The organism is Mesorhizobium sp. M8A.F.Ca.ET.207.01.1.1 (assembly GCF_004794715.1).
Classification (GTDB): Bacteria; Pseudomonadota; Alphaproteobacteria; order Rhizobiales; family Rhizobiaceae; genus Mesorhizobium.
Map to the genome: position 1 here is coordinate 169,874 of NZ_SRUS01000001.1, position 111,842 is coordinate 281,715.

A 111,842-nucleotide genomic window follows, 5' to 3' on the forward strand; every position below is an offset into this window, starting at 1 on the left:
CTGGATCGAGGCCGATGGACCATCGCGACATCATCGCGTCGCTGACGACAGAAGAGCGCAATCGCCTGACGGCCAAATCCGATGTCGCGGGCCTGTTCCAGTTCGGCGCTCACTTGGGTGCGATTGTCATCATTGGATCGCTGATCGCGGCCAAGGTGCCGTTCTGGCCATTGCTGATGCTGCCGCAAGGCATCCTGATCGTGTTCCTGTTCACGCTGCTGCATGAGTCGGTTCACCGCACGGCTTTCAATACGCAGCGGCTGAACGACGGCGTGGCGCGGCTGTGCAGCCTGGCCATCGGGCTGCCCGCCGACTGGTTCCGCTACTTCCACTTCGCTCACCACCGGTACACGCAGGATCCGGAAAACGATCCCGAGCTTGCCTTCCCGAAGCCTGAGACCTTGCGGCAATACATTGTCCACGTCTCGGGCCTGCCGGTGTGGTGGGGGCATTTCAAGACGCTGTACACCAATGCGCGTGGGGACTGCCACGATAGCTATGTGCCGCCAAAGGGCCTGCCCAAAGTGCGCGCCGAGGCACGTGCGATGATCGGGTTCTATGTCGTGGTCCTGGCGCTTGCCATCTGGTTCGAGGCAACGGTGCTGTTCTATGTCTGGATCTTGCCGGCTCTGCTCGGACAGCCATTCCTGCGGCTTTATCTGCTGGCCGAGCACGGCCGCTGCCCGTTCGTCGCGAACATGCTGGAAAACACCAGGACGACGCTGACCAATTGGGCGGTGCGCAAGCTGGCCTGGAACATGCCGTTCCATGCCGAGCATCATGCCTATCCCGGCGTGCCGTTTCACCAATTGCCGCGGTTTCACGCGCTGATCGAGCGGCACCTGAAGGTGGTCGAGCCCGGCTATGTCAGCTTCCACGAGAAATACCTGGAGACGCTGCGCTGACCTTGCGCCGATGCGTTAGCCGGTCTGGCTGCGCGGCGCACGCGCTTTCAACAGATGCTGGATGTCAGCCGCCTTCGACGGCACGCCGATCAGATAGCCTTGCGCCTCGACACAACCGTTGTCGCGCAGCATGTCGAGTTGCCTCTCGGTTTCGACGCCCTCGGCGGTGACGACGATGCCAAGTTCGGTGCCGAGACCGATGATGGAGCGAACGATCGCCGCCGTGTCGCGATTGCCCATGTCGCGAATGAATGATCGGTCGATCTTGATCTTGTCGACCGGAAAACGCCTGAGGTAGCCGAGCGAGGAATAGCCGGTCCCGAAATCGTCCAGCGCGATGCGGATACCGAGCTCACGCAACTGGCGCAGCGTTTTCAGCACGGCCTTGCTCTCGTCCATCAGTACGGTTTCGGTGATTTCCAGTTCCAACTGTCCGGCCGGGACGCCGGAAAAAGCCAGCGCCGAGATGACGGCGCGGGCAAACCCGCTGCTTTTGAGCTGCACCGCCGAGACATTGACCGCGATGCGCAAACCCGGCGGCCAGCTAGCCGCCGTCGCGCAGGCTTTCCTCAGCGCCCACTCGCCAAGCGGCACGATCAGCCCTGTCTCTTCGGCGACGGGAATGAAGTCGTCCGGCACCACCTTGCCGCGCGCCGGCGAATGCCAGCGCATCAAGGCCTCCGCGCCGATGATCTCGCCCGAGGCGATGTTCATGATGGGCTGGAAATCGAGATCGAACTCCTGGCGCGGCAGCGCGGTCTCCAGGTCGACTTCAAGCGCCCGCCGGGCCTGCACGGCGGCGTCCATTCCAGGTTCGAAGAAGCGATAGAGGTTTCGCCCTTCGCTCTTCGCCCGATAGAGCGCCGTGTCGGCGTTCTTCAGCAGCGTGTCGGCGTCACGGCCATCGGCGGGGAAAACGGCGATGCCCAGGCTGACGCCGACATGCATCTCGCGGCTCTTGTCGCGAAATGGTTTTGCGATTGCCTCGACGATGTGCTTCGCCAATTTCTCGGCATCGGCAATGCCCACGGAGTTGGATTGGATGACGACGAACTCATCGCCGCCGAAACGGGCGATCATGTCCGCATCGTCGCGCAGGCAACGCTGCAGTCTTTCGGCCACTCTCTTCAACAGCCAGTCACCGGCAGGGTGTCCCCAGGTGTCGTTCACAGCCTTGAAACGGTCGAGGTCGAGCGAGAAGATCGCGAGCGGCGTAGCGGCCACATCCTCCAGCGCATGGTCGAGCCGTTCGCGAAACATCGATCGGTTGGGCAGCCCAGTCAGCGTGTCGTGATGCGCAAGATGGATCATGCGCTCTTCGGCCAAACGGCGTTCCGTGACGTCGTCGAACGTCGCCACCCAACCGCCGCCACTCATCGGCTGGCGCACGACCAGAATCGTCCTGCCGTCGGCGAGATGGCGATACGTCGAATGCATTTTTCCCGCCCGCCGGCAGGCTTCGGTCTTGGCGACTTCGCTGTCGACGTCGATCTTCGTGTAGATGCCGAGTTCCAGCAATCGTTCGAGGGCGTCGCGGTGCGTCGTTCCAAGCGGGAAGTCGGCCGCCGTGACATTGTACAGTTCCAGAAAACGCCCGTTGCGCACGATCATCTTGCCGTCGGCGTCGTACATCAGCAGGCCTTGCGACATGTTGGCGAGCGCGGCGTCGAAGCGGCGATGCTGCTCCTTGAGATCCTGCTCGGCGCGCCGCTGTTCGGTGATGTCCTCGTAGATCGAGACCCAGCCGCCCGAAGCCAGCGGCCGGTGCGAGATAAGGATGATGCGGCCGTCCGACAGGACTTCTTCGTAGGCCGAAGGTTTCGCCTGGTCGATATAGGGCTTGCGGATGGCGTAGAGCTCATCGGCGCTTTGCGAGGCGACGCCGAGGTCGACGCTATGGCGCAGGATGTCGATGAAGCGGATGCCTGGCCGCATCACCTTGGCATCGAGGTGGAAGATGTCGATGTAGTTGCGGTTGCAGATGATCATGCGTTCATCGGCGTCGAACATGCATAGGCCATGCGACATGTTTTCGACAGCGGCTGAAAAGCGTTCGTTCTGCTCGCGCAGCTCATCTTGCATGCGGCGAGAGTGTTCCACGCCTCCGGCCGCCCGTTCCGGGACGACCGAACCATCCTTGACATCCACGACGGGCATGAGGCGCCCCTGCGGTGCTTGATCGAACACCACACTGTTGACGCTTCCGGTTAATTTAGCGTTTTCTACCCTAGCGCGGATGTCGCAACGTGATGTCTTGACGTCTCGATCGCCGAAAACCGCTTCAGGAAGGCATTCTGCGCCGAGGTCACCGAGCGTGGCGCGAAGTCGAAGCGCTCCGCGGAAAAACCGCGCGGGCGGCCGAAGAACTCCGTTGCCTCGGCGCTCGAAAAGCCGGCGAGCAGCGTTGCCTCGAAATAGGCGGCGATCTGGTCGGCGCGCTTGATCTCCTTGCGCAGGACGGCGGCCGGTTCGGGAGGCAGCGAGAAACGCAGATGGATGGCGCGCTGCAGGCGCAATTCGCAATCCTTGTAGCTGCCGCCCATCACCGACTTGAACGGCGAGATCATGTCGCCGATGACATATTCGGGGGCGTCGTGCAGCAGCGCCGCCAACTGGTCGTCGGCCGAAGCCTGGGGCACCAGTTCGTTGAACAGCGCCTCGACCAGCAGTGAATGCTGGGCGACCGAAAAGGCATGCTCGCCGCGGGTCTGGCCATTCCAGCGGGCAACGCGGGCAAGCCCATGCGCAATGTCTGAGATCTCGATGTCGAGCGGCGAGGGGTCGAGCAGGTCGAGCCTGCGGCCTGACAGCATGCGCTGCCAGGCGCGTGGTGGCGCGCCGGCGCGGTCCGCCGCCATCAGGTTTCCTCCGTGCTGACGGCTTCCTGCGGGAAACTGAATTTGGCCCAGGCAGGAATGGTGAGCGTCACCGGAGCATCGGCCGCCAGAATCGGTTGGCCAACGTCCAACGCCGCCTTGACCCGGTCTATGCGGGCAATGGCGAGCCCTGATGTGCCGGCACTTGAGCCGAGCGTGCCAACCGACCGCCCCTCGACAGTCAGTTCGGTGCCGACGGGGGGCAGGGGAAGCCCGGCCTCGACAATCAGCACGCGCCGCCTGGCCGTGCCCCGATGCTGCATGCGCGAGACCACCTCCTGGCCGACATAGCAGCCCTTCTTGAAGCCGACACCGCCCATCTCGTCGAGCAGCACGTCATGCGGGAACGCATCGCCGAGTGCATAGTCGGGTCCGCTCTCGGCAATGCCGTGGGCGATGCGAAAGGCCTGCCACGCGGCGATGTCGCCGGTATCCGCGGTGCCGGCATAGAAGCGCGTGACGCCTTCGTCGCCAAAGCGCCTGTCGGCGACCGCGGTTGAATCACTTTCTGAGGCGATTGATTCCTTTCCCCACGCGACGGTGACAAGCGTTTGTTCCGACTTGGCAATCTCGACCTTGGCGCGAAGCTTGTAGAGCATCAGCCGGCGAATGAAATCGTCTGAAACGTCGGCACGGCATTCGATGCGGAAGGCGTTTTCGCCGGCCCGCGAGATCAGGAAGTCGAACAGGATCTTGCCTTGCGGCGTCAACAGCGCGCCCGGCTTGGCCTCACCATTGCCAAGCGCATCGAGATCCGTGGTCAGGATGTTTTGCAGAAAGTGTTCGGCATCCGGGCCGGAGACGATGATGAGCGCGCGGTCTTTCAGCAGGGCAAAGGGCATGGGGCGGATAAAAGCCTGATCTTGCAAAACGGTTGGCCATTACGTAAGCCGCTGACACTCCCCCCGCAAGAGAGCATCACCATGACCTACGACCTCATCCTGACAGGCGGCACAGTGGTCAATCATGACGGCGAGGGGCTGCGCGACGTCGGCGTGACGGGCGGGCGCATCGCCGCGATCGGCAATCTGCGCCAGGCCTCGGCTGGCGAGACGATCGACTGCCGGGGCCTGCATATCCTGCCGGGCGTCGTCGACAGCCAGGTGCATTTCCGCGAGCCGGGACTGGAGCACAAGGAAGACCTGGAAACGGGTTCGCGCGCGGCGGTGCTGGGCGGTGTCACCGCCGTGTTCGAAATGCCCAACACCAACCCGCTGACCACCAGCGAGGCAACGCTTGCCGACAAGGTCCGGCGCGGCAGTGGCCGCATGCATTGCGATTTTGCTTTCTGGGTTGGCGGTACCCGCGACAACGCCAGGGAGGTCGGCGACCTCGAACGTTTGCCGGGGGCCGCTGGAATAAAGGTCTTCATGGGCTCGTCCACCGGCGACCTGCTGGTCGAGGACGATGAAGGTGTCGCCTCGATCCTGCGAAACACCCGCCGCCGCGCCGCTTTTCATTCGGAGGACGAGTTCCGCCTGCGCGAGCGCCTGGGCGAGCGCATCGAGGGCGACCCGTCATCGCATCCGGTCTGGCGTGACGAGATCGCCGCCTTGCGCTGCACCGAAAGGCTGGTCCGCATCGCGCGCGACGTCCGCGCCCGCATCCACGTCCTGCACATCTCGACCGCCGAGGAAATACTGTTCCTCGAACAACACAAGGATGTCGCGACCTGCGAGGCCACACCGCACCATCTGACGCTGAGCGCCGACGACTATGCGCGCCTCGGCACGCTGATCCAGATGAACCCGCCGGTGCGCGACAAGCGCCATCGCGACGGCGTCTGGCATGGCATTGCGCAGGGCATTGTCGACGTGCTCGGCTCCGACCACGCGCCGCACACATTGGCCGAGAAGGCAAAATCCTATCCGGCTTCACCCTCGGGCATGACCGGCGTGCAGACGCTGGTGCCGATCATGCTCGACCACATCAATGCCGGCCGGCTGACCCTGCAGCGCTTTGTCGATCTCTCCAGTCATGGCCCGCAGCGCATCTTCGGCATGGCCCGGAAAGGCCGCATCGCCGCCGGCTACGACGCCGACTTCACCATCGTCGACATGAAGCGGCGCGAGACCATCACCAACGCGCAGGCCGGCTCGAAAGCCGGCTGGACACCCTATGACGGCAAGCAGGTGACCGGCTGGCCGGTCGGCACCGTCATCCGCGGTCAGCGCGTCATGTGGGAAGGCGAAATCGCCACGCCAGGCCAGGGCAGGGCGGTGGAGTTCTCCGAGGCGCTGCCTGGTTAGGCAACCAGTGGCTGTGCGTCACGTCTTTGTTTTTTAAGCGTTCCACACTATGTTCAAGGCATTATGCAGGCACATAGCGCGCCTATGATTGACCCCGCCGAGTTTCCAGAGCTGCAAGCGCTCTTGTGGAATCGCGATGCCGCGCGACTGATCCCGGCCAACGAAGCATTTGCGTTGTACGAGCGCAATTGGCGCTTTGTCGATCAGACACGGCTTACGACGCGCGAGAAATTGCTTATCCAGAATCTCGCCAGCGAATTCGGTCACGGTATCCTTCTGACTGCCGGCTGAATTGTCCTCCTGTGCTGGTTTTCGCCTCGCATTTGCAACCTCAAAACCGGACATTTCGCGAGCGGAAGCCATGAAGGAATTCAGAAAGCCGGAACACAGGATTATCGCTGAAGCCCTCGCGCTTATGGACCGCGATTTCCTGACCGCAGCCCAATGCTGGTTCGGTGGCGGGACGGCGATTGTGTTGAAATTGGGCGAGTATAGGCGGTCGTTGGACGTCGATTTTCTGTGCGCGGACGTCGACGGCTATCGCCAATTGCGAATGTCAGCAGTCGAACGCGGTGTAAGGGCATTCTTTCCTGAACCAGTCGAAGCTGTACGGGATTTTCGGATTGATCAGTATGGCCTGAGGACCGTGGTAAAGTTGAGGGGGCAATTGATCAAGTTTGAAATCGTTCGTGAAGCCCGCATCCCATTGCAAGGTCGTTTCGACGACGATCTAAATGTACCTTCTTTGACCCCCTCGGACATGTTCGCCGAGAAGTTATTGGCGAATGCCGATCGATGCCAAGACCGTGCTGTCGGCTATCGCGATGCTATTGATCTGGGGATGTTGATCAGCGCCTACCGGGAGATCCCGAGCGACGCTGTAGCCAAGGCCCAGGCTGCATATGGACAGGATATCCAGCGCAAGGTTGTTTGGGTGGTTAACAAGCTTCGGGATGCGGAAGAATTGAATTACGCAGCCGAGATCCTACAGATGGAGGCTGACATGGCTTGCGGCGCCATTTCGGCTCTTCGAAATGAGAGCATTCGCATTTGGCCTGATGCTGACATCAGCGAAGAACCTGCCAGCCCGCTCAAATAGCAACATCGTCTACGATGCTTGCATCCTGGCGCAACCAGGCAGGCGATGGCTTCAATCGCCGGCCACGAAGAAGGTCCATTGTCCGGCGGGTGTGATGCCGACGCGATAGAAGATGTAGGCGCCGAACTGTTTCATGTCGTCGAAATCGCCGGCCGTGACGATCTTGAACAGCTCGACCCGCTGCTCGGCGTCGAGTTTGTCGAGCGGCAGCGCGAAGAAATACGGCCAGACATAGAGTTCCTGTGGCGTGCCCGCATCGACACGGACGTAGCCGGCGGAGAGCACCTCCTCCAGAATAGCCAGGATCTCCTGGCCGTCAGGGTCGCCCGACAGCCCTTTGAGGAAGGCGATGGCGTCGCCATCGATATCGGCAAGTGACAGTTGGGTCATGCTGTCGCCCTTGCCGATCAAGGGCCTGAGCTTCTCGATGTCGCCGCTCTTGCAGGCTTCGATGATCAGGTCATGCATGCGCCGCACCGGCTCGGGCAGCTTGCCGAGGTCGTAGACGACTTCCGGCAGGGGCGCCTCGGGATCGACACGCGGCCTGTTGCTGCCGCCATCCGAAGGAGTGTCAGGCTCCGCGGCGTCGGGAGCGGCCGGTTGGCTGCTCGAAGGCGACGTTCCCACTGGGTCAGGCATGGGAACTGTGCTTCCGGGCGTTGAACTATCGCCATCCGTCGACGGTGTGACCGGCGAGGGGAGTTCCTCGTTTTTGATCTCGCTCAGTGCATAGGCAGGGCTGCTGGCCAGGCACGTCGCCAAGGCAATCGCGCCACAGCAAGCAGCGAGGCGGATGTAGAGGACAAGGCCCTTCGGCCTGCCTGACATCGGAAAATTCACTGCCCGTATCTCCCTGCTCCGGGCATGGTGCCCGATCGGCATCCAATCGTCAAAGAACCTGATATCGGTTCAGTGCCGCAGCCGCTCGGGTTCGAAGGCGCCAGCAATCACTTTTTCACGCATACGGTCCAGCAGGGCAAGGGCCGAGGTCTCGCCATTGGCGCGCAGCATTTCGCCGAATGCCGTTTCGAGTGCCGCCTCGGCAATGATCTCGGGCTCGATGCCGGCCGAAAGGCCTTCCGCCCAGGCTTCGCTGTGGCTCTCAACCGCCGTCAGGCGCTTCTCTTCCCTGACCAGCGCGTCGATGTCGTTGGCAGCATGTTCCATAAGCGATGTCCACCCTTTCAAGCGGCAACCCATCAGTGTGGATCAGGCTTGATCTGTTCCATTCATAGGCAGCTCCAAGTAAGTATCTGTAAATACGACATTTTTTAGATCGTCTGTTACAGGGGCCGACTGTGTTTGGCGAAGCTGCGTTTCAACCCGGATCAAACTTAGCCGATTAGGCCGGCCTGCGGGGCGAAAACCTTCAGTTTGAGTTAATTCCGCATTCGCGTGGTAACGTTTGATTAACGCTGTTGCAGAAGTGCAACATCAGGATTGCACCAAGACTTAGACAGGCACAAGCCGGATATGGCGATCATCGGTCGCGACGGGCCTGATATCTGTTGATGGATGCTCAGTTGCCGTAACGCGAGGCGATGTCGCGCGACAGCGTCTCACCTTCCTTCATATAACGGCTGATGGCTTCAGTGGCCGAAGCGGTGCACTGGGTGTAGGTGCCGCCGAAGGAACGATAGCCGCGGTTGAAGCTGGCGATGAAGCGGGCGCGGCGTTCCGGGTCAGGGTTTTCCGAATCGAGCAGTTTTTCCATCTCGTCCCGCCACTGGTCGCCTTTCTCCCCGCACAGATTGCGCAGGAAATGCAGTGACCCCAGAACTTCCGCCAGCCGCATCAGCCCCGGCTCGAACGGCGACTCGGCACTGAAGGCAGGCCGCGCCGGGACAGCCGCGCTGACAGCAAGGCAAATGGCGAGGAGTATTGACGGACGGTTCATAAATCTTCTCTGACCGACGGCTTAGGCCGTTATCGTCTGTCGAACGGCTTAGGCCGTCATGGCTGGCAAGACAACATAAGCCTTGTGACGAAACAATTTGTCGCCTGCAAGGCGATTTTCAGTGCCGCCTCAGTGGGTCTGAAGGGGACCGAGGAGTTCCTCTGCGACCGCGAATACCGAGCCGACAAGCGGCAGCAGGGTCATCTCCTTGAGTGTATAGAAGGCAGCTGTCTCGGCGTCGTCACTGGCCACGGCCTCGCCACCGGCATAGGCGGCGCCGAAGACCGTGAGCAGATAGTCGACTGGGTGGCTGTCGTCCCTGCCGTCGATGTGGATTTCCCGAAGAGGCCGCAAGCCGGTGGCGCGCAAGCCGGTCTCTTCCACCAGTTCACGCCGTGCCGCATCCTCCAGCGTCTCGTCGCCTTCGACCTTGCCGCCGGGAAAGGCGTAGAGCCCTTGCGAAGGCGGCCTTGCCCGTTTCACGAGGAGTATGCTGTCCCCCCGCACGACGGCGACCGAGACGGCGGGAAGTGTCTTTCGTGCTTCGTTCATGATCAGGCTCATTCGCGGGCCGGTCTGTTGTGGACCGCCCGGTAAGAGGAAGCATTACCGGTTGCGCAACACCGGTTCCATAGCCACTTTCGGAGCCGAACCATTCGAAAGGCTCCATCATGTGAGGACGTTTTGCCTTGACCGCCACGCCGGACCGGACCGCCGCCTTCCTGGGCCTTGCCGAGCTCGAGGATTTCCCGGCCCGCTACAACATCGCGCCGACGCAGCCGGTCCTGATGGCGACTGCTGGCGTGCCGCGGGCTGCAGGCTCCAACCTGCCGGATCGGCAGCCGATGCTGGTGCGCTGGGGGCTCCTTCCTGCCTGGGTCAAGGACACCAGGGAGTTTCCGCTGCTGTTCAACGCGCGCTCGGAAGGCGCAGTCGAAAAGGCCTCGTTCAAGGCCGCCATGCGCCATCGCCGTGCGCTGGTGCCGGCATCCGGCTTTTACGAGTGGCGGCAGACCGGAGGCAGGAAGGGGCAACCCTATTGGATCCGGCCGCGGCATGGCGGATTGGTCGCCTTTGCCGGCCTGATCGAAACCTATGCCGAGCCGGGCGGCTCGGAGATGGACACCGGCGCCATCCTGACCGTCAACGCCAACGCCGACATCGCCCATATCCATGACCGCATGCCGGTGGTGATCGATGTCTCCGACTTTGCCCGCTGGCTGGATTGCCGCACGCTCGAACCGCGCGATGTCGCCCATCTGCTGCGGCCGGCACAGCCCGATTTCTTCGAGGCGATCCCTGTCTCCGGCCTTGTCAACAAGGTCGCCAACACCGGACCGGAGATTCAAGAGAGGGGCGAGGTTGGGCCGGAACCCGAGAAAGTCAGGCGCCAGAAACCCGGCGCGGACGACAGTCAGATGACGCTGTTCTAGCGAAGCCAGTCGGGGTCTTTATGTTCAGGGCGCTTGTTCGCGCCCTCGGTGTCGGCCGGGGCGCCGCTTCAGGCGGCGCGGGGCGATACGATCTTCTGCGCCGGCTTCTTCTTCTTGGCGGTGTGAAGAAGGGCGGCGACGATGGCTGCCGGACCGATCGCACGATAGTGGTTGGCCAGCGCCGGTTGCTTGGCGCGATTGGCTTCCTGCTTGCTTCGAGGCATGTTTCTCTTCCCAGATAACGTTTTCGTGTATGCGACTTGGTCGCCGAATCCGACCAAATCGTGACGCTTGCTGATCTAGCCGGCGAATGTTTCATGACTGTGCCGACATGTTTAATAAAATGTTTCATTGGCTGATTCCGTGTAATCGGGCGATGCGTTTGCCAGCCCTCGCGATGTTTTTCCCGGGATCAGCGACTTGACGGCAACACTGGTCGGGGCGATAAAGCCGCCCATGAAAACGTCTTTCGCCATTTGTGGCATTTGCATTATTGGCTAGCCTCGCGCTGGTCCGGACGTTTTCGCCTCATCTTCCCCAGATTGGACAAACGCCCCGGCCAGCAGGCTGGAGTCTGATTTGCGCCTCGGCGCGGGGCTGGCTCCATCCAGACAAGAAGTTCTGAAACCGGGAAGGCTTGGAATGTCTGACGCATCGCAGGGCCTGCGCCTCTACAACACGCTGACGCGCGCGAAAGAGGACTTCGTGCCGATCGATCCGCGAAATGTGCGCATGTATGTCTGCGGCCCGACGGTCTACGACTTCGCCCATATCGGCAACGCCAGGCCGGTCATCGTCTTCGACGTGCTGTTCCGTCTGCTGCGCCATCTCTATGGCGAGACGCACGTCACCTATGTGCGCAACATCACCGACGTCGACGACAAGATCAACGCGCGCGCGTTGCGCGATTTCGGCGGCGAGATATCAGCCGGCACACTGTCGCTCAACGAAGCGATCCGGCGGGTTACCGAAAAAACCGCCGACCAGTTCCACAGGGACGTCGCCACGCTTGGCTGCCTGGAGCCGACGGTCGAGCCGCGCGCCACCGAATTCGTCGAGCCCCGCGCCGACGGCAAGGCGGACATGATCACCTTGATTCAAAGCCTGATCGGACGCGGCCATGCCTATGTCGCGGCGGGCGAAGTTCTGTTCGATACGGCGTCGATGCCGGACTATGGGCAATTGTCGAAACGCAATCTCGACGAGCAGCAGGCCGGCGCCCGCATCGCCGTCGACCCCCACAAGAAAAACCCCGGCGATTTCGTGCTGTGGAAACTGTCTTCGGCCGAAGAGCCGGGCTGGCAAAGTCCGTGGGGCAGGGGCCGGCCCGGCTGGCATATCGAATGCTCGGCCATGTCGGCTGCCTATCTCGGCGAGGTCTTCGACATCCATGGCGGCGGCCTCGATCTGATCTTCCCGCACCATGAGAACGAGATCGCCCAGTCGCGCTGCGCCCACGGCACGTCGGTCATGGCCAATGTGTGGATGCACAACGGCTTCCTGCAGGTCGAGGGCCAGAAGATGTCGAAGAGCCTCGGTAATTTCTACTCGATCCACGAATTGCTGGAGACCGACACTTTTGGTGGTCGCAAATGGCCGGGCGACGTGCTGCGGCTGGCGATGCTGATGACGCATTATCGCGAACCGATCGACTTTTCCGTGCGCAAGCTGGAGGAGGCGGAAAACACGCTGCGCAAATGGAAACGCGCGGCGGATCTGGCGCCGGCCGCGGGAAGTCGGTTGCCGGTGGAGGTGGTGGAGGCGCTGTCGGATGACCTCGCGACCTACGCGGCCTTCCAGCAACTGACCCAGCTTGCAGGCGAGGCGACCGAATTCAGCGGCGTTGGCGAAAATGGCGCTGCGGCTTCCTTGAAAACCTCGCTCGCATTCCTCGGTTTCGACGTCGGCGCGGCTAAGGTCGACGAGGTCGCGATCGCTCAGGCCATCGCCAGGCGCCTGCAGTTCATCGCCGCGAAGAACTGGGCCGAGGCCGACCGCATCCGCGATGAACTGCTGGCCAAGGGAGTGCAGCTGAAGGACGGCAAGGACCCGGTCACCGGCGAGCGCATGACGACGTGGGAGATCAAGCGGTGAGGGTGGTTGCTGTTATGGCCGGAGTGGAGAGGTTGGCGGGCCGTAGAGAGCTGATCTCGACAGTCCAAGGTGCCGGCAGCCCTCCAAGGCTGCTGCGCTTCTGGAACGACGACGTGATCCGCGATATCGACAATGTCTGCCAGCACATCGTCATCGAGGCCGGCCTGGCCGATGCTGAAATGCCGGCGAGCGAACCGGCAACGGAGGAACTCGTTCCATGATCGACCATCTCGGCATCACCGTGTCTGATTTCGACAATTCAAAAGCCTTCTACGACAAGGCGATGGCGCCGCTCGGTGCCTCGCTGCTTTACATGGTGCCGCAGGAATACACCGGTGGCGCCAGGGTCGGCGGTTATGGCCGCGACCGGCCAGTGTTCTGGCTGAGCGCGGCCAGCGAAAAGCCCCGAGATCACCAGCACGTCGCCTTCACCGCGCGCAGCCGCGCCGAGGTCGACGCCTTCCATGCCGCCGCCCTTGCAGCCGGCGGCAAGGACAATGGCGGGCCGGGCCTGCGCGCGCACTATCACCCCAACTACTACGGCGCCTTCGTCTTCGATCCCGACGGCAACAATGTCGAGGCGGTCTGCCATGATCCGGAGGGAGCCCATGGATCGGAGTGAAAGTCGATGAGCCTCGACAACCGGCCGGTCTATACGGGCGGCTGCCAGTGCGGCGCGGTGCGCTTTCGCGTCGAAGGCGCGCTTGGCGACGCCTCGGTCTGCCACTGCCGCATGTGCCAGAAGGCGAGCGGCAATTTCTACCTGCCGCTGGTCTCGGTGCGCGGCGCCAAGGTCGATTGGACGCGCGGCGAGCCCAAGCGGTTCCGGTCCTCCAATGCGGCCTGGCGTGGCTTCTGCGCCGAATGCGGCACGCCGCTGACCTTCGAGGCGCCCGACGGCATGGCGCTGGCGATCGCCGCCTTCGACGATCCGGCTGGTATCGTGCCGACCATCCAATGGGGCACGGAGGCGAAACTGCCCTATGTGGATTCCATTCCGCGATTGCCGGGTGAGGATACGATGGCGGATATGGGCTCGGCCCCCTATCTCGCCGAGCTCGTCTCCTATCAGCATCCCGACCACGACACCGACCAATGGCCGCCGGAGGAAAGACCATGACCGAGACAGTCCGAACCGGCGGCTGCCAATGCGGCGCCGTGCGCTTCCGCATCAAGGGCGCTCTGGGACGCCCATCCATCTGCCATTGCCGGATGTGCCAGAAACAGTTCGGTTCCTTCTTCGGCGCGCTGGTGACGGTGCCCAAGGATGGTGTCGAATGGACCCGTGAGGAGCCCAGCTATTTCCAGTCGTCGGTCAACATCGATCGCGGCTTCTGCGCCCGGTGCGGCACGCCGCTGACCTACCGGCAGCCCGGCGGGCTCGAGATCGCCATCGGCGCCTTCGATGACCGCTCCGATCTGGCGCCGCGGATCCAGGTCAACTACGCGGCCCGGCTGCCCTGGGTGGAGACGATCTTCGACCAACCCGTCCACCAGGATCCAGACTATTACGCGCGACAGGAGCAGATCATCTCCTTCCAACATCCCGATCACGAAACGGCCAATTGGCCGCAACAGGGCCTGAAACTATGAGCTTGCGCACCCTCTATCCGGAAATCGAACCGTTCGACTCGGGCATGCACGACGTCGGTAATGGCCATCAGGTCTATTGGGAGCGGTCGGGCACCAAGGGCGCCAAGCCGGCGGTGTTCCTGCATGGCGGGCCGGGCGGCACCATTTCGCCAAAACACCGGCGGCTGTTCGACCCCAAGCTTTACGATGTCATCCTGTTCGATCAGCGCGGCTGCGGCAAGTCAACGCCGAATGCCTCGCTGGAGGCCAACACGACCTGGCATCTCGTTGCCGACATCGAACGCCTGCGCGAAATGGCCGGCTTCGATAGATGGCTCGTGTTCGGCGGTTCCTGGGGCTCGACACTGGCGCTCGCCTACGCCGAGACACACCCTGATCGCGTCAGCGAACTGGTGGTGCGCGGCATCTATACGCTGACCCGCGCTGAGCTTGAATGGTATTATCAGTTCGGCGTCTCAGAGATGTTCCCCGACAAGTGGGAACATTTCCTGGCGCCGATTCCCGAGGCCGAGCGCGGCGACATGATGGGCGCCTACCGCAAGCGGCTGGTCGGCTCCGACCGCAAGATGCGGATCGAGGCCGCCCGCGCCTGGAGCCTCTGGGAAGGCGAGACGATCACCCTGCTGCCGGAGCCTGAAACCAGCGGTCCCTTTGGCGAGGACGACTACGCCGTCGCCTTTGCCCGCATCGAGAACCACTATTTCGTCCACGCCGGGTGGCTGGAGGAGGGGCAGTTGCTGCGCGATGCCGGAAAGCTCAAGGACATTCCGGGCACCATCGTCCATGGCCGCTACGACATGCCGTGCCCGGCGCGCTACGCCTGGGCGCTGCACAAGGCGTGGCCGAAGGCGGACTTTCATCTGATCGAGGGCGCCGGCCATGCCTATTCGGAGCCGGGCATCCTCGATCAGCTGATCCGCGCGACGGACAAATATGCGGGAAAATAACGGTACCTGACTGCGCTCTGCGACGACCTTTCGAGCTATGGCCATGACAAAACAACGCCTCTATCTCTTCGACACCACACTGCGCGATGGCCAGCAGACGCCGGGCATCGACTTTTCGGTCGAGGACAAGATCGCGATTGCCAAACTGCTCGACGAGTTCGGCTTCGACTATGTCGAAGGTGGTTATCCCGGCGCCAACCCGACCGATACCGCCTTCTTTCAGCAAAAGCGCACGGCACGCGCCAAATTCGTCGCTTTCGGCATGACCAAGCGGGCTGGGGTCTCCGCCTCCAACGATCCGGGACTGGCGGCACTCGTCCAGTCGAAATCGGACGCCATCTGCTTCGTCGCCAAGAGCTGGGATTACCATGTTCGCGTCGCGCTCGGTTGCACCAACGAGGAGAACCTCGAGAGCATAAAGGTGTCCGTCGAGACATCAGTCGCTTCGGACAAGGAAGCAATGGTCGATTGCGAGCATTTCTTCGACGGCTTCAAGGCCAACCCGGACTATGCGCTTGCCTGCGCGAAGACAGCTTATCATGCCGGCGCGCGCTGGGTGGTGCTTTGCGACACGAATGGCGGCACGCAGCCCTCGGAAGTGCGGGCAATCGTTGAAAAGGTCATCGCCGCGGGCATCCCGGGCGAGCATCTCGGCATCCACGCCCATGACGACACCGGCCAGGCGGTGGCCAATTCCCTTGCTGCCGTCGAAGCCGGCGTGCGTCAGATCCAGGGCACGCTGAACGGCATTGGCGAGCGCTGCGGCAACGCCAATCTGATCTCCATCGTGCCGACGCTGGCGCTGAAGCCGGCTTTCGCCGACCGCTTCGAGACTGGAATTTCAGCCGAATCGCTGACCGGCATCTCAAGGCTGTCCCGCGCCTTCGACGAATTGTTGAACCGTGCCCCGGAAGCGCAGGCCCCCTATGTCGGCTCGTCCGCCTTTGCCACCAAGGCCGGCATTCATGCTTCCGCGCTTGCCAAGGAGCCGGCGACTTATGAGCACGTGCCGCCGGAATCCGTGGGCAACCGTCGCCGCGTCATGGTCTCTGACCAGGGCGGCAAGGCCAATTTCCTCGCCGAGTTGAAGCGGCGCGGCATCGATGTGCCGAAGGACGATCACCGGCTCGACGCCCTGATATCCGTGGTAAAGGAGCGTGAGGCGTCGGGCTATGCCTATGAGGGCGCCGACGCCTCCTTCGAACTCCTGGCGCGCAAGATGCTGCATGGCCTGCCCGAGTTCTTCCACGTCACCTCGTTCCGCTGCATGATCGAGCGCCGCTTCGATGCCAACGGACAGTTGAAGACGGTATCGGAAGCGGTGGTCAAGGTGCTGGTCGAGGGCGAGGAGAAGATGTCGGTGGCCGAGGGCCATGGCCCGGTCAACGCGCTCGACATCGCGCTCCGCAAGGATCTCGGCAGATACCAGAACGAGATCGCCGATCTCGAACTCGCCGACTTCAAGGTGCGTATCCTCAATGGCGGCACCGAGGCCATCACCCGCGTGCTCATCGAATCGCATGACGGCACCGGCGCCCGCTGGTGGACGGTCGGTGTCTCCGAAAACATTATTGACGCATCGTTCCAGGCGCTGATGGATTCAATCATCTACAAGCTGATGAAGAACCGCGAGATGGCGGGGCTGGTGGCTGCGGAGTAAGTTGAACCATCAGCGAAAGTCCATTGATCCATCAGAACTTTGCGATGGTCTTGCCAAGGTTACTGGGCCATAGCGTTGGGCCATGGCCGCTGAAGCAATTGCCTCCGATACAGATTCAAAAGCCCGCCGCGGCTTCTTGCTGGCGCTGGGCGCTTATCTCTTGTGGGGGTTGCTGCCCTTCTACATGAAGGCGGTGGCGCATCTGCCGCTTGCCGAGGTCATTGCACATCGCATCGTCTGGTCGGTGCCGATTGCCGCGGCGGTCCTGGTCTGGGCCGGCCGCACGGCCGATTTCAAGGCGGCGATCCGCTCGCCCCGTACCATCGCCATGGCGGCGCTGACGGCGGCGTTGATTTCGGTCAACTGGGGCATTTACGTCTGGGCGATCGCCGTCGACCGCACCGTCGAGACAGCCCTCGGCTATTACATCAACCCGCTGGTCAACGTCGTGGTCGGCGCGCTGCTGCTTGGCGAACGGCTCGACCGGCTGCAGATCGCGGCGGTGGCGCTTGCCGCGGTTGCCGTCGCCGTACTGACGATCGATGGCGGCAAGCTGCCCTGGGTGTCGCTGGCGTTGGCGTTTTCCTTCGCCGCCTACGGCTTCTTCCGCAAGACGCTGCCGATCGGCCCCAGCCAGGGTTTCCTGCTCGAAGTGCTTTTGCTGTCGGTGCCGGCGCTGGGCTACATCGTCTTCCTGATCGCCACCGGACAGGACCATTTCGTCTCCAGCAATGGCACCGACACCGCGCTGCTCATCGGCTGCGGGCCGGTGACCGCCGTGCCGCTGCTGCTGTTCGCCTTCGGCGCCAAGCTGCTGCGCCTCTCGACCATCGGCATCATGCAGTACATAGCGCCGACCATGGTGTTTCTGATTGCCGTGCTGATCTTCGACGAGCCGTTCGGCACAACGCAGGCTATCGCCTTTGCCCTGATCTGGGCGGCGCTTGCGATCTATTCCTGGTCCATGCTGGCGACGGCGCGCCGGGCTACATCTGTCCGAGCCGCCTGACGAAAAGATAGGTCGCGCCCGCGATCAGCAGCGATACGGCGGTGACCACCCAGAAGCCCAATGGGGTGTTGACCAGCGGCAGGCCGCCGACATTCATGCCAAACAGGCCCGAGATGATGGTCATCGGCAACAGCACCGCCGTCATCACCGAGAGCACATAGAGCAGCCGGTTCGACTGCGTCGTCAGCTTGGCCATCAGCTCGTCCTGCAGCAACCGCGTGCGCGCCTGCAACTGCTCGCCGTCATAGTGCAGCGTCTGGGCGCGGTGCGAAAGCCGCGCTGCCATGTCGTTGATCGAATCCGGCAGGTCGTTGCGGTGCGAATGGTCGAGGTGGCGAAACAGATTTGTCAGCGTCGCCATCTGCCGGTGGATGACCACCAGGTGCCGGCGCGCATCGACCAGCGCCTGCCGCTCATTGTGCCATGCGTCGCAGACGATGCGGTCCTCGATGCCGTCGAGACTGTCGCTGAGTGATGCCAGTTCCGCCGCCATGCCGTCGAACGACTGCCCGACGACAGCCTCGATCAGCTCGGCCGGCGAGCGGAACTTGCGCGATCCGTTCTCGATCGCCTTGCGGATGTTGTCGACCGATTGCAGCGGTTGCTTGCGGGCGCCGACCAGCATCGTATCGTTGAGCGCGAAGCGGAAATGACCAAGCCCGCCGGCTTCCGCCGAATAGTCATGGCGCAGGTCCGGCAGATCGCCGTAGAGCCAGTCATCCTCGAGGTCGATATGGCAGCCATGGCTGGCGCCCAGGAAGGCTTCGCGCACCGGCGCCGGCAAGGCCTTATCGGCGCCGATCTCGTGGCGGGCGCGCATGTCGGAAAGCCGGTAGCTGCGCCATGTCCAGTGCGCGGCGGCGGCATCCCTGGTGCGCGCGCCCTCGGCGGTAAAGTGGTAGATGAAGAACAGCCCGTGCTCATCGGGCAGGTAAGGCGACAGGTCGGTGCCTTCGGCGGGGAGGGCGATATACATGGCGGCTTCGCCGGTCTCTGATGCGGTCGGGGTCGCGGGGGCGGCCAGGTCCGATTTCTAGCATGGCATCCCCGATTTAGTGTGACTGTTTCGTGACGGCGCCTTCCTACAGGACGCTGGTGATCCCGCCATCCACCAGCAGTGTCTGTCCGCTCACGAAACTGGCGGCGTCGGAAGCCAGGAACACGGCGGCTCCAGCAAGCTCCTGCACCTCGCCCCAGCGCCGCATCGGCGTGCGGCCCGTCAGCCAGCCGGAGAATTTCTCGTCGGCGACCAGCGCGGCGTTGAGCTCGGTCCTGAAATAGCCCGGCGCGATGGCGTTGACGCGCACGCCGTGCTGGCCCCATTCGCCGGCCATCGACTTGGTCAGCATGGTGATGGCGCCCTTGCTCGCCGCGTAAGGCGCGATCGAAGGGCGCGCGAGCACGCTCTGCACCGAAGAGACGTTGATGATCGCTCCCCTTTGGCGAGCGATCATGCCCTTTACGACGGCCCGGCTCACCTTGAACACGCCGTCCAGGTTGGTGGCCATCAGCGCGTCCCAGTCGGCGTCGCTAAAGCTTTCCAGCGGCGCCCGGCGCTGGATGCCCGCATTGTTGACCAGGATGTCGATCGGTCCGGTGCCCGTTTCCGCCGCCGCGACCGCCTTGTCGACCGACTGTGTGTCGGTCACGTCGATGACCGCTTCCGCGATCGAATGGCCCGCGGCGCGCAGCCTGTCTGCGGCCACTTTCAGATCGCCGGCCTTACGGCCGCCGATCGTGACGCGAGCGCCGGCGCTCGCAAGCGCCTCCGCGAAGGCCAGGCCCAGCCCGCGGCTGGCGCCGGTGATGAAGGCATGCTTGCCTTCGAGGCCGAACAGGCGGCCGAGATAGTCAGTCGAATGCAATTTGCACCTTCATCGATCGCGAACTGTCGGCCGCCAGCGCGAAGGCCCGTCTGGCCTCGGCAAGCGGCAGCACCAGCGTGCCGCGTGACTTGATGACATGCAAGGCGCTTTGTCGCCTTGGCGCCCGGCTGGCGGCCTCGGTTGTCGCGGCCGTCAGCCTCAGCGCTTCGGCCCGAACCCCGGATAGGGGTTGAGCCGCACGATCGCGGCAATATCCATCATGCCGGCCTTGACCAGCGGCAGGGTGGCGAGATGGCCGCGCACATCGGCTTCGCTGCCGGCTTCGAACATCATGCCGCTGCCGGGAATGTCGCCGCGATTCCAGATCTGGCGCACGGAGCCTTCCGCATAGAGGGTGCGGCGCTGTTCGGCCTCGTCAGGCAGAACGGGTGCGAAATCCGCGTCGGTGAACTTTTCCGTGTTGCGGGTGAGAAGGGCAAGGAACTGCATTTCGATCTCCTGTTGTCAGTGGTTGATGGCAGGAGATATCGCGCCGCATGGTCAGACTGTCCAAGACTTATTAGGCTAAAGTTGAGACCTGAGAGGACTTGGGTTTCGAGGAGCGAGAATGTTCGACCTGCGCCAGATCAGATATTTCGTCACCGTCGCCGAAACCGGCAATGTCGGTAGAGCCGCCGAATTGCTGCATATCTCGCAATCGCCGCTCAGCCGGCAGATCATGCAGCTGGAGCAACAGCTTGGCGTCGCCCTGTTCGAGCGGGCAAAGCAGCGCGTTCATCTCAATGCCGAGGGCCGCGCCTTCCTGACCGAGGCCCGTGCCTTGTTGTCGAATGCGAGCCGGTTGGAGGAGCTTGGCCGCAACCTGGCCAGCGGTTCCACCGGGCGCCTTGCCATCGGCTATGTCGAGGGTGCGGTTCATGCCGGGCTTGTCGCCGGCATGCTGCGCCAGTTCCGCCGCGACCGGCCGGATTTTCACCTGCAGCTGAGAAGCCTGCGCTCGGCGGCGCAGATGGAGGGGCTTCGGCAGCGCTCGCTCGATCTTGGTCTGGTGTATTCTCCCGCGGCTGCCGACGATCCCGATATCGCCAGCACGCCGCTGCGCCACGAGCCGCTGGTGCTGGCCATTCCCGAAGACGATCCGCTGGCCGATGTGGCTGATATCCAGCCGCACCATCTCGACGGCCGCGTCTGGATCACCGTGGTGCGCCAGCCCGACGACACCAATCGTGGCCAGTTCCTCGCCGCTTGCGCCGAGGCTGGCTTCGTGCCCGATATCGCTTATGAAACGGCCGACCCGCTGACCTCGCTCGGCCTTGTCAGCGCTGGCCTTGGTCTCGCCACCGTGCAGGCAAGCCTGCGCACTGCCGCGCCGCCCTCGATCCTGTTCCGCGACATGCCGTGGTTCGGGCGCATGGTTTCCATTCATCTCGCCTGGCGACGGCAGGACCGGCGCGCGGTTATCGCCGATCTGCGGGAGGCTGCTCGGAGGGAGGGGAGTAGGGAGTAGGGAAAAGCGTGCGCTCGGGCAATGCAAACGTACTGCCCCCTAGCTCTACATCTTGTCGATCACCGACTGGACGCCTTCCGTCGGCGCGTCGACCGACGACCCGGCCACCATGATGGCGGCGACGATGGCCTCGGGGTCGTTGACGACCAGCGGCTTCACACGCTGAGCGGTGTGAATGAAGCCTTCCCCAGCCATGTGATCAAGCAACGCCGTCATCGGGTCCCAGAATCCGTTGACATTGCCGAAGACGATCGGCTTGCGGTGATGGCCGAGCTGCGCCCAGGTCATGATCTCGACGATTTCCTCGACTGTGCCGATGCCGCCGGGCAGCGCCACAAAGGCGTCGGATTTCTCGAACATCTTATGTTTGCGCTCGTGCATGTTGTCGGTGATCAACAACTCGTCGAGCCGGTCAAGCGCGGTTTCGGTGGCTTCCCTGTTGATGAGGAAGCGCGGAATGATGCCGGTCACCTTGCCGCCGGCCTTGAGCGCGCCTTCGGCGACAGCGCCCATGATGCCTTTGGTGCCGCCGCCATAGACCAGCCGCAGCCCTGCCTTGGCAATTGAGCGTCCAAGCAGATGGCCGGCCTTGACATAGATTTCATCGCGGCCCGGAGACGAGCCGCAATAGACGCAGACGGATCGAATCGTGTTCATACGGATGATTGGTGATTGGGTCTGGAAGCCTGGTCAAGCCCAAAGGCTGACAAGGGCGGGCTTTTTCTTGTCGGCTTTGGCAAAACACGCTAGACCGGCGTTAGGTGGCTAAGGGGTAGGGAAATATGGCAATTAATCCATTGAAGGCGTTCCTGTTCGCGGCGGGTGGGACCGTCGCGGCGGCGGGAACCGCCTATGTATCGGGCGCGCTCGACCCGTATCTTCATCCCGCGCCGCCGGCGCAAGTGGCGGCCTTGACGCCGCCCGCGGCGCCGAAACCCGCCGACCCCGGCACGGAAGGGCGGCTGCCGGCTCCGGCGGTGCCGGCCGCTCCGGCCGCGGCACCCCAGGCGACAGCCCCGGCAGCACCCGCAACCGATGCGGCGGCGCCTGCGGCGCCCGCGACGGCGGGTCCGATCGCGCCGACTTTCGACGTCGTGCGCGTCGAGAGCAACGGCTCGATCGTCGTTGCCGGCAAGGCGGTGCCCAACTCGAAGGTCGAAATCCTCAACGGCTCAACGGTGATCGGCTCGACGGTGGCTGGTCCCGATGGCGCCTTTGTCATCGTGCTCGACGATCCGCTGAAGCCCGGCGACTATACGATCGCGCTGCGTTCGACCGTCGGCACGGTCGTGACCGCCTCGGCGCAGACTGCCGTGGTCTCGGTGCCCGCGAATGCGGCTGGCCAGGTGCTGGCCATGGTCGAGGAGCCGGGCAAGCCGGCCGAACTGTTGACGGTTCCGACACCCGAGACAAAGCCGGCGCCGGCAACCGGCGACCAAGCTGCTGAAGCGCCCGCGACGGTCGCTCCAGCGCCCGCCGCGCCGGCGCCGACCGCGCCAGCCGTGGTTGAGGCACAACCCGCTCCGGCGACACCGGCCGCGCCGGCTGTGGCTGAACCCAAGATCGTCGTCGAGGCGGTCGAAATCGACGGCAACAAGATTTTTGTCGCCGGCCTCGCCGATCCGGGCCGCAAGGTGCGCGCCTATGCCAACGACATTCTGCTCGGCGACGCACAGACGTCGCCGGACGGCCATTTTCTGGTCGAGGCGACGCGCGACATTCCGGTCGGCAGCTATACCATCCATGTCGACGGCCTCGATGCCGACGGCGTGAAGGTGGTGGCTCGCGCCGCCGTACCCTTCGAGCGCGAGCCGGGCGAGGCGGTCGCCGCCGTTGCCCCAGCCGGGACCAAGCCGGCCGAGACCAAGCCGGCAGAGACCAAGCCCGCTGCGCCTGCTGCCGCGGAGGCACCAGCCGCTGCGGCGCCTGCTGTTGCCGCTGCTGCTCCGGCGGAGTCCGCACCAGCCGCAGAGGCCCCGGCACCGGCCGTTGTCGCGGCAGCCACGCCGCCAAGCGACGTGCCCGAAGTCGTGTCGCCCAAGCTCGAACATGCCGACGGCGCGGTCGTCATTCGGCGTAACGATACGCTGTGGCGGATTTCAAGGCGCGTCTATGGTCACGGCGTGCGCTACTCCACCATATACCTCGCCAACCAGGACCAGATCAGGAATCCGAACCGCATCTGGCCGGGGCAGGTATTCAAAGTCCCGGAAAAGTCGAAGGAAGGTGAAGCCGCCGACCTCAAGGCGATGGGCGAGCAGGCGACCACTGCACCGGCGAAGACGCAATAGCGAGAGATCGGCAATTCCGGCGATCTACCCATCGGCCTAGCTTGCCCTGTCATCGCTCATCGTCTATCGCCGATGAACGATGACAGAATACATCCCCGTATCAGACCACGCCGCCTCGGCGGCGCCTGGCTGCATGCCGGACAGCCGCCTTGTCGCGGCGCGGTTCGCAGCGCTTGCGCATCCGGCGCGGATCGAGATACTGAGGCATCTGTCCGCCAGCAATTCCTGCTGCTGCCGTGAGGTTGTCGACCATTTCGATCTGGCGCAGTCGACCATCTCCCAGCATCTGAAAATATTGGTCGAGGCCGGCCTTGTCCGCTTCGAGCCCGATCGTCAACGATCGCGCTATGCCGTCGATCGCGCGGCACTTGCCGACGTATCGGCGTCGCTCGGCGCGCTCATCAATTCCTGCTGCTCCGGCCGCTGATCCTCTCACCCAAAAGGCAAGAAAAGTGGCCGAAAAAACCGTCTCCGCCGACACCTCGACACTCACGACATTGCGTAACCTCTGGCCCTATATGTGGCCGGCCGACCGCGCCGACCTTAGGGCGCGGGTGACCTGGGCGACGCTGTTGCTGGTCGTGGCCAAGGTGACGCTGGTCGCCGGTCCCTATTTCTTCAAATGGGCAACCGATGCGCTGGCGGGAGGCTTCAAATCGCCCCCGCCGCTGCCGTCGTTCATGCTCGCCCCGGTGATGCTGGTCATTGCCTATAATGTGCTGAGGCTTGTCCAGCTCGGCTTCAACCAGCTGCGCGACGCTCTCTTTGCCCGGGTCGGCCAGCATGCGGTGCGTCAGCTCGCCTTCCGCACCTTCGTGCACATGCATCAGCTGTCGCTGCGTTTTCACCTGGAGCGCCGCACCGGCGGCCTGTCGCGCATCATCGAGCGGGGCACCAAGGGCATCGAAACGATCGTGCGCTTCATCATGCTGAACACGGCGCCGACGATCCTCGAATTCGCGCTGACCGCCGGCATATTCGGTTTCACCTATGGCTGGAAATACGTGGCCGTGGTGGCGATCACCGTCTGCCTCTACGTCTGGTTCACGGTCAAGGCGAGCGACTGGCGCATCTCGATCCGCCGCGACATGAACGACAGCGACACCGACGCCAACACCAAGGCGATCGACTCGCTGCTCAATTTCGAGACGGTCAAGTATTTCACCAATGAGCGCATGGAGGCCGAGCGCTTCGACCGCTCGATGGCGCGTTACGAGATCGCCGCCACCAAGACCTGGACCTCGCTCGGCTGGCTGAACTTCGGCCAGGGCTTCATCTTCGGCGTCGGCACGGTCGTCGTCATGTGCATGTCGGCGCTGGAGGTGCACGCCGGCACCCAGAGCGTCGGCGATTTCGTTTTCATCAATGCCATGCTGGTGCAGCTTTCCGTGCCGCTCAACTTCATCGGCTTCATCTATCGCGAGATCCGGCAAGGGTTGACCGACATCGAGCACATGTTCGATCTGCTCGACGTGCCGCAGGAGATCGTCGACAAGCCCAACGCCAAGCCGCTGGCCGTGAGCGCCGGCAAGGTCGAGTTCCGCGACGTCCACTTCTCCTACGATCCGAACCGCAAGATCCTGAAGGGCGTCTCCTTCGAGGTGCCGGCCGGCAAGACCGTTGCCATTGTCGGGCCGTCGGGGGCGGGCAAGTCGACCATCTCGCGGCTGCTGTTCCGCTTCTACGACGTGCAGGGTGGCCAGGTGCTGATCGATGGCCAGGATGTGAGGGATGTGACGCAGGACAGCCTGCGCGCGGTGCTCGGCATGGTGCCGCAGGACACGGTGCTGTTCAACGACACCATCGCCTACAACGTCCGCTACGGCCGTGTCAGCGCCGGCGAGGAGGAGGTGCGCAAGGCCGCCGAACTCGCCCAGATCGGACCGTTCATCGAGAAGCTGCCGGACGGCTACAAGTCGATGGTCGGCGAGCGCGGGCTGAAACTTTCCGGTGGCGAGAAGCAACGCGTGGCGATCGCGCGCACCATCCTGAAGGCGCCGCCCATCCTGATGCTCGACGAAGCCACTTCGGCGCTCGACAGCCACACCGAACAGGAGATCCAGGCCGCGCTCGACCTGGTCAGCAAAGGCCGCACCACCATCGTCATCGCCCACCGCCTGTCGACGGTGATTTCGGCCGACGAGATCATCGTGCTCAAGGATGGCCAGATCGCCGAGCGCGGCACCCATGTCGAGCTGATGCGAAAGCACGGCCTCTACGCCTCGATGTGGGACCGCCAGCGCGAGGCGACCGAGGCCGAGGAGCGGCTGCGCATTGCCCGCGAAAGCGACGAACTGGGTGTCGTCGTGCGCAGGCGCACGTCGGAAGTGTCGTAGTCGGTGGAGTGCCAATCTCCCCCCTTGTGGGGGAGATGCCCGGCAAGGCAGAGGGGGGCTGTCCCGCGGTCATCTCCGGTTTCTTTCGGAGCAGGCGCCGCTGTCTGGGCCTTTCCACAAATCAATCGAGAATCCTGCTTGACCTCAACTTAAGTTGAGATTGTAGACCGTCGCTCGAGAGCCGCGAAACAGCATCCTCGAGGACGAGACAAATGGATATGAGCGTTACGAATCAGAACGTTAACGGCAGCAGCGTGTTCAGGGTCGACAAGTTCGTCGTACCCGCCGCCGCGCGCGAGGAGATCCTTAGCAAGGTCAGGACGACACACGAATTGCTGCGCCAGCAGCAGGGTTTCGTGCAGGATTTCCTGCTAGAGCAATTTTCGGGGCCAGGTGAATTCAATCTGGTGACGATCGTCGAATGGGAAAGCCAGGCGGCCGTCGACAAGGTCGTGCCGATCGTCAAGGCGGCGCAAGAACGCGTTGCCTTCAACCCGCAGGAGACGCTCGCCCGGCTCGGCGTCAGGGCCGACATCGCCAACTATCAGCGGGTTCCTGGGCTCTAGCCCGGCCAGCCGACACCGGGTGCCGGCGCTTTAATGCCGAGCACTTGGCCGGTGCGGGCATCGCTGACCATGTGCTCGAAGCCGCGCCATTCGGCGGCGGTGATGAACAGCGTTTTCCTGTCCGCACCGCCCAGCATGCAGGCAAAGCAGCCGCGATCGGCGGTGACGGTCTGCAAGACGTCGCCGCCTTCGCGCACCCGCACGCAGTGTTTGTTGGGCACGTCGGCGTACCAGGCCGCCCCTTCGGCATCGAGGCAGATGCCATCGGGATATCCGTCTAGCGCGGCCCAGACGCGCCGATTGGACATAGTGCCGTCGGCGGCGATGTCGAAACCGGTGAGCCGGCTGGCATGGGATTCGGCGATGATCAGCGTCTTGTTGTCGGGCGTCACCGCCATGCCATTGGCGAAGGCGATGCTGTCAGCCACTTGGCCGATCGTGCCCTCCGGCGTGATCAGCACGATGGTGCCGGGGCCGAAATGCTCGCCGGCAGCCGGCGCCGGCCCGCCGCCATTGACATAGATGTTGCCGCGTCCATCGACGACGATCTCGTTCCATGGGCTTTTGGAGAGGGCTCGCAGATCGGCATGGGTGACGAGCGAGCCATCGGCTTCCTGCCGCAACAGCAGGCCTTCGCGGCCCGCGATCACCAGCAGCCGGCCATCCGGCAGCCAGTCGATGGAGTAGGGCAGCACGGCCGGGATGGTGAGCATGACCTCGCTCTTGCCGCCTTCGTCCACAGCGATGATCTCGCCGGTGCCCCAGTTGCAGACCCACAGGCGTCCGTCATGCCAGCGCGGCGATTCGCCGAAGGCGAGACCGGTGGCAATGAGACGCTGGGGAAGCGGGTGAAGAGCGTGGTTCTGCATAGCGAGGAACTCCTTGTTGGACGACGGCTTGCAAGACGGCGTCGTCTCATCAAGGACGGGCGGGGGATGGGTGTCCCGACTTCAGCGTCAGCATTTTCGTTGGCCGGAACGCTGCCCCTCACTTTGAGGTCCCGATAGCTCAGGTTTGAATTCCTATATCCCATTGTGCTGCCGATATTGTTTCGTCACAATAACCCGTGGGAAGTTTTTCCTAGCACTTAGGGATTTTTGAATGTTTGGCTTTTTCTCCAGAATATCCAAGAGAATCGCCCAGGCTTCGTCTGGTGTCCAGTCTCCAGCAGCGAGGCATGCATCGAGACCCCGGTTCTTGTTGCCGGTGATCGTGCCCCGGTCGATCGTAGATGAGGCGAACGAAGAACCTTTCGAAGTCGCCTTCGCTGTTGAGAAGTTCATCCAAAGCATGGTTTCCGAGGGGCTTTACCGTAAATGGGAGATTAACCCGAAGGCGATGCAGGTCTCCCATGCTGATTTGTATTCGGCGGAGGTAAAGAACGGTGGCCATAGTCAATTCATCCATAATGCCGGCGAGGAGTTCGACGCTATGGTTGCAAACGCCCGCGCGGCTCTGACGGCCATTGGCGCAAAAGGGCAATTGGCGGCTCTCGAAAAGATGTCCACCTGGGTCGCCGATCACCCTGACGAGGCCGAAGAACAGACTGGCTTCGAGGGCGGCCGCGACGATTTTCTCGATACACTTGACCATGCGTTCTACGACGCCGACGAAGCTTCACCAATGATCGAGCTGTTGGCGCGCTGGATCGTGTCCTGGCCTGACCTGCGAGTTGTCGAAGACGAGACCTTCGATGAGGCCATACTTCAGTTGGCAATGGCCAATCCTCGTCGTGAACCTCGGCTCCTCCATCAATCGATCGCCGAGCTGGTCGGTCAGATGATCAGCGCTCGGAACGTGGGAGTCAGTCTCGCTTGCGCCAATGCAACGCCGCCGGAGGTCAGATTGTTGCTGGGCATGGCCAGGATGCTGGATGTCGATGGCGAGAAGCAATTGGTTTTTCAACTCCGGACCAATTCGAATGAGCCTCGCCTGTGCGTTGCAACGGGCAGCCACGCAGCATTTTATGAGTGCATACCTCCAGAGGCACCAGCGATTATTCGCCCCGGTGAAAACCTATTCACAGCCGGCGCGCCGCGCGTTGGCCGCAGGCTCGGGTACGCGGACGGGCAAATGGTAGCAAAAGTGATTGAGCTAGCGGAGGAGTATCATGCGCCGGTTGCCGTCGATCTTCTGTTGCGAAAGATTGGGGTCGATCCGACCAAGGCTATCGTTTCGGCGAATTCGGTCGTTCAGCGTGCGGAGGGGCCGGTTGTGAATTGGGTGGTGATGGCTGGTGGTCACGCTTTTCTCTTCCAGTCGTACCCGGATCGTGGCGTGCTGCTCCGCGGCGACCACGAAGAAAGTCTTGCGGAGGTTCATCGAAATGAGCTTCAGGAGTATTTTGACCTCACCGCGGCAGCTGGCGAATAAATTGTTCGTGGTGGATCCGAGCAGGCCCTTCAGCTGCCATTGCTTACTCGAGAAGAACACTTCATCGGCGTGGCGGCGCTGAGCGATGCCACTTGCCGGTGCCGCTCTGCTCGACGACCAGCACGGGTCGCCATCGCGGCGAAAGCTGGCGACAAACTCGCGCCGCCGATTGTCGCGTTGCGGGCAGGGGGTGTTTCCGCTATTGAGGCCGGACCTGAAACAGGGACCGCCCCCAGCCCATGAGCCTTGTCGACACGGTCAAGAACGCGTTCGTACCGATCCATCGCGAAGGCTATCCCTTCATCGCGGCCTTTGGCGCGGCGACGCTGTTCCTCGGCTATTTCTCCTCGATCCTGTTCTGGGTCGGCCTGATCCTGACCGCCTGGTGCGTCTATTTCTTCCGCGATCCCGAGCGCGTCACGCCTGTCGACGATCGCCTGGTGGTAAGCCCCGCCGACGGCATCATTTCGGCGGTGGGGCCTGCCGTGCCACCGCGCGAGCTTGGCCTCGGCAATGTCGAGATGACCCGCATCTCCGTGTTCATGAACGTCTTTTCCTGCCACGTGAACCGCTCTCCGGTGCGCGGCCGCATCGCCAAGATCGAGCATCGCCCTGGAAAGTTCCTCAATGCCGAACTGGATAAAGCGAGCACCGAAAACGAGCGCAATGGGCTGGTCATCGAGAGCCCCAACGGTACGGTGGCGGCAGTCCAGATCGCCGGCCTGGTGGCGCGCCGCATTGTCTGCTGGACCGAGGCCGGCGCTTCGATCGGCACCGGCGAGCGTTTCGGCCTGATCCGTTTCGGCTCGCGTGTCGACGTGTTCCTGCCTTTGACCGCCACGCCGCGCGTTGCCGTCGGCCAGACGGCCGTCGGCGGCGAAACGGTGCTGGCCGAATTCGGCGGCATCGCCGGCACGCCCCTCGTACGGATTTCCTGACCGGTGGGCACGCAGTATAAAAAATTCGAGGCCCATGCCAGCGGCGGTCCCCGCATCCGCGAGATCCCGATGCGCATGGTGCTGCCCAACCTCGTCACCGTGCTTGCCATCTGCGCCGGCCTGTCCGGCATCCGCTTTGCCTTCGAAAACCGCTTTGAAACCGCCGTTGTCATGGTGCTGCTTGCCGCCTTCCTCGACGGCATCGACGGTCGCCTGGCACGAATGCTGAAAGCCACCTCCAAATTCGGCGCGCAGATGGATTCGTTGGCCGACATCGTCAATTTCGGTGTCGCGCCAGCGCTGGTGCTTTATGCCTTCCTGCTCGACCGTGCCGGCTCGCCGGGCTGGATCGCGGCACTTTTGTTCGCGATCGCCTGTGGTTTGCGGCTGGCGCGCTTCAACGTGCTCGACGACGAGAAGGCCGAGCGCCCGATATGGCAGAGTGAATATTTCGTCGGTGTGCCGGCGCCTGCTGGCGCCGTGCTGGTGATGCTGCCGCTCTATCTCTATTTCCTGCGCCTTGGGGCGGAGCCCAGCCGGCCGGCCGCCTTCGTCGCCACCGGCTTCACCATCCTGGTCGCCTTCCTGCTGGTCAGCCGGTTGCCGGTCTATTCCGGCAAGAGCGTCAAGATCCCTGGCGACAGGGTGCTGCCGGTCATCCTCGCCGTCGTGCTCTATATCCTCCTGCTGATGACCTATCCCTGGTACACGCTGACGGCATCGGTCGCGGGCTATCTGATCTTCCTGCCGTTTTCCGTGCGTGCCTACTCCAAGCGCGCCAGGCTGGAAGGCGAGAAGGTGCCGCCTTCGGATATAGGTTAGGGTCGCAGACCACGGACCAACAAATCGGTCCAGGCGGACGCGAAGCGTTCGTCGCTGACCTCGATCGAGCGCTCGGCCCAGATCGCTTCGAAGACGCGGAACATGGCGACGCTGCCGACGATGACGGCGGAGACCGCGTCGCTGTCATGGGGACGCAGTTCGCCCTGGCGCTGGCGCTCCCGCAACCATTCGGCGACTGCGTGGTACGTGCTCTGCATGATCTCGCCACGCGCCGAGGCTTTCAATTCCGGAAAGGGCTCAAGATCGCGCCACAGGATTCTGAGCACGTCGCGATTCGCGCCGAGTTTTTCCAGCATGCTCTCCACGATCCGCCGCGCCCCCTGATCGACAGGAAGCACCTGTTCGCCAAGCTCGGCGCGTCCTTCCCGCGCCGTTCCAACAAACCGGTCGATAGCCGCGGCAAGCAGCGCCTCCTTTGAGGGAAAGTGCTTGTAGAGCGCACCCGAGCCACGCGACAGGCCGGCGGCTTCCTGAATTTCGGGAACGCTGGTCCGGTCATATCCGCGCTCGGCGAACAGGCGAATGGCTTCGCGTAAAATGCGCTCGCGTCCGGCGGATGGCGGCTTCATGGCTATTCCTGTCACTCGATCCTGGTGGTGGAGATTCGGCGCCCGACAGTACCATTCTCGCGCGAAATCGTAGGATCGCTCACGGCGCGCATCCACCCTGCTCGGAAAGCCATGCCTTCCATGTTCTTTCTCCCAGCCGTTCGCTGGTTTCGACCAGGCCCAAGGAAAGGCTTATCTTTCGACTCACCGGAAACGGCAGAATGAGGCGCCGGAGCCCGAGCACATCCCGGTATTGTCGAGCGAATGTCGAGAACGGCATCACCTCGGGTCCGCCGATCTGCGGGCGGACACCGCGTTCCCCGTCGCTGACAGCCTGGGCCAGATAACTGGCGACATCGCGTGTATCGACAGGATTTGAGGGCGAAGTCGGCAGCAGCCAGACCGGCGGCGTCGCGCGGATGACCGACCAGGAAAGTGGCGACTCTCGCACAAGCTGCTCGCCCGCCAGCTTCACGCGGCTATAGGGCAGGGTGCTGAAGTCGAGGCCGACGATCGACACGAAGATGAAATGCGAGACATTGGCGCGCTGCGATGCGGCAAGCAGCCGCCGCGTGCCTTCGACGTCGACATCCGACGGACTGGAGAAGAAATCGATCGGCCGCATACCGCGCCTGGCGATCGGCGACAACGTTGCGGCATGGATGACCGTATCGACGCCGCCAAGGGCTTCATCAATGCCTTCGCCCGTTGCGAGGTCGCCAAGCGCCCATTCGACCGCCCATTCGACGGCGCGGTCCAGCCTCGCTTCCCTGGCCAGCAACCTGACAGTGTGCCCGGACGCGGTCAGTGCCGGCACGAGATCGTGTCCGAGATGCCCGGTGCCGCCGGTGACGAGGATCTTTGCCATGCTGGATCTCCTCGCCGTGCAAAGGAGGTGTCATGTCGCGCTGGCAGAAATATGCATGCTCAGCCTGCCTTAGTGAGTGAATACTCTCTCACCTTAGATTTGTCCATCTGAATCGCTGCGGCAGGATGGCGCGGTCCTTGGTCATGCGAAGACGACAGCGGGCCTCGAAAGGGGGCGTAGGTGGCAACTAAGCCGCCACGCCAAGCCCCAGCCGGTCGATCGCCAGTTTCCTGGTCGATACATAGTCGGTCTTGCCCGAACCGAGCACCGGGATTTCCTCGACCTTGACGATGTCGTTGGGCACCATCAGTTCGGCCGCACCGGCCTTTTTGCCGAACTGCCGCAGCTCCTCGGCGCTTGCTTCGTCTGCGGTGGTGACCAGCACGATGCGCTCGCCCCGCCTCTTGTCCGGCACCGCCACCGCCGCATGGTGTTCTTCCGGCCACAGCGACTGCACCAGCATCTCCACCGCGCCCAGCGACACCATCTCGCCCGCAACCTTGGCGAAGCGCTTGGCGCGGCCACGAATGGTGATGAAGCCTTCGCGGTCAACGGCGACGATGTCGCCCGTGTCGTGCCAGCCGGTCAGCGGCTGCAGTTCGCCGGGGCGGTCCGCGGTCATGTAGCCCATCATCATGTTCGGCCCGTCGAGCCACAACTGGCCGGCATCATTGATGCCTTCGACCGGCTCCAGCTTCATGCGGATGGCCGGCAGCAACCGCCCGACCGTGCCGTCGCGGCCGTGGATCGCGGTGTTGACGGCAACCACGGGCGCTGCCTCGGTCAGCCCGAAGCCCTCGATGATCTCGGCCTGGAAGCGTTCACGATAGGTGCGGCGGGTGTCCGGCTTCACCGCCTCGGCGCCGGCAACGACGAAGCGCAGGCTGGAAAAATCCCCGTCCTTGGCAGTGCGCGCATAGTTGGCGAGAAACGTGTCGGTGCCGAACATGATGGTCGGTTTCACCTTGCGCGCGATCTCGGGGATGATCTTGTAGTGGAGAGGCGAGGGATAGAGGAACAGTTTTACCCCGGTGACCAGCGGCAGGATGGTGCCACCCGTCAGGCCGAAGGAATGGAACACCGGCAGCACGTTGAGCAGGATGTCCGCCGGCGAAATGGTGATCCGCGCCTCGGCCTGCATGGCATTGGCGAGAAGGTTCTTTTGCGACAGAACGACCGCCTTCGGCGTGCCTTCCGAACCCGAGGTGAAGAGGGTCACGCCCGGCCTGGCCGCGTCCTGCCGTTGCAGTGGCAGGCGCCACAGCAAGGCGGCGGCAAGCTTGTCCAGCGTGGTGACGCTGGTCCGCACATCTTCCAGCCACAGCAGCCGGGCGCCGCCCGTTTCGGCCGCGGCGACGATATCGGCGAGATCGGCCTTCTCGACAAAGGCACGCGAAGAGACAACGGTGCGGATGACGGCCGTCCGTATCGCTGCGGTGACGCTTGCCGGCCCGGCCGTGTAGTTGATCATTGCCGCCACCCGGCCCGCCGAGAGAAGGCCGACGAGCGACAGCACGACGCCATTGGCGTTGGGCAGCATCACCCCCACCGCTTCGCCCGGCGCCGTCACCGCCTCGAAGCGCCTGCCCAGCACCCGTGCGCCGATGAACATCTTGCGGTAGCTCAAGGCCCCCGAGATGACATCTTCGATGATGGTGTGCGAGGCGCCGACGCGGTCGGCGGCGTCGCGCATGGCCAGGAACAGCCCGCGGTCGAGGTCCGTGCCGAAAAGCCGGGCCTCGGCGACGCGGTCGAACAGTGCATTGGTGTTCGAGGCCTGGTCGGGATTGCGCGCCACCAGTTCGGCGATCGTCATCGGCTCCAGGACGCTGATCGACAGCCGTGGAAACCAGTGCCGCGGTGCCCTGTCCGCCGGCGTCAGCGAGACCGGCAGATTGCGCGCGCCGGCAACGAAGATCGGCACGATGCGGGCGTCGGCCTGCATGGCGATGCGGGTGACGGCGCGAAACAGCCGGAACGTCTTGACGTCGGGCTCGACCGCGTCGGGAAGATAGACGGCGAGCCGCCCCTTGCCCTTCAGCACGCGCACCAGCCGGCGGCTGACGAAGACATGTTCTGCATTGAAGGCAATGGTGCGGCCGAGTTCGCGCCAGGGCTCGAGCCATGGCGAGCGGGCCGAGACCTCGTCGAGTATATGCAGCGTGTCGTCCGGCAGTAGCGACAGCATCAGCGCCGGCTCGAAGCGCGACTGGTGCGAGATGACATAGATGACCGGCACCGGCGCCTTGCCAGCGATCCGGATGCGATTGTCGCTGATCCGGTAGGCGAGCTTGAACGGCACGTAGAGCAGCGCCTGGGTGAAGCGCAGGCCAAGGCGGAACTTTTCCATTGCCCCGATCAGCAGCCAGGCCACAACCAGACCCGCAAGCAGCGCCAGTGTCAGGATCATGCCGCGTCTCTCCCAACGGTTTTGTCCTCGCGGCTCTTGCGGCCGCTTCGGTGGCAGAGCCTAGCGGAAGTCGGGGCAAGGTCAATGCGGAAGGGGTGCGCTTCACGCCGCCTTCAGCCGCCCGCTGATGAAGCGGAATTCCTGCGTCTTGCCGCCATAGCCATAGGCGGCTGCCGGGACCTCGTGCACGAAAGCATAGCTTTCCTGATGCACGCCGCCGAGCAGGCGGCCAAAGGCATCGAAGATCGCCTTGAGATAGGCTTCCAGTTCGAGCTTGGTGTTGGTGCCGTCGACCACCTTGATGTCGAGCCAGAACGTGTTGGTGCCGTGTTCGGCGAGCGACTTGCCGCCGGCGAACCAGTGCAGCGGATCGAGATAGGACACGGCAACCGCGGTGATCGTCGGGTCCTTGCGCAGATGCGTGGCGGTGATTTCGGTTATCTCCCTGGCGATGCTGGCCGACAGGGTTGCGTCCGGCTTACCCGTGACGCTGACATTGATGATAGGCATTTTTCATCTCCTTGGTTTCCAGCGGCGTCGTTCGCCGTTGGAGAGACCATGCCATTGTCATTGGATCAAAAAAATCGAATTGTTTTCAATAAACAGTTCGATAGTATCGAATTATGGAAACGCTCGATCCTGACCTGCTCAGAACCTTCCTTGCTTTCGTCGACAGCGGTTCGCTGGCGCAGGCGGCAGCCAGTGTCGGACGCTCGCCATCGGCGGTGACCGCCCAGATGCAGCGTCTGGAGGAGATTGTCGGCGAGCCGCTTCTGGCGCCGCAGGGTAGGGGGCGCGGCCTGACGCCGGCCGGAGAGGACCTTGTCGGGCATGCCAGGCGCATTCTTGCCGTGCATCGCGAGGCGTGGCTGGCGCTGAAGGGCGCACGCGCCGCTGGGCGCGTCGCCATCGGCACGACGCAGGATTTCGCCGACAGCGGCCTGCCGGACCTGCTGCGTGCCTTCGCCTCCAGTCATCCGCGCGTCAGGATCGAACTGCGCGTCGGCCGCTCCGCCGAACTGGCGCAGGCGTTGCAGGCCGGCAGCCTCGATCTGGCGATCGTCATGCGCCAGCACGCGGCGCCTGACGAGGTCGGCGTCCTGCGTGAGCCGATGGTATGGCTGTGTTCGGGGAAGGGCTTGGCCTCGCGCCAGGAGGAACTGCCGCTGGCGCTGCTCGACCCCTATTGCGGTTTTCGCGAGGCCGCACTCGCCGCCCTCGACGCCGCCGGCCGCCGCTACCGTATCGCCGCCGGCAGCGCCAGCCTTGCCGGCCTGCGCACCGCGGTGAACGCCGGTCTGGCGCTGACCTTGCGAACCCCGCGCTTTGCCCATTCCGGCATTGTCGAGGCGCCCCGCGAGCTCGGCCTGCCGCCGGCTCCGATGGCCGAGTTCGCGATCCGGCTGCGCTCTGGCGCCGATGCGTCCGCACGCGATCTTGCCGCACTGCTTGGCGGCAACCTGGCTCTGTCGGAACCGCTTGGCTGAGTTGGCGATGCGCGGCGTCCGCCGCCTATTGCAAAGAAAAAGCCGACCTTGCGGTCGGGCCTGTCTATTGCAAAGAAAAAGCCGACCTTGCGGTCGGGCCTGTCTATTGCAAAGAAAAAGCCGACCTTGCGGTCGGGCCTGTCTATTGCAAAGAAAAAGCCGACCTTGCGGTCGGCTTGGGAGTAGGACGGGCCGAGGGGTTTGGGGGGACTTGGGGGGGTGGCCCGTCGCATCAATAATGTCTCAGTCCGTCGATGGTTCCGTGACTGTGTCATTTTTTTTGGAAATATTTGACGATCCCTGCCGCGAGCGTGCCTTCAGCCAATCGCGGCCGGCGTGGGCGAAGACCGCGCAGAGCACGACGGCGCCCCCGACCATGCTGGCCACTGGCGGTATTTCGGCCAGGAACAGGAACGCAAACAGGATCGCGAACGGCACTTCCGCCGAGCCGAGCAGGCCGGATTCGGGCGCCGGGATGAGCCGCGAGCCTTCCGTCCACAGGATGGAAGCCAGCGCGAAGGACGCGCCGAAGGTGGCAAGCAGAACGGCGTCCCTTGGTGAAACCGCAAGCGGATCGGTGACGAACCAGCCGAGTATGAACAACAGGAAGGCCGAAACCGCGCCGGCCCACACCGCCGGCGTGTCGCGGAACGCGCGCACCATGATCATGTAGAGCGCACTGCCGGCCGTCATCAGCAGCGCCAGCCCGTCGCCGAACAGATTGCCGGTGCTAAAACCCGACCAGACCATGATGGCGACCCCGCATAGCGATACCGCCGCCGCCACCATCGTCTGCAGGCGGAACGGCTCGCGCACCAGCATCCAGGCCAGCAGGGCGGCAATGAAGGGCGACGTCGCGTAGATAACCGCGACATTAGCGACGAAAGTGAACTTGAAGGCAGAAATGAAGGCGATGCTGGCCAGCGCGCCTTCCACCGCCAGCAGCCAGCCGCGCCAGCCAAGCCGCAGCGGCTCACGGTTGCCGGCACGGTGGCGGCGCCACAGCACGTAGAGGCTGATCAGGATCGAGCCGACAAAGCCGCGCCAGCAGGTGATCGTCAGCGGATCGGCATGGATCGACTTGGTCAACACGCCGGTCAGCCCGAAAACCGCCGCCGAGGATGACACCAGCATGATGCCGAGCGTGCGTTCGGTGGTTTCCGCGGCGGCCGTGATCTCAGTCATGCCCGCAGCCTACCTTGCCCGGTCCTGACATCGTCGTGTCGGCAGTAAACGGCCATCCACATCACAGCCGCTTGCGGAAATGCTCGCCGCCGACGATCAGCAGGCCGGCGGCGACGATGAGGGCGGCACCGAAAAAGACCTCACGGCGCGGCACGTCGCCCCAGATCGCGAAGCCGAGCGCGAACGCCCACAGCAGTGATGTGTATTCGAGTGGCGCCAGGATCGATGCCGGCGTGCGCTTCATGCCTTCGAAGAGGAGATACTGCGCCAGCCCGCCGAGCGCGCCGACGCTGGCAAGAAGCAGCAATTGCGTCAGGTCCGGCGTGTGCCACCACAACAGCGCCGGCACCGCCGAAAACACCAGGAAATAGAAATTGTTGAGGAGAAGCTGGATCATCGAGCGCTCCGCAAGCGCGGTCCTGCGCAGGAGCACGATGGCGATGCCCCACAAGAAAGCCGCCGTCAGCACCAGCAATACGGGTACCGACAAGCCGAGACGGGTGGGATCGCAGGCGACAAAGACACCGGCAAAGCCGACCAGAACCGCCAGCCAGCGCAGAGCAGGCACCTTTTCGCCGAGCAGGATCACGGAAAGCACGATGACGATGATCGGAGCCGCGTAATAGACCGTGGTCAGTTCGGCGAGCTGCAGGCTGCGGGCGGCATTGTAGTAACAAAGCCAGGCGGCAAGCGTGAAGGCGCTGCGCACCAGCATCGGCAACACGACCGGCGAGCGCATGGTATCGGCGAACAATCGCCGCCCGCCGATCACCGCGCAGGCGCCGAGAATGGTGATGGAGCGGAAGAACATGATCTGCCAGACAGTCAGCCCGGCAACCAGCAGCTTGATCGAGGCATCCTGCGTCGAAAACAGGAAATAGGCCGCACCCGTCAGCAGGATTCCGGCGAGAACCCTTTCGCGTGTATCGAGAATGGCGATATCGGCCATAAGGCGTGCGCCTGCTTGCGTGAAGGCGGCTCCAGCCCCTGTCGGCTCCGCTCCCGCCAGCTATACGGGCGAAATTCTCTGCGGCGCTGCTCCAGCGCCGCGCTTGCGTTTGGGGCAGGGACCTGTCCCGGACACGGCTTCTGGCGCGGCGCGGCTGATTGGTTTAGCATCGTCTCATAAGGCCGTGAATGAAGGGCGGGCGCGTAGAACGCCGGGGAACGGACAAGGGAATTGCCGCTCAGCTGGTGCCAGATGTAGCATGCGCGGCGCGCGGCCTGACGCGCCGCTTGCGCCAGAGCGGACATTGCTGGGAGAAGGCCGATGCGGAAACTGCAGTCGCAAGGCGTCCATCACATCACGCTGGTCGGCGCCGGCCGCCAGACCTCGATCGATTTCTGGGAAGGTCTGCTTGGCATGCCTTTCATCTTCGAGCAGCCCAACCTCGACAAGCCGAGCGAAAGCCATCTGTATTTCGATCCCGGCGACGGCCGGCTGATCACCATCTTCACCGACGAGACCCGCACGGCCGTGAAGCGCCGCACCCCGACCGAGCCGGGCTGCGTCCATCACATCGCCTTTGCGGTATCGCGCGTCATCTTCCTGCAGGCGGTCGCCCGGCTCGACGAGCGCGCCGTCAAGCACAGCGGCGTCAAGGATCGCGGCTTCATGGATTCGATCTACTTCGAGGATCCGCTCGGCCTGCTGATCGAGCTTGCCTCCTACCGCTTCGAGCCGCCCGCCGGTTTCACCCATGCCGACGTCTTGATGGAGGCGCATAAGCTTCGCGTCGCGCGTGGCGACTACAATATCGCCGAAGTGCATCTGGCTGACGCCATCCAGGCTCTGGTGGAACGCGTGCGCGCGACATTGTCGGCCGACCGGGCACCCAAAAATCCATATTGAGCGCTGAACAGGCAAGGGAGGAATATGTGGCAAAGGCAATGACGAAGAGCGCAAGCAAGCCGGTGGGCAAACCAGCGTCAAAACCGGCGGCAAAAGCCGCCGCCAAACCAGCGGCAAAAGCAGCCGCCAAACCAGCGGCCAAGACGGCGTCAAAGGCAGCCGCCGGCAAGACGGTGGCCAAGGCCAAGGCGAAACCGGCAAAGAAACCGGCACTGACCATCAGCATGCTGAAGCCGAGCGTCAACAACATGACCGTTCGCGTCTTTGCCCGCGCCGCCGGGCTCGACCATGCGGAGACCGATGCGTGGGGGCTGACGCGCTCGCCGGAATACATGGCGCGCAATCCGGCCCATCTGACGCCGATGATCGAGGACAAGGGCCTGCCGCGCGGCGTGCTTTGGGAGAGCTGTGCCATCATGCAATATCTTTCCAACAAGCATGGGTTGGAGAAGTTCTACCCCAAGGCCCCAGCAAAGCGGGCAATGATAGACAGCGCCATGTTCTACCTGATCGGCACGCTCTATCCCTATGTGGCGCGCGCCACCTATCCCGCGCTCGGCTTCCCGCAATATGCCGGCGAGGTCGGTCACAGCGACGCCCACCCGGACAGGAAATCGGAGGCACAGAAGGCGGCGGTCGCTGCCATTGCCGAACCGCTCGAGGTCTTCCACTCCTTCTTCCGCGACGGCAAGCCGTTCATCGGTGGCAAGAACCCGTCGATCGCCGACATCCGCCTGGCGGCGACCCTCGAATTCCTCGCCGTCATCGACTACGCCCTACCCAAATGGGCGAAGGAGTACATGGCGGCCATGGAGAAGAAGCTCGGCAAGGCCTATGCCGGCCCAGCCGGCGACGTGCGCGGCTACATCGCCCATGTGAGGTCGCAGGCCAAGGCGTGATTCCAACCCGTTGATGGGGCGGTGAGCTGCGGAAGCAGCCACCGACTGATTTCACCGGTGGCGTCACGGTTCCCCGCCAGCTTGAAGTTGGCGGGGCTTGCGTTAGTCTGGGCGCGGATGCAGTCGAATTTTTCTCTCGACCGGCTTGAACGCTGGAGCGGTGGCGTGGCCGCCGCGGCCCTGGCGGCAACGCCCGAAGACTTGTCGGCCCGCTTCAGCGCGGCGGCAGGCGTGCTGCTTGGCTCGGATCGTGTCTATGTTGGCTTCTATCGTCGCGATATAACGTCCCTGACCATCGACGATGCCGGACCCGATCGCTGGAACCGCGACTATGATGCGCGCATCTATCGCCAGGATCCCTTCTTTCAGAGGTTCGCCAGCACCAGACAGGATTTCCTGCTGCCCTTGTCGGCTCTCAGCCACGGCGATTTCCAGCGCACGCCCTATTATCGCGAATTCTACGGGCCCTCCGGCAGCTTCGATGAAATAACGGGCGTCTTCAATCTCGACGGACTGACGGCCGGCTATGTGACCTTTCTGCGCCGCAACGGCGCACCGCGTTTTGGCGAGCATGATCTGGCCGTGGCCGGCGCGGCGAGCAGCGCGACGAAGCTCATTCTGCAAAGGCTGCTTCATTTGTGCCGCCTTCGGGACAAGGGGTCCGCACTCGAAGCCGCGGGGTCGCAACTGAGCGCCCGGGAAAGGCAGATCGCGCGGCTGCTGATCGAGGGCGGCAGCGCCAAGACGATTGCGCGAAACCTGTCGATTTCACCCGGCACCGTGCGCAACCACATCAAGCAGGTCTACCGCAAGCTCGGTGTGCACTCCCAGGTCGAGTTGCTGGCCGCCGGCTGGGAGGCTCCGCGCACCTGACGGTGTCGTTTTGCCAGCTTCACTGTCCCGTCACGACGCGTGTCCACATGCGGTTCTGCAGGCGCAGCAGCTTTGCGTCGTTGTTCTCGACCACGAACAGCTTGGCCTTTACGTCATCGGGTGGGAAAACGCCGGGATCCTTGGCGACGGCCTGATCCATCAGCGGCAGGGATTCCGGGATCGCATTGGCATAGGAAACATAGCTGGAATTGGCCGCCGCTATGTCGGGCCGCAAGTTGAAATCGATCCAGGCCTGGGCATTCTCCGGATGCGGCGCATCCTTCGGCACCGCCATCGTATCGAAGTTTATCAGCGTGCCTTCCCTGGGAATGGAATAGGCAATCTCCAGCTTCTTCGCGGATTCCGCCGCGCGGGTCTTCGCCTGCAATATGTCGCCCGACCAGCCCAGCACGACACAGATGTCGCCATTCGCCAGGTCGTTGATGTATTTCGACGAGTGGAAGTAACGGATATAAGGCCGCACCTTGCCCATCAGTTCTTCAACCTTGGCGAGGTCGTCCGGACTGGTCGACCTGGGGTCGATATGGAGATAGTTCATAGCTATCGGAATGATCTCCGCCGGGGCATCGATCATGGCGACGCCGCAATCGGAGAATTTCTTGACGACGTCGACGTCGAAGACCATGGCGAACGAATCTGTCGGCGCGTCCGGCATCCGTTGCTTGATGGCAGCGACATTGTAGCCGATGCCGTCCGTGACGGCCATGTAAGGCACTGCGTGCAGGTTCTGCGGATCCGCGCCCGCGATCAGCGACAAGGCTTGCGGATCGATTTTCGAGTGGTTTGAAAGCTTCGATCCGTCGAGTGGCAGGAAAGCGCCCGCCTTCACCTGGTTCTTCAGAAACGGAAAGGCCGAGGGATACACCACGTCATACCCCGAGCCGCCGGTGAGCAGTTTCGTCTCAAGGACCTCGTTGCCGTCATAGACATCGTAGCGGACCTTGATACCTGTCTCCTTCTCGAACTTCTCAGCCGTGTCCGGCGCGATATAGTCGGACCAGTTGTAGACGTTGACGACCTTCTCGTCGTCCGCCCGGGCGCCGCCGAAGCAGATGCCGCAGGCAAGCGCAGCGCTCAGGATTGGGATGAGCAGGGAGCGCATGAGTGTCCTCCTTTCGCGGGTGCGGCCGATGCGGCGCACCGTTCCAATTTCACTTTCGGCACGCTTGCCGCTCAACGCCGCTGCGGCGCATAAACGGGTAAGGTGATACAGGCGACATTGCCGCCGCCGAGCAGAATTTCGCGGGAGTTCTCGATGCCGACGATCTTGTGGTCGGGGAACAGCGTGGCCAGCTGTTGCTTTGCCTTCCGGTCGAGATCGCAGCCGAACTCCGGCACCACCACGACGCTGTTGCCCGGATAGTAGTTGATGTAACTCGCCGCGATCCGGTTGCCCGTTGGCCGCGCCCAGGTCGAATCGACCCGGTCCAAGCCCTCGCTTTCCTCGGCCGTCATTTCGATCGGCAGGGGATGGTGCAGCCGATGAACCTCCAGGCTGCGGCCACGCGCGTCACGGGCCGAACGCAGCACCTCCTCGGCTTCGCGCACGATCTCATATTGCGGGTCGTCCCGCTCGTCGGTCCAGCTCAGCGCCGCGACGCCCGGACGAACGAAGCAACAGAGATCGTCGACATGACCATCCGTCTCGTCGAAAGCAAAGCCACGCGGCAGCCAGATGATGTCGTCGACGCCGAGATAGTCGCCAAGCCGGCTCTCCACCTCGGCTTTGCCGAGTTGGGCGTTGCGATTTCGATTGAGCAGGCATTGCTCGGTCGTCATCAGCGTTCCCTGGCCATCGCATTGCAGGCCGCCGCCCTCGGCGATCAGCGGCGCGCGGTAGCGGTCCATCCTCTCGATCTCGAGCACTTTTTGTGCGGCAAGGTCATCGAGATCCCAAGGCGAGTAGAGGCCGCCGTCAAACCCGCCATATGCGTTGAAGATCCAATCGACGCCGCGCACGCCGCCTTGGTCGTTGACGACGAAATTGGGGCCGCTGTCGCGCAGCCAGGAATCGTTGGTGGACATCTCCACGACGCGCACCTCGGCGGGCAAGCGCGCTCTGGCGTTCCGCCATTGGCGGCTGGATGCCGCCACGGTCACGGGTTCGCTTTGAGCGATCGCGGCGGCGACGTCGGCGAACAGCTTCTGGGCGGGCTTGGCGCCCTGGCGCCAGGTGTCCGGCCGCTCCGGCCAGATCAGCCAGCAGCCTGATTTGGGTTCGAATTCGCCAGGAGCGCGAAACCCATCCTGTCTCGGTGTGGTCGAGAGCGTATGTGACATTGTGGGACTGCCGGAAAATGGAACGACGAAACTTTCCCGGATCAGAAGGTTTTGGGGCCTTGTTCGTCAATGTCCCATTTGGGATAGCTTGATCACTGCGCCAGTCCCCTGGCCTGCGTTCGGCTGGGGCCAGCACCATTGGCCCCGGGCCTAGGTTGCCCGAAATTGCGGGGTCTCTATTGTTTATTGCGTCGCCTGGTAAAGTTCCGAAGCGGCCTCTTTCAGCGCGTGTCGGCCGTCCGGCTTGAAATACATCATGTGTCCACCTTCAACGACGTCGAGGCGGATCGGCCTGGCGCCGGCGAGCGACGGAATCTGGCTGACCAGATAACGCGACGCCAGGTAGGGAGTGACGAGATCGGTGTAGCCGTTGACGATGACGACGCCCAGCGCGGGATTCAAGGAGCGTGCCCGCTGCAAATCGTCCATCACGCCAGCATAGCCTTGGCGCGAGGCGCTCGTCCCATAGTCCCAGTTGTGGCTGATATCGTCGTTCAGTAAGCGGTAGCTAACATCGGTGCGAAAGTTCAGCTCGTCGCGAGCGTAGCCGACAAAGGCCGAGGTCAGCGCCGGCACACTGCGGTCCAGCACCGGATCGGGACCGGCGATCCGGGCGCTCTGAGGCGCTATGTCCGCCGTCGCGATCATACCGTCATAGGGGCTGAGCACCTTGCCCGTGGCACGGCCAAACTCCCTTGCGAAGAGCGAGGTCGGGACGCGGGCGAAGTTGCGGTGAACGAGGTCGAGTGGCAGGCCGGTGATCTCCGCTACGCGATCGCTGGCCAGCCGCCCGCCTTGCTCCAGCCCACTGGCGAGCGCGGTGAGGTACTCGCCAAGTGCATAATGCTCGATATCGGCGAGCTTTTCCCGCAGTGCATCGCCGTTGAAACCTTCACTACGCAGGCGAACCGCGGCGAGCGAGGGTAGTTCGAGAGCCCAATGCAGCGGCTCGAATTCGTCGGGCTGCACCAGGGTGAATTCCAGCGCCGGCGAGATCAGCACGATGCCGCTTGGGCTGATGCCGATATCTTCCTGCAGCGTCCTGGCAAGCAGTGCCGCCCGGAACCCGCCATAGCTCTCACCGGCGAGGAACAGCGGGGATCCCATGCGGCTGTTTTGGGCAAGATAGAGCCGGATAAACGCACCGATAGAACTGGCGTCCTGCCTGACGCCCCAGAAGTCGTGCGTATCCTGGCCAGGCGCCTCGCGACTGTAGCCGGTTCCCACCGGATCAACGAAGACGAGGTCGGTCATGTCGAGCCAGCTGTCGGGATTGTCGATGAGCTTCTGCGGCGAGGGGAGGAATTCCCCGTCGGCTCCGGTCGCCACGATGCGCGGTCCAAGCGCGCCGAGATGCAGATAGGCTGAAGCGGCGCCCGGGCCGCCATTGAACGCGAAGGTGATTGGCCGCGGTGCTTCCGTCGCCATGCCCTCACGCGGTTTCAGCGTATAGGCAACATAGAAAATCTCCGCCGTGACCTCGCCCTTGCCGGAGAGCAGCGGAAGCGTGCCGGCCTTTGCCTGGTACCGCAGACTGTGCCCGGCAATGGTGATCGAATGGTCGCTGATCTCGGGTGAGGGCAGCAGCGACAGCACACCACCCGCGGGCGCTGGCCGCTCTGGCGTTTCAGCCAAGAGGGGCCGCGCGAAGCCGGCAAGCATGAAGAGGACAAGGGAGACGAGTTTCAGCTTGGAACGCATGAGGCCTCCGCGGTAACGACTCCCGCATAGGTATGGCCGAGGCGAATGAAGTCAAAGGGAATAGACGAAGGCGAGCCCACTGCTATCCCGTCGACACCGGTTCCTGACAGCTTGGATCGTCACTCGGATTGGCTCACACCTCTCGCACGACCGTGCTATCAAGACAGAAAGCCGTTCGAAAGGAACGAAAATGGACGCGACCGAACTCAAGGCCATGCAGGCGCCGCTGAAGCAGGCCTACCGCGACGACGCCGCGCAAGCACTGATCACGCTGAGAGCGAAGGGTTCGATCGACGAACAGTCGGTGGCCTGCAAGGTCGAGACGGGCAAGGCGATTGCCGTCGCTGGCCTTCATCCGGCAACAGGCGGCTCGGGGCTCGAGCTGTGCTCCGGCGACATGCTCCTCGAGGCACTGGTGGCCTGCGCCGGGGTGACGCTGAAGGCGGTGGCGACGGCGCTCGAGTTCAAGCTCGGCGCCGCGACCGTTGAAGCCGAAGGCGACCTTGATTTTCGTGGCACACTCGGTGTCGCCAAGGATGCGCCGGTCGGTTTTCGCGCCATCCGGCTCAGTTTCGATCTCGACACGGACGAGCCGCAGGAGCGGATCGATTCGCTGCTGAAGCTGACCGAGCGCTATTGCGTGGTGTTCCAGACCATCAACCAGAAGCCGGAACTGACGGTGAGCGCGCGGAGATGAATCACAAGGCCCGCGGCAGCGGGCCTAGAGCGGTTCAGAGTTTGATAGAATCTCTGACCCGCTCTAACTTCTTGTTTTACGCAATTCCCAAGGGGAGGCCCTACGCGCTTCTTCCGGGAAAACCGCTGCACACTTTTCCTGGAATTGCTCTAGTGATACCTGATGCTTACTGAGCTGCCGGCTCTTCGGCGTCGCCTTCGTCGGTGAAGGGCGAGGCGCTCGGCACGCACTGCACGGACCAGCCCGCGGGTGTCGGCTGCTTCTGATACTCGGTGATGGCGGCGGCGCACTGTTCGCGCTTGTCGAAGGTGCTGGGCAGCACAACCATGCCGCCCTGTGGGCCGGCGATTACCAGATACCAGACCAATGCTGCGGTCGTAGCCATGGAGTTTTCCTTGTTCTGCCCCAGCAGGGCGCTTGGTGTGGGAGTCTTCCGATCCTAACAACTCCTCCGAAATGACGAAAGCATGACCGCCGCCGCGCGCCCTTCTCCCTTAGATCACAGCCGCGTGATCATCCGGCGGATTTTCGGACTGGCCTGTTGCCGACGCCACGGTTCAGTCGGTCGCAAAACAATAGAGCAGGCCGTCGCCACCTGTGCCTTTCAGCGCCTCCTGGCTGCAGCCGCCACGAGAGGCGTGCGAGGAATTCCATGACTTTGCCGCCGCCGAATCGTCGAGACCGGTGCGGTCGTGATGGCCCATCATGGCCGCCCCTTCGGCGCCGCTCATCGTCCAGTCGCCGCAGGTCTGGTCGGCGATCCGGGTGCCGTCAGGCTTGGATCCCGTCAGCATATCGTGCCGGTTGGGAATATCGCCGCGACCGTTGACCGTCTCGCCCTTCTCATTCAGCGCGGTCTGCTTGGTGATGCCGTTGGCGTCGCTGTGCAGGGAGGCGACATTATCCGCGATCTTGGCGCCCTTGGCGTTGAACCAAGGCCCCTTGCCGATGCGGTCGCGCGCATCCTCGGCGCTGGTCGAGAGATAAGCGTGCCAGCTCTTGCCGGTGACGCCGGCGGCTTCGGCAAGCGATGCGCAATGGGCATCCGCGCCCTTCAGGCCACCGAGATCGGCGCCCTTGCCGGAGCCGACACTGGTGACGAAGAAGCTCATTTTGGTATCTTGGGAAACAGCCACACCGACTGTAGCCCCAAGGGCGGCGGTGAGAGCGGCGGCAACGATAACGAATCTGCGCATGTCGGTCCTCCGGTTTCGAATGTCCTACGTCAGGAGAACGTAGCCGAAGGCTCTTTTAATCCGTTTCGAACCCGAGTTTTATTCCGGTTGCCGATAGGTGACGAAGCGGTTGTGCTTGGCCTGGAAGATCAGGCCGGTCTCTTTGAGGTCCGGGCTGGCCAGCGGCACGATGCGTTTGGCGATCTCGGAGGGGTGCGGCAGCGTCTCGGGATCCTCACCGGGTACGGCTTGCGCGCGCATCGCGGTGCGCGTGGCGCCGGGGTCGGCGGCGTTGACGCGCAGCGGCAGGCTTTGCGTCTCATGCGCCCAGGAACGCATCATTGTTTCGACCGCCGCCTTCGATGCCGCGTAAGGCGCCCAGAACGCGCGCGCGGAATGCGCGGCATTGGAAGACAGGATAATCGCCCGGCCGGCATCCGAAAGCCGCAGCAGCGGGTCGACGGAGCGGATCAGCCGCCAGGTCGAGGTGACGTTGATGGTCATCACCTTTTCGAAGGTCTTGGCCTCGACATGGCCGATCGGCGAGATGACGCCGAGCACGCCGGCATTGGCTACGAGAATGTCGAGCTTGCCCCAGCGCTCATGGATGGCGCCCCCCAACCGGTCGATGCCGGCCATGTCGGCGAGATCGAGCGGGACCAGCGTCGCCTGGCCGCCGGCCGCCTTGATCTGGTCGTCGAGTTCTTCCAGCCCGCCGACAGTGCGGGCAACCGCGATGACATGGGCGCCGGCGGCCGCCAATTCCCTGGCGATGAAATAGCCGATGCCGCGCGAGGCGCCGGTGACGACCGCAACGCGGCCGGTAAGGTCGAGGGTCATGCGATGCTTCCGGAACTCTGGCTAGAGCAATTCCAGGAAAAGTGTGTAACGGTTTTCCGTCCGGAATTGCGTAAAAACAAAGAGTTAGAGCGGTTCGGCGATTCTATCAAACGCTGAACCGCTCTAAGCTGGTGACGGTCCGGCAATCCTACGCCCCGCTTGTCGCCAGCAGCGACAGCGTGCGCACATTGTCGTGGCCTTCGAAGTCGAGCAGGCGGGTCGGGTACTGGCCGGTGAAGCACGCATCGCAGAACTGCGGCTGTTCGTCGTTGCGGCTGGCCTCGCCGACGGCGCGGTAGAGCCCGTTGATCGAGAGGAAGCCGAGTGAATCGACGCGGATGAATTCGGCCATCTCTTCCACCGACATGCGCGAAGCGAGCAGCTTCGACTTCTCCGGCGTGTCGACACCGTAGAAGCACGACGCGCTGGTCGGCGGCGAGGCGATGCGCATGTGCACTTCCCTGGCGCCGGCGTCACGCACCATCTGCACGATCTTCTGGCTGGTGGTGCCGCGCACGATGGAATCGTCGACCAGCACCACGCGCTTGCCCTCGATCATGCGGCGGTTGGCGTTGTGCTTGAGCTTGACGCCCATGTGGCGGATCGAATCGCCGGGCTGAATGAAGGTGCGGCCGACATAATGGTTGCGGATGATGCCAAGCTCAAAGGGAATGCCTGCCGCCTGGCTGAAGCCGATCGCCGCCGGCGTGCCCGAGTCCGGCACCGGCACGACGATGTCGGCCTCGACCGGGTTTTCCTGCGCCAGTTCGGCGCCGATGCGCTTGCGCACCTCATAGACATTGCGGCCCTCGACCGAAGAGTCGGGCCGGGCGAAATAGACATATTCGAAAATGCAGAAGCGGGTCTTCTGCGGTTCGAACGGGAACAGGCTCTCGATGCCCTTCGAGGTGACGACGACCATCTCGCCGGGCTTCAGATCACGCACGAAACGGGCGCCGATGATGTCGAGCGCGCAGGTCTCGGAGGCCAGGATCCAGGCGCCGTCGAGATCGCCGAGCACCAGCGGGCGGATGCCGAGCGGATCGCGGCAACCGATCATCTTCTTGGCCGTCATCGCCACCAGCGAGAAGGCGCCCTCTACCTGGCGCACCGCGTCGATGAAGCGCGAGTTGAGATCGCGCTCCTTGCTGGTCGCGACCAGATGCAAAAGCGTCTCGGTGTCGGAGGTGGAGGAGAAGATCGCGCCCTGCTTCTGCAGCGCGCGCTGCACGGTCATGGCGTTGGTGAGGTTGCCGTTATGGGCGACGGCGAAGCCGCCATCGGCCAACTCGGCGAAGAAGGGCTGGATGTTGCGCATGCCGGCGCCGCCTGTCGTGGCGTAGCGCGTGTGGCCAATGGCGCGGTTGCCCTGCAGGCTGTCGATGACGCGCTGCTTGGTGAAGGTGTCGCCGATCAGTCCGACATGGCGTTCGACATGGAACTGGGTGCCGTCGTAGGAAACGATGCCGGCCGCTTCCTGGCCACGATGCTGCAGCGCATGCAGGCCGAGCGTGACGATGGCCGCCGCATCCTGCCGGCCAAAGATGCCGAAGACGCCGCATTCGTCATGGAAATGATCGTCAGCCTCGGCGGAAAGCACGTCGTCTGCGTCTGCCATCTTAAGCTCCGCTAAAATCGCCATATAAGGCGGTCGCGCGTCGAAAGCAACGCACTGCATGCGATCGTTCACATGGATCGATCGCCAGACGTCCCGTTCGGACCTCAGTTCGCCGGCGCTGGCGCCGGCTTGGCCGTGTTGTCGGCGGGACCGGCGTCGTTGTCGTCGGGCGCTGGCGCATTGGCGTCGTCGCCACCGGCTGGGGCATCCGCCGCCGGTGCGTCGGGCGCGGCGGGCGTCTCGGCGGCCGGCTGATTCGGATTGAGCTTCTTGAGGATGGCGTTTTCCGGATCCTCCGGCAGCAGGCTTTCCAGCCTGGCGCCGATCTGTTCCAGCAGCGGCCGCGACTTGGCTTCCGTGACCCAGGCCGGGGCCTTGGCGCCGGCCAGCCAGTTGAAGAACAGCAGCGCCACCGCGACGACCAGGACGCCGCGCGCGGCGCCGTAGAGGAAGCCGAGCGTGCGGTCGAGCGCGCCGATGCGCGAATCGATGATCCAGTCGGCGAGCTTCATGGTGATGACCGAGACCACGATCAGCGCGATGATGAAGACGACGCCGGCGGCAGCGGCCATGGCGATCTTCTCATTGTCGATATAGGGCTTCAGGTAGGGCAGGACCGGCTTGTAGAAGAAGAAGGCGGCCGCCGCCGCCGCCGCCCAGGACACCACCGAGAGCACTTCGCGCGAAAAACCGCGAACCATGGCGAGCATCGCCGAGACCAGGGTGAAGCCGACGAGAATTCCGTCAAGCAGCGTAATCGGCATGTCTTTCGCCCCACTCTGTCTTGCTCACCACCGGATGAGCCGCGTCACTCTTCATCGTCGGCACGGCTTCGCCGTGAGCCGGCTATGCGCGCCACGAGGTCGGCAAGCTCGGTGGGTTGGAAAGCGCCGGCCCCGATCCCTCCAGCAAGTTCCTCGCTGCCCAAGGGCAGAACCGCGCTACCAAAACCCAGCTTTTCGGCTTCCTTGAGGCGCTGCTGCGCATGCGCAACCGGCCTCACCGCGCCCGAAAGGCTGATTTCGCCGAAATAGACGCAATCGGCGGGAAGGGCAAGACCGGTGAGCGAGGAAACCAGTGCCGCGGCGACCGCAAGATCGGCCGCCGGCTCGCTGATGCGGTAGCCGCCGGCAACGTTGAGATAGACGTCATGCTGGCCGAAACGGACACCGCAATGCGCCTCCAGCACCGCCAGCACCATCGATAACCGAGCCCCGTCCCAGCCGACCACCGCCCGGCGCGGCGTGCCGAGCGAGGAGGGCGCGACCAGCGCCTGGATCTCGACCAGGACGGGCCTGGTGCCTTCCATGCCGGCGAAAACCGCTGCTCCCGGCGATTTCGCGTGCCGTTCGCCAAGGAAAAGTTCGGACGGGTTGGAGACCTCGCGCAGACCCTTGTCCGACATTTCGAAGACGCCGATCTCATCGGTCGGTCCGAAGCGGTTCTTCACCGTGCGCAGGATGCGGAAGTGGTGGCCGCCTTCGCCCTCGAAATAGAGCACGCCGTCGACCATGTGCTCGACCACGCGCGGACCGGCGATCTGGCCTTCCTTGGTGACATGGCCGACCAGCACGATCGCGGCACCCGTGGATTTGGCGTAGCGGATCATTGCCTGGGCGGCAGCGCGCACCTGGGTGACCGTGCCCGGCGCCGAGTCGGCTAGGTCGGTCCACAGCGTCTGGATCGAATCGAGGATGACCAGATCCGGCCGCTTGCCGTCGGCGATCGTGGCGAGGATATCCTCGACATTGGTCTCGGCCGCCAGTTCCACGGGCGCCGACGCGACGCCGAGCCTCTGCGCGCGCAGCCTGATCTGGGCAACCGCCTCTTCGCCCGAAACATAGACGATGCGGTGGCCCTTGGAGGCAAGAGCGGCCGCGGCCTGGGTGAGCAGCGTCGATTTGCCGATACCGGGATCGCCGCCGACCAGCAGTGCAGAGCCCCGGACGAAACCGCCGCCGGTGGCGCGGTCGAGTTCGCCGATGCCTGATATGATGCGCGGCGCGTCCTCGATGTCACCGGAAAGCGTGGTCAGCACCACCGCGCGTCCCTTGCGGGCATTGCGCGTGTTGGCAGGCCCCGAGCCGATGCCGCCCGACGTGCCTTCCTCGACCAGCGTGTTCCACTCGCCGCAGGCATCGCATTTGCCCGCCCAGCGCTGATGCACCGAACCGCAATTCTGGCAGATGAACTGGACGCGGGATTTGGCCACGCTTTTACCTTCCCGCCCGGTTGCGGGCGCGGCGATCCTTCGCGCGCCCCTCTGTCCGGCAAGGCAGAAGGGGGCGCCGTAGAACGCCTTGCTTCCGCATTTCTGTTGCGACCGCTGGCAAGAGGCTACTCGAACCTCTCCGCGATGTGGTGCTCTTCGGCCAAATCAGAGAAGCGGGTGAATTCGCCGTGGAAGGCGAGCGTGACCGTGCCTGTCGGCCCGTGGCGCTGCTTGGCCACGATCACCTCGGCCTTGCCGCGCATCTCGTTCATCTCGTTTTCCCACTTGACGTATTCCTCGGTGCCGAGCTTCGGCTCGCGGTTCTTGAGGTAATATTCTTCGCGGTAGACGAAGATGACGACGTCGGCGTCCTGCTCGATCGAACCGGATTCGCGCAGGTCGGAGAGCTGCGGGCGCTTGTCGTCGCGGCTTTCGACCTGACGCGAGAGCTGCGACAGCGCGATGATCGGCACGGTCAGTTCCTTGGCCAGCGCTTTCAGGCCCGTGGTGATCTCGGTGATTTCCTGCACGCGGTTCTGCGAGGACTTGGCGGATGAGCCCTGCATCAGCTGGATATAGTCGATGACGATCAGGTCGAGGCCACGCTGGCGCTTCAGGCGGCGCGCGCGGGCAGACAACTGAGCAATGGAAATACCACCGGTCTGGTCGATGAACAGCGGGATCTTCTGCATGGTCTGCGAACAGGCGACCAGCTTTTCGAAATCCATTTCGCTGATTTCGCCGCGGCGGATCTTCGAGGAAGAGATTTCCGTCTGTTCGGAAATGATACGGGTCGCGAGCTGTTCGGACGACATTTCGAGCGAGAAGAACCCGACGACACCGCCATTGGCCGCCTTGAACGAGCCGTCGGCTTGTTGTGCCGGCACATAGGCCTCGGCGACGTTGAAGGCGATGTTGGTGGCGAGCGATGTCTTGCCCATGCCCGGACGCCCGGCAAGCACGATCAGGTCGGAGGGCTGCAGGCCGCCCATGCGGCGGTCGAGATCGCGCATGCCGGTGGCGAGGCCCGACAGACCGCCGTCGCGCATATAGGCGGCGTTGGCCATGTCGACCGCGGTCTTGACCGCGTCGGTGAAGCTCTCGAAGCCGCCGTCATAGCGCCCGGTTTCAGCCAGTTCGAACAGGCGGCGCTCGGCGTCCTCGATCTGTTCGGAAGGCGACATGTCGACAGGTGCGTCATAGGCGATGTTGACCATGTCCTCGCCGACCGTGATCAGCGCCCGGCGCGTCGCCAGGTCATAGATGGCGCGGCCGTAATCGGTGGCGTTGACGACGGTGACGGCTTCCACCGCCAGCCGGACGACATATTGCGCCACCGTCATGTCGCCGACCTTTTCGTCGGCCGGCAGGAAGGTCTTCAGCGTGATCGGCGTCGCCGCCTTGCCCATGCGGATCAATTCGGCCGCGACGTCGAAGATCTTGCGGTGCAGGGGTTCATGGAAATGACCGGACTTCAGGAAATCGGACACCCGGTAGAAGGCATCGTTGTTGACCAGGATGGCGCCAAGCAGCGCCTGCTCGGCCTCGATGTTGTTGGGCGATTCGCGATAGAGCGGTTGCTCCGCCACGCCGAATTTTCGCGCTGCCTCTGCCATGATGTCCCCAATTTCGATCCCGCCCTTTCGATATCAGAACTGGACAAGTCGGTGCTGACTTATCTGCAACAGCCCGTGTCGAAGCGGCTTTGATACTCGCGATTCACAGCTAAAATTTTTCCGTGGAAAGAATCGCAATTGACTCGAATCGAGAGTTGCGAGTTTAGCGTTTCTCGAGGGAGAACAAAACAGGAAAGTGGAGCGATTGGCACCGGATTGCGGAGCCGTCGCGTTCGTTTCATCCTCGTGCCAGCGCATCGCCCCAGTCCAGCCGCCGCGCCACCTTGAAGGCGTCGCCGTCGCGTTTGGTGAAGAGCTTTTCGCCGGCGCTGCCGTCTGCTTCGCAGAGTTTCAGCGACACCTTGCCGGACCCTGACTTCGGCGGCGCGATCACCCGTGCGGCGCGGGAGACAGCCGGCTGGCGCGAAGCGGCGACATAGATGAATTTCTCGTCCTCCCATGGCACATCGGCGTCCTTGGCCAGCCGGTGCAGGCGCGAGCGGGCGACGCGGCGGGAAAAATGGCACCAGTCGGGCGGGTTGAGCGGGCAGGGCGCTTCGTGCGGACAAGGCGCCAGCACATGCGCGCCGGCGGCGATCAATTGCTGGCGCACCGCCAGAATTCGCTGCCAGCCCGCCGGCGTGCCCGGCTCGATAATCAGCACCGTGTCGGTCGTGAGGTGCCATAGCCGGTCGATCATTTTGGCCAGGGATGCTGGCACGATCTCGTCCAGCACATAGGCGCATGTGACGAGGTCCGCGGGCTGGAGGTCGGCAAGGTCTGTCGTGACATCGCCGGCCTGCCAGATGGTCCGGGCCGCGATCGCATCGGCGGCAAGTGTCTCGCCGATTTTGCGCACCGCGGCACTCGCCTCCAGCAACGTGGCCAGTTCCAGTTCAGGCCAGAGGTCGCTGGTGGCCCAAAGCATCGTACCAGGGCCGGCGCCGACATCGAGCAAGGTTTTCGGCGTGAAATCCGGCCGGGCTTCGGCGAGCGCATCGAGGCTGGCGCGGACCGCGGCATAGGTCGCCGGCAGCCGCGTCGCCAGATAGGCCCTGACCGCCATGTCCTGCGCCATGTGCAGGCGGCCGTCGCGCAGTTCGGCGCGGTAACGGTCGGAGAGCGTCTTTGCCGCCTGCTTCAGGTCCGGCAGCGGCACCTTTTCCAAAATGCGATCGACAGCCTGTCGAAGAGGGGCCGGCAACTCCACGCTATGCTCCTCGCGGCACGAGCAGGATGATCGAGGCACCTGCCACGCAGAGTGCCGCACCGCCAAGATCCCAGCGGTCGGGCCGCACGCCTTCCACCAGCCAGAGCCAGGCCAGCGAGGCTACGATGTAGATGCCGCCGTAAGCGGCATAGGCTCGCCCTGCTGCATTGGTGTCGACCAGTGCCAGGAGCCAGGCGAAGACAAGCAGCGAGACAAAGCCCGGCGCCAGCCACAAAGGCGATTTTTCCAGCCGCCACCAGGCCCATACCGAAAAACAGCCGGCGATCTCGGCCAGCGCTGCGGCGGCATAGAGGAGATAGGTCATGAAAAAGGCCTCGCGACGATTCACGAGGCCTTTTTCGGGGCAGGAGCCTGCAATGGCAAGCGCCAATAATGCGTTCTGCAGCGCCGTTCCTATTCCGCCACCTTGCGGCGCCGGGCCGGCTTGACGGGCTTCTCGACTGGAGCCGCCTCGCGGCGACCCATGTCGCGCATTTCCAGTGCCTTTTCGCATTTGGCCATGTAGTCGCGCGTCATCGGCAACGTGTCGTTCTTCTTGGTGATCTGGAACTGGAAAATCACCAGGTCCTGCCAACGGAAGGCAGCCTCCGAGGCGGCCAGATAGAACTCCCACATGCGGCAGAAGCGTTCGTCATAGATCGCCTTGGCCTTGTCGCGGTTGGCGGCGAAGCGCTGGCCCCAGTGCTTCAGCGTGTCGGCATAGTGGAGCCGCAGGATTTCGACGTCGGTGACCACGAGGCCGGACTTTTCGATCGCCGGCAGCACCTCGGACATCGCCGGAATATAGCCACCCGGGAAAATATACTTGCGGATGAAGGCGCTGGTCGCCCACGGCACGCCGGAGCGGCCGATCGTGTGCAGAAGCATGACACCATCAGGCTTCAGCAATGTTGCCGCCTTGTCGAAGAAGGTTCGGTAATGGTTGACGCCGACATGCTCGAACATGCCGACCGAGACGATGCGGTCGAAGCGTTCGTTGAGCTCGCGATAATCCTTCAGTTCAAAATGGACGTGGTTTTCCAGCCCTTGCGCATGCGCCCGGTCTGTGGCGACGCCATGCTGTTCGGTCGACAGCGTCACACCCTGCACGTCGACGTCGAAAGCCTTGGCGAGATATAGGCCGAGCCCGCCCCAGCCGGAGCCGATGTCGAGCACCGTCTGCCCTGCTTTCAGCCGGAGCTTGGCGGCGATATGGCGCTTCTTGGCTGCCTGCGCCTCTTCCAGCGTCATGTCCGGTTGCTCGAAATAGGCGCAGGAATACTGCATGTCCTCATCGAGGAAGAGCCGGTAGAGTTCACCTGACAGGTCGTAGTGCCGCTGCACGTTGCGGCGCGAGCGCGAGGCGGTGTTGATCTGTTGCAGGCGGCGGAAGGCGTGGCGCAGGCCCTCGATGGCTTTTGACCAGGTCGCGTCGATGCCGCCGCTGCCCATGTTCTGGAAGGCAATGCGCATCAGCCCAAGCACGCCGCCTTCAAGAATGTCCAACTCGCCGTCCATATAGGATTCAGGCACCGCCAGCATCGGATCGAAGGAGATGGCGCGCTCGGCATGGCGGGTCTTGATGTGCATATGCACCGGCTCGCCGCTGCCGTCGCCGAAGATGAATGTCGAACCCTTCGGCCCGGTTACCTTCAGATTGCCCGTGCGCACCAGGCGGTCGAGAACGCGCTTCAACAGAATATTCATGTCCAATGTCCCCTCACGGTCAGACAGGCTGTCCTACTCTGCATCAATATATAGGGTTTCGAAAAGTTCCTTTTGGCACAAAAATGCCCGGGCGAGAGGCCCGGGCATTGGTCCAGAATGGCTGGAGAGCGGTGGTCCGGGGACCTGTGCGATCAGGCGTTGTCTTCGCCGCCTTCGAACTCGGCATTCGGATCGAAGAAGTTTTCCGGCCGCGCATTGTCGTTGATGTCGTCGCCGTAAATGGCTTCGGCGGTGGTCAGCGTCTCGCCCTTGGCCTGGCGTTCGGCCTCGTCGGCCGTGCGGGCGATGTTGAGCGTGATGGTGACTTCGACTTCCGGATGCAGCGCGATCGCCACATTGGTGAGGCCGATGGTCTTGATCGGCTGGTTGAGCTGGATCTGGTTGCGGTTGACCGTGAAGCCCTCCGCGGTCAGCAGGTCGGCGATGTCGCGGGTCGACACCGAACCGTAGAGCTGGCCGGTCTCGCCGGCCGAACGCACCGCGATGAAGCTCTTGCCGTCAAGCTTTTCGGCGACCTGGGCCGCTTCCGACTTGCGTTCAAGGTTGCGGGCTTCGAGTTGGGCGCGCTGGCCCTCGAACTTCTTCTTGTTGGCTTCGTTGGCGCGCAGCGCCTTGCCCTGCGGCAGCAGGAAATTGCGGGCAAAACCGTCCTTGACCTTGACGGTATCGCCCATCTGGCCGAGGCGGGAAACGCGTTCGAGAAGAATGACGTCCATGGCTATGTTCCTTTTGGTTGGGCGTCCGTCCACGAGGCCGACGCCGAATTCTCTGGAACAGGTCAGGAAGCAAAGGGGCGTTGCCGCCGGTGTCGCTGTCCTGCCTGTCGCGGCAGTTAGAGGTTATTGACCTCAACTCGGGATTTGATGGCTAGCCGGTCATGCCCGTCATGGCCGGCGACAGGAACGGGCGGCGAACCGCCCGTTCGGAAGAATTAGCGAACCACGTAGGGCAGCAGGCCGAGGAAACGGGCACGCTTGATCGCCTTGGCGAGCTCGCGCTGCTTCTTCTGGCTGACGGCGGTGATGCGCGACGGCACGATCTTGCCGCGCTCGGAAATGTAGCGCTGCAGCAGGCGCACGTCCTTGTAGTCGATCTTCGGTGCGTTGGCGCCGGAGAACGGGCAGGTCTTGCGGCGGCGATGGAAAGGGCGCCGGGTCGGGATCTGATTGATGTCGACCATTATTCTGCACCCCCTTCAAAACCTTCGCGCGGACGGCGCGGACCACGGTCGCCGCCTTCGCGATCGCCGAACGAACGCGGGCCACGATCGCCGCGGTCGCCGAAGCTGCGCGCCGGACGATCGCCACGGTCGCGATCGCCGAAGCCACCGCGCTCGGAGCGCTCTTCGCGCTTCTGCATCATGGCCGAGGGGCCTTCCTCATGCGCCTCGACCTTGATGGTCAGGAAACGCAGCACGTCCTCGGACAGACCCATCTGGCGCTCCATCTCGTTGAGCGCTGCCGGCGGGCAGGTGAGGTCCATCAGCGTGTAGTATGCCTTCCGGTTCTTGTTGACCCGGTAGGTGAGGGACTTCAGTCCCCAGTTCTCGACCCGGCCGACGGACCCGCCATTTGCTGCGATGACGCCCTTGTACTGTTCGACAAGCGCATCGACCTGCTGCTGCGAGAGGTCCTGCCGGGCAAGAAACACATGTTCGTAAAGAGCCATTATGGTTCAGTGCCTTTCTTCGTTTCTCTCCCGGTTCCCGGCGGCAAAAGCCTCTGCAACTTCTCTGACCCGCATGTGCCTCGAAAGGCGCGGGAAGAAAGGAGCATGACGAGACGGTCGAGAGCGGAGACACGGGAGGCGGAAGCGCTTCTGGCTTCACACGAAGGTTCTCGAAAAAACCTCCGGCCCTCCGTTCAGCCCCCAGCTGGGACCGGCAGATTGGCGGCGTCTATATAGCAATCCACCGATAAGGCAAGGGCAAGCGGCGTCGCCGATGTCGCAACCACCAGAAAATCAAGCCGCGGCGCCAGCAAGGCCCGGCGATTTTCCCCGGCAACCGGACCTTAACCACAATGTCAGGTTGCGCAGGGTTGCCCTCCGCCGTCAACGGTCGATTCATTATGAAAGGTGCAAAAGCCCGGACAGCCGTGCATGACAAGCGGCAAGCATTTTCGGGGGTAAGGATGCTTCTCAACAGGTTCTGGCGCTCGAAGAGGGGCAATTTCGCGCTTCTCATGGGATTGGGGCTACCCGCCATTCTGTCGGCAGTGGCCTTCGCGACCGATGTCTCGACCATGATGCGGGCGAAGAGCAACCTGCAGAACGCGCTCGATGCGGCAAACCTTGCCTCCTCGCATCTTGGCGATCTCGACATGACCCGCACCGATGCTTTCGACCGCTATTTCCAGGCCAACATCGCTGGCCATGGCGAACTCGTCAACGCGCAGGCGACCCTGACCGTCGATAGGGGCGTCAATTTCATCAAGACCAAGGCGGTCGCCTCGGCCGACGTCAATCTGAACTTCGCTTTCCTGTTTGGCCAGAGCAAGCACATCGTGGTCGATGCCTCGGCGGCCGAGTCCAATAACCAGCTCGAAGTCGTGCTGGTTCTGGACAATACCGGCTCGATGGCTGGCGCCCGCATGACGGCTCTGAGGACGGCGACGAAGTCGTTGCTGGATACGCTCGAATCGACAAAGTCGCCGACGCGCCAGGTCCGTGCCTCGCTGGTTCCCTTCGTCACGGCCGTGAACGTCAATGGCGACGGGTTCGATCCGTCCTGGATCGACATGGACGGCAAATCCTCGACCAACGGTATCAATTTCCCCGTCATCGACGGCAAGCGCCCGAACCACATGGCCCTGTTCAGGCAGCTCAAGGACACCGGATGGGCCGAGCCCGGATGGAACGACACGGGATGGAAGGGCTGCGTGGAGGCGCGGGCCGGCGCCTACAACATTTCCGACACGCCGCCCGACCCGGCTAAGCCCGACACGCTGTTCGTTCCCTATTTTGCGCCGGATGATCCGGGAGATGCGCAGATGCCGTCCAGTTCCTATGGCAATGAGGCAAAATACTACAACAATTCCTATCTCAGCGACGCCAGCGACACGGTCAAGCTAGACAAACAGAAAGGGGACAACCGGCTCGGCATCGACTTCAGCGGCCTCGACAGCGATCCCGACAAAGCCACCAAGGAACAGGTTGCCAAATATGTGGCGCCGGCCAAGGAACTTATCACCGAGACAGGAACTCCCGTCACCGTTGGTCCCAACCGTTCCTGCCCGACCCCCGTCGTTCCCCTGACCGACGATTTCGACAAATTGCGTAAGGCGGCGAGCCAGATGACGGAATGGAACGGCTCCGGCACCAACGTCTCGGAGGGGCTGTCCTGGGGCATGCGGGTGCTCTCGCCCGGCGCGCCCTATACCGGCGGCGCGCCATTCAAGACGCCTGGCGTCAGCAAGATCGTACTCCTGCTCACCGACGGTGAGAACGTCGTCTACGGCGCCAGCCAGCAATCGACGAAGTCCGACTACACATCCTACGGCTATCTGGCGGGTGGCCGCTTCGGGTCGGACAATCAGACGACGGCGGCCCGCAATGTCGACGGCTGGACGAAGAGCGTCTGCACGCAGTTGAAGAACCAGGGCGTGCAGATTTACACGATGGTGCTGCAGTCCGACACCGCCGCCAACCGCACGCTTTACAGCGCCTGCGCTTCCGATCCGAGCGATTATTATGCCGTCAACGATCCGGCCAAGCTGCCGAATGTTTTTCAGCAGATCGCCAACAAGTTCTCGAAGCTGCAACTGACGAATTGAGCGCCCGATGCCGAGAGCGCGCGATACATCCGGGGGGGCCAGACCTCAACTCGTATGGGCGACAACCTTGTCGACCGTCTCGGGGAAGAAGTCGGGCGCGGCATGGCGCTTGCCGAACATCATGTCGTACTGGATCAGCCGGAAGTCGCGGATCGCCGGGTCGATCTCTTTCTGACGCGACCAGTCGGCCGTGGCCGCGCCGGCCGGCGTGAGCAGCAGGTTGCGGTCGACAACGCGATAGCGCTCCCGCATCTCGCCCAGGAAGCCGGTGTAGTAGGGGTGGGTGATGCCCGCGGCGGTGAGGATATGATAGGGCAGGAACGCAGGGCTCACCGTCCCCAGATTCTCGACCGGGCCCGAACGGTTCGACCAGATGATCAGCGGTGTCGCGTGATGTTCGAGAGCGGCCTCCGGCGTCGGTTCCTTGCGGGGCGCGACGTTGTCCTTCAGGAAGCCGGTCTCGACATAGACCGGCCCGAGCGGCGGCAGGTGGTCACCGAAAAAGGCGACAATCGTTGGCCGCTCGCGCGTCTTGGCCCATTCGATCAGCCGCTCGAGGCCGCGGTCCGCGTCGGCTGAACCCTCGGCGTAGGAGAGCAGCGAGTCACGCGCCCACTGGCTGATCGGCGCCTGCACCGAGTGGGTCGGGTTCGAATAACGGTTCGGCTCATACGGGCCATGGTTCTGCAGGCTGACCGCGAAGAAGAAGACGGGGTCGTCGCTGGCGTCGGCTTCGCGGATGATCTCGTCGGTCATCGCAGCGTCGGATGCCAGCGGTCCGCGCTTTTCCATGGGCGGCAGCGTTTCTTCCGATTTGAAGTCGTTGAAGCCGAAATCGGCATAGACGGCGCCGCGATTCCAGAACCAGTTGGTGCCTGGATGGATGGCGCGTGCCCTATAGCCTTCGCTCTTCAGGAAGGTCGCCATCGATGGCGTCGGGGTGCGTACATACTGCTGGTAGGGGATGCTGCCGGCCGGCAGGAAGGCGTTCGAGAACCCGGTCAGCGCTTCGAATTCGATATTGGCGGTCATGCCGCCGAATTCGGGCGAGAACATCGAGCCCGAGCGGAGCGACCGCACATTGGGGATCGGATCGGGCGTGATGGTGACGCCGGGCAGCTTGGTCGAATCCCAGAAGGATTCGCTCATGACGATGATGATGTCTGGCTTCTGGGCCGGCACCGAGGCGCTCACATCGGGCCTGTCGATCGCCGCGATTGCCTTGTCGGAATAGCCCGGCGGGGCAGAGACGTGCGCCATCGGCACGTTGAGCGCGAAGGCGAGCGCAAAGCCGTTGGAGGCGTAGTTTTCCTTCTGGTCCCACATGATCGGGATGATCTGCAGCCGGTCCCTGGTCCACGAGAAGGTGGCGTAGTCCATGATTGAGACGAAGAAGGCGAGCAGCGGCACCGCCAGCGTCAGCCGGGCGAGGCGGCCCTTGTGGCTGAGGGCTGGAACCTTGCGCCGCCAAAGCCGCCAGCCGTAGACGAGCAGGGACAGGCCGACCACGATGCCCGCGACCATGGTGAGCGCGGTCATTGGCCGCTCGCGCACCAGCAGCGGCAACAGCGCGAAGATCTGGCGGGCGTAAAGGAAGTCCGTCGGATAGAGCGGGTCACCGAGATAATGCGACTTCTGGTGGCCGACAAAGGCCAGCGATAGGGTCAGCGGCGCGACGATCATCAGGCTTTGATGACTGCGGCCGAGCACGGCATCGAGGCCGATCAGGACCAGCGCGAACACGACGATGGTGGTCCAGCCCGGCTTGAACGGCTGCAGGAAGAAGGAAACGGTGCCGGCGACATCACCGCGCACGATCAGTTCGATGGCGAACACCATGACGGCCGAGATCGCCAGGCTGATCAGCCCGTAGCGGACGACCGGCCATCTCCGGCCCGGCAGATAGCCGGTGGACGGATCGTCTTCCAGGAATTGCGGCGCGGCGTTGCCGGCACGTTTCGAACTCTTTGCCACTTTAACTTCCCACCCAAAGACAACCCACGTCATTCGATTGTCATATAATTGTCACGCAAAGCTAGCGCCTGTGACGGAAATAAGAAGAGCCAGCAAACGATTCGTGAGCGGTTTTCATCAGGTGTGATCGCCAAAAAGCCCTTTCGGAACAGGCACTCGCTCAAGGATACGGCCTTCGGCATGGGCTGAAGTGGCTTGACTTGGCGGCGTGCCTTGCGTCACAGGCAGGGAAAATTCGTAGTATCACGCAAGCAGAACCAGTCTGGGGAGCCCTCGCATGGCCGTCGCATTTACCTTTCCAGGACAGGGCAGCCAGGCTGTCGGCATGGGCAAGGATCTCGCCGATGCCTTTCCCGAAGCGCGCAGGGTCTTCCAGGAAGTCGATGATGCGCTCGGCGAAAACCTGTCGAAGCTGATCTGGGAAGGTCCCGAAGAGACCTTGACGCTGACGGCCAACGCGCAGCCGGCCCTGATGGCGGTATCGCTGGCGGCGATCAGGGCGCTGGAAGCGCGCGGTTTCTCGCTGAAGGACCAGGTCGCCTATGTCGCCGGCCATTCGCTGGGCGAATATTCGGCACTCGCCGCCGCCGGCTTCGTTTCCGTCGCCGATGCCGCTCGTCTGCTGCGCATTCGCGGTAACGCCATGCAGGCGGCGGTGCCGGCCGGCGAGGGCGCCATGGCGGCGATCATCGGGTTGGAGCAGGCCGATGTCGAAGATGCCTGCGCCGAGGCCGCTAAGGGCTCGATTTGCCAGATCGCCAACGACAATGGCGGCGGCCAGCTGGTCATCTCAGGTGCAAAGGTCGCGGTCGAGCTGGCAGCGAAACTGTGCACCGATAAGGGCGCCAAGCGTGCGCTGATGCTGCAGGTGTCGGCGCCCTTCCATTCGGCGCTGATGGCGCCGGCGGCCAACGTCATGCGCGAGGCGCTTGCCGGCGTGGCAAAGACCGCGCCAGTCGTTCCCGTCGTGTCCAACGTATCGGTGCAGCCGTCGACCGATCCCGACGAGATCGCCGGGCGCTTGGTCGAGCAGGTGACCGGTCGCGTGCGCTGGCGCGAAACGGTGGAATGGTTCGGCGCCAACGGCCTCACCACGCTTTACGAGATCGGTGCCGGCAAGGTGCTTTCGGGACTGGCTCGCCGCATCAACCGCGATATCGCCACCGCGTCCGTCTGTTCCTCGGCCGAGGTCGAGGCGGCACTTGCGGCGCTTGCATAAAGCGCCATTTGAGACCATCCCTATAAGGGGCGCCCTCTTCTCAACCTGGAGACAAAAATGTTCGAATTGACCGGCCGCAAGGCGCTTGTCACCGGCGCATCGGGGGGCATCGGCGAGGCGATCGCCAGGGTGCTGCATGCGCAGGGCGCGATCGTCGGCCTGCACGGCACGCGCGTCGAGAAACTGGAAACGCTGGCCTCCGAACTGGGCGATCGGGTCAAGCTGTTCCCGGCCAACCTGTCGAACCGTGACGAGGTCAAGGCACTCGGCCAGAAGGCGGAGGCCGATCTCGAGGGCGTCGATATCCTGGTCAACAATGCCGGCATCACCAAGGACGGCCTGTTCGTGCGCATGTCGGACGCCGACTGGGATACGGTGCTGGAGGTCAATCTCACCGCCGTTTTCCGGCTGACCCGTGAACTGACCCACCCGATGATGCGCCGCCGCCATGGCCGCATCATCAACATCACATCGGTGGTCGGCGTGACCGGCAATCCCGGCCAGGCGAACTACTGCGCCTCCAAGGCCGGCATGATCGGCTTGTCCAAATCGCTGGCGCAGGAAATCGCCACCCGCAACATCACCGTCAACTGCGTCGCTCCGGGCTTCATCGAATCGGCGATGACCGACAAGCTCAACGAGAAGCAGAAAGAGGCGATCATGGCGGCGATCCCGACGAAGCGCATGGGCACCAGTGCCGAAGTGGCGTCCGCCGTTGCTTATCTGGCTTCGAACGAGGCCGCCTACGTAACCGGGCAAACCATCCACGTGAATGGCGGCATGGCGATGATCTGAGCGAGCTCCGGCAGCAACATCGCCGCGCTGTGAAAACCCACCATTTCGGCTTGGACCTCGGCAATTTTTCGTGTAATGCGGCCCGCAACCCGGCGGTTCGGGCAAAAACCGGTCCGTGGCCGTTGCGTTTCCGGCAGGACCATCTTTCAGCTTGATTAGCGGCATTCCGCCCGCTAACGAAGACAGACAAACAAAAGACGAGGATGCCCCAAATGAGTGACACCGCAGAGCGCGTCAAGAAGATCGTCATCGAGCACCTTGGCGTCGATGCCGACAAAGTGACGGAGCAGGCGAGCTTCATCGATGATCTGGGCGCTGACAGCCTCGACACGGTTGAACTCGTCATGGCGTTCGAAGAAGAATTCGGCGTCGAGATCCCCGACGACGCAGCAGAGACCATTCTGACCGTTGGCGATGCGGTGAAGTACATCGACAAGGCTTCGGCCTGACGCTTTCCGCAGTCGTCACCGGGGAGGACCTGCGATGAGGCGTGTCGTCGTCACGGGCCTTGGCCTGGTTTCGCCGTTCGGCATGGGCTTCGAGCACGGCTGGAAGCAACTGCTGACCGGCCGCAGCGCTGCCAAGCGCGTCACCGAGTTCGAAGTGGACGATCTTGCCTGCAAGATCGCCCACGTCATTCCGCGTGGCGACGGCTCCAACGGTACGCTCAATCCCGAAGCCATTCTCGAGCCGAAGGAACTTCGCAAGATCGGCGACTTCATCCTGTACGGGATCGCGGCCGCCGATGAAGCGCTGAAGGATTCCGGCTGGCAGCCTTCCACCGAAGAAGAGCGTTGCGCCACCGGTGTGCTGATCGGCTCCGGCATCGGCGGTCTCGAGGGCATCGCCGAGAACGCGATCATCCTGAAGGAACGCGGCCCGCGCCGCATCAGCCCATTCTTCATTCCCGGAAACATCATCAATCTCGTGTCGGGCCAGGTTTCGATCCGGCACGGATTGAAAGGCCCCAACCACGCTGTCGTCACCGCTTGCTCGACCGGCGCGCACGCCATTGGCGACGCCGCCCGGCTGATCATCTTCGGCGATGCCGACATCATGCTGGCCGGCGGCGCCGAATCGCCGGTGACCCGACTTTCGCTCGCCGGCTTCGCGGCCTGCCGGGCACTCTCGACCGAGCGCAACGACACCCCGCAAACCGCCTCGCGGCCCTACGACCGCGACCGCGACGGCTTCGTCATGGGCGAGGGGGCCGGTGTCGTGGTTCTGGAAGAGCTCGAGCATGCCAAGGCGCGCGGCGCCAAGATCTACGCCGAGGTGACCGGCTACGGTCTGACCGGCGACGCCTATCACATCACCGCGCCGGCCGAAGATGGCGACGGAGCCTTCCGTTGCATGACCGCGGCGCTGAAGCGGGCAAAGCTTACGCCGGCCGATGTCGACTACATCAATGCGCACGGCACCTCGACCATGGCCGATACGATCGAACTCGGCGCTGTCGAGCGGCTGGTCGGCAATGCGGCTTCCAAGATTTCGATGTCGTCGACCAAGTCGTCGATCGGCCATTTGCTGGGCGCGGCCGGTGCCGCCGAAGCGATCTTTTCGATCCTCGCCATCCGTGACAATATCGCACCTGCGACCATCAACCTCGACAATCCCGAGCGCGAAACCGCGATCGACCTGGTGCCGAACAAGCCGCGCCCGCGCCAGATCGACGTGGCACTGTCCAATTCCTTCGGCTTCGGCGGCACCAACGCCTCGCTGGTCTTCCAGCGTTATAATGGCTGACCGAGCTGCCGGGCGGTGCTTTGGCGTGCCGTCAATTTTGCCATATTCGCCCCTACTCTGCCGCAGGGGATTCGTTGAGAGATCGAACGGTAGGGCGAAATGAACACAAATCCGTCAGGCAACGGAGAATTCGGGCAAAGGCCGGCGAATACCGGGCCGATCGTGCCGAAGACGGCAAGCGAGGCGCTGCGGCCGGAGGCTGGAACGCCGCCGCCGAAACGGTCGCGCGCTTCGCGCAGCCAGATCGTCGTGTTCATGAACTTCGTCATCTCCTCGGTGATGCTGATGGTTCTGGCGGCAGGCGTGGCCCTCTATTTCGGCAAGCAGGAGTTTACCGAACCCGGCCCTTCCGCCAATGGCGACACCTTCCTCGTCAAGCCCAACACCGGCGTCCAGGATATCGCCGACCAGCTTGAGCGCCGCGGACTGATCAGCGACGCCCGCGTGTTCCGCCTCGGCGTGCGTGCCTTCGGCAACGATTCCGCGCTCAAGGCCGGTGAATACGAGATCAAGCCCAGGGCGTCCATGCGCGAGATCATGGAGCTCCTGAAGAGTGGCAAGTCGGTGATGTACTCGCTGACTATTCCCGAAGGGCTGACGGTCGAGCAGGCTTTGCAGCGCATCGCCGACGAACCCGCCCTGAGCGGCGATATGCCGTCGAAGACGCCCCCCGAGGGTAGTCTTGCCACCGACACGCTGCGCTTCACGCGAGGCGCAACGCGCCAGCAGATGGTCGACAAGCTGCTCGCCGATCAGAAGAAACTGGTCGATGAGGTGTGGCAGCGGCGCGCGCCGGATCTGCCTCTGGCCAGCGTCGAGGACTTTGTCACCCTGGCCTCGATCGTCGAGAAGGAAACCGGCAAGGGCGATGAACGCTCACGCGTGGCCGCCGTCTTCCTGAACCGGTTGGCCAAGGGCATGCGCCTGCAGTCCGATCCGACCATCATCTACGGTCTGTTTGGCGGCAAGGGCAAGCCGGCGGACCGTCCGATCTACCAGTCCGACATCCAGAAGCAGACGCCTTACAACACCTATGTGATCAGCGGCTTGCCGCCGACACCCATCGCCAATCCCGGCCGCGCGGCCCTCGAAGCCGTGGCCAATCCGTCGAAGACCGACGATCTCTATTTCGTCGCCGACGGCACGGGCGGCCACGTCTTTGCCGCGACCCTGGACGAGCACAACGAAAACGTCGCCCGCTATCGCGCGCTGCAGAAGAAGCAGGCCGATGACGCAGCCAAGGCCGCCGCTGCCGCCGGTACCAGCGGCAGTGCCGACAAGCCTGCAGCAGACAAGCCAGCCGACGACAGCGATGCCAGCGGCGGCGACAATGGCGATGCCGGCGGTGATGCGGGCGCGGCCCAGTAATGTGAAGAAAGGCGTTGCCTGGAAGGCGGCGGCCTGACATTTGAGAGAACGCCAGGCGTCCGATTTCGACGCGTTCGCGGCGTAGTCATTTTAAGCCGCGCTTGCCCTACCGGAAAACCGGTTTCAGGGTGAGGCGCCAGGGATGTGCGGGCGACATGAATTTGCAGAGTATGACCGGTTTCGCGCGGGCCGTCGCCGAGCACGACGGCACCTCCATTGCCTGGGAAGTCAAATCCGTCAATGGCAAGAGCGTCGAGGTGCGACTGCGGCTGCCCCAAGGATTCGAGCGGCTGGAACCTGTGGTCAGGCAAACGCTGCAGAAGCGTTTCGCCCGCGGCAATTTCCAGGCGACGCTGACCATCGGCCGCGCCGCCGGCACGCAGGCGCAACCTATCGTCAACGAGGCGTTTCTGAAGGATCTTGCCGGCCTGGCCAAGCGGCTGCAGGAGCAGTTCGGCGTCGCGCCCGCGACGGCTGACGGATTGCTGTCGCTGCGTGGTGTGCTCGACGTACCTGAAACCATCGAGACCGAAGAGGCGCGGACCGCACTCGACGCCGCCATCATGGCCGCGCTCGACGTGGCGCTGAACGGCCTGGAACAGGCCAGGCACGGTGAGGGCGCAGCACTGGCCGTGCTTTTGTCCGGCCATGTCGATACTATCGAGACGCTGACCCTGCGCGCGGAAGCTGACCCGTCACGCGATGCGGCGGTGATCCGCGAACGCATCGCCGAGCAGGTCAGGCTGCTGATGGACGCATCCGCCAATCTGGATGCAAGCCGGCTGCACATGGAGGCGGCGTTCCTTGCCACCAAGGCCGATATTCGCGAAGAGATCGACCGGCTGAAAACGCATGTCGCGTCTGGCCGGGCCTTGCTTGAGGGCGGCGGCGCGGTCGGCCGCAAGCTCGATTTTCTGGCACAGGAATTTAACCGCGAATCAAATACGCTGTGCTCCAAGTCGAACGCCGCGACAGTCACAGCGATTGGGCTGGAGTTGAAGGCCGTGGTCGACCAGTTTCGTGAACAGGTCCAGAATCTGGAGTAGCCGATGGTTGCCAAGGAACCGATGGTTCCCAGGGATTTGGGGTCCCGCATCCGCCGCCGGGGGTTGATGCTCGTCCTGTCGTCTCCATCGGGGGCCGGCAAGTCGACGATCGCGCGCAACCTTCTGGAGAGCGATTCAAGCCTTGAACTGTCGGTCTCGGTTACCACAAGGCCGCGCCGGGGTTCGGAAATCGAGGGCGTTCACTACCACTTCCGCACGATGCGCGAATTCGAGCGGCTGCGCGATTCCGACGCGCTCCTCGAATGGGCGGAGGTGCACGGCAATTGCTACGCGACACCGCGCGAGCCGGCCGAACTGGCGCTGGCGCAGGGCCGCGACATGCTGTTCGACATTGACTGGCAGGGCGCTCAGCAGCTCAAGGAGAAGATGCGCGCTGACATCGTCTCGATCTTCATCCTGCCTCCGTCGATGAAAGAATTGAAGGCGCGGCTGAAGCGCCGCGCCGAGGACCAGGAAGCGGTGATCGAGACGCGGCTGAAGAACGCCCGCAACGAGATCGAGCACTGGAAGGAATATGACTTCGTCATAGTCAACGACGATCTCGACCGTGCCTTCGCCGAAGTGCGCGGCATCGTCGTTGCCGAGCGGCTGCGGCGCGACCGCCGGCCGGGTCTCTTCGATTTCGTGTCGGGATTGCTGGACGAGAAAACGGTGTGATCGCCCTTTCCTTCTTCCCGTCAACGGGGAGAAGGTGGCCCGAAGGACCGGATGAGGGCAGCGCCATACCTTCGCAACTTCGCACTGCCCTTCATCTGCCTGCCGGCATCGTCTCCCCGTGAACGGAGAGAGCGGAGTTAGACCGCATTGGTCAGCCGCACGAACTCCTCGACGCTGAGTGTTTCCGCCCTGCGCGTCGGGTCGATCCCCGCTCGTTCGAGCAAGGCCTCGCCGCCGAGGCTTTTCACGCTCTGCCGCAGCATCTTCCGGCGTTGGCCGAAGGCGGCTTCCGTGACTCGGCCGAGTTTCTTCACATCGGCGGGCAGGGGTGTCGTGCGCGGCTCCAGGTGCACCACCGAAGAGGTGACCTTGGGTGGCGGCGTGAAGGCCTGAGGCGGGACGTCGAAGGCGATCCTGGCCTGCGTGCGCCAGCCGGCGAGCACGCCCAGCCTGCCATAGGCATCGCTGTCGGGTGCCGCCACGATGCGCTGGGCGACCTCACGCTGGAACATCAGCGTCATCGAGGCGTAGTAGGGCGGCCAGTTTGGGACCGTCAGCCATCGGACCAGCAGTTCCGTGCCGATATTGTAAGGCAGGTTGGCCACGATCCGGACCGGACCGTGGTCGGCCTCCGAGGCGAGTGCCGCGAAGTCGGTCTTCAGCGCGTCGCCCGAAATCACCTCCAGCCGACCGGGGTAATGAGCGGAGACTTCGGCAAGCGCAGCCAGGCAGCGTTCGTCGCGCTCGATGGCAACGACCCGGCGGGCGCCGTTCGATAGCAGCGCCCTTGTCAGCCCTCCAGGCCCGGGCCCGACCTCGATCACCGTGGCATTTGCCAGGTCGCCGGCGCTGCGTGCGATCTTGCCGGTCAAATTGAGATCGAGCAGGAAGTTCTGGCCGAGAGCCTTTTTCGCCTGCAGCCCATGGCGCTCGATGACGTCGCGCAGTGGTGGCAGCCCATCGATGCTCATGCGCGAAGACCGGAAGCGGAAGCACTCATGCGGCGACGGCCTTCGCGTCGATGTCGGCGAGCTTCCTGGCGAGCTTCAGCGCCGCTATCAGGCTGTCCGGCCGCGCCACGCCCTTGCCGGCGATGTCGAAGGCGGTGCCGTGGTCGGGGGAGGTGCGGATGAAGGGCAGGCCCAGCGTGACGTTGACAGCTTCGTCGAAGGCCAGCGTCTTGGCCGGGATCAACGCCTGGTCGTGATACATGCACAGTGCGGCGTCGTAGCCTGCCCGCGCCCGGGCATGGAACAGCGTGTCGGCGGGCAAGGGCCCGAAAGCATCGATGCCTTCAGCGCGCAGGATGTCGACCGCTGGGCGCACGATATGCTCGTCTTCCATGCCCATGGAGCCGCCTTCGCCGGCATGCGGATTGAGGCCGGCAATGGCGAGCCGAGGCCTGGCGATGTCGAAGCGGCCGGCAAGGTCGGCCGCGGTGATGCGTGCGGTCGCGACGATCAATTCGGTGCTCAGGGCCTTCGGCACGTCGGCCAGGGCGATGTGGATGGTTACGGGAACCGTGCGTAAGTCCGGGCCTGCCAGCATCATCACCGGCATCGCCTCGACGCCGCTGTGCCGAGCCGCCAGATGCGCCAGATATTCGGTGTGGCCGGGAAAACGGAAGCCGGCATCATAGAGCGGCTTCTTGGCGATCGGGCAAGTCACCACGGCGGCCGCCTCGCCGGCAAGGCAGGCCTCGACCGCGCGGTCGATCGCTTCGATGGTGCCGGCTGCGTTGGCGGGGTCTGGCCGGCCGGGGCTGTCGATGAAGCGCTCCGTCAGGGGAACGATCGGCAAGGCGCGGCCAAAGACCTCGATCGCCTGCACCGGCGTCACTTCCTGGACAGGCAGCGAAACGCCAAGGTGGCGCGCGCGCGCCGCGACCACGGCCGGGTCGGCCAGAAGGTAGAAGGGGGGCAAGCCGACGGCGTCCCGCGCAAGGAAGGCGGCGATGGCGATTTCAGGGCCGATACCGGACGGATCGCCGACGCTCAACGCCAGCGCGGTCATCGCGCGGCCCACGTCAGCGCTTGACGATGCGGGCTTTAGCCTTCAGCTCGTCAACATATTTCTTGCTGAGATCGTCGGCGGCCTTGTCGTTGGAGCCTTCGCTCTGGAATACCATCTGTGCCGTCTTGTCGTCGGACACTTCGCGCGACGAGCAGATGCCGATGAATTCGACGCCGCGTTCGGTCTCGCGCGTGACGGTGGCGCCACCGACCTTGGTCGCCTTGATCTGCTCGGCCCAGTCCGGCGGTAGTTGCGGCGCCAGAATCCGGCCGAGGTCGCGAACGGTGACGTCGATCAGGCCCTTGGCGAACTCGCGTGTCGTGTTGCAGCCGTTGAAGCGGGCACGCATGGCATCGGCCTCGCGCTTGCGCTTGGCCAGTGTCGCGCTGCGTTCGGCCGCTGGCACGACGAAGATGACCTGCTGCAGCATGTATTCCATGGCGCTCGGCTTGGCGCCGCCCTTGTCAAGCATGCGCCGCACCGCGTCCTGTTCGGTCACGCTGCCACCTTCACCGGAGCGGTAACGCGCGCTCAAGGCTTGGTTCCATGCCATCTGGGCACGAATGAACTCCTTGAAATGGTCCTTGCTGACGCCGGATTTTTCCATGACGCCGTCGAGCTGGCCGAGCTGCATCTTGTTGTTGGTGGCAAAGCGCTGATAGGCGGCCTCAACCTGGGCATCGCTGATACGGATGCCAAGCCGTCTGGCCTCGGCGAGGCGCAGCGTCTGGTCGATCATTTCCTGGGCAGCGTCGCCCTTCTTGTGTTGCAGCTTCAGGAAGGCGGCACGATGGGCGATGTCACCACTGGTGATTGCTATGTCGTTGACGACGTATTTGATCTCGCTGGCGAAAGCCGGCGGCGTCATCACGGTCATCGACAGGGATGTCGCCGCCACAAGCAACGCGAACCCTGCTGAAAAGAGGTATTTCCTCATCGTTGGCATCCCAATTCTATTCCGGCTCCGCCCAATTCCGTCCCCTTCCGGATACGCGAATCCGTGCCAGCCCTATGCGGCGAAACGATGTCGCCGCTTATTGGATGGTGTCGATTGCGTTGGTCGACGAGCCGAAGTCGCCGAGGGTGCGGAACGACAGGTTGAATCCGATGCTCTGCGTCACTTCCCTGGTGTTCAGGTCACGCGACTGCGCGTACGTCATCAGATAGGTGAAGCAGGAATCGTTGTAGGCGAAGCCCACCCCGTCCTTGACCAGCAGGCCCTCCTGCAAATCGTAGGTTCCTGTTCCGAACACGCGCCAGTTCTCGGCAAGATGTGTCGATGCGCCGAGCGTGACCTCGTGACGGTCGGTCGTGAACCCATAGAGCGGCTGGGCCTGGATGAAGGCATACTTGGCGCTCAACGACACCGGCAGGCCGGAATAAGCAGCTTTCAGCTCGGCGCGGCGGATCTCGAAGCTCTGTTCGTCGAAACGGCCGCTGACCGAGGCCGCGAAGCCATTGGGACTGGTTATGCCAAACAGGCCGACATAGTCGGACTTGGTCGTCTCAAGCCCTGAATTTGCGCCGACATTGACCAGATCGGGTGCCGCAAAGGAGTTTTCGCCGCCAATCTGATAGGACTGGCCGAAGATCGCATTGGTGCCCCAGCCGTTGATGTAGGAGCCGGAATAGCGCAGGCCGACATTGGCACGCGAGCCGCCCTCGATGCGGTCGTAACCGGAGAACTTGTCGCGTTCGAACAGCGTGGTTGCATCGAAAACCATGCTTTGAGCGTCTTCGTTCGGAATGGAGAGGCCGCCGACATACTGTTCGTTCGGGCGCAGGAACACCTGAGCCATCGGCTCGACAACGTGGCTCGACCCGCTGGCCAGCGAGAACAACAGCGGCCAGCTCATCTCGAGCCCGGCGGTCGCCATGTAGCGTGCGAAGGACGAGCGCATGTCTTCGCTGGTATGTATGTCAGGGTTGGCGGCCATCTCCTGAATGGCCGCGAGCGAAGCCGATGACGCGCGGACGTAGTCAACATCGCCCTGGAATGCCAGCAGTGGTGTCAATACCAGCCCATCATCGGTAACGAATGTCCGCTTCCATTCGGCTTCGGTGGTGAGTCTGCCAGACCCGCCCTCTATGCCACGGACACGCTGTGCCGGCGTGGCAGAATCGTATGGCGTGTTGAAAGCTTCGTCGAGATCTTCGCGGCGAATGACTCGCGTATTTACGTTGAACGACAACTGGCCGCCGGCGACCGATGTGTCGGGGATATAGGCATAGTCGAGCGAGGGCAGCACCCAAGGCTGCTGGCCGCTTCGCGCCGCGGCATTTTCGTTGGGCGTATCTTCCTGGACCTCGAAATGCATGGCGCGCACGTCGAAATAATTACGGTCATTAAGGCCGGTCAGGTAGACGGACGACTGGTGAACGTAGGCATTGTACTTGGCGATGTTGTAGGTGTTGGAGAAGTTCTTGTCGGTCTGCAGCAACACGTCCCAGCCGAAATTCCAGCGTTCGTTGATCGCGAACTGCCCCTGCGTGCCCATCATGCCGCGGAACTTGTTCGGATCGCCCACCGCGCCGGAATCGATATTGTGACCAGCGGTCGAGGGGAAGGCCGCGCCGTCGATGAAGGCGTCCGGATCCTGCTGCTGAATGCCGGCGATCTTGAAAGTGTATTCGCCATTGTTGAAGCGCTGGCGCCATTCGGCTTCGCCGAGGAAGCCCTGCTTGGTGTAGCCGCTTCCGGTCACCGTCAGGTCATATGTCGGCGAAAGGGCGAAATAGTAGGGGATCTTGACGCTGTACCCCAAGTGACTGTTGTAGCCGATACTGGGGATCAGGAAGCCGCTCTTGCGCTTCACCGTCGGGTCGGCGATCTCGAACGCCGGCAAGTAGGCCAGCGGAAACCCGAAGAACTCGAAATTCGCGTTCTCGAAGCGAACCGTCTTCTTCTCGCCGTTCCAGATGATCTTTCTGGCTTTGACGCGCCATGTCGGCGCCTTGTCGGGCTTGTCTTCGCATGGTTCGCAGGCAGTGTAGACACCATTGTGGAAGGTGGTCAGCACGCCGCCCATGCGTTCGGCGCTTTCGGCGGCGAAATAGGCCTTGTCGACGGTTTCAACGCGCAGCGCGTTGACGAAGCCGTCTGCGAAATCGTCGGTGATGTCGATGTGCTGCGAATTGATCTTGGTGCCGTCGCTGTTGACGATCTCGACATTGCCGCTGGCAACCATTCGCTTGGTGTTGCGGTTGTACACGACCTTCTGGGCGACGAGGCGGTTGCCGCCATAGTCGATCTGCACGCCGCCGATGGCGGTCACCGTCTGGTTGTCGTTGTTGTATTCCAGCGTGTCGGCGGCGAGCAGCATCTGCGAGCCGGACGGAACCGTGGTCGCCATGTTGCCGACATCCTGCGCGAACGCCGGCAGCGGGACGCCGCAGGCGACCAGGCACGCCAAGGCGCTCGCCGCATAGAGGCGCGCCAAACGGGCCTGCCTGTCGCTGGGCAAAAACGCCTCCCTCACTAGCCGTCTTCCTTGTATAGCAGGAAAGTCACCCCGAAGAACATAGCTACCACGACCGGCACCCAGGCGGCTATGGCAGTCGGCACGAACCCCGCCACGCCGAACGCCTTCACCAGCACCGAAACGACATAAAGCAGAAACCCGGCAACGACGCCACCCAGAATCATCGTTGCCGACTGCCCCATTCGCGCAAATCGCATTGAAACTGTTGCCGCAATCAGCGTCATGGCGACGAGGAGAAACGGCAACGCCACCAGCGAATCAAACTGCATGGCAAAGGCATTTGCCTTGAGGCCGAAGGAACGGGCAACCTCGATTTTTCCGGGCAGGTCATAGAAGGGAATTGTCTCCGGGCGCGCTAGCCGCTCCTGCACGAATTCCGGCTTCAGATTGGTCGGCACACGATCGTTCGCGACGGGCTGGATGGTGCCGTTCCTGAAGATCTTCACATCCTGCAATTCCCAATAACCGTCGCGCAGGTAAGCACGCGCCGCATCCTTGCGCTCGACGATATTGCCTTGCTGATCGAGGATGAAAAAGACCGCGTCGGCCATCTCCAGACCCTGGTCGAGGATGGCCCGCGCGCCGATGATCGTATCGCCGGAACTGGTTTTCTGGCGAATCCAGGGAGCGGCGTCGGCCGAAACCGTGTTGGATTTGCCGGAGCGCAGCTGCGTCTCGATCTGTTCGGACAAGGAGAAGGCGTGCGCGGCGAGCGGGTTGATGATTCCGACCGAGACGGCGCCGAACAGCAGTGCGCCGATGCAGCACGGCAAAAGGAACTGCCAGGCGGAAACGCCCGCGGACCGCGCGATGACAAGTTCGTACCGCCGGTTGAGCGAAACCAGCGTCGCCATCGCCGAGAACAAGCCGACAAACGGCACCGTCTGCAGCATGATCATGGGCATTCGAAGGCCGGAAATGGCCATCGCCGTGCCATAGGTGAACCCTGGCAGGCCGGTAGTGCGGCCGGACAGTTCGGTGAAATCGATAAGGAATACCAGTGCCAGAAGGCCGAGGAAGAACCAGATCGTGATCGCCACGTAGCGGAAGAAGAAATATCGACCCAGAGTCCAGCCCATCAGCCGACCCCCTGGCCTGAGGTGTCGCGCCTGGAGAGACGCAATTTGAGGGCATTCCAGCCATCACCGATTCGGCTGGCCAGGTTTGTCATCCAGTCCGCCCAGGCAACCGGCAGTTCCATGGTCCGGTTCGATACGATGAACCAGATCGCCACCGCGGAAGCCACGATCGGCACGCCATAGACCATGTAGGCATATTGCGGGACCTCATCGGCCTTGCTGGCGGCGAAGAAACCCAGCCAGCGCACGAACAGCGATATCGCGATGGCGGTGATCAGCGGATTGACGCGCGCCTCGCGATGCGAACGCGCGTCTCCCGCCACCGCGAGCGCGATCAGCGCGAAAACCATGGAGTAGGTCCATTCCGAAAACCGCTGGTCGACCTCGGCCCGGTACTCCTGGGGACTTTGCTGGTAATTCTTGTCGTTAGGACTTGGATTGAGCAGGTATTGGGTGGTCTGGTCCTTTGGCAGGAGCGTCACTTGGTTGGCCGCCGACATGAAGGCCGACATGTCGAAGGCATAGGACGTGAACCGGATGACACTGAGGTCGCCCGTCAGCGTTTTGCGATGGATGACGCCGTCATTCATCATCAGCACCTTTTCGCCGCCGCGTTCGATGATGCTGCCGGTCTTGGCATAATAGACGAGATTGACGCCTTCCTCGCGCGAATCGGCGACGAAGATGCCACCCAGCCGGTTGTCGGGAAGCCGCTCGCCAATCTGCAGGAACAGTCCGTCCTCGATCTTGCGGAAGGTGCCTTCCTGGATGATCAGCGACAAAAGGTCGGCGCGCGACTCCGCCACCAGGGCGCGGTTCTTCTGTCGTGCATAGGGGTCGATGCCGTTGTCCACGGCGAATGAAAAGACGCTGGCGGCCAGCGCCAGCAGCATGATCGGCCGCACGATGGTCCATCGTGAGGCTCCCGATGCATTGACCACCGCGAGTTCCGAATCCGAATTCATCACACTGAGCGTCTGGGCGACCGCCACCACGAGCGCGAAAGGCACGACGATCGGAACGATGGAGGGGAGAATAAGGGACGCGACCTCGAAGAAGGTCAGAGCTGACTGACCGCTGTCGGTGACCAGGTTGATCTTGGCCAACACCTGCGTCGTCCACACGATGGCCAGCGTCCAGACCAGTGCTGCCAGGAAGACCACGAAAGTGCGGCGCATGATGTAGCGTTCAACGACCTTCATGAAGGCTTTACTCGATTTTCTCGAACGGCATCATGCCACCACGCTAAGGGTAGCTGTCCGGCGACGCCCGCACAACTGGCTCCGTTGGGCTGCATTAGGCAGGCGATCCGGTTCCCGTCCCACGTCGCGTGCCGCAGTAGGCCGGAGTGTCGGCGGCAATGGATAAGAAAGGACGAACATCGATGGTTAACAACAGGTTGCGGCATGAAGCGGAGCCGTTCCGCGACGAATCGCCATCGATTCCATGTCTCATATGGGTAGCCATTTTGGCAAAGTCTTGCCAAATGCCGGAAAACGACCAAATGTCGCGGATCGCTTCAAACCGCTTCGCGCATCACCGCGCAATCCCCGAAAGCAGGACATGATGAACCCGAGACCGTCGATCGCCTTTGCAAAATTCGCCGCGCCCCAGACGGCGGCGAACAGAAAGGGCACGGTCTTCGTGCTGTCGGCGGATGACGGTGGCCTGAGCGATATGGCCAGGGCTTACGATCCGGGCAAGACGCTGGATCGGGCTTTCCCGGTCGCCGAATTTACCGGCAAGTTCGCCGGCACTGTCGAAATCCTGGCGCCCGAAGCAACATCGCTCGACAGGTTGGTCGCGGTCGGCGCAGGCAGGGTGTCGGGGCTCGACGAGTATGCCTGGCTGAAGCTCGGCGGCACCATTGCGGCATCGCTGCGCAAGGCAACCGACGTGGCCGTGGTGCTCGACCTGGCCGGTGCCTCGCCCGATGGCAAGGACGCCGCGAACCTTGCGGCCGGCATTCTCTTGCGCGGCTATTCCTTCGACAAGTACAAGACCAGGAAGGATAAGGACGACGGCCAGGGCAGCGGCAAGGCCGATCCGAAAAAGCCGGTCAAGGTGACCATCCATACCGCCGATCCGGTGGGCGCCAAGAAAGCCTTCGCCGATGCCGAGGCGGTGATCGACGGTGTGCTTCTGGCACGCGATCTGGTCAACGAACCGGCAAACGTACTGGGACCAGTCGAATTCGCCGCCCGCGCCAAGGAACTCGAGGCGCTTGGCGTCAAGGTCGAGATCCTGGCCGAAAAGGAGATGAAGAAGCTCGGCATGGGCTCGCTGCTCGGTGTCGCGCAGGGCTCGCCGCGTGGCGCCCGTATGGCGGTCATGCAATGGAACGGCGGCAAGCCCAAGGACAGCCCGGTCGCCTTCGTCGGCAAGGGCGTTACGTTCGACACCGGCGGCAATTCGATCAAGCCGGCGTCCGGCATGGAGGACATGAAGGGCGACATGGGTGGCGCTGCCGCCGTGACCGGGTTGATGCACGCGCTCGCCGCGCGCAAAGCCAAGGCCAATGTCGTCGGCATCATCGGTCTTGTCGAAAACGCGGTCGACGGTCATGCCCAGCGCCCGGGCGACATCGTCACCTCGATGTCGGGACAGACCATCGAGGTGCTCAACACCGACGCGGAGGGGCGCCTCGTTCTGGCCGACGCGCTGTGGTACTGCAACGACCGCTTCCAGCCGAAATTCATGGTCAACCTGGCGACGCTGACCGGCGCCATCATGGTTGCGCTCGGCCTGCATTATGCGGGCCTGTTCTCCAACAACGACGAACTGGCGCAAAGGCTGACCGCGGCCGGACAGTCAACGCAGGAACGGCTGTGGCGCATGCCGCTCGGCGCCGAATACGACAAGCTGATCGATTCCAAGAATGCCGACATGAAGAACATCGGTGGCCGCTACGGCGGCGCGATCATCGCCGCGCAGTTCCTGCAGCGCTTCGTCAAGGACACGCCCTGGGCACATCTCGACATTGCCGGTACCGCGATGGGCTCGCCATTGAACGAGATCAACCAGTCGTGGGGTTCGGGTTTCGGCGTACGGCTGCTGGACCGGCTGGTGCGTGATCACTACGAAAGCTGACGTCGATCCATGGCCGATGTGCTGTTCTACCATCTGACCGAATCGACCCTGGAGGATGCGCTTCCGGGGCTGCTCGAGCGCAGCGTCGATCGCGGCTGGCGCGCCGTGGTGCAGACCGGCACCGAGGAACGGCGAGACGCGCTCGACCAGCATCTGTGGACTTTCCGCGATGATTCCTTCCTGGCGCACGCGACCGATCGCGAAGCCTACCCAACTGAACAGCCAATCCTGCTGACCACCGGCGCCGGCAACCCCAACGAGGCCAAAATCAGGTTCCTGGTCGACGGCGCCGCCCCGCCCGACCTCGGCGGTTACGAGCGTGCGGTTTTCCTGTTCGATGGCCATGACGCGGCCCAGGTCGAGATGGCCCGGGCGCATTGGAAGACGATGAAGGACGCGGGCCACGCCGTGACCTACTGGCAGCAGACGTCAGACCGCCGCTGGGAACGCAAGGCCTAGTTTAGAGCAATTCCAGGAAAACTGTGCACCTATCCAGGGAAAGCGCGTAGCGCACTCCATAGGGAGGTGCGTAAGAACCAAGGGCTGGAGCCGTTCGGCGTTTCCCCGAAACGATGAGCATCTCCAGCCCAGCGTCGCGGGTGACAGTTCTAGAGCCTTGCCTTGATTCGGCTCTGTTTCCTGGTGACGTAGTCGCCGTATTTCAATTTCATGAACTCGTCCGAGCGGTTCCGATGCGGGCTCCTGAAAACGTACCATTCGCCATCAGGCGATTTGCGCTTGTAGATCGCCTTGCCGGTCTGGCGATGCTCGAAGCAGGTCATGGAGCCCTTCACGCCCCAGGCGCCGTGCCATTGCGCGCGGTAGCACAACTTGCCGCCGCCGGGGATGAACCATGTCCCGTCGCCATAGCCCGGCTGGCCCTTTTCGGTCGACCAGGCGTTGAATTGCCGCTGCCTGACGGCAAAGAACGCGGCCCCGTGATTGCCCCACATCCACGAATGGTTCTGATAGATTTGGTAGACGCCTTCGTCGGGCACCACGGCGCCCTTTTGCGCCTGCTCGGCGATTTTGGCCGCAGTCTCGGCTGTCGCAGGGACCTGTAAGGCAAGAACAAGAACGGAGCAGGCGAACGCCGCTCCGACACAATTACCCAGCACTCGTTTCACGGGACTACTCCACAGACTGATTCACGCCACGCCTCAACCATCATGCCGAAACACTGGTCCGGCATGGATGCCAATCAAACAAGAAAGATGGAGATCCATCCCGATCGTGTCGGGACGCATCGAACGGTGCGTCTACGGCAGGACGTGCTGGGTCACCCTCCAATCGGGCAGACCATAGCCCCCCAGCCACGGCCACACTTCTTTCTGGTTGAAGTAGACAACGGACGTAAGCGCCGGGAACTCCGCATAGGACTTGCGGGAATCGTCCTGCCACTTCGAAACATAGTCCTGCTTGCCGACATAGCCGAGTTCCGCCACCACGATCGGCTTGTTGAAACCCGCCACGCGGTCATAGCCGGGTTTCAGCATCTCGGCGAACGTACGGTCGCGACCGGCCTCGTCATTGTCCTTTTTCTGCAGGCCGAACACCGACAGGCCGATCACGTCGACATAGTCGTCACCGGGGTAGTATTTTTCCAGGCCTTCTTCACCTTTGGGCGACCACATGTATTTGGCCGCGGGCGCCGCCTTGCGGCAGATATCGACTTCGCGCTTGTAAGCTGAGATCCAGTCCTTGGGAGCCCAGTTGGCCCAGGTGAAGCGGCCGTTCTTGTCTTCCATTTCCTGCGCCCAGCGAATGGTTACCGGGCTTTTCATCTGTCCCACCAGGCCACAGATCGCCTGCATGTTGGCATCATACCTGCCGCCCAATATGCCGTCACGCAGTTCGGGCGGGGTGATGCGCCAGTCCTTCGACCAGGTCCACGGCTCGATCGTGATCAACAGCGAGCGACCGCGCTCCTGGGCATAGGTGTCTGCCAGAGGCAGCGTCGATAGATCGACATCTTCCCAAGGCAGGAACAGTTCCTCGATGCTGGCGGTCTTGTCATTGGTGAAATCGCCATACGGATCGTACGAGCCGAATGCCGACGCGGCGCTGCTCGTCTGGACGGGGTCTGTCGCGGGGGCGGAACCGGCGCTTCCCGCGGAAGGAAACGCGGCACTTCCGCCCAAAGCCAGCGCGACTACAAGTACATTTGCTGCGGAGTGTTTCATCGTTGACCTCCTATGGCCTCAGCTTCCCATGGAAGCCAAGGCTTCGCCCGCCGCATCGATGCCTGATCGACACGACTACCCAACACCGATCGGGTCTATTGGCGGAATCTGCGGGATTTCGGAGCGACCATTGGCGGGTGTGCCAACCTGTGCAAGGGGCCACCCAAATTATCTCTCAAGGCGCCGACACTGAGGAGCTTCAGAGAGAAAGTTCGCCGCGATACTCACAAATTCGCGTCAATATTCCGATATATCATCCCTGGCTAATTTAAGAGCCGGACCGGACCAAGAGTCAAGAACAATTAACGATCGGTTAACCTTGGCGCTCGCAACATGGTTAACGCTGCCCGGCGGTGCAGCCTCCAGATCGCCTTGACCCCGGCGAATTCTCCAAAGCGCAAAAAAGTGCGGTTCATCATTCCGGCATGGGTCGACGGCGACTCTTCGGCGGAATACTTGCTGCGATTCAAAGGCGTTAGGTTAACCAGTTCTCAAGAAAGCCAGTTAAGGATCGGTTAATTTAGTTGACTCTAATGAGATGTGGAGGGATTCTGAAGCCGACCTGAAAAGCGTGTCGGCCGTCGTTCGGCTGATGCTCGGAGTGGCGGCGGTAGTTGTATGAGTGTTTCCGCGAACGCAGGGATCATCAGTCCCAAGACCAGGCCGACCCGGCCGCGTGGGAGGATGCGCGCCAACGCCGCGGCGCAGGTTCCTTTCCTGGTGCCCATATTGTCTCCGGTCCGGCAGTGGATCCTGCGGCTCGGCCTGGCCTCCTGGTTCGTCACTCTCGGCTTTTTCTGGATCTGGTGGCTGAAGCCGGACCATATCGGATACCTCGGGTCATACATCTTTGCGACGCTGGTGCTGGCCTGGCTGACCTTGATGCCGATGTATTTCCTGCTCAACGTGCACGCTTCGAGGAAGCCATCCAAGCTTGCCAGCATCCCGAAGCGCTCGCGGGTCGCCATGGTGGTGACCAAGGCGCCGTCCGAACCGTTCGCCGTGGTTGCGCGCACCTTGGAAGCAATGCTTACGCAGGACTATCCGCATGACACCTGGCTGGCCGACGAGGACCCGTCCGACGAGACGGTTCGCTGGTGCGATGCCCACGGCGTGTTCATTTCGACGCGGCGCGGAAGGGAAGACTACCACCGCAAGACTTGGCCGCGCCGCACCCGTTGCAAGGAGGGCAACCTGGCGTTCTTCTATGACCACTACGGTTATGAGCGCTACGATTTCGTCGCCCAGATGGATGCCGATCACAGGCCGACGCCAACCTATCTCAGGGAAATCCTTTATCCTTTCGCCGATCCGGCGGTCGGCTATGTCTCGGCGCCGAGCATCTGCGACAACAATGCCGCCGAAAGCTGGGCAGCGCGTGGCCGGCTGTTTCCAGAAGGGATGTTTCACGGGCCCTTGCAGTCCGGCCATACCGGTGGCGGCGCGCCGCTTTGCATCGGCTCGCACTATGCCGTTCGAACCAAGGCGCTGAGGCAGGCGGGCGGTCTCGGTCCGGAGTTGGCCGAGGATCACTCCACCTCGATGCTGATCAACGCCGCCGGGTGGCGCGGCGTGCATGCGCTCGACGCCATCGCTCATGGCGACGGCCCGCAGACCTTTGCCGATCTCGTCACCCAGGAATTCCAGTGGTCGCGCAGCCTGATGACGATCCTGCTCGAATACTCGCCCACATATTTTCCCAAATTGCCCTGGAGGCTGAAGTTTCAGTTCCTGTTCTGCCAGCTCTGGTATCCACTGTTCGCCATCTTCGCATTGCTGATGTACGTCATGCCGATGTATGCGCTCTTCACCGGGCGCAACTTCGCCAACGTCATGTATGCCGACTTCCTTCTTCACTATCTGCCCAACGCCGTTGCTCTGGTGGGCCTGGTCATGATGCTGAAGGCATTCGGCCTCTCTCGGCCGCTGACGGCCAAGACGATAAGCTGGGAAGGCACGCTGTTTCTTTTCTTCGCACGCTGGCCTTGGGTACTGGCCGGCACGCTATCGTCGCTGCGCGATTATCTGACCAAATCCTTCGTCGATTTCCGTGTCACCCCCAAGGGCAGCGGTCCCAAAAGCCTGTTGCCGGTCCGCGCCTTCGTTCCCTATGTGGCGCTGGCCATCGGCGCGGCACTGCCCGTGTTGATAATTGAGCACCCTTTCGACGCGACCGGCTTTTTCTGGTTCGCGGCGTTCAATGCATTCCTCTATGGGCTTTTGGTGGTGGTGATCGTTTCAAGACACGTCATCGAGAACAAGATCCCGTTGCGCGCCAATGCCGCGAAGATGACCTTGCAGGCCTCGCTCGCCGTGCTGGCACTCGCCGTGCCGGCCGTGGGCTTCTACGATCGCGGCATGGAAGGCGTCTACGGATTGCAGCAGGGCGCCGGCGGCTTGCGTATCGTGCGCATAGCCTATGTGATTTCCGGCGCCGGCCAGGGTAACATCGGTGCCCGCAATTTCTACTTCGATCCGGGTTGGGAAACGCCGCGCTGACGTTGAAGAGGCGCGCGCGACAACGCTTCCCGGAACATTCGCCTTGTGAGCCGGCGGCCGTCCGCGCAACCCCGGCGCAGTCTCAATAGATTCAGTTTTAATAATATCCGATCGAGTGCGGACAGACCGTGCTCATCATGTCGCTTGCGCGATTCTTAATAAGTATCCCCTAATATAAGATCATGATGCGAGCGGCGTGAGGCTGCTAGCGTGGCGCGGAACACAAAATAACCGACAATATATCCCCGCGCTCCAGTGGCTTATGTTTTTGCAGGGGACGTCGATGAAAACATATATTGGAAATGGGCCAAGGATCGGCAAGAAATATGCCTGTGCATTCGCAGCTGTTGCATTGATCTCGATGGTGTCCGGTTGTCAGAGTATGGATGCGACCAAGACCGGCTCGATCAGCACCAGGCCGGAGGCTCATATGCTTGGCCAGAAGGCTCAGAAGAAACGGTTGCATCTGGTCGATCGCAAATCGCTCACGCGGATCACCAGCGTGACACGCACGAGAGAGGAGGCCTATGCGGCTTTCGTCCGGCCGCAGCGGATCGGCAAGACGGCGCCCGTGAAGGTTTCCTACAGTTTGGGCAATAGCGGACCGTTGCTCGGTCACTCTCCCTGGATTTGCGGCCCGAGCGGCTTTGGCCAGCGCGCCAGCTGCCGTTCGCGGTACTGAAGCAATTACGGGAACAGTGTGTAACGGTTTTCCCGGGACAAGCGCGTAGCGCTTGCCCTTGCGAAACTGCCTGGAACAAAGAGATGGATTGGTTCGGCGTCCTCTTTGAAACTGTGAACCGTTCTAGAGCGTCAGACCTGGAAGTGGCGGCGTGATTTGACTTATGCAGCCGCCGCTCCGTTCCTCGCGGGGGGCGCGAGCCGAGGGCAAGAGGTTGGCGAGGGATTGCGCCTGACCTCTTGCCCGCGGCCGCCATTCCTGGCGATGGCAATCGGCGGACGCTGCCATTCTGTCCCTCGATCGGCACTTTCCGCCTGAAACCGAAATCCCTGTCCGGTATTCCGATCACGTCACGACAAACGGGCGGGGCGGTGCCAGCCGCTATCATTGTCTTCCGGCGCCGACCGCGGCCGCGCGACGTAGGCCGACGATCCGTTCGCTTCGTGATAGACGCGTGCCAGCATTTCCGCCAGCACGCCCGACGTCACCATCTGCACCCCGGCGATCAGCAGGAAGAAGCCGGTGAACAGCATCGGCCGTGTTCCGATGGCTTCCTCGAAAAACACCTTCAGACAAAGCAGATAGGCAAGGATCAGCGAACCCAGCGCGCCGAGCACGATGCCGATACCACCGAAGAAGTGTCCGGGCCGCGTGCGATAGCGCATGAAGAAATACATGAACACCAGATCGAGCACGACTCTGAAGGTGCGCGAAATGCCGTATTTGGACTGGCCGTGGATGCGGGCGTGATGCGTCACCACCTCCTGCGCGATGCGTCTCGGGGTCGTCACGGTAGCCAGCCATGCCGGGATGAAGCGGTGCATCTCGCCATAGAGCTTGACGCTGCGAATGACGCTGCCGCGATAGACTTTGAGGCTGCAGCCATAGTCCTTGAGGCGCACGCCAGTGACGCGCGCGATCAGCGCGTTGGCGATGCGCGAAGGGAGTCTGCGCATCAAAAGCCCTTCCTGGCGGTCCTTGCGCCAGCCGACCACCAAGTCGAGGTCCTCGCTCAGCAGGCGGTAGACCATGCGCGGGATGTCGAAGGGATCGTTTTGCAGGTCGCCGTCGATCGTGGCGATGACGTCGCCGCGTGCCGCGTCGATGCCGGCCTGCATCGCGGCGGTCTGCTTGTAGTTGCGCACGAGTTCGACCGCATGCACATGCGGGCCGTAATGCGCCGCCAGGCGCCTGATCTCGCTCACCGTCGCGTCGGTGCTGCCGTCATCGACCAGCACGACCTCCCAAGGCTGCTCATAGCGCTCCATCGCCTGGTGAATGCGTGTCAGCAGCGGCTCGACGTTTTCGGCCTCGTTGTACATGGGAACGACGATGGACAATGTATGGTCCGGCATCACCACGCCGTCAGGCAGCCCCGAAGCAGGGATAGGTAATACGGTCATAGGGATGGCTTCCTTGCAGATCCGGCGGCCGGGTTCCCCGGCAGCGTCGATTTCGAGGGAAACAGCCAGGCAATCGCGCCCGTGACGACAGCTGAGCACAGGATGAAGAGGTGCAATGCCAGCGCCGCCTGCAAGCCGCTCTTCATCGCAATTCCGGAAGTCAGCAGCGCCGCCGCCGCCGCCGCTTCGTAGGTGCCGAAACCGGCGACGCCTTGCACCGGCAATATCGCGGCGCCTTCGGCGCCGACGACGCCTGGAAAGGCGGTGGTGAACGATGTGCCAAGTATCAGCGCCAGCAGCCATCCCTGCACGGCGAGCTTCAGCGACCAGTTGGCGATCGTCCACCACCAGCCGTAGCGCGAGCGCCCCGTCGCCTCGGTGAAGATGTCGCGAAGCAAGCCGAGCTTGGCCACGATCTTGCCGCGCCCGGCCCAGTCATGCGGCGCGCGCGCCCAGCGCGGCAGGTACCATGCCACCGCGACCAGGACGGCCACGCCCGCGACCCTGATCGCCGGATGCAGGCCTGGCCACACCGCCAACGCCAGCACGCCGACGACGAAGGCATCCTGCAGCCTGAACCACAGCAGCGAGGCGCTGGCGCGCATGAGCGGTACGCCGAAGATCTGGCGCAGGAGCAGAGGAAAAGCCGTCTCGCCGCCGCGGAAAGGGACGACGTTGATCATCGCGTTGTGGATCAGGATAACGCGCAGGCAGGCGCCGAAACGGCCTTGCACCTCGTCGCGGAACTCGTCGCAGACGCGCAGCGTTCGCAAGACATAGGTGACGAAAAAAGCGAGCGTCGCCACCGCGAACGTCCCGGGCGTGACGCGGTCGAAGGCGTCGCCGACCGTCCTCCAGCGCGAGTCGCTGGCGAGCCAGACCAGCAGGGCCAGCGTCGCGACTATCGAGATTGCTCTTTTCAACCAATTCTCCGCTGGTTTTCGCCGCCTCGTCCGGGCGGCGGCAATGCGTGGTGCCCGGATGCCTATGGCGTCAACCGGAATCGGCGCCTGGCCCACCGCCTTGCCGAACTCCCGCGGACGAAATGCGGAGCCGTCGACTGCTGGGACCATGTCCAAAACCCACGGCCCCCGACCGTCGCGGCTCTCAAGGGCGGGTGATCCTATAGACCAGCAAATCATCGGAATCCACAAGCTTGGTTCCGGTCTTGTCCAGATAGTCGATGACCCCGTCATGATGCTCGACGAACAGCAGGTCTTGCTTGTCGGCGGCGTTCTTGGCCGCGCCGAACAGATCTGCGCCTTGCGCGCGCAACTCCTCGAGCTGCGCGATCGCGGTGTCGTCGTCCGCGACGAATTTCGACCATTCGACATCGCCGCCGCCGGGCGGGAATACCCAGCCGCGCGCCCTGCTGTAGTAGACAGCCACTGGATCGCCGACCTCGGGCGCTATTGCGACGACGAGGTCACCCGGTTGTGCCAATCTCGCCAGTTCCTCGCCGAGCAGCTTGCCATTGATGGCAACCGGCTTCTTCATTGTCTTGACGAGGGGAAAGGTCGACCACACGAGCGTCACGGCCACGATACAGATCGAGCGCAGGACCATGGCCGGCGACGGAGCGTTGCCCCATGGCAGCGTTGCCAGGACCAGTGCTCCTCGGCCGCAGAACATCGCCAACGGGACATGGAAGATGTGGTAATTCCAGGGATTGCTGGTGATCTCGCGCGCCGCCGCCAGATAGACGGCCATGGCCGCCACCAGCCAAACATAAGGAATGGCCGAAAGTGTACGTTGTTTCTGGTTTTCGGCGGGGGGCGGCATCCAGAAGCCCACCGCGATCAGCACCATGAACGGATAGCCGTAGAACCACCAAACCGAGGTGTTCCACACCGATTTGAAGTAGAAGCTCTCCTTGAAGAATGTCCAGAAACCGGAATCCCAGATATAACCGCTGCCCGCGACATGAAATGGCGGATAGGTTCGGCCGAGATAGATCGCCCAGCTGAAATATGCGGCGATGATGGCCAGGCTCAAAAGCCCTGACAGGAACACCCTGGTCGCTTGCTTTCGCTTCTTCTCGACAATCCAGCAAACCATCAGGTAGAAAATGACGGCGCCGGCGGCGAGCCCCGGCGGTTTCGCCAGCACTCCGAGCGAGAAACTGACGGTGGCAACTGGCAAAAGCCAGCTGCTGCCGCCGGCCCAGTACCTCGCGAAAAGCCAGACGCCTGTTGTCACCAGGGCCAACATCGACGGATCTGGAAGAAACGAGCTGTCGATCATGATCGCCGCCGGCATCAGCGCATAGGCAAGCGCCGCCGCATGGGCATGCGTTTCGCCCCAGCATAGCGCCGTCAACCTGTGCAGCGAAAACACCGTGACCAGGCCGAAGAAGGCCGCAACCATGCGGCCAAACCAGTCGTGCCAGCCGAAGAGTTGGTAGAGCAGGGCGGTCAGATAGCTGACGATCTGGAACTCGCGGCCCTGATAACTCGGCCCGGGCCCGGTCCAACTGACCTCAGGGAAGAAGATATTCCAGCTGCGCTGTTGAAAATTGTCGGCCATCATTGCTGTGCTTGTCTCGCGCCAGCTGAAGACGTCGACCAGCGGCAAGGTTATGTTGTGGAACCTGAACACGATCGCGATGAACAGGATCCCCAGCAAGATAGCCGTGTCGAGGTTCAGGTAATTGCGAGCAGCCGAGCCCCAAGCAGTCGGCTGCCGCGGGTATTGCTGAACCTCGGCCTGATTTAGTTCCGGGTCGGCGCCCATTTGAAACCGCATCCTCTCTGACGGATGTTGCTTTTACACGCGATTGTCAAAGGTGAAGGAGTATACGACGCAATCCTTAATTTTGGCGAAAGCGGGCGTCGCGAAAGTTGACATCGCAGCTCCCGCGGCTGTTAAATAGTTCACAGGCCTGTCGCGCCGACAGCGCTGCCTTGGGCCACAATACAGACATGCCAACGCCGATTGTACCGATAGCTCCGACCAGCTTGCCGCCGCTTGGCGTCGACCATCCGCCACACAACGAACCTCGTCGGACTGCAAGTTTCACGCCGCTCCTGTTTCTCCTGGCCTTCTGCGGTCAGGTGGCCCTCGCGGGAGCGACCCACGCGGCGGCCGCCAAAGACGGCGCACCTGCAAAAGCGGACAGTGCCACTGTGCCAACCCCCTATGAGTTGCAGCTTCTGTATGCCGATCGCACATGGGTGTGGAAAAACGGAGCGGCCTATTTCGCACGGGGCAATCGACGCCTCGAGGCCTGGACGTCGGGGCAGGATTCAGCCTCTGTCGCCGAGGGCAGGTGGCTGGTGACCAAGGACGGCAAGATGTGCATGGATGTCGCCTGGCGATCCAAGAGCTACAAGGGCAAACAGCAGCGTACCTGCTATAGCCATCAGATCAAGGATGGAACCATCGAGCAGCGCAAGGATCCGGACGGGGAATGGTACAGTTTCAAACGAACTCCCGAGGATCCCTCCGACGAACACCGAAAATTCGAACCTGGTGATACCAAGGCCGCTCAGTTTGAAGAGGCCCGTAAGTTGGTCGATTCCAAGAATTAAGGCTGGCCAGGCTGGGCTCACGGCATGACGGGAAACGCCGTTCCTGGCTCCGTTGGCGCGTCCCCATATGGCATCGGTGACGGCGTGTGCGGCGTGTCGGAGTCAGGCAGGCTGCTTTTGCCGGGCCTGTGAAGAAGCTTGCGAATCGCTTATAAAAGCGCGGAGCAGTCCGGCAGGAATTGCCGTCGCACCGACCGCCAAATGGTCGCATTCGATTCCTCTCTGACAGAACGACGAGACGATGGGTACACCACCATACGGCTTTCATGAAATTTAATAATTAGTGATGTCTAATATTCTTGTGTGATGTGCGAGTGGTCACTGAAACGACGTGAGGCGGCGCAGGCGTCGCAACGCGTCCTGGCTTTACTCAAAGGCAAGGGACACATGGCGAACAATTCCGCAGCGGGCGTATTTCGCCCAAGCAAGAAAGCCCTCTCTATTGTTGTGGTGGCGGTGACCTCCCTGGTTGCAGGGTGTCAGGTCATGGATGCGACCAATACCGGTTCCGTCATCATCACGCCAGCCGTGCACCCGGTCCAGAGCAGGCCTCCAGTCCAGCCATTCCAAGGTGGATATGTTGTGCAGTCGCTCAGGGCCGAGCCCCAGGTCCTGATGACAAGCACCACACGGACCACTGAAAGAACTTACGCTTTTGCACCGCCGCCGGTTACAACCCCGACGTTGGGACCTGCGAAGGTCGCTTTCGATCCCGTCGATGGCGCTACGTTCTCGGGCGGTTCGCCCTATGTCTGCAGTCCCAGCGGATTTGGCCAGCGCGCCAGTTGCCGAGCCCGCTCTCTGTGATCTATCGGGCAGATGCTGCCGCCTTGCTTGGCGGCAGTGTCTCCGGTTTCGTCCGCAGCCCGAAGAATGGGGCGGCCGTCCTGACGATCGTGTCGATGTCGGAAAGCTCAGGCACAAAGCCAAGATGCGCGCGCGCCTTGCTCGGATCGGCATAGAGTTCGGCCGGGTCCCCCGGGCGCCGGGCCCTGAAGACGGCCGGGACCGGTCTTGACGTCACCCGGCTGACCGCCTGGACAATCTCCCTGATGGATACGCCTTGTCCGGTGCCGAGGTTGACCGCTAGGCCTTGTCCTCCGCCTTCCAGGTGTTGGAGAGCTTTCAGGTGGGCGCGAGCCAGGTCGCTGACATGGATGTAGTCGCGCACGCAAGTCCCGTCCGGCGTCTCATAATCGGTGCCGAAGACCTCGATTTCATCGATGATGCCTGACGCCGCCATCAGAACCCTGGGAACCAGATGCGTTTCCGGCGTATGCCACTCGCCGAGTTCCCCGTCGGGATCGGCCCCACAGGCGTTGAAGTAGCGCAGGATGGCAAACTTCATTCCGTATGCGGACGCATAGTCGCCGATGATCTGTTCGCCCATCAGCTTGGTACGGCCATAAGGGCTGATCGGATTTTGCGACGAACTCTCGCGAACGGGCAATGCTTCCGGCACGCCGTAGGTGGCGCAACTGCTGGAGAAAATGATGTTTTCAATGGCGTGCGCGCGTGCGGCATCGAGCACGGCGATGGTGCCCGCCACATTGGTCGAATAGTATTCGGCCGGCTGCTGGACGGACTCGCCGACATAGGCCAGCGCCGCGAAGTGGATGACAGCGGTCGGCTGGTACGTGGCGATAGCCGCCTGCATTGCGGCATGGTCCCGGATATCGCCGACGACAAGCGGCCCCCAGGCGACGGACTTCTCGTTGCCGCGGGATAGATTGTCGAAGGCCACGGGCAGGTAACCGGCGGCGGCAAGCAGTTTGCAGGTGTGGCTGCCAATAAAGCCGGCTCCCCCTGTTACCAGGATTGCTTTCCCGGTCATGAAGCCGCCGCGGCGCCCTTGGCCAGCCGCCTTCCGTAGAGCAGGGTGTCGAAATAGTCGACGGTATGCGCGAGCCCCTGGGCCAAATTGATCCTCGGCTCCCAACCGAGATTGTTCCTGGCGAAGGAAATGTCCGGCTTGCGCTGCCTGGGATCGTCGATCGGCAGTGGCCGATGCACGATCTTCGACCTGGAATTGGTGTAGCCCACGACCAGCGTCGCGAGTTCCATGATGGTGAATTCGCCGGGATTGCCGAGGTTGACCGGGTGGGTAGGGGCACTCGGCGCGTTCATCAGCCGCATGAAGCCCTCGATCAGGTCGTCGGCGTAGCAGAAGGAACGGGTCTGCAAGCCGCTGCCATAGACGGTCAGGTCTTCGCCGCGCAACGCCTGGACGATGAAGTTCGAGACGACGCGCCCGTCGTCGGGCTGCATGCGGCGGCCGTAGGTGTTGAAGATGCGGGCAACGCGAATATCGAGGCCATATGTCCTCGAATAGTCGAAGAACAGGGTTTCGGCCGAGCGTTTGCCTTCATCATAGCAGGACCGCGGTCCGTGCGTGTTGACATTGCCGAAATAGCTTTCGGGTTGCGGGTGCACGAAGGGATCGCCGTAGACCTCGGACGTGGAGGCCTGGAATATCTTGGCGTTGTTGCGACGCGCCAGTTCCAACAGGTTCAGCGCGCCAAGCACGCTCGTCTTGAAGGTATGGATCGGATCTGCCTGGTAGTGTGGCGGAGAAGCGGGGCAGGCGAGATTGTAGATCTCGTCGAACCGGAGGTCCAAGGTCAATGGATCGACGATGTCGTGCTCGATGCAGCTGAATCTCGGATCGTGCAGCAGCGCATTGAGATTGTATCTTTTGCCGGTATGGAAATTGTCCACCGCGACGACGTCGTATCCCTCCTGCAAAAGACGTTCGCACAGGTGCGATCCCAGGAAGCCAGCGCCCCCAGCGACCAGAGCCCGGCTTCGGTTGTGGCCCTTGCCGTTGCCCTTTTGGTCGTTCCTGGAACCAAGTTTCAGAACCTTTACGATCTTACTCATGCATTCCTCCTACGCACCGCACACGCTACCCCACGGCCGGGGCAAAGTACTGCCCGGCCACGTTCTTGAAACGCGGCAATCCTCCGCATCCGCGGATCGCCATCATTGATGTGCGCTTGTCATTTTCTGAGTTTGCGGAGCCACTGCCGCGCGGCTTCTATGCTGCCGTTCAGCAGTCCATGCGCCCCGAGATCGCGATCACGCGCTTGGTGCCATCATCGCCGATTGCTCGCCCAAATTGCACATCCCAACGAATTGAAAATATACCTGTGGAAATTCCAGTCAACTAAATTAGCGATTTCTTAACCAATTGTGTTTGCCAATGGTTAATCATGAGGCGGCACGCCCGCTAGTCGCGTGCAGGTGGCCGTGGGCGCGGTTCCTCATTTTGAATCAGCATATTGGCTCGACCGGGAAGAGATTCCACATGCCACGGCGAGCTGTTCTCGGGCGCGCCATCAAAAAGCTTGATATCGAGGAATGCCGGGAAGTGCCCTCGGGAGGCACTGGGATGCGCAGCCCCGGAGAACTACCCGAATGAAGAAGGTTCAGAACGATTCAAATCTTCAGGTTGCAATGAGATTGTTGCCCAAATCCGCTCGGGCTGCAGACGTAAACATTCGGTTGTGAAAACCTTGCCAGTATCGCTTTGTGAATGGAATCCGCATCGCAGCTGGCAGTGGCGCAGGGCAGACCAACAGTCAAAATTAGAAGGCAAAATCGGCCCGCGGGAATAAGGTTTAATCCCGATTTCTTTTCGTCGGGCCGCCCGTGATCTCTGTGCATTCGAGGTCCCTCATCCGTAAAGATGCGAGGCGACATTCCCCTTTCAGGCGCGTCGAATTTATAGTGGAATGCCGGCTATCTCGGCAATGGCATTTGAGGGCTTAGGCAGGCTCTTGCCTATTGCGCGATCACGCATTCGGGTTGAACGCAGCACTGGTGTGCGAGCCGTAAAATGGCCGAGGCTGACGATGGCCCGCTTCGCTGCGGGCCATCCCAGCCCTTTTGTCGAGTGTGATGGATCTCTCTTGAAGCAGGCCAGGCTTGCCAGCGGGCTTACTGCCCGCCCATTTCCTTCTTGAATGTATCGAAATCGACCTGCATGCCGTTGAAGATTGTGCTCCAGTGGCGGGTCAGCGCCGCCATCGCCACGGCTTCCTGGATCTCCTCGTCGGTTGCGCCGGCGCGCTTGGCGTCCTGCGTGTCCGACCAGATGCAGTAGGTGCAAGGGATCTGTGCCGCCACGGCTAGGGAGATCAGCGACTTGACCTTGGGCGGCAGCGCCGTCTTGTCGCTGAGTTCGATGGCCTTGACCTCGGCCCAGGCACCGGGCAGACCGGTTTTGGGAAACTGTTTCACAAAGCTCGGTACACCGCCCATGGTCGACTGTATGTCCTTGAGGGTGGCATCATAGTCGTCGGCACGGGCCAGCCCGGTGCCGAGCGACAGCACGCAGGCGGCGGCGAACAGGAAAGCACGATGGGACGAAGACTGTATGGATTTGACGATGCGATGGTACGACATGGTTTCTCCTCTGGCCTTTGCTAGCCTTACGATGTAAGGTGATCGTGAAAATGAACCTTACACTGTAAGCTGTCAAGCCAGCGCTAATGGATCAATCAATCAAGAAAAAGAGAGCACGCGGGCGTCTGTCCCGCGAAATGATCGAGGACGCGGCTTTCGAGGTGATCGAGAGGGAGGGGCTTTCCGGCTTTTCGATGCGCAAGCTCGCCGCTGCGCTCGGCTGCGAGGCGATGAGCATCTACCATCACTTTCCCTCAGTGGCGCATCTGCACGAAGCGCTGGTCGACCGGCTGATCGGTGCGCTCGAAATCCCCGACGCCAGCCTTCCCTGGCGGCAAAGAATGCGCATCGCCATTGAGGATTTTCGCCGCATCGGCCGCGACCATCCCGCCTATTCCAGTTTCATCGTTACCTATCGGATGAACTCGCCGACTTGCCTTGCCTGGTTGAACGGCATTATCGGCTTGTTCAAGGACGGCGGCTTCGACACTGAACTCAGCGCGCGGCTGTTCCGCACCGTCGGATACTATCTGATGGGCGCGGTGCTGGACGAGAATGCGGGCTATTCCAGAGGCCCGTCTGCGGTGAACACGGTCAGCGACGAGCAATTGGCCAGGGACTATCCAAATGTCATGGCAGCCGGGCGCTTTTTTGGTGCCGCCGAATTCGACAAGACATTCGAACTCGGCCTCGACATGGTGCTGGACGAAATGGAGCGCCTGCGCGACGGTGCGAATGCAAGCCAGCCGTCCGGCAAGGTTTGATTGCAAGGTGACCGCCTGAATGCGCTTTCTGTTTGTCCTGATCCTGTTGGCCGGCACCGGCATCGGTCTCATCTACCCCTGGGCGATGACGAATTTCTCCGGTCGCGAAATCGGCACCTGGCGGGTCTATGAGCAAGGCCGGTTCAGGCCGTTGACCGTATCGCTCAAAGGTCGAGATGCGCCGGTGCGGGTGCTGGTGGACCTGACGGCAAGGGCCGAACGCATCGTTTCGCAGCAGCGCACGGTGTTGACGCTGACCGCGGCCACCAATGGCCGCACGGTGCTTGCCTCGACGCTGCAGTTCAACCACGTGGACAATCCGCGCCAGGCCAGCCCGCAACTGCCCGACAAGATCTTTCGCGACGAAGCTGGCCTGATTGCCACTGTCAACCCTGGCGCCTACGTCTTCACCGTCGGCCCGGGCGACGCCGACGACATACCGATGCGAGCGGTCGACCTTGTCTTGCGCTCCGGCGTCGGGGAAATCGACGGCCGCTCGCGGCCGATAGGCTTCTCGCTGATGGCGGTCGGCTTGATCGGCTTCCTGCTGTCCTTGCGTTCCGGTGGCGGACGACCGGAAAATCCGAACTCGCAGCCGCCTCCACGCTGGGGCAGGGGTCCCACGTGAACTACCGCCACGCCTACCACGCCGGCAATTTTGCCGATGTCGTCAAGCATGTCGTGCTGACGCGCCTGCTCGAATATCTGAAGCAGAAGGACAAGGCGTTTCGTGTCGTTGACACCCATGCCGGCATTGGCCGCTACGACCTGTCGTCACTCGAAGCGCAAAAGACCGGTGAGTGGCAGGGCGGCATCGGCAGGCTGATCGATACCTCGTTCGACGCGAAGGCGGCGGCGCTGCTGGCGCCCTATCTGGCGGCGGTGCGCTCACTCAATCCCGAGGGCGGCGTGAAGAAATATCCAGGCTCGCCGTTGCTCGCGCGCAATCTCCTGCGCAAGCAGGACCGGTTGTCGGCGATCGAACTGCACCCGAAAGACGCCGCGAAGCTGAAGACGGAGTTCGCCGGCGATTTCCAGACAAGGGTGATGGAGATTGACGGCTGGCTTGCACTCGGAGCGCACCTGCCGCCGAAGGAAAAGCGCGGCCTGGTGCTCATCGATCCGCCCTTCGAGGAAGAGGGTGAGTTCGGCCGCCTCGTCGACGGGCTGGTGAAGGCGCACAAGCGCTGGCCCAGCGGCATCTACGCGCTCTGGTATCCGATCAAGGACCGTAGGGCGGTGATCGCCTTCAGGAAAGCGCTGAAGCAATCCGGCATCCCGAAAATCCTCGACATAGAATTCGAGATCAGGCCGGCCTCGTCGGAACCCAGCCTCGATGGCACCGGCATGGTGGTGGTCAATCCGCCCTTCACGCTGGAAGGTGAGTTGAGAACCGTATTGCCGGCGTTGCACAGATTGCTTGCGCTGGCAAAACCGGCGCACTGGTCGATGGAATGGCTGGCCGGCGAGCAGGTCCCGCCGCCGGGATAGCGCCTTCGACCGCCGCGCTCGTTACGACCGCACGATCCGCCTTCTGGGGAACTTCGCCGCCGCCAGTGCATTGCTGCTTGCAGCAACTGTCCGGCACCGGTTTCTGGAAACCATTGTTTCGGCAACCGCTTGACCGCCGTCAAGCGAATCCGCACAGTGCGTGCAATCGACCTTGAGAGGCTGCCATGACTCGCTTCGCCAAATCCGCACTTGCTGCCCTGATTTCGCTCTGCACGCCGCTTGCCGCGCCTCTCGGGATCACCCAGGCGGTCAAGGCGGCTGACCTCGCCGTCTATACTGAAGACGATGGCAGCGTCTGCGGCGAATCATGGGTGCTGAGCAAGATCACGGATCGGTTCTCTTATCAGGTGCATCACGTGCCGCATCTGCCCGACGTCGCTATCACCGATTTTCGCGACATTCGCCAGCACCGCTACGAGCAAGCGAGCGAGGAATGGCCGATCGGCCGTCACTATTGCCGGGCAACCGTCAGCCTGTCGGATGGCCGGGATCGGTCGATCTTCTATCTGATCGAGGAAGGCCAGGGCTTTGCCTCGATCGGCGACAATGTCGAGTTCTGCGTCTCGGGCTTCGATCGATGGATGGTCTATAACGGCCGTTGCCGCGTCTTGCGCTGAACGCGTTTCTTCCTTTTCCGATCCTTTTTCGCGCCTGGCAACGGGGGCGATTATCGCCGCCTATGCGATGGTCGACGCGATTGGCGTTCGTGCGGCGGGCAATGTCGGCGCCTACACCGCCTGGGTCCTGCTGGCCTATGGCCTGTTGCTGCCGTCGACCTTCGTAGCTCTTCGCGGCAGGCTCGCCGTCGATGCTCGGGCACTGGAAACGGAAGGCGCTGGGCGGCGGCCTGTTCGCGCTTTTGGCCTATGGCGTCGTGGTGGCGGCCTTCGCACTCGGTCCTGCCGGTCCGATCACCGCGATCCGCGAGACCAGCGTCGTCTTCGCGGCCTTCATCGGTCGGCTGTTTCTCGGCGAGACGCTGACGCCCCGGCGGGTCGGCGCCTGCGCCGTCGTCGCGCTCGGCGCCATTTGTCTCGGCTTTCAGCCGTGATGACGACGCTCACGCTCGCCGACAAACGCTGCGATGCCGCTGCCATCGACAATTGTCGAGACGATCCTGATTATTCTGATGCCGGCAACGGCCGGTTCGGCTAGGCCGGAAACCCGAGAGCAACAAGTCACTTTCGGGAGCCTCCATGGACCTTGCCACCATCAGGCTCTGGACCGCCGCGCCGGTGGTGCCGGAGCTGAAACCTGTCTCGGGCGGGGGGCTGCTGTCGATCTTCGCCACGGGTGTCGCTCACAATCTCGGCAATCCGAAAATGCCGTTGTTCTATGTGGCGCTGCTGCCGAACGTCGTCGGAACCTCGCTCGCATCAGCGCATCTCGGCATCCTGATCGCGGTGATCCTGGCTGTCGAAATTGTGGTGGTCGGCGGGCACGTCGTTCTCGCCGGCCGCGCTCGTAGTCTGCTGCGAACACCCAGGATCGTGCGACGGGTGAACCGCGCGGCAGGCGGGGTGATGATCGGCGCCGGCGTCGCGGTCGTCGCCACGTGCCGATGTTCGCTTCGTCGCTGGGCTATTTCCTGCGTTGTGCCTCGGCCTGATCGATGATCTTGCGAAGAAAGGCGATGTGACCGCGAAAGGCCCGCCGTCCTGCCGTCGTGGCGCTGACCCGTGTCTGCGGCCGACGCCCGACAAAAAGTTTTTCAATGTCGACATAGCCAGCCCTGGCCAGTGTGTCGAGATGTGCCCCGAGATTGCCGTCGGTGGCTTCGATCATGGCTTTCAACTGGGTGAACTCCAAGGCCTCGCGCCTTTCCAGCGTGTTCAGGACGGCCATGATCCTGAGACGCGTACTCTGGTGGATAATGTCGTCGGCGCTCATCTATGGCTCCAATGCGGCAAAGCCTTGGCCTGTCGCCGTGTGACTCGGCAATCCTGCCAGCGGGTGTCACTTGCCTTTGTATGACCGAAATCGAAGGCGCGATCGGACTCCGTGACAGAATACTCTGTTATACAGAGTATTCTGTCAATCAGAAAGCTGCTGCTCGAAACATGCTTGACAAGGTGATCTTCAGATCGGGCGTCGCATCGCGCTCGTGATCCGCACGGACCGCTCTCTTGCAAAAGATGATCGCCTCGATGAAACGGCAAGTCATGATCTTCACGACCAAAGATCGTGCGTGAAGTTGCTCGCTAATCTTCGGAGCTTGATGGCGAGCTCGCATCGCGAATGCCGATGTCGAATTGCTGGCGATGTCGGAAGATCAACCGCGGATTTTTCCGGTGATGAGTGTGATTGTGTGGCGATCGCAACCAAAATTTAAGGTGAGAAAATCATACCATTGCTTCGCTGGCTAGCGAGACGCGAGTCAGATATGCATTGCGCGCCGGGGTCATTCACGGCCATCGGCATAACGTGAAGGGGCATGACATGGCTAAGCAGTCATCTAAAGCGCCGGCATCCAAGACACCGGCAAAGAAGGCACCCGCAAAAGCAGTCGCGGCGAAGGCCGCTACGGCAGTGAAGAAAGCAGCGCCTGCGAAGGCGGCGGCAAAGCCCGCAGCGAAAGCAGCACCGGCCAAGAAGCCGGCGCCCGCCAAGGCTGCTGCGAAGCCGGCAGTGAAGAAGGCAGCGCCCGCCAAGGCAGCGGCAAAGCCGGCAGCGAAGGCGGCACCGGCGAAGAAGCCAGCGGCCAAGGCGGCGGCAAAGCCCGCGGCGAAAGCGGCTGCAAAGCCCGCGGCGAAGGCGGCGGCAAAGCCCGCAGCCAAGAAGGCAGCACCCGCCAAGGCTGCGGCGAAGCCCGCCGCGAAGGCCGCGGCAAGGCCAGCCATGAAAGCAGCAGCAGCCGCAACCAAGCCGGCGGTGAAGAAAGCCGCCGCCCCGAAGGCAAAGGCAGCGCCTGCGAAAGCGAAGGCTCCGGCCAAGAAGTAGACGGAGCGTTGGGGCGTCACGTGTCCTTCGGGACACGGCAAGGACGCTCTGACGTTCTGTGTCGGAGCATATTCGGCAGCGGGTTCAGCCTTCGGGGCTGAGCGTCGGTAACGGGCCGAGGGGCAAGCAAAGCGAGGCGCCGGTTGGCTGCCTCGCTCGCCCCACTCTTTCGCTCCTGCCGTGGTTGGCGAAGGTCACGGCACGGCTTCTGGCGCCTCTGAAGTATGGGCGCCTGTGAAGTGTGAATGCAGGTTCGAATTCCAGCGGCTTGCCGTCGTGCCTGCTGATGCTTTCCAGGCTGCTGCTTTCAGGCTTGTGGTGATGCCAGGACGGAAACCGCGGCCGGTTTCTGGCTGCTGTTTTTTTGCACTCTGGCAATTGATCGCAACAGCCCTGCGGTCGACACTGGATGTCCGCAAACAGGAAACCGATCATGCCGAAGCTGCTCTACGCGTCCACCTCTCCCTACAGCTCCAAGGTAAGGATGGCCGCGGCCTATGCCGGGATCGCCATCGATGAGGTGCCGGTCAAGACCGAGGACAGGCCGGCCGAACTGATCGGCGCCAATCCGCTCGGCAAGATCCCGGTGCTGGTGCTCGATGATGGCCGTTCTGTTCACGACAGCCGAGCCATCACCCAGCACCTCAACCGGATTTCGAAGAACGCGTTGTTTCCACGCAATCCCGACAAGCGTCTGGAAGCGGAAGTGCTGGAGGCGCTGGCCGACGGTATCTGCGATTGCGCGCTGTCGATGGTCTATGAGCGCCGCACCCGGCCCGACGAAATGGTTTATCAACCCTGGCTTGACCGCCAGTGGGCGAAGATCACCGCCGCACTCGATTTGCTCAATGCCAATCCGCCAAAACTGCCGAAGAAGATCACGGCCGGTCAGATGGCGTTGCGTGCCTGCCTTGGCTATCTCTCTTTGCGCTTCGCCGGGAAATGGGAAAAGGGCCGCGGCCGGTTGACCCGCTGGGCCGCACGCTTCGACGAAAAATTCCCGGAGCTGAAGTCGGCGGTTCCCGCCTAAAAACGACCCGCAATAAAAAAGCCGGGCGCGAGGCCCGGCTTTTTCGTGTCGTGGCTTGGATGGACTTAGAACTTCATACCGAGGCCGAAGGTGACGCGGTTGTCCGTCGCCTTGACCTTGCCGATACCGTCGAAGCTCTTCGAGCCGAAGTCGGTGTAGCGATACTCGACGCGGCCGAACACGTTGTCGGTCAGCTTGATGTCGGTGCCGACGCCGGCGGTCCAGCCGATCATCGTAGCGGTGTCGCTGGCGAGGAGGTCGGAGTCTTCCACTTTCAGGCTTCTGCCGGCGAGACCGCCGGTGCCGTAGAGCAGGATTTCCGGGGTCACAGCATAGCCCAGACGGGCACGCAGCGAACCTTCGAAGCCACCCTTGGAGTGGATACCATTGTCGTCACCCTTGACGCCGTTGTAGCCGAGTTCGGCTTCACCGCCGTACACGAAGTTCTCCTGCTGCCATTGGTAGCCGCCGAAGACACTGCCGTCGAAACCCTTGGTGTCGGTCGAGAACCCAAGATCCTTTTCCTTGGTCTTGCCGCTGAAGCCGTAGCCGAGGTTGATACCGGCATAAGGGCCGGCCCACGAAGCGACCGGAAGTTCGGCAACCGGAGCGGGTGCCGGCGGCTCTTCCTGAACGACGTCCGCTGCATAAGCGGTACCACCGAGGGCGAAGAGCCCGATTGCGACAGCCAGCGGCCGTGCGAATTTGAGATTGGCTTGCATTGTTCTTTACTCCTTAAGCCACAGGACACAGGCTTGTTTCTCACGATCGCCATCAACCCGTCCGGGGGGTGAAACGGGTCTGGCGTTCGTCGGTTCCAAATGTCGTGTCAAAATGCGGCTGAACCGAACCTGAACTTGGGTCATTCCCCGGCACGAATGAGGCAGAACCTTGACGTTGCATCTTCGCAACAGCGAAATGTCAGCAGCCAGTTTATGCTGCGCTGCACACCGCTTGGTGCAAGGAGTCCAGCGTCCTATATTGCTGTTCGGCGGTTCCGAGTCCAAGAGGGCTCGGCATGCCGAACGGGCACTTCGCCACAATGCTGCCCCAGGTGCGAACACCATTTAACGCATGCCGGGCCATATTTCGCCGGCGTCGCGTTTTCGGGCCGAAATTGAGGATTGACAACAGATGAGCAAAGCCACTGCCGTGGCGCTGGTGACCGGTGGAGCGAAACGGATCGGCAAGGCGATCGTCGAGGACCTCGCCAGCCATGGTTTTGCGGTCGCCATCCACTCCAACCGCTCGCACGATGAGGCGGATGCGCTGGCCGAGGGGATTAACCGGTCGGGCGGCCGCGCCGCCGTGGTTGCGGCTGATCTGACCGACATGGACGCCGTCAGCGAGCTCGTCGGCCAGGCGGAAGCCGCGCTGGGCCCGATCTCGCTGCTGGTCAACAATGCTTCGCTCTTCGTCGACGATTCAGTGGAAGATTTCGACTGGCACGCCTGGGACCGCCACTTCGCCATTCATGTGAAGACGCCGGCGCTGTTGGCGCAGACCTTCGCCCGTTCCTTGCCGGAGGGGCGGGAGGGGCTGATCGTTAACATCATCGACCAGCGCGTCTGGCGGCCGACGCCGCGCTATTTTTCCTATGCGTTGTCGAAATCGGCATTGTGGACCCAGACGCAGATGTTGGCACAGGCGCTCGGGCCCCGCATCCGCGTCAATGCGATCGGGCCGGGCCCGACGCTGAAGAACGCGCGCCAGGACGATTCGGATTTTGACGCGCAGGTCGCCGGCCTGATTCTGAAGCGCGGCCCGGAATTGCCGGAATTCGGCGCCACCATCCGCTATCTGTGGGAGACGCGCTCGGTCACCGGCCAGATGATCGCGCTCGATGGCGGCCAGCATCTTGCATGGCAGACGCCCGATGTGACAGGCATGGCGGAATAGCAGTCGAAATCCTTGTTGGGGTCTAATTTGATCGGCTAAAAGCACAACCGGGCTGTCCCGACGATTGTGGCTTCTGGAAAAAGTCTCTGACGATGGCGCTCCCCGGGGCTGTTCGGCAGCACTTCCGACCTGCAGCGCTGAGCGGCTCCGGCATGCCGCCAATGTCGGCACTTGCCCAAGCACGGTGCCGCGTAATATGCGGTTGGACGGAAGGGGTCACAGGTGTCCCCACGCCCGACTGCCCCTGAACCGGACGCGTCAACATCCGGCTCTCAGGCGTCATACGCTGGTTCCGGCTTCAAAAGTCCAGTCAGCCAGTAGCAGCCAATGGCCGAGATGGGTGGAACATTGCTGGGCCGGCGGTCAATGCTTGAGGCACTTGCGCGCCATTGCCATTGCTTTGTAAGTCCCCTTCAGATCGACGACAAAGGCTCCCTTGGTCTCAGGAAACACGATCATTTTATATCTCTTCGCCACGTCACGCTTGAATTTCGGGTCGTCGGTCAAGATGTAGCCGCCAGAATATCGCCCTTGAGTATTCCGTTCGTGGTGGTGGCCACTCCCTTGTAGAGATGGCCGTCGATAGAAACGAAGATATCCGACTGCTTCCCGTTCTGGAGGCCGATATCCACCGTCGTGAACACGCCAAGATACCCGACCTCCCGATTCGCGGTAACACCCATTTGAACCGAACTTGGGCCGTCCGAGTGGACGAGCAAGCAATCGCCGCGGGTTTGATTGGTGTAAACTGTCCAGCCTTGGACGTCTCCATATTTGACCAGGACATCGCTGGCCTTTGGGAGGGGATTCTCTGTCTGGGCATAGGCAGCCATCGCAGACGAAAGAGCTACCGACGTGACCGCGATGAGCGTCATGAACTTTCGCATAACATTTCCCTCGTGAGTAAGTTGAAGTATCTATCACTTGGGCATCGTAGTCGGCTGCCCCATGCCTGGATAGTTGGACCTAGGGGAGGAGCGCTGGCCAACCGCTCGGTTCGTCGGAGGTGGTTGAACTCGGTCATTAATTTGCGGTATCGGGTCAATGCTGCTGTCGCCGGGAGAGGCAACCTACAGTCGTTCCAAGGACTGTCCCGCCACTCCAGCATTGACACCACGGTGAAATATGCCCAGGTCACGCATGACGATCTGGCGGCGGTGTCCCGGAAGGGAGGCTGTGATAAACCCGTGAAGGAAAGCCCAGGAATTAGTCCCGGAGAAACCGGTTCGGTCGCTGTAAAGATTTGAAACGGCGAGTAGTTCGGGCGTGTCCTATTGGGCGCCGGATGTGACAGGCATGAAGGAATGAGTCCCTTAGACCACAAGAGCAAGCCGCGTGGCGGCGCCGATGATTTGCCTCCTGAAATCGACCTCGAGGATGAGGCGATCGAGGAGATCGTCGAACCGGTCGGCCCGGATGTGGCGTTCACGGCAATCGACTGGACGCCGCATGCCGGCGATGCCGAAGGCATGGTGGGTGCCGAGGTGATCCAGACGCTGGTCAAGCGGCTGCCCAATGCGCCCGGCGTCTACCGGATGATGAACGCCGCCGGCGACGTGCTTTATGTCGGCAAGGCGCGCAGCCTGAAGAAGCGTGTCACCAACTACGCGCAAGGCAGGTTCCACACCAACCGCATCGGCCGCATGGTGCGCGAGACGTCGACGATGGAGTTCGTCGTCACCCGCACCGAGATCGAGGCGCTGCTGCTCGAGGCCAATCTCATCAAGCGTTTGCGGCCGCGATTCAATGTGCTGATGCGGGACGACAAGTCGTTTCCGTATATCCTTTTGACCGGCGACCATGTCTCGCCCGGCATCTACAAGCATCGCGGCGCGCGGTCGCGCAAGGGCGACTATTTCGGCCCCTTTGCCTCGGCCGGCGCCGTCGGCCGCACCATCAATTCGCTGCAGCGCGCCTTCCTGCTCAGAAGCTGCACCAATTCCTTCTACGAGAACCGCACGCGGCCATGCCTGCTCTACCAGATCAAGCGCTGCGCCGGTCCGTGCACCGGCGAAATCTCGCATGAGGGTTATGCCGAGCTGGTCGACGAAGCGAAGGATTTTTTGTCCGGCCGCAGCCAGAAGGTGAAGACCGAGATTTCGGCCGCCATGCAGCAGGCTTCGCAAGACCTCGATTTCGAGCGCGCCGCCATCTATCGCGACCGGCTGGCGGCCTTGTCGCACGTGCAGAGCCATCAGGGCATCAACCCGGCGACCGTCGACGAGGCCGATGTGTTCGCCATCCACCAGGAAGGCGGCCAGGTCTGCATCCAGGTGTTCTTCTTCCGCACCGGCCAGAACTGGGGCAACCGCGCCTATTTCCCAAAGGCCGATCCGGCGCTGGAGGGATCGGAAGTGCTGGGCTCGTTCCTGGCGCAGTTCTATGACGACAAGCCGACACCGCGTGCCATCCTCTTGTCGCAGACCGTCGAGGACCAGGAACTGCTGGCCGAGGCGCTCTCGACCCGCGCCGGCCGCAAGGTGACGATCTCGGTGCCGCAGCGCGGCGAGAAAAAGGACCTGACCGACAACGCCTTGCAGAATGCGCGTGAGGCGCTTGGTCGCCGGCTGGCCGAGACCTCGACGCAAGCGCGGCTGCTTGCCGGTTTCGCCGAGACCTTCGGCCTGGCAAAGCCGCCGGTGCGCATCGAGGTCTACGACAACTCGCACATCATGGGCACCAACGCCGTCGGCGCCATGGTCGTCGCGGGGCCGGAAGGCTTTGTGAAGAACCAGTACCGGAAATTCAACATACGCTCGACGGAGATCACGCCGGGCGACGATTTCGGCATGATGCGCGAAGTGATGGAGCGGCGTTTTTCGCGACTGCTCAAGGAGCATGGCGATGTTGTCCCGGCCGACGATGTCGCGGCGGGCGAGGCAGCGGCAGTCGAGGCGGGCGACGATATCGAAGACGATATCTCCGGAAGCTTCCCTGCCTGGCCCGACGTCATCCTGATCGACGGTGGCCAGGGCCAGATGACGGCGGTGCGCAAGATCCTTTCCGATCTCGGCATCGAGGACCGCGTCGTCGCCATCGGCATCGCCAAGGGGCAGGACCGCGATGCAGGCCGCGAGCGCTTCTTCGTCAAGGGCAGAGACTCGTTTTCGCTGCCCGTGCGCGATCCCGTGCTCTATTTCGTCCAACGCCTGCGCGACGAGGTCCACCGTTTCGCCATCGGTTCGCACCGGGCCCGCCGCAAGAAGGAAATGGTCAAGAGCCCGCTCGACGAAATCGTCGGCATCGGTCCCGGCCGCAAGCGCGCGCTTCTCTTGCATTTCGGCACCGCCAAGGCGGTCAGCCGGGCCGCGGTGGAGGATCTGAGGAAGGTCGACGGCATCTCCGAACAGGTGGCGAAACTGGTCTACAATCACTTCCACGAGAGTTGAAAAAATCGCCACTTTCATCTGGCCAGTCGAATCTGGCCTGTTGACCCCCTACATCCGCTTCTGATTTGAGTACGCAGGCAGAAAGAGTCCACCAGACATGGCCCAGCGCGCGTTTAACCTGCCTAACATGTTGACCTACGCCCGCATCATCGCGGTGCCGCTGGTCGTGCTGTGCTTTTTTCTGGAGGGCCATCTGAAATCGAGCGACTTCGCTCGCTGGTCGGCGCTGGTCATTTTCCTGCTGGCGTCCGTCACCGATTATTTCGACGGCTATTTTGCGCGTGCCTGGCAGCAGACCTCCAACATCGGCAAGATGCTCGATCCGATCGCCGACAAGCTGCTGGTCGCCACGTGCCTCTTGCTGCTTGCGGCTGACACCGACCGTCACGCCGGGATCGCCGGCTGGTCGCTGTGGGCGGCGATCATCATCCTGTGTCGCGAAATCCTGGTCTCGGGCCTGCGCGAATATCTGGCGGCACTCAAGGTCTCGGTGCCAGTGACGCAGCTTGCCAAGTGGAAGACCACCATCCAGATGGTCGCCATCGCCTTCCTCCTGGCGGGACCGGCCGGTGACAAGATCTTTCCGCTGACCACGCAGACCGGCCTGGTGCTGCTGTGGATCGCGGCCCTCGTGACGCTCTACACCGGCTACGACTATTTCCGCGCCGGCCTCAAGCACATCATGGACGAGTGAGATGACGACCCGTCTCATCTATTTCGCCTGGGTTCGCGAACGTATCGGCACATCGGAAGAAGATGTCGAACTGCCCGCCGGCATCGAGACGGTCGCCGACCTCTTGCGCTGGCTGCAATCGCGCGGCGAAGGTTACCAACACGCGCTGCAATATCCCGATGTGATCCGCGTCGCCATCAACCAGGAACATGTCGACCATCGCGAGAAGATATCGGGTGCACGCGAGATCGCGCTGTTCCCGCCGATGACCGGAGGCTGACATCATGTCGGCCGTCCTGGTGCCGACCGTGCGCATCCAGCGCCAGGATTTCGACGTTGCCGCCGAGATCGCCGGGCTGACGCAAGGCCGCGCCGACATTGGCGCGGTGGTCACCTTCTCCGGCCTGTGCCGCGATGAGCAGGGCGCGCTCTCGGCACTCGAACTCGAGCACTATCCCGGCATGGCTGAAGCCGAGATCGGGCGTATCGCTGCCGAAGCCACCGAGCGCTGGCCGCTGCAAGGCCTCACCGTCATACATCGCCATGGCAAGATCGCGCCGGGGGACAACATCGTCCTGGTGGTGGCCGCTTCGGCGCACCGCCAGGCGGCATTCGAGACGGCGGACTTCCTCATGGACTACCTCAAGTCGCGTGCCCCCTTCTGGAAGAAGGAACATCGCACCGACGGCTCCGAGGGGGGCTGGGTCGAGGCTAAGGAAACCGACGCCCAGGCAGCCCGGCGCTGGAAGCGACCGCCGTCCGAATAATACCGTGCAGGCGTCACGGAACGACCGCAATCCTTCTGCCAACTGGTCACGTGACTGATTGGGCAAGGGAGACGGTCATGCTGGAGAGGATCGCCGAATTCTTCGTCTTCGGCTTGGTGCCGTTGGTCGTCGGTATCCTGGCGGTTCCGGAGCTGTCCGTTGCCGCGGAAAAGGCGGTGAGGGGCGAGGTGATCTATCGCGAGCGCATCGCCTTGCCGCCCAGCGCCGTGCTCTCCGTCGAGCTCGCCGACGTCTCGTTGGCCGACGCGCCGGCCAAGATCATCGGGCAACAGAAGATCAAGCCCGCCGGCCAGGTGCCGATCAGCTTCGAGATAAAATTCGACCCCTCCGTCATCCGGCCGCAAATGACCTACGCGCTGCAGGCCCGGATCACTGTGGACGGAAGGCTGATGTTCGTCTCCGATGTGCGCCATCAGCTCGATCCGCTGACCGACGCGCCGCAGACCATCATGCTGAAGATGGTTACGCCCGGCAAGGAGCCAGCGGCTTCCGTCTTCGATCAGCTCTGGGTGGTCGATTATGTCGATGGCATTGGCGCCATCACCGCGCCGCAGGCGACCTTCAGGGTCAGCGAGGCCGGCAAGGCCGGTGGCAGCGGTCCCTGCAACACCTATTTTGCCACGGCGAAGGTCGGGGGCCAGGCGATCGCGATCGGGGATATCGGTTCGACTTACAAAGCTTGCGCGCCCGATGTGATGGCCGAGGAAAAAGCCCTGTTCGATGCGTTGGCCAAGGCGGCATCATACAAGGTCGATGCCGGCAAGCTCACCATCTCAGACAAGGACGGGCGCGAAATCCTGCGCTTCAGCGCCGCGAGCTGATTGCACTCCAGAAAAAAGGCCGGCTGAACGCCGGCCTTCCAGATCGGATTTGATGCCGTCGGCTCAGCCGACGATTTCGGTGTCCGAGAACCAGTACTTGATTTCCTGCGCGGCGGTTTCCGGCGCGTCGGAGCCGTGCACCGAGTTCTCGCCGATCGACAGCGCATGCACCTTGCGGATGGTACCTTCGGCGGCGTTGGCCGGGTTGGTGGCGCCCATCACGTCGCGGTTCCTGGTAATGGCGCTCTCGCCTTCAAGGACCTGCACGATGGTCGGGCCCGAGGACATGGATTCCACCAGCTCGCCGAAGAACGGCCGCTCCTTGTGGACGGCGTAGAAGCCTTCCGCCTCGCGGCGGCTCATCCAAACGCGGCGCGAGGCGATGACGCGCAGACCGGCGTCTTCGAGCATCTTGGTGATGGCGCCGGTGAGGTTGCGCCGCGTTGCGTCGGGCTTGATCATGGAGAAGGTGCGTTCGAGCGCCATGGGTCGTCCTTGTCTGAATTTGAATTGAGAGTGGCGGGCTCTATACAAGCCGCCCGGCTTATTGCCAAGAGGGTGAGGAGCGGGTCCGCGCAGCGAGCGGAAAGCCAATTGCCTGGCTTTCCCAGCGACGAACGCCCGGAGCGACAGCGAGCGTCGAACGGCCAGGCTTCCGTGGCTGGTCGCTGCGGGCAGGCGGGATCAGACGGCTGTAAAGCAACGGTTTGCTTGCTATAGTCGCCCGGTCGGCGCCGCGCTGAAGTCGGCCCGCATGGAGACAATATGACCATGACAGACGATCGTCAGGAGCGCATTCGCAACCGCGCCCATCAGATCTGGCAGGAAGAAGGGCAACCGGCCGGTCACCACGAACGCCATTGGCAACAGGCGGCCGCCGACATCGATCGGGAGGACGCGGGGTCGGCGGAGAAGAAGCCAGCCAGGAAGGCATCTGGCGCCGGCAAGGCAAAAGCCGCTCCCAAGGAAAAGGCCGCCGCGAAAGCCAGCAAGCCAAAGAAGGCGGCCAAGTAAGGCCAGCTGTTCCGCCGCTGATCTTCGCGACAGTTGACGGCGCTCAAACTGCCTTTCTGCCAGGGCGGGCGCTTGTGGCCGTCACGCCGCCGCCGCAACCTTTCGTCCCAGCCCGCCATGCAGGTCGAGGCAGCGGGTGAACCATTGCGCCACCACGTCGCTGTCGTCGAGCAATTTGTACGGCGTGGCGATGCGTGCCCATTGCAGCGCGCCGAAGACGATATAGTCGGCAAACAGCGGCGAGGCGCCGCCGATGAATGGCTGGTAGCTCAACATGGAGCGCAGCGGCTCCAGCGCTGCCCGGAAGGTTGCCAGGCCGGCGTCGCGTGCGGCGGCGACGTCCTCCAGCCGCTTGCCGAAGCGCTGCTCCCGGCTCTGGCGGAAATACGAGGCGTTCTCTTCGTCTTGCATGGCATGAAGGTCAACGAGCGCCGCGGTGGTAACATAAGGATGGATGGTCAATTGCGACCAGCGTTCGATGAAGCGCGCCATCGCCTTGCCGCCTTCGCCGCCAAACAGCGTCGGGCGATCCGGATAGGTCTCATCGAGATAGAGCGCGATGGCGAAGGAATCGATGACGACCTTGTCGCCATCGCGGATGACCGGAACGGTTTTTGAGACACCGCCTTCAATGGCCGGCACTTCGAGAAAACGCGTCGGCGCGGTCGAGATATCAAGTCCCTTGTGGGCCAGCGCCATCGTTGCCTTCCAGCAATGCGGACTGAACGGGCGGCTCTCGTCATGTCCGACCAGGTCGTAAAGCAGAATGGTCATTGGCGTCGGCCCCTTCGCGGTCTAGGTATCGCCCCGAAACCCGAAACGGGCGCGGCGGGAGAAAAGATGAAACAGCACTTCATGATGTTTGCGGCCTACAATCAATGGGCCAATGGCCGCATCTATGATGCCGCCGACGATCTGAACGATGAGGAATTCAATCGCGACGTCGGCGCTTTCTTCGGTTCGCTGATGGGCACGCTCAATCACCTGCTCGCCGCCGATCGCATCTGGATGAAGCGCTTCACCGGCGAAGGCATCGCGCCGACGACATTGGACGCCATATTGCACCGGGCCTTGCCCGTCTTGAGGACCGCGCGCGAGACGGAGGACCGGCGGATGATCGACTGGCTCGGCGGCCTGGACGACAAAGCGCTGTCGGGTCGCTTCACCTATATGACCGTTTCGGATATGCGCACCGTCTCGCAGCGCCTGGCGCCGGCGCTGGCTCATGTCTTCAACCACCAGACCCATCATCGCGGCCAGGCGCATATGATCCTGACAGTTCTGGGCCGCCCCTCCGTGCCGCTCGATCTGGCGCATTTCCAGCGCACCGAGGAGGGAAGGGCTTTCGCCTGATCCACATGGTTTTCGTTTTGAATTCGGGGCGAGCGTTTGGCGCGGACTATCGCCGCATTTTTTGCCGTAGCATGGCTTTTACGTCCGGCCACTCGGAATCAATAATGCTGAACCGGACGGAATTGCGTTTCCGGCCGTCCGGCATGATCCGTTCATTGCGAACGATTCCTTCCTGTTTTGCTCCTATTCTCAAAATGGCCGCTCTCGACGCGTCGTTGAGTTCGTCGGTGGTGAATTGCATGCGGACACAGTTCATGACCTCAAATGCCTGAATCAGGAGAAGATATTTAGCCTCGGTATTAACCCCCGATCGCTGGACCGAACTGCCGAGCCACGTGTGCCCAATCTCCAATTTTCTGTTCGCGCGATCGATTTCCAGAACCGCGTACTACCGCAAATCAAGCCCGTGGCGCGGAGGACGATTGCGTATGGCATGACGGTCCCGGCCTGTCGTCCAGCCAGGGCATTGGCAATATAATCATCGATCGCGTCTGGCCCTGGAACCACGGTGGCCTTCAAGTTCCATAGCTCGCCATCTGCGGCTGCACTCAAAAGCGTTGCGGAATGCTCTGGCTGCAGGGGGCTGAGTTCAACGATATCGCCGACCAAGGCGGGTTGCCTGGATTGGACGCCGCCCATTAATCGATGGTCCCTGTTTCTCTTGCCTGCAGTCATCGAGCGACAAATGAGGACCGATCCGACTTTCAGACAGCTTCTGAAGCCAAGCCCGCAATTTCGTTGTCCAGCTGGCGTTGCGTCATGGCCGCTTCCGCCATCACCCATTGCTTGAACAGCAGCATCTTGCGTGCGGCAAGGCCCTTGTGCGGCGAGACGAAGTACCAACCGGCCGTATTCGGATGATGTACGGCAAAGGGAGCGACCAGCCTCTCTGCGCGGATATCGCTGGCCATATAGGCGCGGTTGGCAACGGCAAAACCCATTCCGGCATTGGCCGCCTCGTAGGACATCATGCACGAGTCGAAATAGATGCTCTTGGTCTCGCTGAGCACAAAACTGGCGCCGGCGAAACCAAGCCAGGATTGCCAGTTCTGCGTGCAGGTGTCGGAATGCAGCAGCGTGAAGTGCTTGAGGTCGTCCGGTGTCACCTTTGACACCGGCTTGTCGCCGAGAACCTCGTGGAACAATTTGCGGCTGCACACCGGTGTCAGGTCTTCCTGAAACAACAGGTCGGATGGCAGTCCGTTGAAGTGGCCGTCGCCGTAGCGGATTTCGAGATCGAATTCGGAAGTCGTGAACTCGTGCGTCGCGTACGAGGTCGAAACCCGCATCACGATATCGGGGTGTTGCTGCTGGAACAGCGGCAGGCGCGGAAACAGCCAGCGCGCGGCAAATGTCGGCAGCACCGATATCTTCAGCACATGTTCCTGTGATTGCCCGGTCGCTTCCATGCTGGCGGCGACAATCCGCTCCAGCGCCTCACGAACGCGCGAGACATAGGTTTCGCCCTCCGGTGTCAGCGACACCGCATTGCCGCCGCGCTGGAAAATCTTGAAGCGCAACTGGTCCTCCAGGCTCTTGACGCGCTGGCTGACCGCCGAAGCGGTGATGAACTGCTCTTCGCCGGCACGCGTGAAATTCCCGTGCCTCGCAGCACTCTCCACGATTTTCAGCGAATTGAGGTTGACCTGACTGAGCAGACGCACGGCTTTCGACCTTAAGCTGGGCTTAGGGTAGCACTAGCATTCCTAATTTTACAGGGGGGGCTAATTTAATCGACTGTTAACCAAGTGTTTGCCCCCCACTTGGAGAAGTACAATGAACGCACATACCGTACCCGAACTGCGCTATGCGATGAGCCGCGAGGCCATTATCGGCCACGAAACCGCCTGGAAAGTGTCGAGCTTCGGCGTTGCGCAGTATCGGCATGGCTATGATCCGGCTCTGCTTGCCGCGATCGAGGAGGCCGCCCTGAAGCTCAAGGCCAGCCATGCCGTGCACAAGCACCTCGATCTGACCTTCATCACAGGCGCGGACCGTTTCATTCCCGAAATCAAGGAGTTGCTGAACGACAAGTTGCGCCTGGAACGGCTGTCCGACATGATGGGCACGAAGCTGGAGCCCTATCCGCTGTCGATCGTCGGTTCGACAGTCACCTTCATGAATCCCAGGGATGGCGCCGTCGAATGGCATTGCGACGGCGTTCCGGTCACTGAGCTCATTCCGCTGTCGATCAGCGATCCGCTGGTCGGCGGCCATCTCGAAATCTATTGCGACGATTCCGAGACCGGCCGCGCCATCCTCGAATCCGGCCGCGAGATTCCGCGTAACCGCATCATGCGCATCGATCACAAGATGAACTATGCGACGCTCGGGCAGTTCCTCGGCGTCCTGCATCGCACGGCGCCGATCCAGTTCGGCGAGCGCGTCACGCTGGTGCTCAACCAGCGCTCCGTGGCCAAGCCCTATGTCGACGACAACAGGATGTTCTACCTTGCCGCCGACAACGATCACGACCGCGAGTGGGTCAACGAGCTGGCCGAAGATGTGTGGCAAAACCAGCTGCCGGCCTATCGCCGGTTCGAGGCCGAACATCCGACGCCGGCCCCCGCCGAAGCGCCGGTTCCGGGTGGAGCCAGGGAGTCATGGTAGCGACCCATGATCCCGAAAAGTGGAGACCGGTTTTCGGACGGGATCATGGTCGAACGCAGAGATAGGGGCCTATGCCGATTCCTTCTGCATGGATCGGGCTCGATATCCGCGCTGGTCTTCGCTGCCGGGGCGGTGGCGTTGTGGTCGACAAATGCGCTGGTCGGCAAGTCCCTGCTGGCCAGTCACCCGGTGTCGCAGGTGCAGTTCCTGCAATTTGTAGGGGCCGCCCTGGTCTTCGCGGTCATCCGGTCGATGAGCCGCGAGAAAGCCGCGACGACCACGGCAAGCACCGCGCTGGTGCCGCTCGCGGTCGGCTTTATCGGTCTGGTCGGCACCATGGTGCTGCAATATATCGCCTTTGCCTCGATGCCGGTGATCGAAGCCAATCTCGTGGCCTACACCTGGCCCTTGATGGTTGCC

General features: G+C 62.6%; 114 protein-coding genes and 2 pseudogenes (1 of these 116 cut by a window edge). 58 read left to right on the plus strand and 58 right to left on the minus strand.

Translation table 11 applies throughout. The features are described from left to right. The first annotated feature begins 14 nt into the window (after nt 1–14). Nucleotides 15–905, plus strand: coding sequence for a fatty acid desaturase family protein (locus EN850_RS00780; protein ID WP_135915320.1), 891 nt, complete (start codon nt 15–17; stop codon nt 903–905). A 15-nt stretch (nt 906–920) separates the two neighbouring features. On the opposite strand, the gene EN850_RS00785 is transcribed toward EN850_RS00780, so the two are convergent. From EN850_RS00785 to EN850_RS00795, 3 genes are all read right to left on the minus strand, one after another. After that, entirely contained in the window at nt 921–3,062 is a 2,142-nt protein-coding gene (locus EN850_RS00785; RefSeq protein ID WP_136090399.1) for an EAL domain-containing protein, read from the minus strand. A 65-nt stretch (nt 3,063–3,127) separates the two neighbouring features. After that, the gene (locus EN850_RS00790; protein ID WP_127871392.1) at nt 3,128–3,763 is read right to left on the minus strand and encodes an HD family hydrolase; all 636 of its coding nucleotides are present in this window, start codon (nt 3,761–3,763) and stop codon (nt 3,128–3,130) included. Continuing rightward, nucleotides 3,763–4,623, minus strand: a complete 861-nt coding sequence (locus tag EN850_RS00795) for a folate-binding protein YgfZ (RefSeq protein WP_135883352.1) — start codon at nt 4,621–4,623, stop codon at nt 3,763–3,765. The genes EN850_RS00790 and EN850_RS00795 overlap by 1 nt, the downstream gene beginning before the upstream one ends. A gap of 75 nt (nt 4,624–4,698) precedes the next feature. On the opposite strand from EN850_RS00795, the gene EN850_RS00800 reads away from it, so the two are divergent. The 3 genes from EN850_RS00800 (at nt 4,699) to EN850_RS00810 (ending at nt 7,129) form a co-directional block, all read left to right on the plus strand. Next, a complete protein-coding gene (locus tag EN850_RS00800; protein ID WP_189590984.1) occupies nt 4,699–6,030 on the plus strand; it encodes a dihydroorotase in 1,332 nt (443 codons plus the stop codon). An 84-nt stretch (nt 6,031–6,114) separates the two neighbouring features. Continuing rightward, the gene (locus EN850_RS00805) at nt 6,115–6,321 is read left to right on the plus strand and encodes a hypothetical protein (protein ID WP_245511629.1); all 207 of its coding nucleotides are present in this window, start codon (nt 6,115–6,117) and stop codon (nt 6,319–6,321) included. 70 nt (nt 6,322–6,391) lie between these two features. After that, the gene (locus tag EN850_RS00810) at nt 6,392–7,129 is read left to right on the plus strand and encodes a nucleotidyl transferase AbiEii/AbiGii toxin family protein (RefSeq protein ID WP_127278317.1); all 738 of its coding nucleotides are present in this window, start codon (nt 6,392–6,394) and stop codon (nt 7,127–7,129) included. A gap of 51 nt (nt 7,130–7,180) precedes the next feature. On the opposite strand, the gene EN850_RS00815 is transcribed toward EN850_RS00810, so the two are convergent. The 4 genes from EN850_RS00815 to EN850_RS00830 form a co-directional block, all read right to left on the minus strand. After that, the gene (locus tag EN850_RS00815) at nt 7,181–7,969 is read right to left on the minus strand and encodes a hypothetical protein (RefSeq protein WP_189590930.1); all 789 of its coding nucleotides are present in this window, start codon (nt 7,967–7,969) and stop codon (nt 7,181–7,183) included. 69 nt (nt 7,970–8,038) lie between these two features. Continuing rightward, nucleotides 8,039–8,296 (minus strand): hypothetical protein, encoded by a 258-nt coding sequence (locus tag EN850_RS00820; RefSeq protein ID WP_015318556.1) that lies wholly within the window; start codon nt 8,294–8,296, stop codon nt 8,039–8,041. A 352-nt stretch (nt 8,297–8,648) separates the two neighbouring features. Beyond that, complete coding sequence (locus EN850_RS00825) at nt 8,649–9,026, minus strand: TIGR02301 family protein (RefSeq protein WP_127278315.1); 378 nt, start codon at nt 9,024–9,026, stop codon at nt 8,649–8,651. Nucleotides 9,027–9,155: 129 nt separating this feature from the next. Continuing rightward, nucleotides 9,156–9,578: an NUDIX hydrolase gene (locus EN850_RS00830; protein ID WP_127278314.1), complete on the minus strand. Its 423-nt coding sequence runs from the start codon at nt 9,576–9,578 to the stop codon at nt 9,156–9,158. A gap of 137 nt (nt 9,579–9,715) precedes the next feature. Here EN850_RS00830 and EN850_RS00835 point away from each other — a divergent pair, with 137 nt between their 5' ends. Then, on the plus strand, nt 9,716–10,459 hold the full coding sequence (locus EN850_RS00835; RefSeq protein WP_246689119.1) for an SOS response-associated peptidase: 744 nt from the start codon (nt 9,716–9,718) through the stop codon (nt 10,457–10,459). Between the two features lie 68 nt (nt 10,460–10,527). Here the strand turns inward: EN850_RS00835 and EN850_RS00840 are convergent, their stop codons facing one another. After that, nucleotides 10,528–10,683 (minus strand): hypothetical protein, encoded by a 156-nt coding sequence (locus EN850_RS00840; protein ID WP_015318552.1) that lies wholly within the window; start codon nt 10,681–10,683, stop codon nt 10,528–10,530. 418 nt (nt 10,684–11,101) lie between these two features. Here EN850_RS00840 and cysS point away from each other — a divergent pair, with 418 nt between their 5' ends. The 8 genes from cysS to rarD all read left to right on the plus strand — a co-directional run bounded on the left by cysS (nt 11,102) and on the right by rarD (nt 17,762). After that, nucleotides 11,102–12,553, plus strand: coding sequence for a cysteine--tRNA ligase (cysS, locus tag EN850_RS00845; RefSeq protein WP_136090402.1), 1,452 nt, complete (start codon nt 11,102–11,104; stop codon nt 12,551–12,553). A gap of 32 nt (nt 12,554–12,585) precedes the next feature. After that, nucleotides 12,586–12,774 carry a hypothetical protein gene (locus tag EN850_RS00850; RefSeq protein WP_135863760.1) on the plus strand — a complete coding sequence of 63 codons (189 nt, stop codon included), beginning with the start codon at nt 12,586–12,588 and terminating at the stop codon, nt 12,772–12,774. Next, a complete protein-coding gene (locus tag EN850_RS00855) occupies nt 12,771–13,175 on the plus strand; it encodes a VOC family protein (protein WP_136090403.1) in 405 nt (134 codons plus the stop codon). Before EN850_RS00850 ends, EN850_RS00855 begins: the two co-directional genes overlap by 4 nt. Before the next feature lie 6 nt (nt 13,176–13,181). Continuing rightward, nucleotides 13,182–13,673: a GFA family protein gene (locus EN850_RS00860; protein ID WP_136090404.1), complete on the plus strand. Its 492-nt coding sequence runs from the start codon at nt 13,182–13,184 to the stop codon at nt 13,671–13,673. After that, nucleotides 13,670–14,146, plus strand: coding sequence for a GFA family protein (locus EN850_RS00865; RefSeq protein WP_135883345.1), 477 nt, complete (start codon nt 13,670–13,672; stop codon nt 14,144–14,146). Before EN850_RS00860 ends, EN850_RS00865 begins: the two co-directional genes overlap by 4 nt. After that, nucleotides 14,143–15,093 carry a prolyl aminopeptidase gene (pip, locus tag EN850_RS00870; protein ID WP_136090405.1) on the plus strand — a complete coding sequence of 317 codons (951 nt, stop codon included), beginning with the start codon at nt 14,143–14,145 and terminating at the stop codon, nt 15,091–15,093. The genes EN850_RS00865 and pip overlap by 4 nt, the downstream gene beginning before the upstream one ends. A 37-nt stretch (nt 15,094–15,130) precedes the next feature. Beyond that, a complete protein-coding gene (gene cimA / locus EN850_RS00875) occupies nt 15,131–16,753 on the plus strand; it encodes a citramalate synthase (RefSeq protein WP_189590932.1) in 1,623 nt (540 codons plus the stop codon). An 82-nt stretch (nt 16,754–16,835) separates the two neighbouring features. Next, complete coding sequence (gene rarD / locus EN850_RS00880) at nt 16,836–17,762, plus strand: EamA family transporter RarD (protein WP_135883342.1); 927 nt, start codon at nt 16,836–16,838, stop codon at nt 17,760–17,762. Here the strand turns inward: rarD and EN850_RS00885 are convergent. From EN850_RS00885 to EN850_RS00895, 3 genes are all read right to left on the minus strand, one after another. Then, nucleotides 17,740–18,738, minus strand: coding sequence for a transporter (locus tag EN850_RS00885; RefSeq protein ID WP_136090407.1), 999 nt, complete (start codon nt 18,736–18,738; stop codon nt 17,740–17,742). The two genes, rarD and EN850_RS00885, sit on opposite strands and share 23 nt — an antisense overlap. 106 nt (nt 18,739–18,844) lie before the next feature. Continuing rightward, nucleotides 18,845–19,627 carry a glucose 1-dehydrogenase gene (locus EN850_RS00890; protein WP_135929066.1) on the minus strand — a complete coding sequence of 261 codons (783 nt, stop codon included), beginning with the start codon at nt 19,625–19,627 and terminating at the stop codon, nt 18,845–18,847. Between the two features lie 159 nt (nt 19,628–19,786). Beyond that, nucleotides 19,787–20,077, minus strand: coding sequence for a muconolactone Delta-isomerase family protein (locus EN850_RS00895; RefSeq protein ID WP_136090408.1), 291 nt, complete (start codon nt 20,075–20,077; stop codon nt 19,787–19,789). A 118-nt stretch (nt 20,078–20,195) separates the two neighbouring features. Between EN850_RS00895 and EN850_RS00900 the strand changes: the two genes are divergently transcribed. Next, nucleotides 20,196–21,095, plus strand: coding sequence for a LysR substrate-binding domain-containing protein (locus EN850_RS00900; protein WP_135863768.1), 900 nt, complete (start codon nt 20,196–20,198; stop codon nt 21,093–21,095). Between the two features lie 45 nt (nt 21,096–21,140). On the opposite strand, the gene EN850_RS00905 is transcribed toward EN850_RS00900, so the two are convergent. Beyond that, the gene (locus EN850_RS00905) at nt 21,141–21,752 is read right to left on the minus strand and encodes a TIGR00730 family Rossman fold protein (protein WP_127281002.1); all 612 of its coding nucleotides are present in this window, start codon (nt 21,750–21,752) and stop codon (nt 21,141–21,143) included. Between the two features lie 125 nt (nt 21,753–21,877). Between EN850_RS00905 and EN850_RS00910 the strand changes: the two genes are divergently transcribed. The 4 genes from EN850_RS00910 (at nt 21,878) to EN850_RS00925 (ending at nt 26,288) form a co-directional block, all read left to right on the plus strand. Further along, nucleotides 21,878–23,386, plus strand: a complete 1,509-nt coding sequence (locus tag EN850_RS00910; RefSeq protein ID WP_136090409.1) for a LysM peptidoglycan-binding domain-containing protein — start codon at nt 21,878–21,880, stop codon at nt 23,384–23,386. 133 nt (nt 23,387–23,519) lie between these two features. Further along, nucleotides 23,520–23,813, plus strand: coding sequence for a metalloregulator ArsR/SmtB family transcription factor (locus EN850_RS00915; RefSeq protein ID WP_127280730.1), 294 nt, complete (start codon nt 23,520–23,522; stop codon nt 23,811–23,813). A 25-nt stretch (nt 23,814–23,838) separates the two neighbouring features. After that, nucleotides 23,839–25,722, plus strand: a complete 1,884-nt coding sequence (locus EN850_RS00920) for an ABC transporter ATP-binding protein/permease (protein ID WP_136090410.1) — start codon at nt 23,839–23,841, stop codon at nt 25,720–25,722. A 218-nt stretch (nt 25,723–25,940) separates the two neighbouring features. After that, complete coding sequence (locus tag EN850_RS00925) at nt 25,941–26,288, plus strand: antibiotic biosynthesis monooxygenase (protein ID WP_127280728.1); 348 nt, start codon at nt 25,941–25,943, stop codon at nt 26,286–26,288. Here the strand turns inward: EN850_RS00925 and EN850_RS00930 are convergent. Further along, nucleotides 26,285–27,157: an SMP-30/gluconolactonase/LRE family protein gene (locus EN850_RS00930; protein WP_127871410.1), complete on the minus strand. Its 873-nt coding sequence runs from the start codon at nt 27,155–27,157 to the stop codon at nt 26,285–26,287. The genes EN850_RS00925 and EN850_RS00930 overlap by 4 nt on opposite strands. A 337-nt stretch (nt 27,158–27,494) precedes the next feature. Between EN850_RS00930 and EN850_RS00935 the strand changes: the two genes are divergently transcribed. The 3 genes from EN850_RS00935 to pssA all read left to right on the plus strand — a co-directional run bounded on the left by EN850_RS00935 (nt 27,495) and on the right by pssA (nt 30,421). Beyond that, a complete protein-coding gene (locus EN850_RS00935) occupies nt 27,495–28,661 on the plus strand; it encodes a DUF4375 domain-containing protein (protein ID WP_246689146.1) in 1,167 nt (388 codons plus the stop codon). Nucleotides 28,662–28,900: 239 nt separating this feature from the next. After that, nucleotides 28,901–29,599: a phosphatidylserine decarboxylase gene (locus tag EN850_RS00940; protein WP_127278715.1), complete on the plus strand. Its 699-nt coding sequence runs from the start codon at nt 28,901–28,903 to the stop codon at nt 29,597–29,599. Between the two features lie 75 nt (nt 29,600–29,674). Further along, the gene (gene pssA / locus EN850_RS00945; protein ID WP_245464392.1) at nt 29,675–30,421 is read left to right on the plus strand and encodes a CDP-diacylglycerol--serine O-phosphatidyltransferase; all 747 of its coding nucleotides are present in this window, start codon (nt 29,675–29,677) and stop codon (nt 30,419–30,421) included. Here the strand turns inward: pssA and EN850_RS00950 are convergent. The 4 genes from EN850_RS00950 to EN850_RS00965 form a co-directional block, all read right to left on the minus strand. Further along, nucleotides 30,418–31,107, minus strand: a complete 690-nt coding sequence (locus EN850_RS00950) for a TetR/AcrR family transcriptional regulator (RefSeq protein WP_135928191.1) — start codon at nt 31,105–31,107, stop codon at nt 30,418–30,420. The genes pssA and EN850_RS00950 overlap by 4 nt on opposite strands. Continuing rightward, nucleotides 31,091–31,858, minus strand: coding sequence for an NAD(P)H-binding protein (locus tag EN850_RS00955; protein ID WP_136090412.1), 768 nt, complete (start codon nt 31,856–31,858; stop codon nt 31,091–31,093). Before EN850_RS00955 ends, EN850_RS00950 begins: the two co-directional genes overlap by 17 nt. Nucleotides 31,859–32,045: 187 nt before the next feature. Then, complete coding sequence (locus EN850_RS00960; protein ID WP_136090413.1) at nt 32,046–34,268, minus strand: AMP-binding protein; 2,223 nt, start codon at nt 34,266–34,268, stop codon at nt 32,046–32,048. Nucleotides 34,269–34,370: 102 nt separating this feature from the next. Beyond that, complete coding sequence (locus EN850_RS00965) at nt 34,371–34,778, minus strand: 4-oxalocrotonate tautomerase family protein (RefSeq protein ID WP_136090414.1); 408 nt, start codon at nt 34,776–34,778, stop codon at nt 34,371–34,373. Nucleotides 34,779–34,891: 113 nt separating this feature from the next. Here EN850_RS00965 and EN850_RS00970 point away from each other — a divergent pair, with 113 nt between their 5' ends. After that, nucleotides 34,892–35,755: a LysR substrate-binding domain-containing protein gene (locus EN850_RS00970; protein WP_136090415.1), complete on the plus strand. Its 864-nt coding sequence runs from the start codon at nt 34,892–34,894 to the stop codon at nt 35,753–35,755. Between the two features lie 243 nt (nt 35,756–35,998). Here EN850_RS00970 and EN850_RS00975 read toward each other — a convergent pair whose 3' ends face one another. Continuing rightward, entirely contained in the window at nt 35,999–36,940 is a 942-nt protein-coding gene (locus EN850_RS00975) for a DMT family transporter (RefSeq protein WP_136090416.1), read from the minus strand. Between the two features lie 61 nt (nt 36,941–37,001). Continuing rightward, nucleotides 37,002–37,889 (minus strand): DMT family transporter, encoded by an 888-nt coding sequence (locus tag EN850_RS00980; RefSeq protein WP_136090417.1) that lies wholly within the window; start codon nt 37,887–37,889, stop codon nt 37,002–37,004. A gap of 321 nt (nt 37,890–38,210) precedes the next feature. On the opposite strand from EN850_RS00980, the gene EN850_RS00985 reads away from it, so the two are divergent. The 3 genes from EN850_RS00985 to EN850_RS00995 all read left to right on the plus strand — a co-directional run bounded on the left by EN850_RS00985 (nt 38,211) and on the right by EN850_RS00995 (nt 40,564). After that, a complete protein-coding gene (locus EN850_RS00985; protein ID WP_136090418.1) occupies nt 38,211–38,792 on the plus strand; it encodes a VOC family protein in 582 nt (193 codons plus the stop codon). Nucleotides 38,793–38,830: 38 nt separating this feature from the next. Continuing rightward, complete coding sequence (locus tag EN850_RS00990; protein WP_246689120.1) at nt 38,831–39,691, plus strand: glutathione S-transferase family protein; 861 nt, start codon at nt 38,831–38,833, stop codon at nt 39,689–39,691. A gap of 165 nt (nt 39,692–39,856) precedes the next feature. Further along, the gene (locus tag EN850_RS00995; RefSeq protein WP_245512021.1) at nt 39,857–40,564 is read left to right on the plus strand and encodes a LuxR C-terminal-related transcriptional regulator; all 708 of its coding nucleotides are present in this window, start codon (nt 39,857–39,859) and stop codon (nt 40,562–40,564) included. A 19-nt stretch (nt 40,565–40,583) separates the two neighbouring features. On the opposite strand, the gene EN850_RS01000 is transcribed toward EN850_RS00995, so the two are convergent. The 3 genes from EN850_RS01000 to EN850_RS01010 all read right to left on the minus strand — a co-directional run bounded on the left by EN850_RS01000 (nt 40,584) and on the right by EN850_RS01010 (nt 44,566). Then, nucleotides 40,584–41,687 carry a polyamine ABC transporter substrate-binding protein gene (locus tag EN850_RS01000; protein WP_136090420.1) on the minus strand — a complete coding sequence of 368 codons (1,104 nt, stop codon included), beginning with the start codon at nt 41,685–41,687 and terminating at the stop codon, nt 40,584–40,586. Between the two features lie 71 nt (nt 41,688–41,758). Beyond that, complete coding sequence (gene aguA, locus EN850_RS01005; RefSeq protein ID WP_136090421.1) at nt 41,759–42,865, minus strand: agmatine deiminase; 1,107 nt, start codon at nt 42,863–42,865, stop codon at nt 41,759–41,761. 183 nt (nt 42,866–43,048) lie between these two features. Continuing rightward, nucleotides 43,049–44,566: a peptidase S10 gene (locus tag EN850_RS01010; protein WP_136090422.1), complete on the minus strand. Its 1,518-nt coding sequence runs from the start codon at nt 44,564–44,566 to the stop codon at nt 43,049–43,051. A 190-nt stretch (nt 44,567–44,756) separates the two neighbouring features. On the opposite strand from EN850_RS01010, the gene EN850_RS01015 reads away from it, so the two are divergent. Next, on the plus strand, nt 44,757–45,263 hold the full coding sequence (locus EN850_RS01015) for an OsmC family protein (protein WP_136090423.1): 507 nt from the start codon (nt 44,757–44,759) through the stop codon (nt 45,261–45,263). Between the two features lie 166 nt (nt 45,264–45,429). On the opposite strand, the gene EN850_RS01020 is transcribed toward EN850_RS01015, so the two are convergent. The 13 genes from EN850_RS01020 to rpsF form a co-directional block, all read right to left on the minus strand. Continuing rightward, a complete protein-coding gene (locus EN850_RS01020) occupies nt 45,430–45,648 on the minus strand; it encodes a hypothetical protein (RefSeq protein ID WP_127278756.1) in 219 nt (72 codons plus the stop codon). Between the two features lie 172 nt (nt 45,649–45,820). Continuing rightward, nucleotides 45,821–46,459 (minus strand): hypothetical protein, encoded by a 639-nt coding sequence (locus EN850_RS01025; RefSeq protein WP_136090424.1) that lies wholly within the window; start codon nt 46,457–46,459, stop codon nt 45,821–45,823. 78 nt (nt 46,460–46,537) lie between these two features. Continuing rightward, nucleotides 46,538–47,278 carry an SDR family NAD(P)-dependent oxidoreductase gene (locus tag EN850_RS01030; RefSeq protein ID WP_127871424.1) on the minus strand — a complete coding sequence of 247 codons (741 nt, stop codon included), beginning with the start codon at nt 47,276–47,278 and terminating at the stop codon, nt 46,538–46,540. Between the two features lie 148 nt (nt 47,279–47,426). Further along, the gene (gene purF, locus EN850_RS01035) at nt 47,427–48,896 is read right to left on the minus strand and encodes an amidophosphoribosyltransferase (RefSeq protein ID WP_127278759.1); all 1,470 of its coding nucleotides are present in this window, start codon (nt 48,894–48,896) and stop codon (nt 47,427–47,429) included. A gap of 104 nt (nt 48,897–49,000) precedes the next feature. Beyond that, on the minus strand, nt 49,001–49,660 hold the full coding sequence (locus EN850_RS01040; protein WP_136090425.1) for a CvpA family protein: 660 nt from the start codon (nt 49,658–49,660) through the stop codon (nt 49,001–49,003). Between the two features lie 44 nt (nt 49,661–49,704). Then, nucleotides 49,705–51,108: a DNA repair protein RadA gene (gene radA / locus EN850_RS01045; protein WP_127871425.1), complete on the minus strand. Its 1,404-nt coding sequence runs from the start codon at nt 51,106–51,108 to the stop codon at nt 49,705–49,707. 125 nt (nt 51,109–51,233) lie between these two features. Further along, nucleotides 51,234–52,724 (minus strand): replicative DNA helicase, encoded by a 1,491-nt coding sequence (locus EN850_RS01050; protein WP_127871426.1) that lies wholly within the window; start codon nt 52,722–52,724, stop codon nt 51,234–51,236. A 238-nt stretch (nt 52,725–52,962) separates the two neighbouring features. Further along, nucleotides 52,963–53,934 carry a small ribosomal subunit Rsm22 family protein gene (locus tag EN850_RS01055; protein ID WP_136090426.1) on the minus strand — a complete coding sequence of 324 codons (972 nt, stop codon included), beginning with the start codon at nt 53,932–53,934 and terminating at the stop codon, nt 52,963–52,965. Nucleotide 53,935: 1 nt separating this feature from the next. Further along, nucleotides 53,936–54,259 carry a YnfA family protein gene (locus EN850_RS01060; protein ID WP_127280224.1) on the minus strand — a complete coding sequence of 108 codons (324 nt, stop codon included), beginning with the start codon at nt 54,257–54,259 and terminating at the stop codon, nt 53,936–53,938. An 89-nt stretch (nt 54,260–54,348) separates the two neighbouring features. Continuing rightward, a complete protein-coding gene (locus tag EN850_RS01065) occupies nt 54,349–55,641 on the minus strand; it encodes a cyclopropane-fatty-acyl-phospholipid synthase family protein (RefSeq protein ID WP_127280225.1) in 1,293 nt (430 codons plus the stop codon). Nucleotides 55,642–55,793: 152 nt separating this feature from the next. Then, complete coding sequence (rplI, locus tag EN850_RS01070) at nt 55,794–56,378, minus strand: 50S ribosomal protein L9 (RefSeq protein ID WP_127871428.1); 585 nt, start codon at nt 56,376–56,378, stop codon at nt 55,794–55,796. A gap of 215 nt (nt 56,379–56,593) precedes the next feature. After that, nucleotides 56,594–56,842: a 30S ribosomal protein S18 gene (gene rpsR, locus EN850_RS01075; protein ID WP_006203718.1), complete on the minus strand. Its 249-nt coding sequence runs from the start codon at nt 56,840–56,842 to the stop codon at nt 56,594–56,596. Beyond that, nucleotides 56,842–57,330, minus strand: coding sequence for a 30S ribosomal protein S6 (rpsF, locus tag EN850_RS01080; RefSeq protein ID WP_027144123.1), 489 nt, complete (start codon nt 57,328–57,330; stop codon nt 56,842–56,844). Before rpsF ends, rpsR begins: the two co-directional genes overlap by 1 nt. A 464-nt stretch (nt 57,331–57,794) precedes the next feature. Here rpsF and EN850_RS01085 point away from each other — a divergent pair, with 464 nt between their 5' ends. Next, entirely contained in the window at nt 57,795–59,435 is a 1,641-nt protein-coding gene (locus EN850_RS01085; protein WP_136090427.1) for a pilus assembly protein, read from the plus strand. 45 nt (nt 59,436–59,480) lie between these two features. Here the strand turns inward: EN850_RS01085 and EN850_RS01090 are convergent, their stop codons facing one another. Then, the gene (locus tag EN850_RS01090) at nt 59,481–61,442 is read right to left on the minus strand and encodes an LTA synthase family protein (RefSeq protein ID WP_136090428.1); all 1,962 of its coding nucleotides are present in this window, start codon (nt 61,440–61,442) and stop codon (nt 59,481–59,483) included. Between the two features lie 244 nt (nt 61,443–61,686). Here EN850_RS01090 and fabD point away from each other — a divergent pair, with 244 nt between their 5' ends. The 7 genes from fabD (at nt 61,687) to gmk (ending at nt 68,261) form a co-directional block, all read left to right on the plus strand. Next, complete coding sequence (gene fabD / locus EN850_RS01095) at nt 61,687–62,628, plus strand: ACP S-malonyltransferase (protein ID WP_136090429.1); 942 nt, start codon at nt 61,687–61,689, stop codon at nt 62,626–62,628. Between the two features lie 57 nt (nt 62,629–62,685). Continuing rightward, the gene (gene fabG, locus EN850_RS01100) at nt 62,686–63,423 is read left to right on the plus strand and encodes a 3-oxoacyl-[acyl-carrier-protein] reductase (protein ID WP_135915339.1); all 738 of its coding nucleotides are present in this window, start codon (nt 62,686–62,688) and stop codon (nt 63,421–63,423) included. Nucleotides 63,424–63,635: 212 nt separating this feature from the next. Beyond that, nucleotides 63,636–63,872: an acyl carrier protein gene (locus tag EN850_RS01105; RefSeq protein ID WP_006203723.1), complete on the plus strand. Its 237-nt coding sequence runs from the start codon at nt 63,636–63,638 to the stop codon at nt 63,870–63,872. A 34-nt stretch (nt 63,873–63,906) separates the two neighbouring features. Further along, a complete protein-coding gene (gene fabF / locus EN850_RS01110) occupies nt 63,907–65,169 on the plus strand; it encodes a beta-ketoacyl-ACP synthase II (RefSeq protein ID WP_127871434.1) in 1,263 nt (420 codons plus the stop codon). A gap of 99 nt (nt 65,170–65,268) precedes the next feature. Beyond that, nucleotides 65,269–66,537: an endolytic transglycosylase MltG gene (gene mltG / locus EN850_RS01115; protein WP_136090430.1), complete on the plus strand. Its 1,269-nt coding sequence runs from the start codon at nt 65,269–65,271 to the stop codon at nt 66,535–66,537. 155 nt (nt 66,538–66,692) lie between these two features. Further along, nucleotides 66,693–67,583, plus strand: coding sequence for a YicC/YloC family endoribonuclease (locus EN850_RS01120; RefSeq protein ID WP_127276073.1), 891 nt, complete (start codon nt 66,693–66,695; stop codon nt 67,581–67,583). Between the two features lie 21 nt (nt 67,584–67,604). Then, complete coding sequence (gene gmk, locus EN850_RS01125; protein WP_027053294.1) at nt 67,605–68,261, plus strand: guanylate kinase; 657 nt, start codon at nt 67,605–67,607, stop codon at nt 68,259–68,261. A 137-nt stretch (nt 68,262–68,398) separates the two neighbouring features. Here gmk and rsmA read toward each other — a convergent pair whose 3' ends face one another. The 6 genes from rsmA to lptF form a co-directional block, all read right to left on the minus strand. Then, the gene (rsmA, locus tag EN850_RS01130) at nt 68,399–69,232 is read right to left on the minus strand and encodes a 16S rRNA (adenine(1518)-N(6)/adenine(1519)-N(6))-dimethyltransferase RsmA (protein WP_127276074.1); all 834 of its coding nucleotides are present in this window, start codon (nt 69,230–69,232) and stop codon (nt 68,399–68,401) included. Nucleotides 69,233–69,257: 25 nt separating this feature from the next. Continuing rightward, nucleotides 69,258–70,274 carry a 4-hydroxythreonine-4-phosphate dehydrogenase PdxA gene (gene pdxA / locus EN850_RS01135; RefSeq protein WP_189524064.1) on the minus strand — a complete coding sequence of 339 codons (1,017 nt, stop codon included), beginning with the start codon at nt 70,272–70,274 and terminating at the stop codon, nt 69,258–69,260. Nucleotides 70,275–70,287: 13 nt separating this feature from the next. Next, on the minus strand, nt 70,288–71,220 hold the full coding sequence (locus tag EN850_RS01140; RefSeq protein WP_167531199.1) for a peptidylprolyl isomerase: 933 nt from the start codon (nt 71,218–71,220) through the stop codon (nt 70,288–70,290). Nucleotides 71,221–71,308: 88 nt separating this feature from the next. Further along, a complete protein-coding gene (locus EN850_RS01145; RefSeq protein WP_189590936.1) occupies nt 71,309–73,753 on the minus strand; it encodes an LPS-assembly protein LptD in 2,445 nt (814 codons plus the stop codon). Beyond that, the gene (lptG, locus tag EN850_RS01150; protein ID WP_189343640.1) at nt 73,753–74,838 is read right to left on the minus strand and encodes an LPS export ABC transporter permease LptG; all 1,086 of its coding nucleotides are present in this window, start codon (nt 74,836–74,838) and stop codon (nt 73,753–73,755) included. The genes EN850_RS01145 and lptG overlap by 1 nt, the downstream gene beginning before the upstream one ends. Continuing rightward, on the minus strand, nt 74,835–76,037 hold the full coding sequence (gene lptF / locus EN850_RS01155; RefSeq protein ID WP_127276079.1) for an LPS export ABC transporter permease LptF: 1,203 nt from the start codon (nt 76,035–76,037) through the stop codon (nt 74,835–74,837). The genes lptG and lptF overlap by 4 nt, the downstream gene beginning before the upstream one ends. Nucleotides 76,038–76,401: 364 nt before the next feature. Between lptF and EN850_RS01160 the strand changes: the two genes are divergently transcribed. Both EN850_RS01160 and EN850_RS01165 read left to right on the plus strand, forming a co-directional pair. After that, nucleotides 76,402–77,925, plus strand: a complete 1,524-nt coding sequence (locus EN850_RS01160; RefSeq protein ID WP_136090432.1) for a leucyl aminopeptidase — start codon at nt 76,402–76,404, stop codon at nt 77,923–77,925. Between the two features lie 9 nt (nt 77,926–77,934). After that, nucleotides 77,935–78,384: a DNA polymerase III subunit chi gene (locus EN850_RS01165; protein ID WP_127276081.1), complete on the plus strand. Its 450-nt coding sequence runs from the start codon at nt 77,935–77,937 to the stop codon at nt 78,382–78,384. A gap of 149 nt (nt 78,385–78,533) precedes the next feature. On the opposite strand, the gene EN850_RS01170 is transcribed toward EN850_RS01165, so the two are convergent. Both EN850_RS01170 and EN850_RS01175 read right to left on the minus strand, forming a co-directional pair. Beyond that, complete coding sequence (locus EN850_RS01170; RefSeq protein ID WP_127871440.1) at nt 78,534–79,052, minus strand: DUF995 domain-containing protein; 519 nt, start codon at nt 79,050–79,052, stop codon at nt 78,534–78,536. 132 nt (nt 79,053–79,184) lie between these two features. Continuing rightward, on the minus strand, nt 79,185–80,108 hold the full coding sequence (locus tag EN850_RS01175) for a glycoside hydrolase family 26 protein (RefSeq protein WP_127871441.1): 924 nt from the start codon (nt 80,106–80,108) through the stop codon (nt 79,185–79,187). 618 nt (nt 80,109–80,726) lie between these two features. Here EN850_RS01175 and EN850_RS01180 point away from each other — a divergent pair. Both EN850_RS01180 and EN850_RS36995 read left to right on the plus strand, forming a co-directional pair. Then, nucleotides 80,727–82,607, plus strand: coding sequence for a cellulose synthase catalytic subunit (locus tag EN850_RS01180; RefSeq protein WP_136090433.1), 1,881 nt, complete (start codon nt 80,727–80,729; stop codon nt 82,605–82,607). A 430-nt stretch (nt 82,608–83,037) separates the two neighbouring features. Next, a complete protein-coding gene (locus EN850_RS36995) occupies nt 83,038–83,289 on the plus strand; it encodes a hypothetical protein (RefSeq protein WP_246689121.1) in 252 nt (83 codons plus the stop codon). Between the two features lie 350 nt (nt 83,290–83,639). On the opposite strand, the gene EN850_RS01190 is transcribed toward EN850_RS36995, so the two are convergent. From EN850_RS01190 to EN850_RS01200, 3 genes are all read right to left on the minus strand, one after another. Further along, a complete protein-coding gene (locus EN850_RS01190) occupies nt 83,640–84,644 on the minus strand; it encodes a glycosyltransferase family 2 protein (RefSeq protein WP_210237984.1) in 1,005 nt (334 codons plus the stop codon). 44 nt (nt 84,645–84,688) lie between these two features. Continuing rightward, nucleotides 84,689–85,615 (minus strand): lysylphosphatidylglycerol synthase domain-containing protein, encoded by a 927-nt coding sequence (locus tag EN850_RS01195; RefSeq protein ID WP_127871443.1) that lies wholly within the window; start codon nt 85,613–85,615, stop codon nt 84,689–84,691. A gap of 184 nt (nt 85,616–85,799) precedes the next feature. After that, entirely contained in the window at nt 85,800–87,425 is a 1,626-nt protein-coding gene (locus tag EN850_RS01200; RefSeq protein WP_135883309.1) for a glycosyltransferase family 39 protein, read from the minus strand. Between the two features lie 188 nt (nt 87,426–87,613). Here EN850_RS01200 and EN850_RS01205 point away from each other — a divergent pair, with 188 nt between their 5' ends. Further along, nucleotides 87,614–88,222, plus strand: coding sequence for a DUF995 domain-containing protein (locus tag EN850_RS01205; protein WP_167531201.1), 609 nt, complete (start codon nt 87,614–87,616; stop codon nt 88,220–88,222). Between the two features lie 808 nt (nt 88,223–89,030). Here EN850_RS01205 and galE read toward each other — a convergent pair. After that, nucleotides 89,031–90,056 (minus strand): UDP-glucose 4-epimerase GalE, encoded by a 1,026-nt coding sequence (gene galE / locus EN850_RS01215; protein ID WP_136090435.1) that lies wholly within the window; start codon nt 90,054–90,056, stop codon nt 89,031–89,033. Beyond that, the gene (locus EN850_RS01220) at nt 90,053–91,102 is read right to left on the minus strand and encodes a UDP-glucuronic acid decarboxylase family protein (RefSeq protein ID WP_135883306.1); all 1,050 of its coding nucleotides are present in this window, start codon (nt 91,100–91,102) and stop codon (nt 90,053–90,055) included. Before EN850_RS01220 ends, galE begins: the two co-directional genes overlap by 4 nt. A 65-nt stretch (nt 91,103–91,167) precedes the next feature. Between EN850_RS01220 and EN850_RS01225 the strand changes: the two genes are divergently transcribed. Continuing rightward, entirely contained in the window at nt 91,168–91,392 is a 225-nt protein-coding gene (locus EN850_RS01225) for a hypothetical protein (protein ID WP_135929038.1), read from the plus strand. A 769-nt stretch (nt 91,393–92,161) separates the two neighbouring features. On the opposite strand, the gene EN850_RS01230 is transcribed toward EN850_RS01225, so the two are convergent. Continuing rightward, complete coding sequence (locus EN850_RS01230) at nt 92,162–92,629, minus strand: carboxymuconolactone decarboxylase family protein (RefSeq protein ID WP_127279835.1); 468 nt, start codon at nt 92,627–92,629, stop codon at nt 92,162–92,164. 137 nt (nt 92,630–92,766) lie between these two features. Between EN850_RS01230 and EN850_RS01235 the strand changes: the two genes are divergently transcribed. From EN850_RS01235 to EN850_RS01260, 6 genes and pseudogenes are all read left to right on the plus strand, one after another. After that, entirely contained in the window at nt 92,767–93,393 is a 627-nt protein-coding gene (locus EN850_RS01235; protein ID WP_245511626.1) for a TetR/AcrR family transcriptional regulator, read from the plus strand. Nucleotides 93,394–93,412: 19 nt separating this feature from the next. Continuing rightward, nucleotides 93,413–94,021: a hypothetical protein gene (locus EN850_RS01240; RefSeq protein ID WP_127279837.1), complete on the plus strand. Its 609-nt coding sequence runs from the start codon at nt 93,413–93,415 to the stop codon at nt 94,019–94,021. Then, complete coding sequence (locus EN850_RS01245; RefSeq protein WP_127279838.1) at nt 94,018–94,884, plus strand: 23S rRNA (adenine(2030)-N(6))-methyltransferase RlmJ; 867 nt, start codon at nt 94,018–94,020, stop codon at nt 94,882–94,884. Before EN850_RS01240 ends, EN850_RS01245 begins: the two co-directional genes overlap by 4 nt. A 185-nt stretch (nt 94,885–95,069) precedes the next feature. After that, a complete protein-coding gene (locus EN850_RS01250) occupies nt 95,070–95,522 on the plus strand; it encodes a hypothetical protein (RefSeq protein WP_127871448.1) in 453 nt (150 codons plus the stop codon). Between the two features lie 34 nt (nt 95,523–95,556). Continuing rightward, nucleotides 95,557–95,956: pseudogene (locus EN850_RS01255) on the plus strand (EamA family transporter); the annotation flags it as partial. Between the two features lie 160 nt (nt 95,957–96,116). After that, nucleotides 96,117–96,521: pseudogene (locus tag EN850_RS01260) on the plus strand (LysE family transporter); the annotation flags it as partial. Here the strand turns inward: EN850_RS01260 and EN850_RS01265 are convergent. Continuing rightward, nucleotides 96,487–96,795: a transcriptional regulator gene (locus EN850_RS01265; RefSeq protein WP_127280633.1), complete on the minus strand. Its 309-nt coding sequence runs from the start codon at nt 96,793–96,795 to the stop codon at nt 96,487–96,489. The pseudogene EN850_RS01260 and the gene EN850_RS01265 overlap by 35 nt on opposite strands. Before the next feature lie 639 nt (nt 96,796–97,434). Here EN850_RS01265 and EN850_RS01270 point away from each other — a divergent pair. Both EN850_RS01270 and EN850_RS01275 read left to right on the plus strand, forming a co-directional pair. Next, nucleotides 97,435–97,845, plus strand: a complete 411-nt coding sequence (locus EN850_RS01270; protein ID WP_189343621.1) for a hypothetical protein — start codon at nt 97,435–97,437, stop codon at nt 97,843–97,845. Between the two features lie 433 nt (nt 97,846–98,278). Continuing rightward, the gene (locus EN850_RS01275) at nt 98,279–98,875 is read left to right on the plus strand and encodes a glutathione S-transferase (RefSeq protein WP_127871450.1); all 597 of its coding nucleotides are present in this window, start codon (nt 98,279–98,281) and stop codon (nt 98,873–98,875) included. A 65-nt stretch (nt 98,876–98,940) separates the two neighbouring features. Here EN850_RS01275 and EN850_RS01280 read toward each other — a convergent pair whose 3' ends face one another. Beyond that, a complete protein-coding gene (locus EN850_RS01280; RefSeq protein ID WP_127280635.1) occupies nt 98,941–99,597 on the minus strand; it encodes an outer membrane protein in 657 nt (218 codons plus the stop codon). 412 nt (nt 99,598–100,009) lie between these two features. Between EN850_RS01280 and EN850_RS01285 the strand changes: the two genes are divergently transcribed. Then, the gene (locus EN850_RS01285; RefSeq protein WP_135863803.1) at nt 100,010–100,774 is read left to right on the plus strand and encodes an SDR family oxidoreductase; all 765 of its coding nucleotides are present in this window, start codon (nt 100,010–100,012) and stop codon (nt 100,772–100,774) included. 363 nt (nt 100,775–101,137) lie between these two features. Here the strand turns inward: EN850_RS01285 and EN850_RS37000 are convergent, their stop codons facing one another. Both EN850_RS37000 and EN850_RS01290 read right to left on the minus strand, forming a co-directional pair. Further along, nucleotides 101,138–101,281, minus strand: a complete 144-nt coding sequence (locus tag EN850_RS37000; protein WP_246689122.1) for a hypothetical protein — start codon at nt 101,279–101,281, stop codon at nt 101,138–101,140. Beyond that, nucleotides 101,278–101,649: a hypothetical protein gene (locus EN850_RS01290; RefSeq protein WP_246689123.1), complete on the minus strand. Its 372-nt coding sequence runs from the start codon at nt 101,647–101,649 to the stop codon at nt 101,278–101,280. The genes EN850_RS37000 and EN850_RS01290 overlap by 4 nt, the downstream gene beginning before the upstream one ends. A gap of 429 nt (nt 101,650–102,078) precedes the next feature. Between EN850_RS01290 and uvrC the strand changes: the two genes are divergently transcribed. From uvrC to EN850_RS01315, 5 genes are all read left to right on the plus strand, one after another. Then, nucleotides 102,079–104,163 (plus strand): excinuclease ABC subunit UvrC, encoded by a 2,085-nt coding sequence (gene uvrC, locus EN850_RS01295; protein WP_136090436.1) that lies wholly within the window; start codon nt 102,079–102,081, stop codon nt 104,161–104,163. A 97-nt stretch (nt 104,164–104,260) separates the two neighbouring features. After that, a complete protein-coding gene (gene pgsA / locus EN850_RS01300; protein WP_010915213.1) occupies nt 104,261–104,857 on the plus strand; it encodes a CDP-diacylglycerol--glycerol-3-phosphate 3-phosphatidyltransferase in 597 nt (198 codons plus the stop codon). A 1-nt stretch (nt 104,858) separates the two neighbouring features. Further along, nucleotides 104,859–105,116, plus strand: a complete 258-nt coding sequence (moaD, locus tag EN850_RS01305) for a molybdopterin converting factor subunit 1 (protein ID WP_127281088.1) — start codon at nt 104,859–104,861, stop codon at nt 105,114–105,116. 4 nt (nt 105,117–105,120) lie between these two features. Then, nucleotides 105,121–105,603 carry a molybdenum cofactor biosynthesis protein MoaE gene (locus tag EN850_RS01310; RefSeq protein WP_136090437.1) on the plus strand — a complete coding sequence of 161 codons (483 nt, stop codon included), beginning with the start codon at nt 105,121–105,123 and terminating at the stop codon, nt 105,601–105,603. 77 nt (nt 105,604–105,680) lie between these two features. Then, entirely contained in the window at nt 105,681–106,445 is a 765-nt protein-coding gene (locus EN850_RS01315; protein ID WP_136090438.1) for a YbaY family lipoprotein, read from the plus strand. Nucleotides 106,446–106,508: 63 nt separating this feature from the next. On the opposite strand, the gene ndk is transcribed toward EN850_RS01315, so the two are convergent. Then, nucleotides 106,509–106,931, minus strand: coding sequence for a nucleoside-diphosphate kinase (ndk, locus tag EN850_RS01320; protein ID WP_135919671.1), 423 nt, complete (start codon nt 106,929–106,931; stop codon nt 106,509–106,511). A gap of 279 nt (nt 106,932–107,210) precedes the next feature. Between ndk and EN850_RS01325 the strand changes: the two genes are divergently transcribed. After that, complete coding sequence (locus EN850_RS01325; RefSeq protein WP_135919673.1) at nt 107,211–107,459, plus strand: DUF2934 domain-containing protein; 249 nt, start codon at nt 107,211–107,213, stop codon at nt 107,457–107,459. Nucleotides 107,460–107,540: 81 nt separating this feature from the next. Here the strand turns inward: EN850_RS01325 and EN850_RS01330 are convergent, their stop codons facing one another. Further along, nucleotides 107,541–108,233: a glutathione S-transferase family protein gene (locus EN850_RS01330; protein ID WP_135919675.1), complete on the minus strand. Its 693-nt coding sequence runs from the start codon at nt 108,231–108,233 to the stop codon at nt 107,541–107,543. A gap of 66 nt (nt 108,234–108,299) precedes the next feature. Between EN850_RS01330 and EN850_RS01335 the strand changes: the two genes are divergently transcribed. Further along, nucleotides 108,300–108,812: a DinB family protein gene (locus tag EN850_RS01335; protein ID WP_136090439.1), complete on the plus strand. Its 513-nt coding sequence runs from the start codon at nt 108,300–108,302 to the stop codon at nt 108,810–108,812. Nucleotides 108,813–108,858: 46 nt separating this feature from the next. On the opposite strand, the gene EN850_RS37825 is transcribed toward EN850_RS01335, so the two are convergent. Together EN850_RS37825 and EN850_RS01345 are read right to left on the minus strand one after the other, a co-directional pair. After that, entirely contained in the window at nt 108,859–109,164 is a 306-nt protein-coding gene (locus EN850_RS37825) for a GNAT family protein (protein ID WP_348642420.1), read from the minus strand. A 352-nt stretch (nt 109,165–109,516) separates the two neighbouring features. Further along, nucleotides 109,517–110,476: a LysR substrate-binding domain-containing protein gene (locus EN850_RS01345; RefSeq protein WP_127279521.1), complete on the minus strand. Its 960-nt coding sequence runs from the start codon at nt 110,474–110,476 to the stop codon at nt 109,517–109,519. A gap of 112 nt (nt 110,477–110,588) precedes the next feature. On the opposite strand from EN850_RS01345, the gene EN850_RS36185 reads away from it, so the two are divergent. Both EN850_RS36185 and EN850_RS01360 read left to right on the plus strand, forming a co-directional pair. Then, nucleotides 110,589–111,422, plus strand: coding sequence for a hypothetical protein (locus EN850_RS36185; protein WP_167531202.1), 834 nt, complete (start codon nt 110,589–110,591; stop codon nt 111,420–111,422). Nucleotides 111,423–111,467: 45 nt separating this feature from the next. Continuing rightward, nucleotides 111,468–111,842: the start of a DMT family transporter gene (locus EN850_RS01360; RefSeq protein ID WP_135915352.1), read on the plus strand. Its footprint extends 552 nt past the window's final position; the window shows 375 of its 927 coding nt (coding positions 1–375); the start codon lies at nt 111,468–111,470; its stop codon lies beyond the right edge, outside the window.

Coding starts and splice junctions, on each gene's coding strand:
- EN850_RS00780 (WP_135915320.1), top strand. CDS start 15: ATGGACCATCGCGACATCATCGCGTCGCTGACGACAGAAGAGCGCAAT.
- EN850_RS00785 (WP_136090399.1), bottom strand. CDS start 3,062: ATGCCCGTCGTGGATGTCAAGGATGGTTCGGTCGTCCCGGAACGGGCG.
- EN850_RS00790 (WP_127871392.1), bottom strand. CDS start 3,763: ATGGCGGCGGACCGCGCCGGCGCGCCACCACGCGCCTGGCAGCGCATG.
- EN850_RS00795 (WP_135883352.1), bottom strand. CDS start 4,623: ATGCCCTTTGCCCTGCTGAAAGACCGCGCGCTCATCATCGTCTCCGGC.
- EN850_RS00805 (WP_245511629.1), top strand. CDS start 6,115: ATGATTGACCCCGCCGAGTTTCCAGAGCTGCAAGCGCTCTTGTGGAAT.
- EN850_RS00810 (WP_127278317.1), top strand. CDS start 6,392: ATGAAGGAATTCAGAAAGCCGGAACACAGGATTATCGCTGAAGCCCTC.
- EN850_RS00820 (WP_015318556.1), bottom strand. CDS start 8,296: ATGGAACATGCTGCCAACGACATCGACGCGCTGGTCAGGGAAGAGAAG.
- EN850_RS00825 (WP_127278315.1), bottom strand. CDS start 9,026: ATGAACCGTCCGTCAATACTCCTCGCCATTTGCCTTGCTGTCAGCGCG.
- EN850_RS00830 (WP_127278314.1), bottom strand. CDS start 9,578: ATGAACGAAGCACGAAAGACACTTCCCGCCGTCTCGGTCGCCGTCGTG.
- EN850_RS00840 (WP_015318552.1), bottom strand. CDS start 10,683: ATGCCTCGAAGCAAGCAGGAAGCCAATCGCGCCAAGCAACCGGCGCTG.
- cysS (WP_136090402.1), top strand. CDS start 11,102: ATGTCTGACGCATCGCAGGGCCTGCGCCTCTACAACACGCTGACGCGC.
- EN850_RS00855 (WP_136090403.1), top strand. CDS start 12,771: ATGATCGACCATCTCGGCATCACCGTGTCTGATTTCGACAATTCAAAA.
- EN850_RS00860 (WP_136090404.1), top strand. CDS start 13,182: ATGAGCCTCGACAACCGGCCGGTCTATACGGGCGGCTGCCAGTGCGGC.
- EN850_RS00865 (WP_135883345.1), top strand. CDS start 13,670: ATGACCGAGACAGTCCGAACCGGCGGCTGCCAATGCGGCGCCGTGCGC.
- pip (WP_136090405.1), top strand. CDS start 14,143: ATGAGCTTGCGCACCCTCTATCCGGAAATCGAACCGTTCGACTCGGGC.
- cimA (WP_189590932.1), top strand. CDS start 15,131: ATGGCCATGACAAAACAACGCCTCTATCTCTTCGACACCACACTGCGC.
- rarD (WP_135883342.1), top strand. CDS start 16,836: ATGGCCGCTGAAGCAATTGCCTCCGATACAGATTCAAAAGCCCGCCGC.
- EN850_RS00885 (WP_136090407.1), bottom strand. CDS start 18,738: ATGTATATCGCCCTCCCCGCCGAAGGCACCGACCTGTCGCCTTACCTG.
- EN850_RS00895 (WP_136090408.1), bottom strand. CDS start 20,077: ATGCAGTTCCTTGCCCTTCTCACCCGCAACACGGAAAAGTTCACCGAC.
- EN850_RS00900 (WP_135863768.1), top strand. CDS start 20,196: ATGTTCGACCTGCGCCAGATCAGATATTTCGTCACCGTCGCCGAAACC.
- EN850_RS00905 (WP_127281002.1), bottom strand. CDS start 21,752: ATGAACACGATTCGATCCGTCTGCGTCTATTGCGGCTCGTCTCCGGGC.
- EN850_RS00910 (WP_136090409.1), top strand. CDS start 21,878: ATGGCAATTAATCCATTGAAGGCGTTCCTGTTCGCGGCGGGTGGGACC.
- EN850_RS00915 (WP_127280730.1), top strand. CDS start 23,520: ATGCCGGACAGCCGCCTTGTCGCGGCGCGGTTCGCAGCGCTTGCGCAT.
- EN850_RS00925 (WP_127280728.1), top strand. CDS start 25,941: ATGAGCGTTACGAATCAGAACGTTAACGGCAGCAGCGTGTTCAGGGTC.
- EN850_RS00930 (WP_127871410.1), bottom strand. CDS start 27,157: ATGCAGAACCACGCTCTTCACCCGCTTCCCCAGCGTCTCATTGCCACC.
- EN850_RS00940 (WP_127278715.1), top strand. CDS start 28,901: ATGAGCCTTGTCGACACGGTCAAGAACGCGTTCGTACCGATCCATCGC.
- pssA (WP_245464392.1), top strand. CDS start 29,675: ATGGTGCTGCCCAACCTCGTCACCGTGCTTGCCATCTGCGCCGGCCTG.
- EN850_RS00955 (WP_136090412.1), bottom strand. CDS start 31,858: ATGGCAAAGATCCTCGTCACCGGCGGCACCGGGCATCTCGGACACGAT.
- EN850_RS00960 (WP_136090413.1), bottom strand. CDS start 34,268: ATGATCCTGACACTGGCGCTGCTTGCGGGTCTGGTTGTGGCCTGGCTG.
- EN850_RS00965 (WP_136090414.1), bottom strand. CDS start 34,778: ATGCCTATCATCAATGTCAGCGTCACGGGTAAGCCGGACGCAACCCTG.
- EN850_RS00970 (WP_136090415.1), top strand. CDS start 34,892: ATGGAAACGCTCGATCCTGACCTGCTCAGAACCTTCCTTGCTTTCGTC.
- EN850_RS00975 (WP_136090416.1), bottom strand. CDS start 36,940: ATGACTGAGATCACGGCCGCCGCGGAAACCACCGAACGCACGCTCGGC.
- EN850_RS00980 (WP_136090417.1), bottom strand. CDS start 37,889: ATGGCCGATATCGCCATTCTCGATACACGCGAAAGGGTTCTCGCCGGA.
- EN850_RS00985 (WP_136090418.1), top strand. CDS start 38,211: ATGCGGAAACTGCAGTCGCAAGGCGTCCATCACATCACGCTGGTCGGC.
- EN850_RS00990 (WP_246689120.1), top strand. CDS start 38,831: ATGACGAAGAGCGCAAGCAAGCCGGTGGGCAAACCAGCGTCAAAACCG.
- EN850_RS01000 (WP_136090420.1), bottom strand. CDS start 41,687: ATGCGCTCCCTGCTCATCCCAATCCTGAGCGCTGCGCTTGCCTGCGGC.
- aguA (WP_136090421.1), bottom strand. CDS start 42,865: ATGTCACATACGCTCTCGACCACACCGAGACAGGATGGGTTTCGCGCT.
- EN850_RS01010 (WP_136090422.1), bottom strand. CDS start 44,566: ATGCGTTCCAAGCTGAAACTCGTCTCCCTTGTCCTCTTCATGCTTGCC.
- EN850_RS01015 (WP_136090423.1), top strand. CDS start 44,757: ATGGACGCGACCGAACTCAAGGCCATGCAGGCGCCGCTGAAGCAGGCC.
- EN850_RS01020 (WP_127278756.1), bottom strand. CDS start 45,648: ATGGCTACGACCGCAGCATTGGTCTGGTATCTGGTAATCGCCGGCCCA.
- EN850_RS01025 (WP_136090424.1), bottom strand. CDS start 46,459: ATGCGCAGATTCGTTATCGTTGCCGCCGCTCTCACCGCCGCCCTTGGG.
- EN850_RS01030 (WP_127871424.1), bottom strand. CDS start 47,278: ATGACCCTCGACCTTACCGGCCGCGTTGCGGTCGTCACCGGCGCCTCG.
- purF (WP_127278759.1), bottom strand. CDS start 48,896: ATGGCAGACGCAGACGACGTGCTTTCCGCCGAGGCTGACGATCATTTC.
- EN850_RS01040 (WP_136090425.1), bottom strand. CDS start 49,660: ATGCCGATTACGCTGCTTGACGGAATTCTCGTCGGCTTCACCCTGGTC.
- EN850_RS01050 (WP_127871426.1), bottom strand. CDS start 52,724: ATGGCAGAGGCAGCGCGAAAATTCGGCGTGGCGGAGCAACCGCTCTAT.
- EN850_RS01060 (WP_127280224.1), bottom strand. CDS start 54,259: ATGACCTATCTCCTCTATGCCGCCGCAGCGCTGGCCGAGATCGCCGGC.
- EN850_RS01065 (WP_127280225.1), bottom strand. CDS start 55,641: ATGAATATTCTGTTGAAGCGCGTTCTCGACCGCCTGGTGCGCACGGGC.
- rplI (WP_127871428.1), bottom strand. CDS start 56,378: ATGGACGTCATTCTTCTCGAACGCGTTTCCCGCCTCGGCCAGATGGGC.
- rpsR (WP_006203718.1), bottom strand. CDS start 56,842: ATGGTCGACATCAATCAGATCCCGACCCGGCGCCCTTTCCATCGCCGC.
- rpsF (WP_027144123.1), bottom strand. CDS start 57,330: ATGGCTCTTTACGAACATGTGTTTCTTGCCCGGCAGGACCTCTCGCAG.
- EN850_RS01085 (WP_136090427.1), top strand. CDS start 57,795: ATGCTTCTCAACAGGTTCTGGCGCTCGAAGAGGGGCAATTTCGCGCTT.
- EN850_RS01090 (WP_136090428.1), bottom strand. CDS start 61,442: ATGACGTGGGTTGTCTTTGGGTGGGAAGTTAAAGTGGCAAAGAGTTCG.
- fabD (WP_136090429.1), top strand. CDS start 61,687: ATGGCCGTCGCATTTACCTTTCCAGGACAGGGCAGCCAGGCTGTCGGC.
- fabG (WP_135915339.1), top strand. CDS start 62,686: ATGTTCGAATTGACCGGCCGCAAGGCGCTTGTCACCGGCGCATCGGGG.
- EN850_RS01105 (WP_006203723.1), top strand. CDS start 63,636: ATGAGTGACACCGCAGAGCGCGTCAAGAAGATCGTCATCGAGCACCTT.
- fabF (WP_127871434.1), top strand. CDS start 63,907: ATGAGGCGTGTCGTCGTCACGGGCCTTGGCCTGGTTTCGCCGTTCGGC.
- mltG (WP_136090430.1), top strand. CDS start 65,269: ATGAACACAAATCCGTCAGGCAACGGAGAATTCGGGCAAAGGCCGGCG.
- EN850_RS01120 (WP_127276073.1), top strand. CDS start 66,693: ATGAATTTGCAGAGTATGACCGGTTTCGCGCGGGCCGTCGCCGAGCAC.
- gmk (WP_027053294.1), top strand. CDS start 67,605: ATGGTTCCCAGGGATTTGGGGTCCCGCATCCGCCGCCGGGGGTTGATG.
- rsmA (WP_127276074.1), bottom strand. CDS start 69,232: ATGAGCATCGATGGGCTGCCACCACTGCGCGACGTCATCGAGCGCCAT.
- pdxA (WP_189524064.1), bottom strand. CDS start 70,274: ATGACCGCGCTGGCGTTGAGCGTCGGCGATCCGTCCGGTATCGGCCCT.
- EN850_RS01140 (WP_167531199.1), bottom strand. CDS start 71,220: ATGCCAACGATGAGGAAATACCTCTTTTCAGCAGGGTTCGCGTTGCTT.
- lptF (WP_127276079.1), bottom strand. CDS start 76,037: ATGAAGGTCGTTGAACGCTACATCATGCGCCGCACTTTCGTGGTCTTC.
- EN850_RS01160 (WP_136090432.1), top strand. CDS start 76,402: ATGAACCCGAGACCGTCGATCGCCTTTGCAAAATTCGCCGCGCCCCAG.
- EN850_RS01165 (WP_127276081.1), top strand. CDS start 77,935: ATGGCCGATGTGCTGTTCTACCATCTGACCGAATCGACCCTGGAGGAT.
- EN850_RS01175 (WP_127871441.1), bottom strand. CDS start 80,108: ATGAAACACTCCGCAGCAAATGTACTTGTAGTCGCGCTGGCTTTGGGC.
- EN850_RS01180 (WP_136090433.1), top strand. CDS start 80,727: ATGAGTGTTTCCGCGAACGCAGGGATCATCAGTCCCAAGACCAGGCCG.
- EN850_RS36995 (WP_246689121.1), top strand. CDS start 83,038: ATGCTTGGCCAGAAGGCTCAGAAGAAACGGTTGCATCTGGTCGATCGC.
- EN850_RS01190 (WP_210237984.1), bottom strand. CDS start 84,644: ATGCCGGACCATACATTGTCCATCGTCGTTCCCATGTACAACGAGGCC.
- EN850_RS01200 (WP_135883309.1), bottom strand. CDS start 87,425: ATGGGCGCCGACCCGGAACTAAATCAGGCCGAGGTTCAGCAATACCCG.
- EN850_RS01205 (WP_167531201.1), top strand. CDS start 87,614: ATGCCAACGCCGATTGTACCGATAGCTCCGACCAGCTTGCCGCCGCTT.
- galE (WP_136090435.1), bottom strand. CDS start 90,056: ATGACCGGGAAAGCAATCCTGGTAACAGGGGGAGCCGGCTTTATTGGC.
- EN850_RS01220 (WP_135883306.1), bottom strand. CDS start 91,102: ATGAGTAAGATCGTAAAGGTTCTGAAACTTGGTTCCAGGAACGACCAA.
- EN850_RS01230 (WP_127279835.1), bottom strand. CDS start 92,629: ATGTCGTACCATCGCATCGTCAAATCCATACAGTCTTCGTCCCATCGT.
- EN850_RS01235 (WP_245511626.1), top strand. CDS start 92,767: ATGATCGAGGACGCGGCTTTCGAGGTGATCGAGAGGGAGGGGCTTTCC.
- EN850_RS01240 (WP_127279837.1), top strand. CDS start 93,413: ATGCGCTTTCTGTTTGTCCTGATCCTGTTGGCCGGCACCGGCATCGGT.
- EN850_RS01250 (WP_127871448.1), top strand. CDS start 95,070: ATGACTCGCTTCGCCAAATCCGCACTTGCTGCCCTGATTTCGCTCTGC.
- EN850_RS01265 (WP_127280633.1), bottom strand. CDS start 96,795: ATGAGCGCCGACGACATTATCCACCAGAGTACGCGTCTCAGGATCATG.
- EN850_RS01275 (WP_127871450.1), top strand. CDS start 98,279: ATGCCGAAGCTGCTCTACGCGTCCACCTCTCCCTACAGCTCCAAGGTA.
- EN850_RS01280 (WP_127280635.1), bottom strand. CDS start 99,597: ATGCAAGCCAATCTCAAATTCGCACGGCCGCTGGCTGTCGCAATCGGG.
- EN850_RS01285 (WP_135863803.1), top strand. CDS start 100,010: ATGAGCAAAGCCACTGCCGTGGCGCTGGTGACCGGTGGAGCGAAACGG.
- EN850_RS01290 (WP_246689123.1), bottom strand. CDS start 101,649: ATGACGCTCATCGCGGTCACGTCGGTAGCTCTTTCGTCTGCGATGGCT.
- uvrC (WP_136090436.1), top strand. CDS start 102,079: ATGAGTCCCTTAGACCACAAGAGCAAGCCGCGTGGCGGCGCCGATGAT.
- pgsA (WP_010915213.1), top strand. CDS start 104,261: ATGGCCCAGCGCGCGTTTAACCTGCCTAACATGTTGACCTACGCCCGC.
- moaD (WP_127281088.1), top strand. CDS start 104,859: ATGACGACCCGTCTCATCTATTTCGCCTGGGTTCGCGAACGTATCGGC.
- EN850_RS01310 (WP_136090437.1), top strand. CDS start 105,121: ATGTCGGCCGTCCTGGTGCCGACCGTGCGCATCCAGCGCCAGGATTTC.
- EN850_RS01315 (WP_136090438.1), top strand. CDS start 105,681: ATGCTGGAGAGGATCGCCGAATTCTTCGTCTTCGGCTTGGTGCCGTTG.
- ndk (WP_135919671.1), bottom strand. CDS start 106,931: ATGGCGCTCGAACGCACCTTCTCCATGATCAAGCCCGACGCAACGCGG.
- EN850_RS01325 (WP_135919673.1), top strand. CDS start 107,211: ATGACCATGACAGACGATCGTCAGGAGCGCATTCGCAACCGCGCCCAT.
- EN850_RS01330 (WP_135919675.1), bottom strand. CDS start 108,233: ATGACCATTCTGCTTTACGACCTGGTCGGACATGACGAGAGCCGCCCG.
- EN850_RS01335 (WP_136090439.1), top strand. CDS start 108,300: ATGAAACAGCACTTCATGATGTTTGCGGCCTACAATCAATGGGCCAAT.
- EN850_RS36185 (WP_167531202.1), top strand. CDS start 110,589: ATGAACGCACATACCGTACCCGAACTGCGCTATGCGATGAGCCGCGAG.